Raw genomic sequence first — 113,611 nt, 5'->3', positions numbered from 1 at the left:
GATTTATGCACGAACCGAAGCGCCGCTTGCGATCTCCAAGCTGCCAAGGCCGATGACAAGTCTCTGAGCCCGAGAAGGATCGAAGACAACCTCTCATCGCCCTTCATTTCCAAACCCACCCTACATCCCCACCCCCCTCTCATGCCGCGCCGGCTTTGCCTTCTTCTGCAACGCCACCTGCTTCTCCCGCACCTTCGCGGTCTCGCTATGCGCCTGGTTGCGGCCCGGCCAATAAGGCTCCGGCCAGGGCTGGTTGCGGGCGCCGTACCAGGCTTCGGCCTGGTGGGTGAAATAGGGGTTCCAGAGGTGGGTGCGGCCGAGGGCCACGAGGTCGGCGCGGCGGGTGTGCAAGATGGTGTTGATCTGTGCGGGTTCGGTGATGGCCCCGACCGTCATGGTGGCCATTTTGGGGACGTTGCGGATGGCTTCGGCGAATTGCACCTGGAACATGCGGCCATAGACCGGGCTCTGGTGCGGCACGGTCTGGCCGGCCGAGACATCGATCAGGTCGCAGCCGGCCTCGCCGAAAGCCTGCGAGATGGCGAAGACATCCTGTTCGCTGATGCCGCCCTCCGCCCAGTCGGACGCCGAGATGCGGACCGACATGGGTTTGGCCGCCGGCCACACCGCCCGCATGGCCGCGAAGACCCGCAGGGGAAACCGCAGCCGGTTCTCGATCGCGCCGCCGTAGTCGTCCGTGCGCCGGTTGGTCAGCGGCGACAGGAAGGAGGCGAGCAGGTAGCCGTGCGCGCAATGGAGTTCGAGGAGGTCGAAGCCGGCCCGGTCGGCGCGGCGGGTGGCCTGGACAAAATCGGCCACCACGGCCTCCATGCCAGCATCATCGAGTTCACGCGGGACCTGGCTCACGGCCTCGTGCCAGGCGACCGCCGAGGCGGAGACGAGCGGCCAGTTGGCCTCCTCAAGTGGAGTATCCGGCTTGGCCCAGCCGACCTGGGTCGAGCCCTTGCGGCCGGCATGGCCGAGCTGCATGGCGACCTTGGCGCGGGAATTGGCGTGGATGAAATCGACGATCCGGGCCCATTGGGCCTCCTGGGCGTCGGTCCAGAGGCCCGGGCAGCCGGGCGTGATGCGCGCGTTTGTCGTCGGGCAGGTCATCTCGGCGAAGATCAGCCCGACCCCGCCGAGCGCGTGCGAGGCATAATGCACGAGATGCCAGTCGGTGAGGTTGCCGCCCTGGTCGGCGCGGTATTGCGCCATCGGGGCCATGACGACGCGGTTGGCCAGTTCCAGGCCGCGCAGCCGGAATCGGGTGAACATCGGGGTTGGGCGGCTCTTGCGGTAATCGTCGCCGGTCTCGCGGTAGAGGCGGTCGTAGAATTCCGTGTCGGCCCGCGCGACGAAATCCGGGTCGCGTAACGCAAGATTGTCGTAGGTGACGGATTTCGCCCGGCACATCACCGTCATGGCGAATTGCATCGGCTCCATGTCGAAGGAGCGGCTCATATGCTCGAACCAGGCGAGCGACACGTCGGCATTGTGCTGCACCACCTGGCAGGGCACGCGCCGCGCCGCATCATAGGCCGCGAAAGCGGCCTCCACGCTTTGTTCGGCATGGGCCAGCACCGCATCGGAGAGCGCGATGCCGCATTCCATGGCGAGCTTGGTGCCGGAGCCGATCGAATAATGCGCCGAGGCCTTGGCGTCGCCGAGCATCACGATGTTGTCGTGCGACCAGTTCTCGCAGAAAATACGCGGGAAGCGGCGCCAGAACGAGCGGTTGAGCAGCAGGGGATGGCCGTCGAGCTCCCGCGTGAAAAGGGCCGCGAGTTTGTGCCGCGACCCTTCCTCGTCCTGTTCCGAGAACCCGTGGCCCTGCCAGCAGGCCTCGTCCATTTCGAACACCCAGGTCGAGCGATTCGCCTCGTACTGGTAAGTATGGGCGCAGATCACCCCATGCGGGGTCTCGCGGAAGAAATAGTTGAATTCGCCCATCGGCCGCGTCGAACCCATCCAGCAGAAGCGGTTGGACTTGATGGAGAGCGTCGGCTTGAACGCCTCTCGATAGTATTCGCGGATCGGCGAATTGATGCCGTCGGCCGCCACGATGATGTCTGAGCCGGCGAACCGGGTCTGCAGCGTGGCCGGATCGATACGCGCGCCGAAATGGAGCTCCACGCCCACGTCCCGGCAGCGCCCCTGCAGGGCCTGCAGGAGATACATGCGCGAGGTGCCGCAGAAGCCGTTGCCGCCGCAGCGGATCTCCTCGCCCTTGTAGTGGATGGCCACATCGTCCCAATAGGCGAAGCGGTCGCGGATGCGCTCGTAGGAGTCGGGATCGCGCGACAGGAACTCGTCGAGCGTCTCGTCGGAGAACACGACACCGAACCCAAAAGTATCGTCGGCCGCGTTCTGCTCGTAGATCTCGACCGCCCAATCAGGCCGCGCCTTTTTGGTGAGCAACGCGAAATAGAGCCCACCCGGACCGCCGCCCACGACAGTGATCTTCATCCGTTCCGCCTCATGGGTCTGGTTCGTCGACGGGCGCAGGGCCATCGGGACGGCCGTGCTATTGGCATGCAGATTACTTTAGATCTAAAATGATTTCCGGCAAGAGCCCCGGTGGGCTGCGCGCGCCGGCATCGCCCGAGTTGGTCGAGGCGCGAGGGGACCCGTTGGTATGGCTGAGAAGGGGATGGAGCAGAGATCGCACTCCGAGACGTCGGCCACGCCGCACCGCGTGCTGCAGCCGGCCGGATGGCCGCGCCCCAAGGGCTATGCCAATGGCGTCCTGGCCGAGGGGCGCATCGTGGTCACGGGCGGGGTCGTGGGCTGGGACGCCGCAGGCGTGTTCCCGGACGATTTCGTCGCGCAGGCCCGGCAGACCTTTGCCAATATCGCGGCCATCCTGGCCGAGGCGGGTGCGGGCCCGGAACACCTCGTCCGGCTCACCTGGTATGTGACCGACATGGACGATTATCTGGCCTCCCCGCGCGAATTGGGCGCAGCCTATCGGGCCGTCTTCGGGCGCAATTTCCCGGCCATGGCGGCCGTGCAGGTGATGCGTCTCGTGGAGAAGGCCGCCAAGCTGGAAATCGAGGCGACGGCCGTGCTGCCGCGCGAAGGCCTTTAGCGCGAGGGGCCGCGAACGTAGCCGACTTCTTCGAAGGCCAGGGAGACAGCCATGGACCGAGCCAAATTCTACCGCCTGCTTGAGGCTCCCGCGACGCTGGACTACGAGACCTATCTGAACACCGAGGCGCTGCTGCGGTGCCAAAAACCCTTCGCCGAGCTCGCCAACCCCGACGAACTGCAATTCCAGATCGTGCATCAGGTCGAGGAATTGTGGATGAAGCTCGTCGTCGCGACCTTCCTGGATATCGACGATTACATGACGGCCCGCGAGACGCACCGGGTCGTGACCCTGTTCGGCCGCGTCAACCGCCTCCTCACGCTGATGACCGAGCAGCTCGGGCTGCTCGAGACCATGTCGCCCAAGGACTATCAGCAGATCCGCCTGAAGCTCGGCAACGGCAGCGGGCAGGAATCACCGGGCTTCCGCATCCTCCTGCACATGCCGCAGCAGCTCTGGCCGACCTTCGAGACGCATTACCTGCGCGGCCGCAGCGTCCGGGAGGTCTACGACACGGGCTATACGCACGACGATGCCTATGCGGTGGCGGAAGCCATGATGGAATTCGACGAGCTGTTCCAGAAATTCCGCTGGCACCACATTTTCTTGATCCACCGCTCGATCGGCATGGGCTCGGCCTCGCTCAAGGGCCGTTCCGTGGATTTGTTGCAGCAGGGCGCGAAGCATCGGTTCTATCCGGCGCTTTGGGATGTCAGGGCCGAAATGACGGATGCGTGGGGGGCGTCGTACGGGAAGGTGCGGGAGGGGTTGGGAGAGGGGGGCGAGTAGCCGTCCGCAAAGGCTCAATGCATGGGTGAGGCCTTAGTGAAATCACGAAAGTCTTGGGTCCCAGCGCATGAGACTCGTTAGCAGGGATGGGTATCTCACCGCGATACATGATAGAGTGCTATCGAGAAGGCAATCATGGGTGTCGGCTAGCAACGATATAGATCGAGGCAGCTATATCGGGATGCCGCTCCCCGATGACAAAGAAGCTGTGCAAAAGATCCTCCGGCCACTGGGCTTCAATTTGAGCATTCGAGAGCGGTTTCAGCCAGAACCCGCCAGATGTCTCAATCCTTAAACACGCCTGATTAAAATCGCGCCTGAACGTTGCAGGGTTGTAGATACGGCGGTGGCCGTGGTGGAGATCGAGTTCGTTCAAATCTTCTTCAAAGGCCAATTTACCTAAAAGGACCCCGGCTTGCCGATGCAGCGACTGGGCATTCGGCACGCACGCAAAAATGCGGCCTTTGTCACTCAGCCAAGCGCTGGCTCGTTTCAATAAAGCAACAGGATGCTCGACATGCTCGAGCACATTTCCCAAAAGTATATTGTCGAATGATTTTTCGAGCGGACTGTAGGTTTCGAAGAGAGAGTGCACAACGGTAACATTCGGATAGCGGACCCGAAGATCGTTACAGAAATCAGCAGCGCCCTCAACCAGCGTTAAAGGTTGTCCAAGACTTGCAAGCCGATCGGTCATTACACCCTCAGCCGGGCCCATTTCCAGAATGGAACCTGCGCGTGCAAAGCGCTCAAAAATGGAAAATGAATAGTGAATGGCGGGCGTGTTCACGCCAGAGGCATATTTCGATTGGGCTGCAATGCCATCGAGGCGACGCGACTCTGACTCTTCGCTCATTCTGCATCAGCTCCACACGTTCAATCACGAATGTGGCATGTGAGCGAACACCGCGATCCCACATACGGCCAATGCGACCACCGACGTTGAACCGATGGTAAGCCTGTCCTTGGTGACCTGTCTAGAACAACGGTCTCAGCGCTGCGCGTCAGCACCACTCACGATTGACCTCGATAGATTCACCAACCCGTACGCGTCGACGCCTTAGTCTCGCTCCAAATCGCTGCGGTTTAGGACGGAGCAAACCCCTTAAAACTGCACGCAAACAGTCCAATCGCGAGCGGGGGGCTCGGCGCGTTCCCCGCTCGATGCAAGTCCACGTCATGTTGCGGGGCGACAAGACTCTACTGCCGGCGTTGGATCCGCCCTTCAGGGGCTTCCCGATCAGGCTTCGACATCTTTTCCGTTCGACAACCGTTGCAACGGCGCAGCACGCCAGAGCGTGTCCTCATGGCGCAGAGTCTCCAGCTCGGCCTTCACCTGGGCCAAGCCCCGCGCCTCTGCGGCATGCATCGGCCCGCCGCGCCAGCGGGGAAAACCATAGCCGTTGACCATTACCACATCGATATCGCCGGCCCGCAGCGCCACGCCGTCCTCCAGAATCCACGCGCCCTCGTTGATCATGGCGAGCAGGACGCGGTTCTGGATCTCGGCACTGGTGAAGGCACGCGCCTTGATACCCTTCGCCTGCCGCTCGGCCGCGATGATGGCGTCCACCTCGGGGTTCGGCGTCGCGCCAGCACCTTTGTAGATATAATAACCCCGCCCGGTTTTCCGCCCGAACCAGCCGCGCTCGCAGAGGCGGTCCGAGATCGCGACATAGCGTTCGGCCGGGTCGCGGGTGGGCGCGAGGCGTTGGCGGGTGGCCCAGCCGATGTCGAGCCCGGCCATGTCCTGCATGGCGAAGACCCCCATGGTGAACCCGAAGTCGCGGAAGGCGGCATCGACCGCCCAGGGCGTCGCGCCGTCCTCGACCATCTGATCGGCGGCGCGCCGGTAGGCCGACAGGATGCGGTTGCCGATGAACCCTTCGGCATTGGCGGTCCACACACCGAGCTTGCCGAGCCGCTTGACGAGCGCGAAGCCGGTCGCGACCGCATCAGGGTCGGCGGATGACGGTGCCACGATCTCGACGAGCTTCATGATATGGGCGGGCGAGAAGAAGTGCAGGCCGATCACGTCGCCGGGCCGCGATGTCACGGCCGCGATGGCCGCGACATCGAGATAGGAGGTGTTGGTGGCCAGCACCGCGCCGGGCCTAGCGACTCGGTCGAGCGCGCGAAACACCTCCTGCTTGACCGGCAAGGATTCGAACACCGCCTCGATGATGAGGTCGGCGTCGCCGAGGGCCGCCATCACCACGGCCGTGGTGAGCCGCGTGGCGGCCATCGCCGCGCGATCCTCGGCCGAAAGCTTGCCACGCTTGACGGCCTCGTCGAGCAGGCCGTCGATCCGGTCGCGTCCCGCCGCGAGCGCCGTTGCGTCACGCTCGACGAGGCACACCGAGAGGCCGGCCAGCAGGCAGGCCGTCCCGATGCCGGCCCCCATGAGGCCGCCGCCGACGAGGCCGATCCGCGCCAGCGCGCGCGCCGTGCCGAGGCCGGGCACTTTGGCGATCGCCCGCTCGGCGAAGAAGATGTGGCGCAGCGCCTTGGATTGTGGCGAGGCCCGCAGTGCTTCGAAGGCCTCCTGTTCCAGTGCCTGACCCTCGGCGAAGTCGCGGCCCGCGCTGGCCGCGATCACGTCGATCGCGCGCGCCGGCGCGACTTGGCCGGGAGATTTCTTCGTGACGGCCGCCCGGAGAGCGAGGATCGCCTCCGGGTCGGTTACCGGGAACGGCCGCTTCGAGACGCGCGGCAGAGGATGATCGAACCGCGCGCGCAGGAAGGCGAGCGCAAAGGCCAGTCGGTCGCCCTGTGCGATCGCATCCGCGATGCCGAGCCGCAAAGCCTCCTCGCCGGTCACGCGCCGGCCGGAGGTGATTATGTCGAGCGCGGGCGCGACGCCGATCAGGCGCGGCAGGCGCTGTGTGCCGCCCGCGCCCGGGATGATGCCGAGCGTCACTTCCGGGAGCCCGACCACCCCGGCGGAATCGATGACGCGATAATGGCAGCTCAACGCCAGTTCGAGACCGCCGCCGAGCGCCGTGCCGTGCAGGACGGCCACGACCGGCTTGTCGAGGCTTTCGAGCGCCGCGTTGCTGTCGCGCAAGGAGGGCGGCGCGGGCGGCTTGCCGAATTCGGTGATGTCCGCGCCCGCCACGAAGGTGCGGCCGGCGCAGACGAGAACCGCGCCGCGGATCGCGGCATCCTGGGCGATCCGTTCGGCCGCCCGAACCAGGCCAGCTCGCACGGCCTGGCCCAGCGCATTGACGGGCGGATTGTCGATCGTCACCACGGCGATGTCGCCCCGGAGGTCGAGCCGGACCGGATCGTCGCTCATCGAGCTGCCGCCGCCGTGCGCGCCCCATGATCCGCGAGGGTCTGACGGGCGATGATGAGTTTTTGCACGTCGGTCGCGCCCTCGTAAATACGCAGCGCCCGCACCTCGCGGTATAATTCCTCGACCTTGGAGCCTTTGCGGACGCCGTCGCCGCCATGAAGCTGGACGGCCGTGTCGATCACCCGGCTGGCCGCCTCGGTGCCGAGCAGCTTCGCCATCGAGGCCTCGCGGCTGATCCGGGCGGCGCCTTGGTCTTTCATCCAAGCGGCGCGGTAGATCATCAAGGCGGCGCTGTCGACGTCGAGCGCCATATCGGCGAGATGGCCCTGCACGGCCGGCATCTCGGCCATGGTGGCGCCGAACAGGCGCCGCGTCGTGACGCGCCCGAGCGTTTCGTCGAGTGCACGGCGGGCGAGGCCGAGGGCGGCGGCGCCGACCGTCGAGCGGAAGACGTCGAGGGTCGCCATGGCGATCTTGAACCCTTCGCCGGGTGCGCCGATCCGTTGCGAGACCGGGACGCGGCAGTCGGTAAAGCGCAGCCGCGCGAGCGGGTGCGGCGCGATCGTGTCGAGCCGCTCCGCGACCGCGAAGCCCGGCGCATCGGCCTCGACCACGAAGGCCGACAGGCCCTTGACGCCCGGTGCTTCGCCGGTGCGGCAGAAGACGACATATCGATCCGCGATGCCGCCGTTCGAGATCCAGGTTTTTTCACCGTTGAGCCGGACATGATCCGGCCCGTCGGGCTCGGCCGCGCAGGCCATCGCCGCCACATCCGATCCCGCCTCGGGTTCGGAGAGCGCGAAAGCCGCGATGGCCGTCCCGGCGGCGATGGGGGGCAGGTAACGCTGCTTCTGTTCGGTGGTGCCGAACAGCGTGATCGGGCCGGTGCCGAGCCCCTGCATCGCGAAAGCGAAATCGGCGAGGCCGGATTGGTAGGCGAGCGTCTCGCGGATGAGGCAAAGAGCCCGCACGTCCAGGCGCTCCCGCGCCCCGCCGAAGGGCGCCGTGACGGCATGGCGGATCAGGCCGGCCTTGCCGAAAGCCGTCACGAGGCGGCGGCAACTGCCATCGACATCGTGATGGTCGATGAGCCCGTCCGCCTCAGTCGCGGCGAAGCGCTCCACCTGCTGCCGCAGGTCCGTATGCTCGGAGGCGAAGAACGGCCAGGCGAGGAAACTCAGGTCCGGCATCGGTCAATCGCCCTGGAACGCGGGTTTTTCCTTGGCCGCGAAGGCCCGGTAGGCGCGCCCGAAATCCTCCGTCTTCATGCAGAGGGCCTGCGCCACGGCTTCCGCCTCGATGGCGTCGTCGACACCCATGGCCCATTCCATATGGAGCATGCGCTTGGTGAGGCCGGTCGCAAAACTCGGGCCTTCGGCCATGCGTCGGGCGAGATCTTGGGCAGCGGGCAGCAATTCCGCCGGCTCGACGAGGCGGTTAAAGAAGCCCCAGCGCTCGCCCTCCGCCCCTGAGAGAGAGCGGCCGGTGTAGAGCAACTCGCTCGCCCTGCCCTGCCCGATCAGGCGGGGCAGGATCGCGCAGGCCCCCATGTCGCAGCCCGCGAGTCCGACGCGGTTGAACAGGAACGCGACCTTGGCGTCCAGCGTCCCGAGCCGCAGGTCGGATGCCATGGCCATGATGGCGCCCGCTCCGGCGCAGATGCCCGCGACCGCCGCGATGATGGGCTGTGGGCAGGCCCGCATGGCTTTCACGAGGTCGCCGGTCATCTCGGTGAAGCGCAGGAGGTCCGTGGTCTTCATCGCGACCAGCGGGCCGATGATGTCGAGCACATCGCCACCGGAGGAGAAATTGCCGCCCGCGCCGGACAGCACGAAGGTCTTGACGCTCTCGTCCGATTTCACGGCCCGGAAAATACCGACGAGTTCGGCATAGGACTCGAAGGTCAGCGGATTCTTGCGCTCCGGCCGGTTCAGGGTGATCGAGGCCACGCCCTCGACGACCTCCAGGAGCACATGCTCGGCCCGATAGGCGGCAAGCGGCGGCGCGATGGCGCGCATGGGCGTCACGAAGCGCCTCCGTTCGAGAGGCTGCGGCGCACCGAGCCCTTGAGGTTGGCCAGCAGGCCCATGAGCATTTCGATGTCGCCCGGGCCGAGATCGTCGAACATGTCGCCGATCCAGTCGCCATGCTGTCCCGCCATGGCCCGGAAGGCGCGCCGCCCCTCGGGCGTCATGCGGATGATCTGCACGCGGCGGTCATGCGGCGCCGGGCTCCGGGTGATGTGGCCGTTGCCGATCAGGCGATCCACGATGGCCGTGACATTGCCGGCCGAGACCATCAGGCGCTTCGACACTTCGCCCAACACGAGCCCGTCCTCGGCCCGGTCGAGCTGCGCCAGAAGATCGAACCGCGGCAGCGTGAAATCGAAGTGGCTCTGCAGCTTGCGGCGGATTTCCGTTTCGATGAGGTTCGTGCAGGTCAGCAGCCGCAGCCAGAGCCGCAGGTCGTCGCGGTGATCGGCGGGCGCGTCCGCGATCTTGGTCTCGGCATCGATCCAGACCGAGCCATCCGGCAACTCAGTCATAGTTCGCCCCCGGCGACGACCACGCATTGGCCAGTGACTCCGCCGGAGAGCGGATGCACCAGCCAGACGGCGGCCTGGGCCACCTCATCGGGCTGCATCAGGCGCCCCATCGGGTTCGAGGCTTCGAAATGCGCCCGGGCCTCCCCGGCGCTTCTCTGCGTGCGGCGCATGATCGTGTCGACCCCGGTGGCCACCATATCGGTGTCGGTATAGCCGGGGCAGAGGGCGTTGACCGTGATGCCGGTCCTGGCCAATTCGATCGCCAGGGCCTTGGTCAGGCCCACCACGGCATGCTTGGACGTGACATAGGCCGAGATATAGCCGTAGCCCTTGAGCCCCGCCGTCGAGGCGACGTTGACGATGCGGCCGAAACCGCGTGCGCTCATGTACGGCAGCGCCGCCCGGCTCGCCTCAACGGCGCTCAACACATTGAGATCGAACAGGCGCTGGAAGTCGGCGCGGCCGGTCTTGGCGAAGGGAGCCGTCTCGGCCCCACCCGCATTGTTGACCAGGATGTCGAAACGGCCCGCGGCCACAACCTCGGCCAGGCGATCGGGTTCGGCGACGTCGACCGTCCGCGCGGCATGGGCTGCACCTTCGGCGACCGCCGCATCGAGCGTCGCCTGTGTGCGTCCCAGAATGGTGACGTGGTGACCGGCGGCCGTGAGCGCCGCCGCAATGGCCCGCCCGATCCCTCGGCTGCCGCCGGTCACGCATGCACGAAGTTCAGTCACGAACCATCCATTACTTTAGGTTCAAAATATATCCGCCGCCTCACCGGCTTCGTCAACCGGCTTGCGTCAGTGAGGGGCGATGTGCTCCGTGGCGCCGCATCGATGACAGGAGCCACGCATGACGACCGCCGAGCGCAAGCGGATTGAGCCTCTGACCCGGACCAAACTGCCGACTGCGGTCTGGTCGACTGCGGTGCCGATCCGCTTTCGCCATTGCGACCCCGCCGGAATCGTCTTCACGCCGCGCTATTTCGACATCCTGAACGAAGCGGTCGAGCAGTTCTTCGGCGCGGCGCTCGGTCTCGACTATTATCTTTTGATCTCGGAGCGAAAGATCGGCCTCGGCTACGCTCAAGCCTCCTGCGAGTTCCTGAAGCCGAGCCGCATGGGCGAGGTGCTGGACGTCGCGGTCCTGGTCGAGCGGATTGGCGGCTCGTCCTATACGTTGGTCTTGCCCGTGTTCAAGGACGGGGTCGAGGTGGTGCGGGGCCGGCTGGTCACGGTGACGACGATGCTGGAGGCGTTTACGTCCCGCCCGATTCCGGACGACATCCGGGCTGGGCTGGAAGGTTATCGGGACAGGTGCGGGGAGGCCATCGCTTAGCTCGCCAAAGAAGCAGCCCCACGATCTATCCAAAACCACACGTGCAACCTTATGCAATCAGGACCGCGATGCCCCGCCTATGTCTGTGAATCACCGCTTTCCGCAAAGCGCCTGGTCAAAAGAGAGGGGATCTCCGACGCCTGAACAGGCCGGCTGAAGAGATAGCCTTGCACATGGCTTGCCCCTTGCTGGCGCAACAGTTCAAACTGTGCGGGAGTTTCCACGCCTTCGGCCGTGACCGAGATCCCCAAACTGTGCGCCAAGCTGATGACGGCATAGACTATCGCGTCTCCGCCAGCACCGTCCGGAAGACCGCGAACCAGCGATTGATCGATCTTGATCGTGTCGAACGGGAAGCGCCGGAGGTAGCCCAAGGAGGAGTAGCCGGTCCCAAAATCGTCCATGGCAATGCGCACGCCGAGTCCTCGCAAAGCGCGTAACGCCTTGTTTTTGGCATCGTCATCCTGAAGCAGTATGGTTTCTGTCAGTTCGATGACGAGACGGCCGGGGGCTAAGCCGGAATCCTTCAGAGCGGAGCCGATCTCGGCCTCCATGTTCCGGCCCTCGAATTGCACAGCGGAGAAGTTGACCGCAACACTGATGCCCTCTGGCCATGTGGCCGCCTGCTTGCAAGCCTCGCGCAGCACCCAACCGCCGATCGCGATGATCCATCCGGTCTCTTCGGCGAGAGGGATAAAGTCAGCGGGCGATACCAGGCCGCGCTCGGGATGTTGCCACCGAATCAACGCCTCGAAGCTACTGACGGTCCCCTGCACGGCGTCGATCACGGGTTGATAGACCAGATGGAACTCATCTCGGGCCAAGGCATCGCGCAGACTCAATTTCAGATCCGCAAGGGCCTGAAGCCGAACGTCCGCGGCGGGATCGAAAAACTGATACCCGCCACGGCCGCTTGCCTTGGTGCGGACAAGAGCAGCGTTGGCATTTCTAAGCAGTTCAAGGGAATTGGTCGCATCATCCGGAGCTACGGAAATGCCGATACTGCCGCCCAGCACTAAAATCTGGTCTGCCAGGCTGATCGGTTCCTCAAGCGATTGCAGTAACCGAAGCGCCAGCTTATCGACTTCAACGGACAAGGACACTGACCTGAGAAGCACAGCAAACTCGTCAGAGCTGTACCGAGCCACGAGGTCTTCCGTTCCCACGCTCGCTTTGAGGCGTTCCGCGGCGTGCTGGAGTATATTGTCGCCCGTCTCAGCACCCATGGCATCGGTGATTGTCTTGAAGTCAAGTAAGTCGATACAAAGGAGTGCAACTTTGGACTCGGAACTTGCTGCGCTCAGCGCTTCAGCCAGTGCCCTATGAAAGCGGCGACGATTTGCCAAGCCGGTGAGCGGATCGTGATTGGCGATATAGGCCGTCCTCGCCTCCGCCTGTTGACGCTCATCCTCAGCGGTCCGCTGCGCGGTAATATCGAGTGACAGGCCAATCAGACGGACGGCCTTGCCTTCCCCATCACGCGTGGGATGGCCTATGATCCTGATCCAATGAACCGTGCCATCAGGCCAGATGCTGCGATATTCGATGTCGAGTTCCTGGCCCGAAGTCCAAGCACTCCGCACCTCCCGGCCATAGCGCTTTTCATCGTCCGGGTGCATTCGTGAAAGCGCTGCATCATGGCTCGAAACCTCTGCCCCGAGCTGCAGGCCGAAATTCAGAACACTGACGTCGGATGCCGTCAGTCGACGGGAGGCAAGGTCAAGTTCCCAGGTGCGTAGCCTGCCAATGTCGAGTGCAAGACGGAGCCTAACCTCGGTTTCCCCGTGCGCGATCTCTGCCACCTTTCGGTCATGGATATCCTCGACGGTCCCATACCAACGAAGGATCACGCCCATGGCGTCGCGTTGTGGCGCCGCCCGCACCCGAAACCAGCGATAGCCGCCATCCGCGAGACGCACGCGATAGTCGAGATCGAGGTGGTGACCGTCACGGACCGAGGCAGCCCATGCGGCCGATGCCTTCGGCAGATCCTCCGGGTGCACCATGCGAACCCAGCCACGGCTCGTTGATTCTTCGTCCGGCAGACCCACGAGAGAGAGCCAATGGCCGGCGGCCTCTTCGGATTCGCCTGTTGCCGATGCCGTCCATGGGATTTGCGTATTCAGTTCGACGACATCTTTGAAACGCTGCTGGCTCTCATTGAGAGCCGCCATGGTGCGGTATAATTCCAGCCTTGCGGAGACGCTTTCTGCGATCTCTAGAAGCAAACGTGATTCCGGCTGGTTAAAATCACGCGGCCGTGTATCCAGCACGCATAAAGCGCCAAGCGCCCTACCCTCGCCGTCCGTGATCGGGGCGCCGGCATAAAATCGAAACCCTGGCTTGCCGGTAACCAACGGATTTGTGGCGACGCGCGCGTCAGTGAGAGTATCCGCGATAATGGTCGGTTGAGACGGTGTCAGGATCGCATAGGCGCAAAAGCTGAGATCTCGCGGCAGTTCGTAGCCCCTCGGCAAGCCGAAGGCCGCCTTGGCCCATTGCCTGTCCTCGCCGACCACATTGATCAAAACAATCGGTGCTTTGAGCCGGCGGGCGGCGATCCGCGTCAAGCTGTCGAGGTAGGTATCCGGCCCGGTATCCAGGATGGCGTGAGCCAGCAGCGATGTGATCCGTGCCGCTTCATTCACAGGTGCAGGAACGATGCTCATATTCTTCCCCCCCTTCTGCCCAGAGAAGGGCCACGACTACTCGCCTACCTGACGCAAACTAGAGCATTGTGGAACGTGAGATCGCCGCTCAAGCTGTTCAGCGAGCATGTCTGAGGAGGTCTCGAACCTCAACAACTTTGGCAATGCCGCTGTCCGTTCCGTGTCCTTGCTCGCCGGGGTGCGGCAAGCGCGGTTCCGCGGCCGCCAGCGTTGGCTCTCTTTGGATCGGCCCGCTGATCCGGGTTGCTTTTGCTCGCAAATCGCGGGTGAGCGGCGCATAGGCGGGCCTCTGTTCGACGTTCAAAGCCCGCAGGCGTGATTTAAGACGCTAAAGCCGTGGTCGTGGGCACTTGTGTCGGATCCCCCACCAAGGCCGCAATCAAATGCGCCGGCATGGCTTTCCCATAAAGATAGCCCTGACCGATCTTGCATCCGAGAGCGCGAAGCGCTGTCTCCTGCTCTCGGGTCTCGATCCCCTCGGCGACCGTGTCCAAGTTCAATTCCCTGCCGAGCGTGATCATGGCGCGGGTGATCGCCGCGTCTGAGCTATCGGTCAGCAGATCCTTCACGAAGCTACGGTCGATCTTCAACGTCGTGACCGGAAAGCGCTTGAGCGTGCTGAGCGACGCATAGCCTGTGCCGAAGTCGTCGAAGGCAATCCGGACGCCACGCTCCCACAAGCCTCGAATATCGGCCAACAGATGGTCGTCGTTCTGGAGGACGATCGTTTCGGTGACTTCGAGTTCAAGCATCTCCGGATCGATGTCGTGGCGGTCGATGGCATCCAGAACCTGGCGGCCGAGGGATCCTGAGCGGAACTGCCCGGAGAACAGGTTGATGCCGACACGGATGTTCGAAAGGCCCGCAGCGCGCCACGCAGCCATTTGCCTGCAGGCCTCGTCCAGAACCCAAGCCCCGACCCGCAGGGCCAATGAACTGGTTTCGATCGCGGCCAGGAATGCGCCGGGAAGAAGGAGACCACGCTCGGGATGCTGCCACCGGATGAGAGCCTCGACCCCGATCAACCGGCCGTCGTCCAAGGAGATCTGGGGCTGATAATGGAGAACCAGCTCTTTCTTCTGCAACGCGCGAAGAAGATCATCCTGCGTGGCGCGGCGGGCTGCCGCAGCATGACGCATTTCCGGTTCGAACATCCGGAGCGTGCGACCACCCGCCTGCTTGGCGCGGTAGAGTGCGAAATCCGCACTTGCAATGAGTTCTTCCGGATCTTCACCATGCGCCGGACCCACCGCAAAACCCACGCTGCCGCCCACCTGGAACCTATGACCGGCGAGTTCGAAGGGTGTCTCCAGGGCCGTCAGGATCGCGGTGCCGCAGGCCTGCGCCTGCAAAGGGTCTCCGACACCCGACAGCAGCACCGCGAATTCGTCGCCGCCAAAGCGGGCCAGCGTGGCACGCGGCGGCAGGACCGTCGGTAAACGAACCGACACGGCCTGGAGCAGTGAATCCCCGACAGCATGACCGACACTGTCATTGACGTCCTTGAATCCGTCGAGATCCAGAAGCAGGACAGCGGCGGCATCGCCTGCAAGAAAAGTCGCGGCAATCAGTTGTTCGAGGCGCCCACGGTTGCTCAGGCCGGTGAGACTATCGTGATTGGCGATCCGGAGCAGGCGGCCGTCGCGTTCGCGGCGCTCCGAGATGTCGCGGATCACGGCCCCCATGCCGACGCCGCGCTCGTTGTGCCAAACCGACAAGGACATCTCGATCGGAAATTCGGACCCATCTCTCTTTCGAGCCGAGAGTTCGATGGTCTTTCCGGTAAGTTTCGACGGCTCACCAGCCAGGACTCGTGCCATGCCGACGCGGTGCGCGCCCTGCATCCGGTCAGGGATGATGATGTCGACGGACCGCCCGATCATCTCATGTCGCGCGTAGCCGAACAGTTCCGTCGCCGCTTGATTGGCAAACTCGATTTTTCCCGTCGCGTCGACGGAAAGCAGCGCCAGCTCGGTCGCGTCGGCGAAGCCCGTCACGGCCACGCGGACGAGTTCGCCCCGACGAAGATACATCTGTTCCACGACAAGCGCGGCCAGATCGGTGAGGATTTGTCTCTTGTGGGCCGAGAAGTGCAGGCGCGGGGCGGTGTCCGCAACGCAGAGCGCGCCGAGTCGATGTCCGTCCGAGGTGACGAGCGGCGCTCCGGCATAGAATCGAATGAAGGGTGGCCCGGTCACGAGAGGGTTTTGCGCGAACCTGGTGTCCGATCGTGTGTCGAGAACGGTCAAGACATCGTCGGATCTGATCGTGTGGGTGCAGAACGAAACCGCGCGCGGGGTTTCCGTGATGGCGAAACCCGCCTGCGCCTTCAGCCATTGCCGGTCCTGATCGATGAGCGCCACGGCCGCCATCGAAGTCCCGAACAGCCTGACGGCCAGTTGAACGATCTTGTCGAACCGGGGCTCAGACGCGGTTCCGCTCATCTGAAAGCTTGCCAAGGCTTCCAATCGTGCAGACTCGTTCTCGCCGATATCGCATTCCAGGCCTATCGGTTCGATCAAGGTCTCTACCTGCTGCGCGGTCCATCGGGCGATATGCGAGAACTATGCGGCACAGATATTGACGAGAGGTGGATATTTCGTCGCGCCTCGACATTAGGACTTGCTCACTGACAAAATGCTTAGGCAAGGCACGCCTATTGCGGGCTTCAACTCGAAGTTCGTGCAAGGAACTTCTGTCCCTATATCTTGTAAATACACAAGCCTGATCAATGCGGTGCTTGTAATGGCAGCCGCAAGCCATGCAGACCCGGCAAGGGCTAAGCGGCCGGCTTATTTTCCCGGCTCGGTCGGCTTCCACAAAACCGTGCTCGCGCCTTTCTCGTAGCCGAGCCCCTTGGGATAGCTGATCGCCTCGAACTGCAGGCCCCAGGGGGCTACGAAATAGAGAATGGTTTCACCGGCGGCAGGGCCTTGGCCGACCGGGATCGGGCCCTTGAAGGTCTTGACGCCCTTGCGGTCGAGATAGTCTTTCGCCTTTTGCACGTCGTCGACGTAAAGCGCGATGTGCATCCCGCCGATGTCGCTGTTCTTCGGCGTCATGTCCTTCTGGTCAGGTGAGGAATATTTGAAGAGCTCGATATTCGAGCCCGCGCCGCAACGCACCATGGTGATCTTCTCGACCACGGCTTGCGAATTGATGTTCAACACCTCGCCCATGCCTGAAAACGGCCCGAACGTCATCGCGGCCTTGCAGCCGAGCACATCCGTGAAGAAGCTGACGGCCTGATCCATGTCCGGCACCGTGATGCCGGTATGGTCATGGCCGCGCAGGCCGGGAAGTTCGTCGGCGCGGGCCGCGGACAAGCCGGCCATCGTCATCGCCACCACCGCGATGCCTATAGTCATCCGCATGATCGTTTCTCCGGGCGGGGCTGTACTGGCAACGCCGGGCGCCCGCGCGCCGCCCGGCTTCGGGGGCTAGGGAACCGCCTCGGGCAGGCGCGCGAGCCAGTGCGGATCGGGCACCGGCAGCGGGATCGCGTCGATGAGGCTGCGGGTATAGGGCGAGCGCGGGGCGGCGAAGACGGTTTCGCACGCGCCTTCCTCAGTGATCTCGCCCTGGCGCATGACGAGCACGCGGTCGCAGACGGCGCGGATGACGGACAGGTCGTGGCTGATGAACGCCATGGCGAGACCCATGTCGCGGCTCAGGTCGCCGATCAGGCGCAGCACCTGGGCCTGGGTCGAGACGTCGAGGCCGGAGACGATCTCGTCGGCCAGCACGAAATCGGGCTTCAGCATCACGGCGCGGGCAATGCCGACGCGTTGCCGCTGGCCACCCGACAGTTCATGAGGATAGCGTTGCAGCGCCGCCAGCGGCAACCCGACTTGGTCGAGGGTCTGGCTTGCCAGCGCCAGGGCCTCGCGCTGGGTTCGGGCGAGGCCGTGCAATCGCAGCGGAGCCGTCAGAATGCGCGCGATCATGTGGCGCGGGTTCAGCGACGCCATGGGGTCCTGGAAGACCATCTGCATGCGTCGGCGCAGAGGGCGCATCGCCGCCTCGTCGAGACGCGTGATGTCGGTGCCGGCGAACCGGATGGTGCCGGCCAAAGGCCGAACGAGCCCGAGCAAGGCGCGGCCGAGCGTCGTCTTGCCCGAGCCCGATTCACCGACGATGCCGACCACCTCGCCGCGCCCGATCGACAGTGACACATTTTTCACCACCACGGTCGCGGGTTTGGCCCAACCCGTGGCATAGCCGACATCGAGATTCGCGGCTTCGAGCAGGATCTCAGCCATGGAGCCCCCGGTCGAAGGCGGCAATCTCCTGCCGGCAGCGGGCCATGACGGCCTCCGGCACGGGCGCGAGCCCGTCCTCCGGTCGGTCGTAGCGCGGCGAGGCGGCAACCAGCGCGCGCGTGTAGGGATGCTGGGGGCGAAGCAGCAGGTCGGCGGTCGGCCCCTGCTCCATGATGCGGCCGCCGAAGAGCAGCGTGACGCGGTCGCAGATCTGGGCCACGACGCCGAGATCGTGTGTCACGAAGAGCGCGCCGGTGTCGTGCCGGAGCTGCATGTCGCGGATCAGGCGCAGGATCTGTTTTTGCACTGTCACGTCGAGGGCGGTCGTGGGTTCGTCGGCGATGACGAGCCGGGGTTCGAGCGCGAAGGCGGCGGCGATGAGCACGCGCTGCCGCATGCCGCCCGAGAGTTCGTGCGGGTAGAGCCGCATCACGCGCTCGGGCTCGCGCATCTGCACCTCGTCGAGCAGGGCGAGGGCGCGCCGGCGGGCCTCGGCGGCCGAGCAGCCTTTCCACATCCGCAGGCCATCGGTGAGCTGCGCCTCGATGCGGCGGCTTGGGTTCAGCGCGCTCAGCGGGTCCTGCGGGATGAGCGCCACATGGGCGCCGAGCAGCGAACGGCGTCGCTTCGGCTCCAGCGTCAGCAGTTCAGTGCCGGACAGGATGATGGCGCCCGAGGTCACGCGAACGGCGCGGGGCAGCATGCCCAGGATCGCGCGGGCGACGGTCGATTTGCCGGCGCCGCTTTCGCCGACGAGGCCGTGCACCTCGCCGGGCGCGACACTGAGTGAGACATCGCGCAGGATCGATGCGCCGCCCTCGCGCTCCGAGATGGCGGAGAGATGTTCGATGCTGAGCAGCGCGGCACTCATCGCCGCAACACCGGATCGAGCAGGCGGCGCAGGCCGTCGCCCACTTGGTTGAAGGCCAGCACCGTGAGGAAGACGGCGGCGAGCGGCGCCGCGAAGACCCACCAGGCCTGATAGATGATCTGCCGCCCCGAGGCGATCATGCCGCCCCAGGTCGGCGTGTCGGAGGAGACCGACAGGCCCACGAAGGACAGGATCGCCTCGACCACCACGGCGATGCCCATTTCGAGCGCCAGCAGAGCGATCAGTCCGGGCATGACGTTTGGAAGGATCTCACGAAACAAAATCGTCCAGCGGCCGAAGCCGAGGGTGCGGGCGGCGGTGACATAATCGGCCTGCGCTTGCGCCATCGTGTCGGCCCGGATGACGCGGGCGAACCGGGTCCAGTCGATGACCGCGATGGCGACGATGACGGAGGTCAGGCCCGAGCCAAGCACCGCCACGATGAGGATCGAGAGGAGTACGGCCGGAAAGGCCATCCAGATCTCGACGAGGCGCGACACGGCCGCATCGACCCACCCGCCGAAATAGCCGGCCAGAAGGCCGAGCAGCGTCCCCGCCGTCGCGGCCACCAAGGCCGCGACAGCCGCGACCGTGAGTGCGACGCGGGTGCCGAAGATCAGGCGCGACAGCACGTCCCGGCCAAGGTCGTCGGTGCCGAGCAGGTGGGCCGGGTCGGCCTCCGCAAAGCCCCAGGGCGGCAGGGTCGCGGCCATCAAGTCCTGTTCGAGCGGGTCATGCGGGGCGACGACGGGCGCGAAGATCGCGAGCAGTACGAGAAACAGGATGAAGCCACCGCCGAACATCAGCTTCGGGTCGCGCAGGAGCGCGGGCCAGCGCCGGGGGCCCGGATGAGCGGCGGGGCGGCCCACGGGCCTGGGCACGGCGAGGTTCGCGTCAGCCATGGCGCAGGCGCGGGTTCAACGCCGCGATGGCGAGATCGACCAGGAGGTTCGTGACGATGAAGAGCGCGCCGAAAACCAGCACGATGCCCTGCACCAGCGGCAGATCGCGGTTGATCACCGCCTCGATCGCCATATTGCCGAGGCCCGGATAGGCGAAGATGCGCTCGACGATCACGGTGCCGCCGAGCAGGAAGGTGAATTGCACGCCGGTCAGCGCCAGTGTGGGGCCGACGGCGTTGCGCAGGGCCTCGCGGGTGACGAGCCGCCATTCCGACATGCCTTTGACGCGGGCGAGCAGCACGTAATCCTGCACCATGGCCTCGGCCAGGGCGCCCTTCAGCACGCGAGCCACGATCGCCGAGAGTGGAAGGGCCAGCGCCAGCACCGGCATGACGAGATGGGCCGCGACATCGCGGGCTGCCGCGGCCTGCCCGGTGACGAGGCTTTCGAGGAGATAGAACGGCGTGCGGAACGTGCCGCCGAGGCTCGGATCGATGCGGCCCGAGAGCGGAAACAAGGGCAGCGCCACGCCGAACAGCAGCACCAGCGCCAAAGCCCAGACGAAATCCGGCACCGCCAGCATCAGCCCCGTGAGGCTATCGACGGCCACCTCGCCAATGCGCCGCTGGGCCAGCGTGCCGGCGACAGCCAGCGTGAAGCCGAGCAGAAGGGCCACGCCCAACGCCACGACGGCCAGTTCCAGCGTCGCCGGCAGCCGCTCGGCGATGAGCGCGAGGGCGTTGCGGTGGAACGAGATCGAGGTGCCGAAATCGCCGCCGAGCAGCGCCTTGAGCCAGATGATGAATTGCGTGAGCAACGATCCGTCGAGCCCGTAGCGCACCCGCAGGGCCAGGATGTCGGCCGCGCTCGCGCCGGGCCCGATCATCATGGCGACGGGATCGCCCGGCGCCACGCGCAGCAGCACGAACACCACCACGGTCACGCCGAACAGCGTCACGACCATCATGGCGACGCGGTTCAGGGCTGTGGTCATGGGGTTCTCGCGCCTCGTCGCCCTCGCCTCAGGCCTTGGCGACGAGCGTCGGCTGCAACGCGCCCGACACATTGGGCGTCAGCTTGAGCGACGACTTGTAGATCACGGGCTGGGCATATTGCAGCAGCGGGATCACCAACCCCTCCTCGGCGATATACTGGTCCACCGCCTTCCAGCCCGCGATGCGCTTCGCCTCGTCCTTCTCGCCCCAGAGCGGGCCGATCTTGGCATCGAGATCGTCCGACTTCCAGGCCGAATGCGGCGAAGGGCCGAACATGGCGAAGCCGGTCGAGGTCGTCGGGTCCCCGATGGCATTGCCCCAATTGTAGAAGGCCATGGGGGCCAGCTTGTGGGCGGCGCGCAGCTCGTAATGCTTGGCGATCTCGTAGACTTCGATCTCGGCCGCGATGCCGACCTTGCGCCACATGCCGACGATCGCCTGGATCATCTCATAGTCTTTCGGCTTGAAGCCGCGTGTCGTCTGGATCGTGAAACTCACGGGCTTTTCCGGCGAATAGCCGCTCTTCTTCAACAGTTCGGCGGCGAGCTTCGGGTCGTAGGGCACCTTGATGGCCGCGTCATAGGCCGCGTATTCCGGTGCTTCCAGGGTCGCGAGCGGCACGCCATAGCCGCGCAGCAGGCGCTTGATGATCGCCTCCTTGTCGATGGCGTGGATGGCAGCCAGCCGGACGTTCTTGTCGAGCATCGCGGGCGTGGTGTTCGAGATGAAGATCATGCCGATATCGGAGACCGGCGTCGCCACGCCCTTGAGGCCGGACTTGGCCTTCAGGCGATCGAATTCCTCGTAAGGAATCTCCAGCGTCACGTCGGAGGAGCCGCTCTCGATCTCGGCCGCCCGGCTCGTCGCATCGGTGACGAATTTGAACACGACCGTCTCGAAGGGCGGCTTGCCGCCCCAATAGGTCGGGTTCGCCTTCAGGCGCAGATAGGCGTTGCCCTCATAGGCATCGAACATATAGGGCCCGGTGCCGACCGGCTTCTTCTCGAACCCCTCCGGGCCGACCTTCTCGTAGTAGGTTTTGGGCAGCACGTAGCCGGTCAGGAAGGCCATCCATTTGAACAGCGTCGGCTCGAAGGACACGACATCGGCCGTGATGCGATGGCCCTCGATCTTGAAATTGGCGATCTTGGACCAGACGAACTGGATCGGGTTGCCGGCCTTCGGGTCGGCCGCGCGGGTCAGCGACCACACGACATCCTCGGGCGTGAAGGCCGAGCCGTCGTGCCACGTGACGTTCTCGCGCACGTCCATCCACACCTTGGACTTGTCGTCGCTCCAGCCCCAGGCGGTCAGCAGCCCCGGCTCGAAGGCGAGGTCGGGCTTCTGGCCGACATATTGGTCGAAGATCGAGCGGTAGATCGCCTGGATGGTCGGGTTGACGGCCGAGGCGCCGGTGGTGGGGTCGAAGGACGGCACGTTGACGTTGAACGCCACCGTCAGCGTGCCGGTCTCGGCGGCCTGGACCGGGATGCGCCCGGCCAGCAGACTGGCGATGAATCCGCCGGCGCCGAGCGCCAGGGTGTGACGGCGTGAAACGTCGATCATGGCACTTTTCTCCAAGCGTCGGCTCGGTCGCGGCCAGGCCGCATCGCCCGATACTTCAAGCTTAAAACAATGGGGCGGAGATTGCCAAGAGAGGTGGACGATGAACCTTTCGGCAGGGGGCGCTTAGGTTTTGGGCGGCGGCGCGAAACGATGACATGCGGTCTCTGCGCCCCTTGGCCGGGGGACGCCGGAGGCTGAGAATGGCTGACAATGTGGAGATCAGCGTGAAAAGCGGAGGAGTGGCCACGCTGAGGGCTGCCGCTTCGATTTACGAAATGGCAGGAAACGCACCATGGGCGGATTCGCTACTTGTCGGCGAGGCCATCGAAATAGCCAAAGAACACGCGATCCGGATCGTGCTTCTCCCGCAGGTCACTGAGCTTCTGCCACTTTTCGGCCGTGAAGGACTCGACCACGCTGGCGGGTCGTTCCACCGAATTCGACTCGCTGATGTAATAGCCGACGTTATAGGGCCGCAGGGTGGTGATCATCGCCTGATGCCAGTCTGTATTGGCTTGATCGTCCTTGGCCTCCTGCCACATGGTCCAAGGGCCGCCGTAAACCTTGGCCGACATGGATCGCGCCATATCCTTTCGCGGAGCCGGGATATTTGGACCGCAGAAGATCGTGAACAGGAACACTGAGCTGGCCGACGGCGCCTTCGGCAGCAAGGGCAAGACGGCCTGCATCATCTCGCCGGGGCTGTGATTGGAATAGGTCGCCTCGACCCTGCAGCGAGCACCCTCGATAAACAGCGACCCGGAGGCGTCGAAGAGCTGCTCGAAATCGAGTGGCGTCGCGAAAGACTTTGACAGCGGCCGGACGGGCGGCTTCTCGAGCGGCCGCAGTGCGGCTTCGGCCGCGTCACGTGTGTCCTCGAAGGCCGATGCCGTAACCATGCAGAGCCAACCGTTCTGACCGGAGGCTGTGTCCTTCAGCTCCGTTGGAGCCTTGACGATGAACTGGCTCAACTCGACACTCGGGGCCATCGTCGGCGCCAGTTCGCCCAGCCAGGCGCCGATGGCAGGTGCATCCTCGAGCCGGTGATAATAGGTGCTGCCATGAATGGCTTTGGGTAGGGGATGGAGCTTGAGGTAATATTTCGTGATGATGCCGAAGAACCCGTAACCCGCGCCACGGGCGGCCCAGAAGAAGTCCGGGTTCTCGGTCGCGCTCGATTTGATCAGTTCGCCCTGTGCGGTGACGAGTTCGATGGCCTCCAGGCTCTCCACGCCTAAGCCCCAGACCGTGGGGTTCCAGGCCATGCCGCCGCCGAGAAAATAGCCGCTGGCTTTGACCTGCGGGCAATGGCCGGTGGGGAAAGCCAGTCCGAAGGGTTTGAGGGCTTTCTGGATATCGCGATTGCTGATGATCGGTTGGATCACCGCTCTGCGGTTCTCTGCATCGATCGAAAGCACCTTCGTGAGCTTCTGGAGGTCGATCAGAATGCCGCCGTGACGCAGGCTAGGCTGACACCAATTGTGTCCGCCGCCGCGCACGACGACTTTGACGCCGTTCGCGCGGGCAAAGCGCACCGCCGCGATGATGTCGTCTTCATCCGCGGCCTTGACGACCGCGTCCGGCGCGCGGTCGGGGATCAGCCTGTTCCAGAGGTTTCCATGGATGGCCTCCGCGAAATCGGCATCGCCTGCCGCGATGACCGGACCCCTGCAGACCTGCTTCAGGCTGTCGATGTTCATGTCCGGCCACGGCAGGAGAATGGATCCCGTCCAGACCCGATCGTCTGAACGGGCAAGAGATGCGTCTGAAGGCGTGTCTAGATTTCAGTAGGGAACGCGATCTGCCTTCTGGGCATATTTCTTCCAGACTTCGACAGCCTCCGCGCGCATGATCTGCTTGATCGGAATCGATCGGTCTTCGACGTCCTTCTTGAGTTCGGCATAGATCATGCTGTCGTCGAAGCCGCCGTATTCCAGCGCATCCTCGACCTGTGCGGCGTAGTACACGCGCTTGATGCCGGCCCAATAGGCGGCCGCCATGCACATGGGGCAGGGCTCGGCGCTGGTATAGAGTGTGGCATCGCGAAGCTTGAAGCTGCCTTCCGCCTTGCAGGCCTTGCGGATGGCTTCGATCTCGCCATGCCAGGTCGGATCGTTTTCCGCGACGACGCGGTTGGCGCCTTCCGCGATGATCTTGCCGTCCTGAACGATCACGCAGCCGAAGACGCCGCCCGCGCTGTCGACCAGGGAGGTCTTTTCCGACAGGGCGATCGCCCGAGCCATGAATTCGTTGTGTTCGTCAGCCATGATTGTTGTCCCTGCGAGGTTATGGTCAGCTTGTGTTGCTATCCGTGCGCCGTCGTCACATCAGATACGTGAAAATCAAAAGTTCCAGAGCGTACAAGGCAGCAAGCGTCGAGAGGCCAAGCAACTCCGTTCGCCGGCGGTGGTGAGCCGGGGGCCGCAGCCACCAGCCCAGGCCGAAAATGGCGACTGCCATCAAGGGCCACGACACGACAGAAACGCTGATCGCATTGCCTATGAAGGTGGATAGGGCCAGCGGCAATCCGCTCAGCAACGGGCTGAGGAAGCGGATTTCCAGCATGACGATGGGAAACAGGACGAGCAGGACGAGACACGTCTGCTTCCAGGCCGGCGGCGGCGCGAGATGCTGCTCATTGGCGAACCAGCCGGCGAACGCGTTGGTCATCCGGTGGTTCTCCCAGGACGACACCTCGGGCGTCGCCTCGGTTAGAATGGCCTTTCGCTCCGATGACTGGAGCCAGGCATCAAGAAAGGCCGGGGCTTCGAAGCGGACCAACGTGGTCCAATAAGGGACGTCCAACGACAAAGGCGCCTGGACCAAGGTGCCCATATAGCCTGGGAAGCGGGCCTGTTCTTGTTGGATGCGTTCGCTCCAGAGCCGGAACGCGTGCTCCTGCCCGGGCTTCACGACGGTCGCGAACACCTCGGTGACCGTGGTGGTCGAATGGAAATCCGGCGCCGCTTCATCGGGGTGGGACCCTTGACCGGAACCCTCGATTGCCGCGAGCTCCGCGAGGAGCGCGGCACGTCCCGCATCGCTCACCCAGCGCGACAGCCCCTCGGGTGAACTGAATCGCTGGATGACCTGCCAATCGACCGCGCCTGGAAAGGCAGGGATGATCTCCAGACTGACAAAGTCCGGAGCCGCGGAGGCGGCTCGCGTGAAAGCGGCCTGCCAGGTCGCGAAGGGTGTCTCCATGCCGGGCCGCAGGCTGAGCTTTGTCGCAACAGCTTTCGTGACGCCCGGTTTCACCACATTCGGTGCGCTCTGTTCGGCACCGGGTGTGCGTCGGTCCGCAGCTTGTATGGCGCCGGGGCTGTACATCGTCGATACATTCCCGCGCAGCAGAATGCTGCTTGAAAGTCTAACAATACGATAGAAGAGGCTCAATCTATCAACGTATTTGATAGTCTATCGCTTGATATCCAATGCGGCCTGGGCTGTCAATTCAGCCTTTTGCAGTGTTTATTTGCGGTTAAAAAGCTCTGAACGGTTAATATTTGCTTAGTCCACGACGATCAAGTTCTGTATAGTCTGACTGTCCACGCGCCAGTCTAGGCGATAGCGGTCACGAAATCGACTGCGGGATGGAGCAGGATGACTTCGAAGAACGTGTGTTTCAATTCGCTGACGCTGGTGACGTCCCTCCATTGAGGCAACCGGGTCCGGGCGTCAGCGGAAGCTCGATGAGGAAGCCGAAGGTTATACCGTCCGCGAAGATGACCGGCACGATGCCGAACAGGAACTTGTCCGCAGCACCCATGATTCCGTGACGGCGGAGAGGGTCAACGGTCCTGATCTGGGGACTGGTCGCCCTCGGGGGCTTCATGGCGTCAAGGTCCTGCTTTGTGGATTGCCAACGGATTCGTCAGCCTGACGACATTGTGCCTCTGAAAGTCTTGAAATTCCAGCGCATGAGAGCGAGGAGTCTTGCCGGCACAATGGACTAGCAGGCGAGGACGGCCCCAATGAGCAAGCCAATTTCGACCATTCTCCCGCCGGCCGCGATCCGTTCTGCCGGCGCTCTCCTGGCCGCCTCGGACGTCGCCATTGACACCCGCCACCCCGATCTATGAACATGCATAGAATTCTTCCAAGCTGCCCGCCGCTCCGCGCCCGCCCTCCGGCCGCATCGAGCGCCGGAAGGAGCCCCGCATGGCCGAACGATCCTTCGCCCGCGAAGTCGAGGACCTCAAGCTCGGGGCGGGGGAGATCTTTCGGGGCGAGGGCATTCTCGCCATCACCAAGGCGTTGCTGCAATCGGGCGTGTCCTATGTGGGCGGCTATCAGGGGTCGCCGATCTCGCATCTGATGGATGTACTGGCCGACGCCAGGGACGTGCTCGACGAGCTCGGCGTGCATTTCGAATCCTCGGCCTCGGAGGCCGCGGCCGCCGCCATGCTGTCGGCCTCGGTGATGTATCCGGTGCGGGGCGCCGTGACGTGGAAATCGACGGCCGGCACCAATGTGGCGTCCGACGCGCTCTCCAACCTGTCGTCGGGCGGCGTGATGGGCGGGGCGCTGATCGTCATCGGCGAGGATTATGGCGAGGGCTCCTCCATCATGCAGGAGCGCAGCCACGCCTATGCGATGAAATCGCAGATGTGGCTGCTCGACCCGCGCCCCAATCTGGAAAGCGTCGTGAAGGCGGTCGAGGACGGATTCGAACTGTCGGAGGCCTCGAACACCCCGGTGATGCTGGAGGTGCGCATCCGCACCTGCCACGTGCACGGCCAGTTCGTCGCCAAGGACAACAAGCGCCCGGCCTTCTCGCTGCGCGAGGCGGTCGAGAACCCGCGGCGCGACGTCAACCGCATCGTGCTGCCGCCCGCCGCCTATGCGCACGAGAAGGAGAAGCTCGAAGCCCGCTGGCCGGCGGCCGTCGACTTCATCAAGGCCCGGAAGCTCAACGAGCATTTCGGGCCGGCCGAGGGCGAGATCGGCATCATCGTCCAAGGCGGCATGTACAACAATCTGATGCGCGCGCTGCAATATCTCGGCCTCGCCGATATCTACGGCGACACGGTCGTGCCGATCTATGTGCTCAACGTCACCTATCCGGTGATCGAGGACGAGGTGGTCAGTTTCTGCCTCGGCAAGAAGGCCGTCATCATGGTCGAGGAGGGCCAGCCCGAATATATCGAGCAGACGCTGCACACGATCCTGCGCCGGCGCGACATCCAGACGAAGGTGAGCGGCAAGGATGTGCTGCCGCTCGGTGGCGAATATACGGCGCCCGTGCTGGTCAGGGGCCTCGAAAAGTTCATCGAGACCCATGCGGCGGCGCTGCTCGGCAACCGCCCGCCCGTGCCGAGCGCCGCCACTGTGCTGGCCGACCCGAAGGTGAAGCGCCTGACCGAGGTGGTGCCGCCGCGTCCCGCCGGCTTCTGCATCGGCTGCCCGGAGCGGCCGATCTTCGCGGCCATGAAGCTGGTGGAGCAGGAGCTCGGGGTGCACCACGTCTCGGCCGACATCGGCTGCCACCTCTTCTCGATCCTGCCGCCCTTCAACATCGGCGCGACCACGATGGGCTACGGGCTCGGGCCCGCCTCGGCCTCGGCCTTCAACGTGCCGGCGGCGAAGCGGCCCATTTCGGTGATGGGCGACGGCGGCTTCTGGCACAACGGCCTGACGTCGAGCGTCGGCAATGCCGTTTTCAACAAGCAGGACGGCGTGATCCTGGTGGTCGATAATTTCTACTCGGCCGCGACGGGAGGACAGGACATCCTGTCGTCGCGCGCCGACAACCCTCGCCGGCTGACCAAGAATTCGATCGTGGCTGCAGTGCGGGGCATCGGCGCCACCTGGGTCCGGCAGATCGACCACACCTATAGCGTCGCGAAGATGCGCGACACCCTGAAGGCAGCGCTGACCTCGACCGAGAAAGGCCCGAAGATCATCGTGGCCTCCTCCGAATGCATGCTGAACAAGCAGCGCCGCATCCGGCCTTTGGTCGCCAAGGCGATCTCGGACGGCAAGCGGATGGTGCGCGAGCGCTTCGGGGTCGACGAGGATGTCTGCACCGGCGACCACGCCTGCATGCGTCTGTCGGGCTGCCCGTCGCTGTCCATGAAGGAAACCGCCGATGTTCTGCGGGACGATCCGGTGGCGGCCATCGACCAGAGCTGCGTCGGCTGCGGCAATTGCGGCGAGGTGGCCGAAGCCGCCGTGCTGTGCCCCTCGTTCTACCGGGCGGATATCATCTCGAACCCGACCGGGTGGGACCGGTTTTTGGCGCGGGTGCGGGGAGCCGTCATCGGGGCCTTGCAAAGGCGGCGTGAGGCGCAACGGGTGGAATTCGTGCCAGCGGTGGAGGCGTGAAGTCCCCCATGCGGCTTCCCTTCTCCCGCGAGAGCGGGAGAAGGTGTCGCGGCGAAGCCGTGACGGATGAGGGCCACCTCAGCGCCGAGCCGACCCTCATCCGATCTTGCTTCGCAAGGCCACCTTCTCCCGCTCTCGCGGGCGAAGGGGAGCGCCGATGACGGCCCCCTTGCGTCTTTCCACCGACCGCCCGATCTGCGTCGCCATCCTGGCCATGGGTGGGCAGGGCGGCGGTGTCCTGTCCGATTGGATCGTCGCCCTTGCGGAGGCCGAAGGCTGGGCGGCCCAGTCCACCTCCGTGCCGGGGGTGGCGCAGCGCACGGGCGCCACGATCTACTATATCGAGATGTTGCCCGAGCGGGACGGCAAGCGGCCGATCTTCGCCTTGATGCCGACGCCGGGCGATGTCGACGTGGTGCTCGCGGCCGAGTGGATGGAGGCGGGCCGCTCCATCCTGCGCGGGCTGGTGACACCCGACCGCACCACCGTCATCGCTTCGACCCACCGGGCCTTCGCGGTGCAGGAAAAGGAGCGTCCCGGCAACGGCATCGCCGATTCGGGCGCCGTGATCGAGGCGGGCGATGTCGCGGCCAAGCAGATCGTTAGCTTCGACATGCAGACCATGGCCGAGCGCAACGGCACCGTGATCTCGGCGACCCTGTTTGGCGCCCTGGCCGGCACGGGCGTGCTGCCGTTCCGGCGCGACGCCTACGAGGCGGCGATCCGGGCCGGCGGCAAGGGGGCCGCGCCGAGCCTGCGTGGCTTCGCGGCCGCCTTCGAGCGGGCGCAGGCCAAGCCCAGCGACACCAGCCACGTCGAGCCCGTGCCGAAGGCCAGCCTAACACCCGAGCGCACCGGTCACCCCGATCTCGACGCCCTGCTCGAGCGCATTGGACGGGAGTTGCCGGAGCAAGCACAAGGGTTTGCGCGCGCCGGCATCGAGCGTCTCGTCGGCTACCAGGATGCCGCCTATGCGGCCGACTACCTCGATCGGCTCCAGCCGCTGCTGGCGCTCGACCGGCAGCATGACGGTGAGGCCAAGCATTTCGCCCTGACCACCCAGGCCGCGAAATATCTGGCCGTGGCTCTGGCCTATGACGACGTCATTCGCGTCGCCGATCTCAAGACCCGTGCGAGCCGGTTCGATCGCGTGCGCCGCGAGGTCGCGGCCAAAGCCGACCAGATCGTCTACACGACCGAATACATGCATCCGCGCATGGAGGAAGTGCTCGGCACGCTGCCGCGCCGATGGGCCGAGGCCATCGAGGCCCGGCCGGCCCTCGTCCGGGCGCTCGATCGTGTGGTCAATCGCGGCCGCCGCGTCCGGACCGGGACGATCCTCTGGTTTTTAAGCCTCTATATTCTGTCTGGCCTCAAACGCTTCCGCTCCAGCTCGCTCCGCCACGCGCGTGAGACCGGCCATATCGCTCACTGGCTTGATGTCACCACCACCACCGCGCCCCGCGACTATGACCTCGCCGTGGAAGCCCTCGCGTGCCGCCGCCTGGTGAAGGGTTACTCCGACACTCACGCGCGTGGGCTGTCGAAATTCGATCTGGTGCTCGCCGAAGTCCCCTTCCTGACCGGCCGCCCCGAAAGTGCGGCGTGGCTGCGGCGGTTGAAGGAGGCGGCGTTGGCGGATGAGAAGGGGGTCGCGCTGGAAGGTGCGGTGCGGACCATGCACAGCGCCTACCCCTGATCGGATTTTCGAGCTGCGCGCGATCGCTCAGCCGTCGACCATGCCACCGTCGACGAACAATTCCGTCCCGGTCGTGTAGGATGATTCGTCAGATGCGAGAAAAAGCGCGGCGGCCGCAACCTCTTCGGCATGCCCGATCCGTTTCAGTGGAATTTGGGGCATCATCATCTCCATGAAGCCGGCAAGCTGCTCTTTGCTCATGCCTGTCTTCCCGAAGATCGGGGTCTCAATCGGGCCGGGGCTGATCGTGTTGACACGAATGCGGCGAGGCGCAAGTTCGGCCGCGAAGGTGCGCCCGAACGACCGAATGGCGGCCTTGCTGGCCGCGTAAACACTCCTCGCGACACCACCCTGCACGCCGGACACCGAACCGGTGAGGATGATCGACCCACCGTCCGACATGACCGGGGCGGCATGTTTCATGACGAAATAGGCGCCGCGCACGTTGATGTCGAAAATGGCGTCAAAGAATGTTTCGTCGACGGCCTCGATCGGGGCAAAGCGGCCAATTCCAGCGTTGACGAAGAGCACATCGATCCGGCCATGCTTTGCCACGACGCTCTCGATCAGGGCTTTTGCGGCCATGGTATCGCCAGCCTCCGACGCCACGACCTCGATGCCAGACAGGTCGCGACGTGCGGCCTCAAGCGTCGTGGGGTTCGAGCCCGTCACGATCACGGTCGCGCCCTCGGCTTTGAACCGTTTGGCCGTCGCGGCCCCAATGCCGCTGGTTCCGCCGGTGATCAGGGCCACTTTGCCACGAAGATTGGACATTTTTTCCCCTTTATGTACTAATCGGTAGGTATGTGACCGCGTGATGGGTGTCAAGTCCTACTGTACCGATCGGTATGGAATTAGCCTCCACGGCTAGACGTCGCCATGCGGCCCACTTACTTTAAGACCATGGAGACCAAAGACGTTGTCGTGCCGCTGGGGCGTCCCCGCGAGTTCTGTTCTGACACCGCTCTCGCGGCGGCTCTGCGCGTGTTCTGGATTAAGGGCTATGAGGGCGCATCGCTCAGCGACCTTACGGCTGCGATGGGCATCAACCGGCCGAGCCTCTACGCGGCGTTCGGCAATAAGGAATCTTTGTTTCTCAAAGCACTCGACCTGTACGACCGTGAGAATTCAGCATTCATGAGCATGGCTCTACAAATGCCAACGGCGCGGGGCGCCGTTGAAGCCATTCTTCGCGGTGCGCTTGATCTTCATGCCGGGCATGAGGGCCCTCGCGGTTGTCTCTATGTCACCCATGCGGTTGCCTGTGGGAAAGACGCAGAATTGGCCCGGGCTGCCGTGGCGTCACGGGGTGCCACAGTGGAAGCGGCCATGCTCAAACGGTTCGAAACCGCGAAAGCCGAAGGCGACCTGCCCGCCGCGATGGAGCCGCTTGGTCTGTCGCGCTACCTGATGGCGATTATGCAGGGCATGGCGGTTCAGGCCGCGTCGGGCGTGCCACGCGCGGAACTGGAATTCCTGGTCGAAACCACGTTGCGGATGTGGCCAGGTCATTGATTGTGTCCGGCGCGGCTGGTTCAAGACGGTGTTCTGGGTTTTTCGCGTCAACCCAGTGCGCACCGGAACCCTGCGGACGATACGAAGCGCCTACGCCTAAGCCAAGCGCTAGACCTCGGATACGTGCTTCTGCGCGACCGCGCGCAGGCTGTTATTCGACAGCTTAAGCGGGCCTGTTCACGCTCTGCTGGCGTGCTAGGTTGCGGCGCGAGATCGTTTATCCCATCGAGAGGTCGCATGCCCGAGCCATCCCGCACGCCTTCGCGATCCGCCCTGGGGTCGCTGGTTATGATTGCCGCAATCGTTGCTGGTGGAGCCACCGCCTTTGCGTATACGGCAGGGTGGTTGTCGCCCCAACGGCTGACGCCGGACAAGATGGTGGATGCCCTGGCGCCGCCCGGCGGCCCCGCTCTCGGCCATCGCCGTAACCATGCCAAGGGCGTGTGCTTCACCGGTGTGTTCGACGCCAATGGGGCCGGAACGGCGCTCTCCAAGGCGCAGGTCTTCGCGGCCGGGCAATACCCCGCGCTCGGTCGCTTCAATCTCGGAACGCCCGATCCGCATGCGGCAGATGCGACGGTCCGGGTGCGGGGCCTGGGGCTGCAGATCGCGACGCCGGATGGACAGCTATGGCGAAGCGCCATGATCGACGTCCCGTTCTTTCCGGTCGCGACCCCGCAGGCGTTCTATGACCTGCTGCTGGCGCAAGGCAGCAAGGACCCTAATGCGATGAAGACCTTCGCGGGCGCCCATCCCGAGATCGCGGCCTTCGGCGGATGGGCCAAGAGTGCGCCCTGGACAGGGAGCTACGCCGAGGAGCGGTTCAACGGCATCAACAGTTTCATCTTCGTCGACGGATCCGGCAAGGAGAGTGCGGTGCGATGGTCGCTCGTGCCGGCCGCGCAGCCCGTCCCGGTGTCGCCGGACGACCTCGCCAAGCGCGGCCCGGATTTCCTCGAACAGGAGATCACCGACCGGGTCCATGGCGGCCCGCAGCGCTGGACCCTGCGGGTCACCGTCGCCAATCCGGGTGATCCGACCGCGGACCCGAGCAAGGCCTGGCCGGATGATCGGCATACGGTAGAGGTCGGCACGCTGACCGTGCAGAAGATCGAGGCGGAGCAGGACGGTCCCTGCCGCGATATCAACTACGATCCCACGGTCCTGCCGTCCGGCATCAAGACGTCGGACGACCCGTTCCCGGCCGCACGTTCGGCCGCCTATGCCAAATCCTTCGATCGTCGCACGGCCGAGGCGCAGGACTATCCTCGCACCGCAACGGGAGCCAAGCCATGACCATGGCGCGCCAGCATTTCACCCCGCTGCAGCGCCTGCTGCACTGGCTGATGGCCATCTGCATCCTGGCCATGCTGTTCATCGGGGTCGGCATGGTCTCGACCGTGATGCCGAAATACCTGACGCTCGTGTCGATCCACAAGCCGCTCGGCATCGCGATCCTGGTGCTGGCCCTGGTGCGATTGGGGGTGCGGCTGCGTGACGGCGCGCCGGCACTGCCGGCCGATCTGCCGGAGCCCATGAAGCTCGCTGCCCATCTGTCGCATTACGCCTTCTATGCGCTGATGATCGCCATGCCGCTGATCGGCTGGGGCATGTTGTCGGCGGCCGGCTACCCGATCGTGTTGTTCGGTGGCGTGCATCTCCCGCCGATCCTGCCGCAGAGCGACGGCCTGCATGCGACGCTCTGGACCGCGCATTATTACCTGGCCTTCGCGTTTTTCGCCCTGATCCTCCTGCACCTCGGCGCGGCGCTGTTCCACGCCTTCGTCCGGCGGGACGGCGTGTTCGAGGCGATGGCGTCGGGGTCGAGCGCCGGGGGCGTTGCGCCGGCCGAGTGAGAAGGTGTGCTGCTAGGCCTATGGATAGATGCCAGATCTCTACTGCACATTCTCGTCTCCTAGATTACCAAGGCTATACGATCGACAACATTCACTGTAAATTTGTATAGCCAAGAGCCTAGCCCGCGATGTCGTGCAACGCATGCTTTTTAGAAGGGGATCTTAAGTACTGACTGGCAAGTAGGGCGCAGCAATCCGGGGAACTTGAGAGCGTCAAAAATCTCAAATAGCCGATATAAATATTCTCAAAGTATTGAGACGATTTTTGCTCAGTAGTTCTTTTACTAAATTACGTCTTAGAATTTGATATCAACCTAAGGATAAAAAATTGTCGATTATCTTCTCGGCCGTTTTCCTGAAAAGGTCTCCTGTAGAAAGACGAGCTTCCATTTGCGGATCGAACTTCCAAGGCGTTTCTGGAAAACTCCAGTCGATCTGAGTGTACCCACCATCCTTAGAGACTAGAATGCCAATGCCCTTTGATGTCTTGGCATCGTGTATAGTGGCGTAGGTCAGATTCGTAAGGCCTTTGACCCGCGTCTTCTCGCCTTCGGCGCCTTTCGAGGGGATCTCAGGATCGACCGGCGCAACCATGAACGTGCAACCGGTAGCCAGGGAGGTCAATCGGAAGGGTTGGGCGAACTCCATCTTCTGGACGGCCTCAAGTGATTTGACGAGGTGGGTCTTGGCCTCTGACTGGCTCCCACCTGCGTGACACTGCCGCGGCCTAGCGCCAGGCGAGGTGCGCTTTCGCTGTTGCGCGTGGCACCCAACGAGCAATGGACTTTGAGGCGGGCCGGCAAGGGTCCGCCCTTGTTTCGTCGTCTGATTTGCATGGAGACAGCATAGATTGGACGCGGCGACGCGTTAGCGTCCACATACGCGGTCCATTGAACCCGGTTTCAAGTGGAGGAATACCGACATGATGAAGATCAGTCTGAGCACAGGCTTTGCCCTCATTCTCCTCGGACATGTGGCGCAGGCCCAACCGGCCCCAAACGCCATGCTGGCGCCGCCTCCGCCAGCCACAAACGACCAAGCCGGTGATGGCAAGATGCCGCCCCCGCCCCCCGGCGATCACGAGGCATCCAGCGATTGGGATCACGGCGATGGCGAGATGATGCATCCGCACGGCCGGCCTCACCGGATGCCGCCGCCCACCAAAGCGGCTCGATTCCGCCTCGAAGCAGGGGATATCAGCCTTGGGATGACCTGCCCGGAGGACGAGCCCTTGAAGGCTTGTGCCGAATTCACGCTGCAATTGCTCGACAAGCTTGGCTCACTGCCGAAGAAATAAGATCGGCCGAGATCACGTCGTCCCGCAGAGACACAGATTGGCGAGCCCGGAGCCGGTCCGAAACGGTCGGCTTCGACGACTTCAACCACGATCCGGTTGTCTGTCGGGTGTTCGTCGATCGACTCGCCGGCCCCAGGACCTACGACTTTGGAAAGCTCGATTTAGATTCGCTCAACCTTCCGATCGAAACCATGGATCAGAAAGAGCGGAGATGGTGGAGCCAGACGGAATCGAACCGACGACCTCTTCAATGCCATTGAAGCGCTCTCCCAACTGAGCTATGGCCCCATCTTCGTACATCTGCTGTTTGGGAAACAGCCTGTCGTCGTCCGGGCGCACTCGGCGGCGGGCGGTGACGGGTGTATAGCGGGGCGGCTTGGCGGCGACAAGCCCCATTTCCCGTCGGCGACTCATTCCCGGAGGATTTTTTCGATCCTGTCGAGCGTGTCGGCTTTGCCGATCCCGGTCAGGAATGGCAGGCCCTTGATGACCGGCTTGCCAAGATTGTCCGGAACCGGTGTCGTCGCGACGATGAGGTCGCAATCGGCGACGAGACTTGGCACTTCGGTCGCCTTGCACTGACGGATGGTGACGCGGAGACCGCGCTCCTTCATGGTCTCCTCGATCGCATAGGCTACGAGGGTCGAGGTGGCGACGGCCGTGCCGCAGGCCACGAGAATGGTCTTTTGCTTGATTGCCATGATCAGTCCTGTGCCATCTGGCTGAGAGCGGCCTGCGCCTGGAGCAGCGTCTCGGCCGCCACCAGGGCCGCGAGAGCGGCCGGGTTCTGGATGAAGCTCGCAATCCGCTGCAGCATGTCGATCTGTGCGTTCTTGTCGGTCAGGGCCATGGCCATGACGACCTGCACGGGGATCATTTCGTCCGGGTCGTCCATGGAGCCGAACAGAACCGGGCTTCGCAACGTCGCGAGCGCGAGGGACGGGTTGATCACGTGCACGGGGTCGGTGTGGGGAACCGCGACGTTGACGGCCCCGAGCGGCAGCCCGGTCGGCATGGTCCGCTCGCGTTCGGTCACCGCGTCGCGGTAGCTCCCTTTCACCCGTCCGAGGGCGTGGAGCCGTTCCGCCAGCAGACCGATCGCGGCGGCGGCATCGGCGACCTCGACCTGCAGGCAAATGGCCTGCGGGTCCAACATATCCTGCAAGCCGGTCATGCAGCCCTCATTCCGCCGGAGCCGAGCGCAGGGCGTCGGCCCCCGTCACGTCATCGGGATCGGCGCCCGCCAGCAGCTCCCAGGGGGCCGGACGCGCGCGGAACCCGAAGATCAGGGCCAGAACCACGATCCCGACCAGGATCAAACCGATGATCCCGAACCGGGTCACAGCTTCGATCACCAGATGAGGAATGTACAGGAACCCATCCACCACGCTGGTGATGCCGGTCGCGTTCGCGGGGATCGCGAAATTCGCAGCCTTGGCGGCGCTGGTCATCAGCGGCGACAGGCTCGTTCCCACATAGAACCCGATCACCAGCGTCACGGTGCCGATGATCACCATGCGGAGCACGTTGCCGTTGACGATCGGGGCCGCCATGGCGACCAGGAATGGGATCACCGCGAGATCGGCGAACAGGATCACCCGGTTGCCCGGGAGAATCAACGACAGCACGATCGCAATGGGCACCAGGATCAGCGAGGAGGCGATCGCCGCGGGATGTCCGATCAAAATGGCCGAGTCGAGACCCACGTAGAGTTCGCGATCACCCGCCCGGGTCTGCACGAAGGCCTGTGCGGCTTCCGAGATCGGGATCAGGCCTTCCATCAGAATCTTGACCATTCGGGGCAGCAGCAGCATGGAGGCCGCCAAGGTCACGCCGGTCTTCAGCGTCTTGGAAATGGCCACGCCCGCGTCGCCGAGATTGTAGAAGGCCACCGCGCCGAGCACGAGCCCGATGATCAGGCCGAGCACGATCGGTTCACCGAAGACACCGAGCCGCTTCTGGATCGTATCGGTGTCGAGCTGGATGCGGTTGAAGCCAGGGATGCGGTCCATGATCCAATTGAGCACGATCGCCAGGGGCACGATCTGGGCCGAGGCGAGATGCGGGACCGAGACGCCGGGCACGCCGTAGAAGCGCTGCACGCCCTTGGCGGTCCAATCGGCGAACATCAGCGACAAGGCCGCCATAAGGGCGGCGGCGATCAGGCCATAGCCAAGGCTGCCGCTCGCGGCCGTGACGAGCGAGCCCACGAAGGCGAAATGCCAGAAGTTCCAGACGTCCACGTTGAGCGTGCGGGTCAGCCGGGCGGCCAGGAGGACGACGTTGACGATGATGCCGACGGGAATGACCCAAAGTCCGACCGACGACCCGAACGCGATGGCGGCCGCCGAGGGCCAGCCGACATCGACAATATCGCGCTGCATGCCGGTGTTCTTGACGATCGCCTGGGCGACTTCCCCGAGGCTCGTCAACATCAGGCCGAGCACGAGATTGATGCCGATGAAGGCGATGCCGATCGTCAATCCGGCCCGGAAGGCGCGTCCGGGCTTCGCGCCGAGGACGACACCGATCACGAAGATGATGATGGGCAACAGAACGGTCGCCCCGAGCGTGTCCACCACGCTCTTTAACGCTGTGAGGATTTGATCCATATTTCCCCCTGTGACGGGACTTGCGCCCGTTTTCGCCACGCGTGGCGGAGAACCCTCCGTCGCGTGCGCGGCTGTGAATGAACATTCGTCTTCGCATGAGCGCAAGTGTAATTTGCCCGGCTTCCAGACCACGGGGGCATTGCCATGACGTGCTCCGGCGCGGCGGCCGCGTATGGGCCTGAGAGATGGGTTGATCGAGGTCCTTCCCGGGCAGATCGCGACGGTGGTCACGACCCTGGAGATGGCAAGGCCCTTGCCTCGTCCCGATGTCGACCGCGGCGCTCACCGGATCGAGCGGGCGGAAATGATGCCGCTCGACCAGTACCGGGACCTGTTTCGCCGCGTCGGGCAGGAGTGGCTCTGGTTTTCCCGGCTCGCGCTTTCGGACGCCGCCCTCGCGGCCATCGTCCATCATCCGGACGTCGAGGTTTTCGTCCCGCGTCACGCGGGACGTGCGGAAGGCCTGCTGGAGCTCGACTTTCGCGTCCAGGGTCACTGCGAACTCGCGTTCTTCGGCCTCACGCGGCCCTTGATCGGGACGGGGGCCGGACGCTGGCTCATGGATTGGGCCATCGCCCGCGCCTGGTCGGCGCCGATCGAGCGGTTCTGGGTTCACACCTGCACGCTGGATCACCCGGCGGCGCTGTCCTTCTACAGACGCTCGGGCTTTGTGCCGATCGGCCAGCAGATCGAGATTGCTGACGATCCTCGCCTCGTCGGGCTGCTGCCGCGCGAGGCGGCGCCGCAGGTGCCTATTATTTCGAAGGCGGCAAACGGATGGTAAATCAATTTTGACTTAGATCCGTGTCTCGTGCTCTCTGCCGGCGCACGCCTCCGAACTTCCAGGACCATGAGCACCGAACGCTACAACGCCCGCGAAACCGAACCGCACTGGCAGAAGATCTGGGCCGAACGCGAAACCTTCGCGGCCAGGAACGACGATCCGCGGCCGAAATACTACGTGCTCGAGATGTTCCCCTATCCGTCGGGGCGCATCCACATGGGCCACGTGCGCAATTATGCCATGGGCGATGTCGTGGCGCGCTATCGGCGGGCCAAGGGATTCAACGTCATCCATCCGATGGGATGGGACGCCTTCGGCATGCCGGCCGAGAATGCCGCGATGCAGAACAAGTCGCATCCGGCGACCTGGACCTATGCCAATATCGCCACCATGCGCGGCCAGTTGAAGAGCATGGGCCTGTCGCTCGACTGGGCACGCGAATTCGCGACCTGCGACCCCGCCTATTACAAACACCAGCAGCGGCTGTTTCTCGACATGCTGGACGCCGGGCTCGTCGACCGCAAGAAATCCAAGGTGAATTGGGATCCGGTCGACCAGACCGTGCTGGCGAACGAGCAGGTGATCGACGGCCGCGGCTGGCGCTCGGGGGCGCCGGTCGAGCAACGCGAGCTCGTGCAATGGTTCTTCCGCATCACCGACTATGCCGAGGACCTGCTGGTCGCGCTCGACCACCTCGACCACTGGCCCGAGAAGGTGCGCGTGATGCAGCGCAACTGGATCGGCAAGTCCGAAGGCCTGCAGTTCCGCTTCGGTCTCGTGGGGGCGCCGGAGGGCTTCGATCATCTCGAAGTCTATACGACGCGGCCCGACACGATGTTTGGTCCGACCTTCGCGGCGATCGCGCCCGATCATCCGCTGGCGAAGCGGCTCGCCGAAGGCAACCCGGCCGTTTCGGCCTTCATCGAGCTGTGCGGGCAGACCGGCACCACCGAGAGCGCGCTCGAGAAGGCCGAGAAACTCGGCTTCGACACGGGGATTGAGGTTACTCATCCGGCCGATCCGAACTGGCGGCTGCCGCTCTTCATCGCCAATTTCGTGCTGATGAGCTACGGCTCCGGCGCCGTGATCGGCTGCCCGGCCCATGACCAGCGCGACCTCGATTTCGCCCGCAAATACGGCCTGCCGGTGATCGACGTATTCAAGCCGCTCGACAGCGACGAAGGCGTGACCGACACGGCCTTCACGCCGCCCAAGGAGCAGGTGGTGCGCTACATGCGCTGGCTCGGCGCGCCGGGCGCGGTGATGAGCTGCAAGGACGCCATGGCCGAAACCCTGGCGGCCTTCGTCGCGAACGGTTGGGGCAGGAGTTCCGTGCAGTTCCGTCTGCGTGACTGGGGCATCTCGCGCCAGCGCTATTGGGGCTGCCCGATCCCGGTGATCCATTGCGACGCCTGCGGCACGGTGCCGGTGCCGCGTGCCGACCTGCCCGTGACCCTGCCCGAGGACGTCAGCTTCGACCAGCCCGGCAATCCGCTCGACCGGCATCCGACCTGGCGTGACGTCGCTTGTCCGCAGTGCGGCGGACCCGGGCGGCGCGAAACCGACACGATGGACACGTTCGTCGATTCCTCCTGGTACTTCACCCGCTTCTCGGACCCATGGAACGAGACCGAGCCGACGACGCCCGCGATCGCCAACCACTTCCTGCCGGTCGACCAGTATATCGGCGGCATTGAGCATGCGATCCTGCATCTGTTGTATTCGCGCTTCTTCACCCGCGCGATGAGGAAGACCGGCCATGTCGGCTTCGATGAGCCCTTCGCGGGGCTCTTCACGCAGGGCATGGTGGTCCACGAAACCTACAAGACCACGGATGGCGCCTGGGTGTCGCCGGACGAAGTCCGGATCACCGGCATGGGCCCGGACCGCCAGGCCGTGCGGATCGGGTCGGATGCCCCGATCTCGATCGGCCCGATCGAGAAGATGTCGAAGTCCAAGAAAAACATCGTGGACCCGGACGACATCATCGCGACCTATGGCGCCGACACGGCCCGCTGGTTCGTGCTCTCGGACAGCCCGCCGGATCGCGACGTGATCTGGACCGAGGAAGGCGTGCAGGGCGCGGCGAAGCTCGTCCAGCGGCTGTACCGTCTCGTGGGTGAACTGGCCGGGGTCGCGGCGGCGGCCGATGCAGCTATGCCGGCCTCCATGGGAGCGGCGGCGCTCGACATCCGCAAAGCGGCGCATCGGGCCATCATCGGCGTCGAATCCGATATCGAGCGCCTGCGGTTCAACCGCTGCGTCGCCCATATCTATGAGCTGGTGAATGCGCTCGGCACCGCGGTTGGCGACATCGAGACGCCGAACCTGGGGGATGATCTCCGGTTTGCCTTTCGGGAGGCCGCCGAGATCCTTGTCCTGATCGCGGCGCCCTTCCTGCCGCATCTCGCCGAGACCGCCTGGGCCACGCTCGGCCATGACACGCTCGTCTCCGCCAGCCCCTGGCCGGTGGCCGACCATTCGCTCGTGGTCGAGGCGACCGTGTCGCTGCCCGTGCAGGTGAACGGCCGGAAGCGCGGCGACGTCTCGGTGCCCCGCGATGCCGATGTGGAGGCCGTGACGGCCGCTGTCCTCGGCCTCGACGTCATCCAGCAATTGCTGGCCGGCAAGCCGCCCAAGAAAGTCATCGTGGTGCCGATGAGGATCGTCAATGTGGTGGTGTGATCGACAAGGCCCACGCGGGATTGCGGGCCTGGGCCTGCTGGCGTTCGCGCCGCTGGCTCTCGGCGGCTGCGAGGCGACGATCCACCCGCTCTACATGAGCCACGGCGGCAATCTGCAAGCCGAGCTTCAGTCGATCGCGGTCGATCCGATTCCCGACCGCTTTGGTCACTATCTCGGCGACAAGCTCCAAACCGCCCTCAATGGAACCGGCTCCCATGTGGCACCGCGCTATCACCTCGTGGTGGTGCCGTCGCTCAGCACCTCGTCGCCGCTGGTCAGCACCGTGACCTCGACGGCCGAGGCCGGCACCGTGCTGGCGACGGCCAATTTTCGTCTCATTCCGGTCGGGGGCGGCGAACCGGTGCTGACCGGGTCCGTCAAGAGCACGGCCACCTACGACCGAACGGAACAGCGCTACGCCAACCTGCGGGCCGCGCGTGATGCCGAGATCCGCGATGCGGACACGCTCGCGGATCTGATTACCCAGCAGGTCGCCGCCAAACTCGCGGTGAAGTAGGATCGGCCCGGTGCCGTACGGCCGCCCTTTCAACGGCGCCTGACCCATGGTGGCGGTCAAGAGCCATGAAGCCGAGCGGTTCCTCAGCCGGGATCTGCCGGGTTTTTCGCTGTTTCTCGTGTTCGGCGCCGATACGGGTCTGATCAGCGAGCGGGTGCGCGCCATCGTCAAGGCGCTGGTCGACGATCCGGCGGATCCGTTCCAGCTTGTGCGGCTTGCCGGTGACGAGATCGCGCGCGATCCCGGTCGGCTCGCCGACGAAGCCGGCACGATCCCGCTGTTCGGCGGACGACGTGCCGTGCTGGTCGATGCCGGCACCAAGACGATCGCGCCGGCCGTCGAATCGCTTCTCGACGGCCCGGCCGCCTCGCCTGTCGTGATCGAAGCGGGCGCGCTCAAGAAGGACGCACCCTTGCGCAAGGTGGTGGAGCGGTCGCGGGTCGCGGCTGCGATCGAGTGCTATCCCGACGAGGAGCGCGACGTCCTGCGGCTGATCGACGGCGAGATGGCCGCAGCCGGCCTTCGCATCGACCCCGAGGCGCGCCAGATGCTCGTGACGCTGCTCGGGGCCGACCGGTTGGCGAGCCGCTCCGAGCTCGCCAAACTCGCGCTCTACGCGCGGGGCGAGGGACACGTGACGGTCGAGACGATCGAGGCGGTGGTCACCGACGCGTCGGCCGTCGCCTCCGACGCCTTGGTGGACGCAGCCTTCACGGGGGATCTCGCCGGCCTCGATGCCGGCCTGCGACGGTCGGTGACGAATAGCGGTGAGGCCGGCACCACTTTGTCGGCCGCCTTGCGGCACGCGGTCTGGCTGCACCGGGCGAAACTCGACCTCGCCAACGGCGGCTCTTTGGAGGGCGTGCTGAGCCAGCTCGCGCGCCACGGCATCTCGTTCAAGCGCAAAGGCGCCATCGAGCGGCAATTGCGCAATGCCGGCAGCGAGGCCCTGTTCCGCGCCGTGACGCGATTGGGCGAAGCCGTCGGACAGGCGCGGCGCAATCCCGACCTCGCCCAGAGCCTCGCCGGGCGTGCCTTATGGTCGGTCGCCCTGGCCCTGCGCGCGCCGCGACCCGGCGGGGCGTGACAGTGGGGCGCGAGGCAAGGGAATTCGCTGGCGCCTCCATGTTCGGTCTCCCTTGTTCCTAAACAACGCAGCTTCGCGTGAGACGAGGCGGAAGGCGTGTCCTATGGTGGCCGGTGAAGGCCGGCGCGTGGCCGGCCTTCACCGTGTTGATCTCGCATGAGTGATGTTGCACGACGCGCAGGCGGTCTCGGCCGGCTCGATTGGAGCCGGGTCTTGCCGCCGCTTCTGTTCGGGCTGCGGTTGACCGCGGCCGTCGCATCCGCCTTGTTCGTGGCCTTCTGGCTTCAACTCGACAATCCGAGTTGGGCCGGGACCTCGGCCGCCATCGTGTGCCAGCCCGTCCTCGGCGCGTCGCTGCGCAAGGGCGTGTTCCGGCTCGTCGGCACGGTGATCGGCGCGGTCGCGACCGTGCTCCTCACCGCCGCCTTCCCCCAGGAGCGCGCCGGCTTTCTGATCTCCATGGCGCTCTGGTGCGCGGCCTGCAGCTTCGTCTCGACGCTTCTGCGCAATTTTGCCGCCTATGCGGCGATGCTGTCCGGCTACACGATGGTGATCATCGCCTCCTCGTCGATCGCCGAGCCCGACCAGGTTTTCATCCTCGCCTTGTCGCGCGCGACGGAGATCTGTCTCGGCATCGTGTGCGGCATGGTGATCATGTCGCTGACCGACGCCGGGCGATCCTCCCGCCGGCTGGCCGCGACCTTCGCCGGCCTCGCGGCCGAGATCGGCGAAGGGGCCGCCTCGCAACTCCACCGCCAGGGCGCCCCCGATGCGGAATTCCGCACCCGCCGGCGCGATCTCATCAAACGCGTGGCCGCTCTCGATCCGCTTCTCGATCAGGCCATCGGCGAATCACCTGTGTTGGGCGAGCGCCGGAGCACGGTCCGGGCGGGCATCAATGGCCTGTTCCTCGCCCTGTCGGCGTGGCGCTCGCTGGGCCTCCATCTCGAACGGCTCCCGGCCGAAGAGGCGGAACGTCAGGCCCAGGCCTTGTGGGCGCTGTTGCCGCCGGAGCCGGGCTTCCGGCTCGACCTGCCGACCGCCGAGAGAAGCGGACTGGACGAGAGCGCCGGTCCCGCGGTCCACGCACGCGATGTCTGGTTCGATGCGGCCCGGGACGCCCGGCACTGGTCGGCGGACGCACCATCTCTCCGGCTCGGGGCCGATCGCATCGCCTCTCTTCTCGAAGGGCTCGGCCGCGCCTCCAACACCATGGTGCTGCTGACACAACCCAAGCGGGCCTTGTTGGTGACCGCCGTCCCGCGCGACTTCCTGCCCGATGTCCTGCCGCCGCTCGTCAATGCACTGCGGGTCTTCGTCGCCATCGGCCTTGGCTGCTGGTTCTATGTCGCGACATCCTGGCCGTCCGGCCTCACCTTCATCACGTTTCTGGCCGTGACCGTGCTTCTGCTCTCCCCGCAGGACGAACAAGCCTACGCGGCAGCGGTCAAGTTCGGCTTGGGCATGGTGATCACGGCCGTGGTCGCGGGCGTTTTCAAATTCGCGATCCTGCCGAACCACGAAACCTATCTGAGCTTCACCATCATTCTCGGACTGGCGCTCGTGCCTATGGGAGCTTTGTCGACCCAACCGGCCCTGGCGCCCGTCTTCGTGGCCGCAGCCGCGAACTTCATCCCACTCCTGGGCCCGACCAATACCATTAGCTACGACACGATCAGCTTCTACAATACGGCGCTCGCGATCGTCGGCGGCAGCGTCGCCGGCGCCGTGGTGATGCGGGCGATGCCACCCGTTCCGCGCCGGATGCGGACGGCCCGGCTGCTGGCCCTGACATTGCGCGACCTGCGCGGCCTTTTGCGCCGGCCCCGGCGCTGGGTGCCCGACCGCTGGCGCAGCCGCATCTTCGGCCGCCTCATGGCCATGCCGCCCGACGCGGACCTCGTCGAGGGATCGCGCCTGCTCGCGGCCCTGACGCTTGGGCTTCAATTCCTCGATCTGGGGACTTCCGAGGCGGAGACCGGACGCGGTCGCGCGCATCTCCTGGAGGCCGCCACCGCCCTGTCCGAAGGCGATGTCCATCGCGCGCGTATAGCGCTGAAGGCCTTGAAGGACGCGCTCGGTGAAGCGGGGGCCGATCAGCTCGACCCCGCCCGCCGCCTGCGGATGCAGGGAGCGGCGCGCGAAATGTCGGAAACCTTGCAACACTATGCCGACTATTTCGGAGCCGAAATCCGATGAGCTTCGTCGAAGTGGACCTGTTCGGCGTCTATGTCGCGCCCATGTCGCTGATGATGATCGGGGCCTATGGCGTGCTGTATCTGTTCCGCAAAGTCGCGACCCGGCAAGGCTGGTTCGACGCGATCTGGTATCCGGGCCTCTTCGAGGTGGCGCTCTACTTGATCATCCTGTCCGCGATCGTTCTTCTGACTGCGAGCCTCCACCTCTATGTCTAACCAGACCACGGGTCCCGCTCCAGCCGCGCCCTTGCGCTATCGCCTCCGAATCGTGCCGATCGCCCTGACGCTGCTCGTCGTGGCCGCCGCCTGCGGCCTCACGGCCCTGATGTGGCAGGCCTATTTCGGGGCGCCTTGGACGCGCGACGGGAGTGTCCGGGTCTATGTCGTGGCGCTTGCGCCCGAAGTGTCGGGCAGGGTGATCGCGCTGCCCGTGTCCGACAACCAGTTTGTTCACAAGGACGATCTGTTGATGACGATCGACAAGCGCGACTACGAGATCGCGGTCGCGCTTTCGAATGCGAATGTGGCGCAGACCAAGGCCGACTTCGAGAACAAGCAGGTGGAGGCCAAACGGCGCGCGGCCCTGACCGACCTCGCGACCACACGCGAAGAACAGCAAAGCTATGCCGCGACCGCCGAAGTCGCCTATGCGGTCTATCAGCAGGCCCTCGCCAATCTCGACAAGGCCAAGCTCAATCTGGAGCGCACAGAGATCCATTCCCCGGTGAACGGCTGGATCACCAATCTCAGCACGCAGCTCGGAGACTATGCGACCACCGGCTCGCGGGCCTTCTCGATCGTCAACGCCGACTCGTTCTGGGTGGACGGCTATTTCGAGGAAACCAAGATCGCGCCGATCAAGGAGGGGGACCCGGCGAAGATCTGGCTACTCGGCTACAAACAGGTGCTCGACGGCCATGTCGACAGCCTGGCGCGCGGGATCGTGGTCGGCAATGCGCAGGCGGGCGCGAGCGGCCTCGCCAATGTCAACCCGATCTTCACCTGGGTCCGGCTCGCCCAGCGCGTGCCCGTGCGGGTCCATATCGACCATGTGCCATCCGACGTGCGGCTGGTCGCGGGCATGACCGCGACCGTGGAGGTGACGCCGCACGCCGCCACCGCGCCCTGACCCGGCGGACCCTCTCCTGCCTGAGCATCGGCCCATTCGCCGATCGAGATCGACCCCGTGGTGCGCCGGGACACCCGATCACCCCGGTTCGCGGCGCAGCGGCATCGTCATGCAATGCACGCTGCCGCCGCCTGCCGCGAAGAGGTCGAGGTCGGGCTCGTAGACCGTGAGCCCTTCGGCCCGCAGCGCCGCATTGATACGGGTGCTGTGACGGGGTGAAATCACCCGGTCCCGTCCGAGGGCCAGGAGGTTGCAGCTCATGGCCATCACTTCACGGTAGCTGGCCTCGACCACCTGGATGTCATGCGCCGCGAGCCAGTCCCGGAACCCGTCGCCCAACACCTCGATGCAGGCCACCGCCAACCCCGCGGCCGCCATGCAGAACAGCACGTCGAGGTGCAGGAAATGCTCGGCGAAAGGTTCGAGCCGCACCTCCCAGCCCTGCTCGCGAAACCAGCCGGCGAATTGCTCGGCGCCCTCCTGCGTGGTGCGCACGCCTGACCAGCCGAGGACGAGCAGCCCCGGTCGGATGATGTGGATGTCCCCACCCTCGATCGTGCCGCGGCTTGCATAGCGCCAGAACCCGTCGCTCGCGCCGTGGAAGCGCAGGATCGCGGCGGCCTCGCCGCGCCGGGCCGGCAGCGCGAGCTGCGTCAGCACCGGACCCCAGGGCGTGGTCTGGCTCGAATCGCGGGTGTAGACCTGGTAGGGCAGGTGGGACTCGACCTCGACATAGTGGCGTTTGACCCCGGCCGCGTCGAAGGCGTCTTCGAGCTGGCGGAACTGGTTTTGCAGCCGCTGCACGTCGATCTGCCGGCCCGTGCCCAGCGTCTGGGTCGCAATCGCGTTGCTGTGGATCCAGTGATAGTGATCAGGGGTCCCGAGCAGAACGTCGGTCAGCACGCCGGTTTCGGAATCGATCGTCCACACCACCCGGACCTCATCGGAACGCCCGAGCAAAGCGCGCGAGCTGCGCTGCTAGGATGCAGCCTCGACGGGGCGGACACAATGAGGGCGATTAACACCGCCCGCTTCGTTCGGTTCATATCGTCAAGACGCCAATTTGGCGGCGATGATGTACTTCGCAAAAGCAGGACGGCTCGACATTTGGCGAGAGCGAGCCGTCGATCACCATGAAATTTAAACGAGGAGCGTACGCACGGATTTTTTGGCGGCCACTCCTAGCGGTTCTGGGGATGGAAGAGATACGACTGGAGGATCTTAGAATAAGCAGAGACTTCCGCGTGAAAGACATTTCCGATTATCAGCGCGGCTCCGTCTTTGGGATGGTGATTGTCGCTCTAGCCTTCGCATTCGCGCTTTGGGTGCCGCCCGACAGCAAATCAACTGATCAAATAGGGCGCCAGCATACCAGTGCCGACGCCGAACAGGAGGGCAAAGGCCCGATATACCGGTGGTGGCATTGGACGATCACCGGCGATTCAGCAGGCTTCTACACGCTTGGACTTATTGGCGTCGGCTCTCTGCAAGCCTTGTTCTTTATTCGGCAACTCGTTCTAATGCGCAATGGCCTGTATGATACCAAGCAAGCTGCCGATGCTGCCAAAGAGCAAGCCAAGCTCGCGCGTGAAAGCCTCATTGCCAACAATCGAGCATGGCTGACTGTTGGACGCCCTGTGCTAGACAACGTGTTCCAAATCACCGAACAACAAATCTGGGCGACTGCTCGACTGCCTATTAAAAACATTGGCATCACTCCAGCTTTGCAAATAACCGTAGATATCTGGATCGACTTCTTTCATCCGGGCGGCTTTGAAGAAGCCAGAGTCAAGGCACGGTTTGAAGAGCTTAGGATCAAACGAAGCAATTTCCTCGAACTAACTCTTTTTCCGGCGGAAGAACTGACCGGACACGTAACCGAATATGGTTTTTCTATTACGGCAACCAGGGCAGAGATGGAAAGAAACCTCTTCAAAGATTTTCCAAGAGTCGATCCATTGCTGCTTGGATGCGTGACCTACCATTTCCCCTCTGATCAGTTGGGTAGGCATCAGACGCGGTTTGCTTACAGAATCTTGACCCCGACCGCAGTGGGGCTCGCCCCAACTGAGTTCCCAGCCGGATTGGTTGGACTGATGCGGCTGGATTTCTTTGGCAGCTTCTTGGCCGACTGAGCAGATCCGTCTGAACGCTCAAAGCTAATCACTTCAACATGATGCGTTTTCTGCGCAAGTTCTTTTCCATGACGATAGGAGTTTCAAACGGATCTGCGCGGTTGTACTGTAGGACAGGACTGGCGCCTTTGTACGGTTGCATATTCAAAGCACCGCTGCAAATCGACTACGCCGAGTGATACTACGGGTCTCTATTTATGATGGTTCAGATTTTTCGCTCTGCTAATTCGAAGTGATAATCCGTTTCCGGCCTGATTTGACGCCGACAGCCAACATTCGTAGCAAGGTGAAGGCACGCGACCGGTTCGGTCTTGCCCTCCCGCACGAACGAAGGTGCGGGCCAATGAACATGGAACCTGCCGCCATGGCCCTCATCACCTATCTGACCCGCATCGAATTCGACGATGGCGCGATCGCCAAGCTGCCGTCCCTCCTCGACGGCCTGAAGGTGGCGCGCCCGCTGCTGGTGACCGATCGCGGGCTGATGCAGACCGGGCTCGTCGACCGGGTCGCGGCGCTGCTGCCCCAGCGACCCACGATCTATGCCGACACGCCCGCCAATCCCACCGAAGAGGCGGTCGATGCGGCCTACGCGCTCTACCGTGACGCGGGTTGCGACGGGATCGTGGCGCTCGGCGGCGGCTCGTCGATCGATTTGGCCAAGGCGGTGCGGCTGCTCAGCGGCCATCCGGGGCCGTTGGCGCAATATACGGCGGTGGCCGGAGGCGTGGGCCGGATCCATGGCGACATTTGTCCGCTGATCGCGGTGCCGACCACGTCGGGCACGGGGTCGGAGGTCGGGCGCGCCGCCGTGATCATCACCCGCGAGGGCCGCAAGCTCGGGATCATCAGCCCCCATATGCTGCCGAGTGTCGCGCTCTGCGATCCGGAGCTGACCCATGGCCTGCCACCCTTCCTGACGGCCGCGACCGGCATGGACGCGCTGTCGCATTGTCTCGAAACCTTCATGGCATCGGCCGTCAACCCGCCCGCCGACGCCATCGCGATCGACGGCCTCAAACGCGGCTGGGGCGCGATCCGGGACGCCGTCGCCGAGGGGGCGGACCGGCAGGCGCGCTGGGACATGATGATGTGCGCGCTCGAAGGCGCGATGGCGTTCCAGAAGGGTCTCGGCGCCGTACACGCGCTGACGCATCCGCTCGGTGCGGTGCGCGAGTTGAACCTCCATCATGGCACGCTGAACGCCGTCCTGATGCCGGCCGTCCTGCGCTTCAACCGCGCCGCCATCGGGGTCAAATGGGACGTGTTGGCTGACATCCTCGGCGGCGTGCCCGACCAGCAGGTCGCCGCCCTGTCGGCCGCCATCGGCCTGCCGCCCGGCCTCGACGCCATGGGGGTCACGGCCGCCATGATGGATCAGGTGGCCGGCGAGGCCCTCAAGGACCATTGCCACGCCACCAATCCACGCCTCGCGACCCGCGACGATTATCTGGACCTGCTGCACCAGTCGCGCTGACGCCTGGGCCGCCGCCACGGAGCGGCAGTCTCTTCAAACGTGGCGATGCTCCTGTCGACGCGACTTGGTCTCAGCGCTCCCCGGCCGGCAGGGCGCCGAGCAGCAGATCGTCGAGCGAGGGCGCATCCGGCCGATCCGGCTCCTGGGGTACGGCGTCCAATCCGAGATCAAGCGCTGCCAGCGTTTTCGCAAGGGTGGCGGCCGGGTCCTGGATCACATCGCCGGACGAGTCGGCCTCCGGGGGGCGTTGCGGACGCGACCGCCCCTGGGACCCACGTCCCGGTGCGCCGTTCCGTCGTTCGGAAACGCGCTGCACCTCCGAGCCATAAGCCGCCGTCGCGGCGGCCGGCTTTGGGGGCTCACGCGGCGGCGCGGTCGGTTGCTGCGGCAGAACCGGCTTCATATGGACGTGCATGAGCGGCGCCCTTCATGTGCGATCCCGACACGTGTTGCACGTGAAACTGGCCCGAGGCTGGACGAGCCTGCCGAGGCTCAACGGCCCGCCAGCATCTTGGCCAGGATGAAGCCCGACCCGGCGCCGACACCCGCTCCAGGCCATGTGGAGGCGCCGACCAGAAAGAGCTTTTCGACCGGCGTCTTGTAGCGTGACCAGCCGAAGACCGGGCGAAACATGAAATTCTGGTCGAGGTGGTGGCTCCCCGACAGGCTGTCGCCACCCACGAGATTCGGGTTGTCGCGCTCGAGATCGGCCGGGCTCAGGACCGCCCGGCCCCGCACGGTGGTCCGAAATCCCGGCGCATAGCGCTCGATCAAGGCCTCGACCCGATCCGCATAGCGGTCTTTCACGAGTCCCCAATCCGTGTCCTCGATCTCGCCGGCGGCATCTCCCAAGATCGTCGCGGGCAGGACGCGGACCTGGACCCAGAGCACATGCTGCCCCTCGGGCGCGCGGCTCGGATCGAGCGCGGTCGGCTGTCCAACGACGAGCCCCGGTGCCTCCGGCAGGAGACCGGCCTTGGCCTGATCGTAGACGCGGGTCATCGCGGCGAAATCCGGCGCGAGATGCACGTAGGCGAAACGCTTCAGAGCCCCGCCCGCAGCCCATTCCGGCAAGCGGCTCAGCGCATAGTGGATCATCATCGTGGCCGGCCCCGGCTTGAAGCCGTCGAGCTTGGTCCGGTAGGCCGCGTGATCGGTCCCGGGCAACAGCTGCCCGAACACGCGTCCCGGATGCACGTTGGCGATCACGGCCCGGCGCGCCGTCACGGTGCGGCCATCCGCCAGACGCACGCCGGTCGCGGCTTTGCCAGTACGGAGGATCTCGACGATGGGCGCCTCGAGATGCACCTCGCCGCCCCGCTCCCGAAGATAGCCCGTCAGAGCCTTGACGATCGTGTCGGCGCCGCCGTGGCCGATGACCATCCCGAAACTCTGACAGGCCATGGATTCGAGATAAGGGAAGAGGGCGCCGCCGGCCGCGTCGGGCGGAAAGTCGAGATGCAGCCCCCACATGGCCATCATGGCTTTCAGCTTGGGGCTCTCGAAATGACGGTCCAGGAAATCGCGCGGCGAGGCGACCAGCAGGCGCGCCAATTCGCCCAAGCCTGCCATGCCCTTCGCCCGGAATGCGCCCCACACGGCCTGCATCGCCCGGCGCGACGGCATCGGCGAACCGAGCACGGCGAAAATGTGCGGAGCGTCGGCCGCGAAACCCGCCGCCATGGCCCGCCACGCGGTGGCATCCTTCTGTGACAGCGCCGCGATGCGCGACGCCGTGGTCTCCAGATCCTGGCTGACCCCGAGCCAGGTGCCATCCGGAAAGGCGGTCGCGAAACTGTCGGGCGCGGGCACGAAGGCAAGCCCATGGCGCAGCAGGCCCTCCTTGTGGGACGCGAAGAAAGGCGAGCCAGCGAACAGGCTCAGGTTCATGGCGTAGAGATCGTGGCGGAAGCCGGGCCGCGTCACTTCGGCGGTCTTGATCGCGCCGCCGGGTTGCTTCGCGGCTTCGAACACGGCCACCTTCCAACCCCTGGTGGCGAGATGCACGGCGGCCGCGAGCCCATTATGGCCGGCCCCGATGACGATCGCGTCATAGGTCATCGTGCGCCTCCTTCTTCGCGCTGGGCCAAGATAGTCTCATATGCATGGAGTTTGTCCATGCGGCCCTGCCGGGTATGCGGTCCAATCTTTCATTCGCGGCACTATGCCCGGCCAGGAGCCAGCACCCAAAGGGACAGCTGGGCCAAATTGGTCTTGAATGCCACCACCGTAGCCGAGATGACCGCATCAAACGCGGCGATGACACGCGTAGGTCGCGAGACTTCCCCGCAGCCGCGCGAAAACTTGCATTGTCATAGGCCTCTTCTACGATGCCTGCCATCGTGAGGGGCGCCATGGCCGAGGTCGATTACATCGTCGTGGGAAGCGGCATCAACGGCCTCGTCTGCGCCGCGCTGCTGGCCCTCAAGGGCCGCAAGGTGATGGTGCTCGAACGCAACGACCGCATCGGCGGCTGCATTCGCACCGAGGCCATCACGGCGCCCGGCTTCATCCATGACGTGATGGCCACGACCTTCGTGCTCTTCATCACCTCGCCGGCCTATGCGGCCCTGGCGCCGGAACTTGAACGGCGGGGTCTGGCCTTCGCGCATGCCGAGGTCCCGACCGGCGTGTTGCGGCCGGACGGCCGCCACCTCGTGCTGAGCCGGTCGCGCGACGCCAACCGGGCCGCCTTCGAACAGTCGGCGACTGGCGACGGCGCGGCGTTCGAGCGCGAAATGGCCGCCTTCGGGACCAATGCGGGCCTCGTCTTCTCGGTGCTGGGCGGCCAGCTCTGGTCGCGCGCCATGCTGCAGACAGTCGCAAAGGAACTCTGGCGGCGCGGGCCGCGCGGCTTCGCGGCCTTTCTGGGGGAAGCACTCGTGTCGGCCCGTGCCCATCTCGAAGGCCGCTACAAGTCGCCGCTCGTGCGCGACCTCTTCGCCCCATGGGTGCTGCACACGGGCCTCGGGCCGGAGAGCGCCTATTCGGGCGAGATGATCAAGGTGATCGGCTTCGCGCTCGAAGCCGCGGGGGCACCCATCGTCAAGGGCGGCGCGCAAAACCTGCTCGACGCTTTCGGGCGGCTGATCCGCGACAAGGGCGGGGTGATCACGACCGGCGCAGATGTCGTGCGGGTCGACCGGGACACGAAGGGCCAGGCGAGCGGCGTTACGCTCGGCGACGGGCGAAGTTTCGCTGCCCGCCAGGGCGTCATCTGCTCGATGTCGCCCGAGCGGCTCTATCGCGGATTGCTTGCAGGCGCCGACCTGCCCGTCGAGATCACCGAGGGCCTCGGCCGCTACCGCTACGGCAAGGGCAACATGCAGATCCACTATGCCCTCGCGCACCCGCCACGATGGCGGGGCGAAGGGCTCGACAAGGTGGCGCTTCTGCATCTGACACCGGGGCTCGACGGCGTCTCGAAAGCCGCCAACGAGGCCGAGCGCGGCATTCTGCCGGCCGTGCCCACGATCTGCGTCGGCCAGCCCACCGCGCTCGATCCGTCACGCGCCCCCGAGGGCAAAGCCGTACTCTGGCTGCAATTGCCGGAAGCCCCGCGCGAGATCAAGGGCGATGCGGCCGGCGAGATCGCGCCGCCGGCGGACGGCCGCTGGACCGGGGCCATCCGCGAGGCCTATGCGGATCGGGTCGAGGCCGTTCTCGCGCGCCACATCGACGGCTTCAAGGAGAGCATCCTGGGCCGCCGCGCCTATTCGCCGGCCGATCTCGAAACCCTCAACGTCAATCTCGTCGGGGGCGATCCCTATGGCGGCTACTGCGGCCTCGACCAGTTCTTCCTGTGGCGTCCCTTCAAGGGGACGGTGAACCACCGCACACCGGTGCCAAGACTCTACCACATCGGCGCCGCCACCCATCCGGGCCCCGGCCTCGGCGGCGGTTCGGGCTACCTGCTTGCGAAGTCGTTGCCGTGAGCCGGACGCCGCCCGAGCCCAAACTCTCGACGACTCCGCCCTCGCGGGAGATCCGGCCTCCACGGACGCCCGAGCGGCCACCGCGCTCCGCGATCGGACTGAGCGAAGGTGGACAAGCCATCCCGGCCATCGGCGAGATCGGCCTCAACCACTTCGCGCCCTACCTGCTCAACCGCCTGTCGGCGCAATGGAACGCGGAGTTGCAGGACCTGTTGCGCGACCTCGGCCTCAGCACGACGAAGTTCCGGGCGCTGGCGGTGCTGACCGTCGCGTCCGGCATCACGGTCAACGAACTCGCCGTCTTCGCCGTGACCGAGCAATCCACCATGAGCCGCACGCTCGACGCGCTTGAAGACCAGGACCTCATCCGCCGCCGCCCCAAGGCCGATGACATGCGGGTGCGCGAGGTCTTCATCACGGAAAAGGGCCTGACGCTCTTCTCAACGATCTGGCCCGACATCTACGGGCTCTATGCGCGGTTCTTCGCCGGCGTGGACGAGGCGGAGTTCCGGGGGTTCGTGGCGACGCTGCACAAGGTGATGCGGAATACGCGGGGGACGGACGGGTGAGACATGCGCTTACAGCGGAATGGTCCTTCCCAACATGCGCTGAAGTGGAACCTTACCCAACACACCCCAGGGATTGCCGAGATCGACCCGATAAAATCGAAGGCGCCGGTCGCGACAGGCTCACCCGCCGGCCGGCCGGTCTCCGGACGCCGGGGCGCCGCTCAGGGCCAGGGTCGGGGGAACGAGGCGATCGTAGACGCCGAGATATTTCGAGACTTCACGCCCCCAGTTGAAGCTCGAATCTGAGATCTTCTTCGCGGCCCGGCCGACCCGGTCCCGTTTGTCCGCGTCGACCATCAGGCCCAGGCATGCGCGCGCGAGCCCATCGGGCTCCGGGCTGTCGGCGAACACCGCCCCGTCCTTGAGGAGACGTTGGGTTTCCGTCAATGGGTAACCGACGCTCGGAATGCCGAGCGCACTATACTCGAAGACTTTGTTCATCGAGATCTTGTCATTGTAAGGATTGACAGGATCCGGGATGATGCCGATCTCGATGGCACTGAGATGCCGCAGCAGGCTCTCTCCAGAGAGATAGCCCGTGAAGGTGATCGACTCGGCAATGCCCAGTTCGTCGGCCAGCGTCTTGACGCGCGGCAGCGCCGGCCCGTCGCCGATGATCAATCCCTGGAAATCCGTCTGGCCGTAGGTCGTCTTGAGGAGGTGCAGAGCCTTGACCATGTGGTCGACCCCATCCTGCTCGCCGATGATGCCGATATAGCCGATGACGATGGAGCGGCCGTTTCGCACCGCGGGATCGGGCTCGACCCGTCTTATATGGCTCCGATCCGGCACACCGTAGACCGCCACCACATCGTCGGGCTTCTTGCCGCCACGCGTGATCGCGATATCGCGAAACGTGCCATTCGCCGAAATGACGAGATCGGCCGATTTGAAGGTCAGCCATTCCATCAGGCGAAGAACCGCATGGAGCGGCCCCTTGCGGTTGAATTTGGCCACGAACAGCTCGGGCGCGACATCGTGATGATCGAATACGAAGCGTTTGCCGAGCAGCTTGAACGGCAGCGCCACAAGGAAGATCAGATCGGGCGGGTTGCAGGCCTGGATGACGTCGAAGCCTTCATGCCGCCAGACTTTGATGAGCAGCCGGAATTCATGGAAGAGTGCCGAGCTATATTCGGCCAGAAAGCCTTTCCATCCGTCGGCTTCCATATAGAGCGGATGCCGGTAGATGCTGATGTCGTCGATCCGCTCGAACCGGGCGGGGTACTTCTCCGTCGCCGGGCAGATCACCGAGACCTTCCAGCCCGCGGTTCGGAGAGCTTTGGCCTCCTGCCACACACGCCGGTCAAGTGGAACCGGCAGGTTTTCGACGATGATGACGCAAGATCGCAATGCTACCTCTCGATCGGACACCCGCTTCACGTGTTATGTAACGTAGCGGAAGCTATTGTCAAAAACGAAAGATGCGGCGTTGTTCACGATGTCGTCGGCATTTGTGCTGCCGGTCGACATCCTCGGAAGCACAACTATACAGCAAAATGCATAAAATCAGCCCCACTTTTTGGACTTGCAGTCGCCGTGGAACAAAGCCGAACCCGGTGCCGATCAGAAGGCGACGCGATGCGCCTCGATGAAGCGCCACCAGCGTAAGCGAATAAGGACCGCCAGCGCTTTCCAGCGATCCTGCGGCTGAGCGACCCTCGGGCTTCGGGCGGCCTGAAGGGCCGCGAGGGGCAGCGACAACAGCATGAGCCAGCTGCGGATAATCCAGCGCCGACGGCCGCCTTTGGCTTCCGCCGCCAGCGCGAAGCCTTCGGACGTCAGCCGCTTCCATTTGCGGGTCAACTCCTGCCAGTCGCGGCGCGCCGGATGTTCGACCACGGCATCGGCCGCGTAATGCCAAACATACCCTTTCGCGGCAGCGCGGCGGCCCCAGTCGTAATCCTCGGCGACGCCGGTGCGAAAGCCGCCGACATCCTCGAACACGGCCCGTGTGGTGAAAAGATTGGCCGTAACCGAGAACTTCTCCTCACGGATGTAGCGCTCGTTGTTGAACGCGAAGACCTGTTCGAAGGCCTCGGCTGGCGTCACGGCCTCGCGGTTCGCTACGGAGACGTCGACCCGTCCACCCACTAGCGCATGGTGGTCGAGCGCCGCCAAGCCGGCCGCTAGCCACGCGGGATCAGGACGGCAGTCCGAATCGAGGAAGGCGAGACGCGGCGCCTTGGCAGCCCGCACGCCCGCGTTGCGCGCCTCCGCAGCACCCTGAATGGGCGCATTGATGAGGTGAACGTCACGGCACACGGCCTCAAGCTGCGAGCGGTCGCAGCGTGAATTGTTGTCGGCGACAATCACCTCGAACCGGTCCGGTGCCATCGTCTGGCTGCGCAATGCCGCGAGGCAGACACCGAGGTTCAGGAGATCGTCATAGTGCGGGATGATGACCGATATTGCGGGTGCATCTTGCGACGCCGCATCACCTACTCTGTCGATTGCTCCGAGGGTGTTTCCATCCGCCACGTCAGGTAGCCGAAAGTGAACGCGCCTCTTCGGACCCTGGAAACGTCAGCCCTTTCAGAGAGTCAAGAAGAGCCAATCCAGTTGACCGGTCTCCCAACGCGAGAAGGACCGCTGCGAGATGAAAGCGAATTTGAGGCGTTTTGCTTTCACGAGCGTTGATCCGCGTCAACAACAGCCGAGCCTCCTCGAAACGACCCAGGCGATAATCAAGCCATGCGATGGTATCGACGATCGATGGATTGTTTATAGCTTCAGATCCACTCAGTCGTGCACGTGCATCAGCCAATACCTCGATGTTGGTGGATTGACGATCCGCCACCAGACTCCCGTAATTGTTTGCTGCATCTATTGATAATGGATTGGCGTCCAGCGCTTCTTTATAGCTTGCCTGCGCCGCCTTGGCGTCTCCTGCAGATTCGTCAATCCAGCCCCTGAGCACCAGAAGTGCAGATCGCGAAGCACCTGCGGCGAGTCCCGACGTGATCACCCGTCTCGCCTGATCGTATTGGTTCTTGCCCAGAAGAACCCCGACGTAAGCAGAATAGAAGTCGGCTGTCTGAGGAGACAGGCGCACAGCATTTGCAAAGGCTTCGTCTGCCTTGTCGACATGTCCTGCACTCGCCTGCAGTGACATGGCGGTGATCCAAGCTTGTGGCTGGATCTCTCTCTTAAGAGCCGGTGTGCGCTGAGCAAGAAATTGCGCCGCGTCGCCGCTCTCACCGGCTGCTGTGCTTGCGCGCGCGAAGGCCCCCAAAAGTGAAGGATCAAAGTCTATCTGCGCCCCGATTGCATTACGGTAGACTAGAGCAGCACCAGAGTTGTCGCCTCGCGCTGCACGCATCTGACCGTCGATCAGCGTAGCCGCAAAAGACGACCCAGGGATTTCACGTAACCGGTTTAAAGATCTGGCAGCTTCACCCCAATCCTTACGGTCGATTGCGATCTGGGCATTCACAATCCAGACGAAGGGGCTGTCTGGTCTCCGAAGAGTAACCCGTGCCATCAGGTCGCGCGCGCCTTCCTGGTCGGCAGCATTCTCCAGAAAAGCCGCCAAGGTTGCCTGCGCATTCTCATCGCCGGGTACGACGGCAACAGCCCGGCGGATTGCATCCACAGCAAGCTTTGCATCGCCTTGTCGGAGGTACGCCGTGGCAAGTGCCTGGAATGCACGCCCATTCACGGGATCGTTGCGCACGACTGCCGTCAGATCGGCGATGGCATTTGTGGTTCGTCCAAACCTCGCACTTAAGTCGGCGCGAAACAGGAGCGCCTCAGTGTTTTGCGGGTCGAGGCTCAGGACGGAGTTCAGCTTTGCTTCCGCCAAATCGTAATGGCCGCTGTCCGCCTCGACTTTCGCCAAAGCCACTTCGACCTCTCGCTTCGACTTTCCATCTGGCAACCTCGCTTCAGCCTGAACAAGCGTGGCCTTGCTCTGCTCAAGCGCTCCCTTGCTGCGATAATAACCGGCTAGCGCAAGATCGTAGGTGGAGGTATCCGGGTACAGCGTGATGAGCTTATCGATGTAAGACGCGGCATCATTGCTTTTGCTTGTGCTCGCCAGAAATTTGATGAAAGCAAGCTGCAAGTCTACGTTTGCGGGGCTCGCATCCACGGCGGCCTTAAAGTGAGCAATTGCATCATCGAGCTTGCCGTTGCTGGCTTCGAGATTGGCGATTGCGGTCTGGACAGCAATATTACCTGGAGCGGCACGCACGATAGATCTGAGAGCATCGACCGCTTTCTCGGGCTGGTTCGATGTGAGCAGTGCGGCCGCTTGAACTTGCAGCAAACGGAGGTCATTGGGAGCTTTCGCCAAGCCGCGATTGACTAGGTTCAGGGCTTGCTCAGCATCATGGTTGCGCAGGTCCAGCATAGCCAGGACCGCGAGCGCACGCGAGTTGATAGGGTCTTTCTGAAGTGCCGCATCAGCATCGGTCTTTGCAGGTCCAAGTTGTCCTTGACGTTCCGCGAGGTCGGCGCGCATCGCCAAGGCACTTGCGTTCCCGGGAAAAGAACCAACTGTCGCATTGATGCGTCCGGCTGCGTCTTGCAGTCGATCAGAGTCGAGAAGGATCTCAGCGACTCGCAGCTGAGGTTCAATGAGATGAGCGTCGGGAGCAGCGGCCCTCAAATAGAAAGGTACGGCCGCCTGAAGATTGCCTGCTTCATCCTCGAGACGTGCCAGAGTCAGGTTGACCTGCGGATCTGTCGGGTTTGCCTTGAGGGCGTTTTGTAGCTCCACCCGAGCCTTGGCGATATTCCCTTCGACCACATACTGGTGGGCACGAGCAAGAGTTTCGGCAACATCTTGGCCAGCATTGTTACAGCCGGCTACGAACAGGCTAATCAAAAGAATAGAGCTAATCGATAAAACCCGTCTCATTCCTTACGTCACCAAAATTTTACGTCGGAAGAATGGCTTATAACCTTCACTGAATAAAGATTCTATCGGACTTGGAGATTGATGGGATTTAATGAACGTTACGCTTAACGCAAAAAGGCGGAAGCAAAGCTCCCGCCTTTTCTACCCCTGAAGCCTCTTGCCGTTAGGCTGGCTTCACGCCGTGGCGGAAGCCTTCTGAGCCTTCCGGCGCGCAGCGCCGACGAGACCGAGGCCAGCGATCGCTGTCCCAAAAAGAGCCACCGAGGTCGGAAGCGGCACAGACGAAACCGACAACGTTCCAGAATAGCCAGTCGCAGAGCTATTGTTTCCACCGGTCGCCTTGACGCCGACGTAGTATGTTCCAGCTGCCAGCGTGATCGGATCAAGAGTGTAGATCTTGGTGCTCAGCTTGGTGCCGGTCTCGATCACCGACGTGGCCAAAGGCGCGGAAAAAAAGTCAAACGCCGTGATGCTCACCTTCGACGACGCTGTGCTGACAATCCCGTTGACCGTGTAGCTGCCGAGAAGCGGGATTGCGAACGAAAAGAAATCAAACCCGCTCGTCGGCGCCGTTCCAGAGAACGACCCATCGATTGGGCTAACGACCGGATTCGTTGGCGTAGCAAAAGATGCTGCCGTCGATCCTACAACCATTGTCGCAGCAAGAGCCGCCGCGGCCAAAACCGTCTTCATGAACACCTCCGTATGACCCAAATGTAACTTGCGCTGTTGTTTATAGTTCCGTTTGGGAAGTTGTCAACTCCTTGGGCAGTTCCGGAGCGTGCTTTGAGTCGTTCGGTTCAAGAGTGCGTGGTCCAAGGCAGCGGGCTTAAGGTTAAACGGTTAGGGTGAGATGTCACGCCTCCTACAAACACAAGGGCGGTCAACAAATCGTGCCATTGCGGAAGTATCGGACGCGCATGGTGCAATGCACGTTGCATATGGCACGTTACGCAAATTCGCTCGATTATCTGATTTCCCTTATGGCAGTCGAGTGCCGGCGTCCGTCATCATGAAGGGCAGAAGCGAGCCCCAGCCATAGAATCCATCCGTGTCCGGCTGATCGAGCGCCTCACCGCTGTCGGCATTGTAGTTCTCCGGACAGAGCCTCTGGGTCCACGCGCGCTGGAACAGGGCGAAGCTTCGGGCCGCCAAGTCGTCGGCTTCCGCCTGATGCCCAGCCCGCAGCAAGCCGCGCCAGACCCAAAAATTCAGCGGCGGCCAGATGCGGCCGCGCCAGTAGGTGTTGTCCGCAAAGGCCGGATTGTCCCTCGTGACGCCTGGGATGACATAGGGACCGCCAAACGTCGTGGGATCTGTGAGATGCTTCAGAAGGGCGTCGACCTGAGCCGGCGTTGCCGCGCCCGCCGCCATGGGAAAGAAACTGGTTGGCCCCAGGCTGCGCACGAAAGCGCCGGACCAGAGGCGATTGGCGAAGATCTGCCGCGTCTCGTCCCACAACACCGATCGAATTCTTTCGCAATGCTGCGTTGCGCGCTCAGCATAGCGGCGAGAAGCGTCCGGATTGCCAAGCTCTTCGGTGATCTTGCCTAGCATCTCCGCGTCGAGCGCCAGCAGGCTGTTCAGGCCGACATCCATGCAGTCGAGCGTGCGGGTCTCCGGATCGTAGCGCGCCTCGTCGTGGATCGGCGCATTGTCCATCGACGATTCATTGCGGGCGCCGAAAGACGTCCCCTTATATAGGCCTTCCCCGACGTCCGACGTGCCGTAGGACACGAGGCCGCGGCCCTTAGGGTCGCGGTTCGCCCACCACCAGGCGTGGTTGCGCTCCAGGCTGTCGCGCATGAGCTGCAGAATGGGCTTCGATCCGGTCTGCCGGTAGATCGCCCAGGTGATGAAGGAGGCGATCGGCAATTGGGTGCGGTCGACCCAGGCGTCGTTGGCGGTCACCAGACAGGCGAAATTGCCCTGCGGGGTCGCGCTCGCCAGCACGGCCATGAGGTTTTCGCGGGCGACCTCGGCATCGAAGAGGCTGGTCATCAGGGCCGCGAAGAGTTGGTCGTTCAGCCAGACCCCGAAGCCGCCGAATTTGGCCTGGTTCCAGTTGCGGCTGATCGACGTGTAGGGACGGGCATTGATCTCGTCCCAGACCGTGTTCCAGGCCATCACGTCCCGCACGGCGTCGAGCGCGCCCGCGAAGGGACCCTCCTGGGCGGGCGGGGTCGGCGGCGGCTCGGGCGCCGCGAGCAGCGCTTTGGCCCGGGCGACGGCAATGTCGGCCCGGTCGGCCACGGCGGCCGCGAAACGGTTGCCGCGGCTCATCTCCAGGTTGAAGCGGAGCGCCAGCGCGGGTGCCTGTGTGGCCCGCGCGCCGAGGTGGAAGTAGCCGTGCTGTTCATAATGGGCCGCGACGGCCTCGATGGTCGGGTGCCCGGTCACTTGCACGGGTGGCTCGGCGGAGACGAGTGCCACGAAACGGTGGCCCACTTTGACGAGCGCCGCGCCCTCCGTCTGGTCCCAGCACACGGGGCTGCCGTCTTCGGCAGACAGGCAGAGGTTGACCCAGAAGCGCAGGCCCCATTCGCCGAGCTTGTCGGCCCGCCAGCGGCCCGCGATGGCGAAGGGGTCGGCCTTGGTGAAGCGCCAATCGAGGGTGGTGCCGGCGTGGGTCAGCGTCAACCCGACATCGCGCGCCTCGAGATCGTGCCGACCGAACACGACGCCGTCGCCAGGCGGGTAGAGCGTGGCCTTGCCGGTGCTGCCCGCATAGGCGAGCGGCGTGAGCCGGACACCGAGGGGCAGGAACACCATTTCGGCGGGCCGGCTCGACCACGTGTACCAGGCACGGTTCGGGGGAATGGTGGCGTGGCGAAGCATCGGACATCCGTGACAACAGCGCGACCGATCAATCGGCGAGCAGAACCGTGTGGGCCGGAGCCCAGGCGAGCCGGACACGGGCGCCGGGCGCCGGGCCGGCGAGATCCCGGTTCTGGCTCAAGACCTTGATCTCGGCACCATCCGAACCGGTGAGCAGAAAGGTCGACACGGCTCCGGCATAGATGATTTCGCGCAAGGTGGCGTCGATGACATTCCCGGCCGGGTCGGGCCCTGCCGACAGCAACGTCATCTTCTCGGGCCGCACCGCGACGGTCACGGCCGTGCCGGGGGCCGGAAGAGCGCCTGCGATGCGGATCGGCCCGGCGGGCGTGTCGATCGCCTCGCCCCGCACCGTGCCGCGGAAGAAGTTGGCATCGCCCAGGAAGGCCGCCGCGAAACTCGTGCGGGGATGCTCGTAGATGTCGGCCGGTGCGCCCTCCTGCACGATGCGGCCCCGGTCGAGGATCGCGACCGTGTCCGAGAGCGTGAGGGCTTCCTCCTGATCATGCGTCACGAAGATCGTGGTCAGCCCGCTTTCGCGCTGGATGCGCTTCAGTTCGATCTGCATATTCTGGCGCAGCCGGCGGTCGAGGGCTGAGAGCGGCTCATCGAGTAGCAGCACGCGGGGCTTCGTCACGATGGCCCGGGCGAGCGCCACGCGCTGCTGCTGGCCGCCGGAGAGCTGCTTCGGCCGCCGCGCATCGAAGCCGGTCAGATGCACCAGTTCGAGCGCGCGACCCACCTCGGCCCGCGCGGCGGCGCCCCGGATGCCACGTCGATTGAGCCCATAGGCGACATTCTGGGCGACCGTCATATGGGGAAACAGCGCGTAGGACTGGAATACCATGCCGATGCGCCGCTTCCACAGGGGGACCGCCGTGACATCGGCGCCGCCGATCACCACGCGTCCGCCATCGGGGGCCACGAAGCCGCCGATGATCCGCAGCAGCGTGGTCTTGCCCGATCCCGAGGGGCCGAGCAGGCTGGTGAAACGGCCTTCGGGGAAGCGCGCGTCGACGGCGTCGAGCACGGAGGCCGCCCCGTAGCGCTTGCTGACGGCCCGGACTTCAACGCCGCTCATCGGCTTCTCCCATGCGGGTCAGCACCGCGAAGACCAGGAACAGCATCACGGAGGCGCCCAGCAGCAGTGTCGAGACGGCATTGATCTCCGGCGTGAAGCCCTTGCGGATCGAGGTGTAGATCTCGACCGGCAGCGTCGACACGCCCGGCGTCGCCAGAAAGTAGGAGACGACGAACTGGTCGAGCGAGACCGCGAAGGCGAAAAGCGCGGCGGCGATGAGGCTCGGGGCGAGCAGCGGCAGCGTGATGGCGAAGAAGGCATGGACCGGCGTCGAGCCGAGGCTCATGGCGGCTTCTTCGAGATCGGACCGCAGGCCCTGCAGCCCCGTGCCGACCACCAGCACCACATAGGGAATGGCGAGTGCCACATGGCCGAGGATCATGGCATGCAGCCCCCGGCCGATGCCGGTCCAATAGAAGAAGACCAGCATGGCCGTGCCGGTGATCAACCACGGGATGGCGATCGGCGGCAGCAACAGGAGCTGAAGCACTGAGCGACCCCGGAACGCGTGGCGCGCCAGCGCCAAGGCCGCCAGTGTGCCGATCGCCGTCCCGAGCACGGCCGTTATCACCGCGATCAGCACGCTGTTGCGGCTCGCGTCGATCAGCTTCTCGTTGCCGGCCAGCGCCGTGAACCATTTGAGCGAAGGCTGCAGCGGCAGCGCATAGAGATCGGACTCGTTGAACGCCATGACGATCATGACGACGACCGGCGCATAGAGAAACACCAGGATCAGCGCGAGCGTCAGGCGGCCGAGAGGGATCATGCGACGGCAAGCCGTTTGCGCAGCACGCCCGAGAAGGCGGCGAAGATCACCAGCACGGCTGCCAGCATCGTGAAGGACAGGGCGGCCCCGAGCGGCCAATTGTAGGCGCTGGTGAACTGGTCCTCGATCACGGTCCCCATCGTGACGCCGATGCGGCCGCCCAGGATGCGCGGTTCCATGAAGGCGCCGATCACCGGCACGAAGATGAGGATCGCGCCTGAGACCAGGCCCGGCAGGCAGAGGGGCAGGATCACGGTCGTGAAGACCGCCGGCGTGCGGGCCCCGAGGCTGCGCGCGGCATCGATCAGCCCGTCCTCGATGCCGACCACCGACAGGTAGCAGGTGAGAATCATGTAGGGCAGATAGGCGTGCACGAGGCCGATCACGACGGCCGGAAAACTATACAGCAGCGACAAGGATCCGGCGCCCGGCCACACCAGGTGAACGGCCTGGTCGAGCAGGCCGCCTTCGCGCAGCAGCATGGTCCAGGAAAAGACGCGGACGAGACCATTGGTCCAAAATGGCAGGATGGTCAGCAGGAACAGGACCTGTCGGGTCCGGCCGCGTGTGGCGCGGGCCAGGGCGATCGCGGCCGGCAGGCCGAGCGCGGCACACAGGCCCGTCGTCCAGAGCCCGAGCTGGAGCGACGTCCAGGCGACGTTGACGAGATACGGCCGATCCACGAAGGCGAGGTAGTTCTTGAACGTGAAGACGAGCGGCTGGCGGCTGCCGAAGGGTGTCGTCTTCAAGAAGCTGAAGACCAGCATCGCGCAGAGCGGCAGGAATACCGTCAGGAGCAGCCAGCCATAGGCCGGCGCCAGCAGGGCCAGGATGCGCCAGCCGCCCCGCGAGGGTTGCGGCAGGGTCGCGCCGGTCGCGGTGTCGGCCATGCCCACGTCCTGCCGCCGTGCGCCTCGCTCAGCTATGCGCGTAGTAGGCCTTCACCTCTTCCCAAAGGTCGTTATAGGCCTGTCGCCGATCGTCGGGCAGGGTGCCCATGAACTGGATCTTCGACAGATACTCGGGCTTGTGGATCTGGCGGTTGAGATCCGTCGCCGGCAATTCGTTCATGGCGGCGCTGTTGGCCGAGGCCGGCGCCCCGGAGCCCGTGACCCAGTCCACATAGAATTTCGGATCGATCATATAGTTGATGAAGGCGAGGCCCTGCTCCTTCTTGGTGCTGGTGGCGGGTAGGCAGAGATTGTCGAGCCAGCCGATGGCGCCTTCCTTCGGGATCAGGAAATCCACGGCAAGGTTGTGCAGTTTCTGCGAGCGGGCCACGGCCCCGGACCAGTAGACCGATATATCGAAGGCGCCGCCCCCAAAAGCCTTGTTCCACTCGTCCTCGCTCGACCAGAGCAGCTTGACGTTCTTCTTGAAGGTCTTCAGCGTGTCGCCGATCTTCTTCATGTCGGCGGGGTTATTGATGTTCTGCCCGGTCAGCAGGGCCGCCATCGCGATCCCCGTGACCGCGTCGTCGAAGAGCGCACACCGGCCCACATAGGCGGGATCGGTGAAGACGTTGTAGCTGTCGACGCCGGTCACCTTGTCCCGTCGCACCGCGAGCGCGTTCATGCCCCAGACCCACGGTACGCCGTAGGTCTTTCCGTCGATCGTGATATTGGGATGGGTCTTGAACGTGTCGGCGAGGCCAGCGGCGTTCGGAACCTTGGTGAGATCGATGGCGTCGATCAGGTTCTCGGCCTGGGCCTGCGAGTCACGTGCCGTGTTGAGGATCGCCACGTCATAGGCGCCGGGATTGGTCCGGAGCTTCGTCAGCATCTCGGGCTCGGCGTTGTAATAATCGTGCTTGACCTCGTAGCCGGTCATCTCCTGGAATTTCTTGACTGCGAATTTCTCGTCGGTGCCGTAGCCCTGCCAGTTCAGCACGGTGATGGTTTTGTCGGCCGCCCGGACCGGGCCGAGGCCCCAGGCGGTCGCCGCGAGGCCCGCTCCCATGGTTTGCGTGAACTGGCGACGATCCAGACGGACAACCATGGTTCCGCTCCTCAAAAAGCAGAGATCATTTGTGTACAAACAACTTCGCAAGACAAACGGCTTGCTGCGCAGCTGTCAAGCTGCAGTTTGACCATAGGGGCTTCCCGCGGTCGGCTCAACCGTGACCGAACGAGGGTGATGTCGCGGTTTGAGGTGTGCATGGGTCGTGAATGGGTGGTTTTAGGACGGTTGGCTTCGGGCGGAGACTGCCTCGAAGCCGACATCGCAGAAGCGGGTTCACCTGCTCCCGATCATTCGCCGAACCATTGCGTCACAGCTTGGCTGAGGGTCGCATTGTCTGGAGCGGCGTCGCTTGCCCAAGCGACGATCCCGTCGGGCCGCACCAACACGGCGCGTAAGCCTAGCCGGTCCTGGGAGTCCCCCGCGACATAGGTGATCCTCGCAGACCGTGGGTTCGCGAGAGCCCCAAGCGACGGGAGAGAGGGATTGAAGTCCAGGAGCAAGCCTTTGCCGTCGCGCATGAGGCTGCCAACCCTCCGCCCGTCGCTCAACGTGAAATCCGGAGCACTGCACCCCACCAAGGGATGAACGCCACCGAGATCGTACCGGAGCGAGACGCCCCAGACGCGCTCGGCGAAGTAGGTTGCGCCGTCGCGCGTCTCGATAAGGTCACGGATGATGGCTCCGAGTGCGCGCGAGCTTCGGCTCGGCCGCATGAGCGCGACCTGGGCACGCGACCAGTCGAGAACGCGCGCACCGACCGGATGCCGTTCGCACTCATAGCTGTCGAGCAGACCGACCGGCGCGTCACCACGGATCGTGGCTGCAAGCTTCCAGCCTAGATTCATTGCATCGCCGAGCCCCAGATTGAGCCCCTGCCCACCCAGCGGCGAATGGATGTGCGCCGCGTCACCGGCCAGCAGCACCCGGCCTTTGCGGTACTCAGTGGCCTGGAAGGCGCGATCGGTCCAAGTGGTCGCGACTTCGAGCTCGGTCACAATGACGTCGATCCCAGAGATCTTGCGCAGCACTGTCGCGATATGCTCGCGTGTGAGCGGAGCAGATCGATGGAAGGCGCCGCCATCGAAGTCGGCTATCCCAATCGTGCCAGGCGGCGAAAAAATGTACATGCCCTCCGCCGTGTAGTGCCGCCCGGGCTTGAGCATGTCCGGGGCGGCCAACTCGACCTGGGCCGAATAGCCGGTGAACTCGGGGTCGGTACCGGTGAAGCCGATACCTGCCGCCTTGCGGATGACGCTGCGCGCGCCATCGCAGCCGACGAGCCAGCGGCCTCGGAACGTCTCTTGGCCTGCTCGAACGATGATAACCTTGTCCGACTGCTCGAAACCTTCGACTGCGCTGCCACGCAGGATTTTTACACCAGAAGCGTTCGCACGGGCCGTCAAGACGGCTTCGATGCTCGCCATGTCCACGGCGACGTTGCTGATGGGACTGGCGAGCCGATATGGCCAGCGCGCGCTGTCGATCCGGTCGTGAAAGAACTGGATCCCGGCGAAATGGCCGCCGGGCTGGCGCTGCTGCTTCATCCAGTGCGCTGTTCCGGGTGTGTCGCGGCCGACAACACGGTCCCTGATCTCGTCCAGCAGCCCGCGCCGGTCGAAGGTGTCAATGGTTGGTACGGACAGGCCGCGCACGCCGAACGGCGCCCGCTTCAACGGCGAGTCCGGGTCGCTCGCCTGTTCGAGGACCAGCACCGAGCAACCGGCCGCCTTCAACTCGCAAGCGAGAAACAGGCCGACTGGACCCGCGCCGGCGATGAGGACATCGTAAAGATCGGTGGGGATAGGCATCGTCAGGCTCCTATGTCGATGTTCGACCGGAGCGTTTCCCGAAACTGAAACCCGCACGGACGAACAGTCGGACGCGCATGGACGTCCTTTGTTCGTCGTGGGGATCTCCAGCGCGAGGCCAAAAACCAGAGCTTTCGTTACCGAAAGGACTTGGGCTTACCAAACCAAGTCTGCCTTTTCCGACGTCACATGATAGCGCGCTGGCGAATGGGCCGCAACAGTCACGCGGCGGCAGGTAAGAGCATTTCGATCTCAGCGGGATCTGATTACAGATACAGCACAGCGTTTACAGACCGTCTGGCGTGGACCGACAGCGACCGGTTGACCCTCGTTACCTTGAAACTGAGGACATGACTTGAGTGGGATGCAAGGCTCCGAACCTGGATCAATTCCGCTTCAACGGATCAATCAGGAGAATCATACCTTGGAGCCTCTGTCGTCCAACACCCTGCACGTCGTGATCGATATGCAACGGCTGTTCGCCGAGCCGACGGCCTGGCACACGCCGACGCTGTCGGGCATCGTCCCGGCTGTGACGCGGCTGGCGCGGGCGCATCCGGCGCGGACGCTGTTCGCCTGCTTCACGGTGCCGCGCGAGGCCGAGGCCGCGCAGGGCCGCTGGGTGGACTATTACCGGCGCTGGTCGAGCGTCACCGGCGAGAGGCTGGCGCCGGGCCTGCTCGATCTTGTCGCGCCCCTGGCCGAAATCGCGTCGGCCGAGATGATGTTCGAGAAGCCGACCTATTCGATCTTCGGATCGCCCGCGTTCGAATCGCATCTCGCCCGGCATCGCATCGACACGCTGGTGCTGACGGGCGTCGAAACGGATGTCTGCGTCCTGGCGAGCCTCTTCGACGCCGTCGACCGAGGCCTGCGGGTGATCGTGCCAGTCGATGGGGTCACGAGTTCGTCGGAGGCGGGCCACCGCGCCGTCCTCGACACGCTGCTGCCCCGTCTACCCGAGCAGGTCAGCGTGTCGAGCATCGACGCCGTGCTCCGCGCCTGGCCTGAAGAGGCCTGACACTTACCAAGTGGGGTCGAACCCGAGGGCACGCCGCAGATCGGAGGCGCTCTCCCCAGTGGCGCGGCGCGCCCGCAGGGTCGGCGCGGCCCGGCTTTTCGCGAGCTTTTCGCCCGATGCGTCGCAGATCAGGCGATGGTGATGATAGACCGGTGCCGGGAGCCCAAGGAGGACCTGCAAGACGCGATGCAGACCCGTTGCCGCCAACAGATCCTCGCCGCGCACCACGTCGGTGACGCCTTGCGCCGCGTCATCCACCACGACCGAGACATGATAGCTCGTCGGGATGTCCTTGCGGGCCAGCAGCGCGTCGCCCCAGCGGGCTGGCTCGGCGGGGATCCCCATGGGTGCCCCGCCCTCGCGATATTCGACCCAGTCGAGGCCGGGCGGCAGGCGGTCGAGCGCGCGCGCGAGATCGAGTCGGAGCCCGGCCGGAGCCCCCTGGGCCGCCAGATTGTCGCGTTCGGCGGGCGTTCTGCGACGGCAGGTTCCGGGATAGAGCGGCGAGCCGTCGGGGTCCCGCGGCCAACCGGGTTTGCCGTCAATCGCCTTGGCGATGTCGCCTCGCGTGCAGAAGCAGGGATAGACCAGGCCCTCGGCTTCAAGCCGTTGGAGCGCCGCACGATACAGTGGGAAGCGGTCGGATTGGCGCGTCGGCGGCGGGGTCCAGGCGACGCCGAGCCAGGCGAGATCGGCCAGCGCGGCCTCCTCGTAATCCGGCCGGCACCGTGCCCTGTCGATGTCCTCGAAGCGCAGCAGCAGCATGCCGCCCCGTTCCCGGGCAAGCCGGTCGTTCATGAGGGCCGAATAGGCATGGCCGAGATGCAGGAAGCCGTTCGGCGACGGCGCGAAACGGAACAAAGGCGCTTGAGCGCCACCGATGGGCATGGGATCGGGGGAGGCCATGCAGGTGCTTAACATGTCGCGACACCAGAACCATCCGGGCCACGGCACTGGCCATGCCGCCCCTCTCCGCCTGACCACCGAGGCGGCGCTCGACACCGGGCTCAATGGCCTCGCCCGCGTGGATCCGGCGGGATCCGCGGCCATGACGGCGCTGGCGGGGCGGCCGGCGCTCCGGGCCAACCGCAGCGGCTTCGAGGGGCTTGCGGCCACCATCGTGGCCCAGCAGGTGTCGACCGCGAGCGCCGCCGCCATTTTCGCGCGGTTTGCCGTCGCCCTCATCCCGCTGACCCCCGAAACCGTGCTGCGGGCCGAGGTCGACCTGCTGCGCGGCTGCGGCTTGTCGGCGGCCAAGATCCGCACCCTGCGGACCGTCGCGCAGGCGATCGCGGACGGCGCGCTGCCGCTCGACCGGCTGGCAGACCTGCCGGTCGACGACGCCCATGCGCGACTCGTCGCGCTGAAAGGCATCGGCCCGTGGACCGCCGATGTCTTTCTCCTCTTCTGCCTGGGTCACCCGGATGCGTTCCCGGCCGGCGATCTGGCGCTCCAGGAGGCGGCCCGGCTGGTGTTCGGCGGGGACGCGCGCCCCAGCGCCCGCGACCTCACGGCGATGGCGGAACGCTGGCGGCCCTTCCGCGGTGTCGCGGCCTATCTGCTCTGGGGCTGCTACCGGGCGCTGCGCGGAGCACGGGCCACCCCGGTCCCGACGGCATCTTGACCATCACGCCATGATCGGAGGACAAGCGCGCCATATCTCTGCGCGTCACTTGGGAGTATCGCCATGGCCGCCCGCATCGACGGACCGCGACTTGCCGCCAAATCGCGCACGCCGCGTCAACTCGTGGTCTTTCTGCATGGCTATGGGGCCGACGGCAACGACCTGATCGAAATCGCACGACAGTGGCAGCCCTGGCTGCCCGATGCCGAGTTCGTGGCGCCGCACGCGCCCGACCGCTGCAGCCAATCGCCGACAGGCCGGCAATGGTTTCCGTTGACATTTCGTGATCCAGGCGAGCGCTGGCGGGGCGTCACCGCCGCCCACCCCGGACTCGACGCCTTTCTCGACGCCGAACTGGCACGGCTGTCGTTGGATGACAGCCGCCTCGCGTTGGTCGGCTTCAGCCAGGGGACCATGATGGCGCTTCACGTCGGCTTGCGTCGGCGGGGGCGTGTCGCCGCCATTCTGGGGTATTCCGGCCTCCTGGTGGCGCCGGAGCCACCCGACGTCGATACCGGCGGGGGCGCGCTGCAGAAGCCGCCGATCCTGCTGGTTCATGGCGACGCCGACCAAGTGATCCCGCTCGACGCGCTGTTCCAGTCGGTCAACGACCTTGGCGAGACGGAGGTGCCCTGCGAATGGCACCTGTCGCTCGGCGTCGGCCATGGCATCGATGAGGCCGGATTGCGGCACGGCGGCCTGTTCCTGACGCGCCGGTTCGGCCTGCCGTTTCCCAAGGGCCGCTGAGGAGTCCGGTTGCTACCCTGGGTTGAGCGAAGCCATAACCTGTTCCGTCTGCGATTCGGCTCACGAAGCGGAGTGAACGGCCTCGGTTCCCGACCAGACAATGGCAAGCGTTTCCCGGAAGGCGAAGCGGCTGAGATGCGCGTCGACGACGCCTCCCAGCCGGATCAGGTCGGTGTCGTCCGGACTTGAGAGGGTCATGACCAGCGCATCCGGCTGCGCCAGAAGGCCGAGATCGGCGCCCGGCAGGTGAACCGTGCCGTGATCGGCGTCGAACGTGACGTCGAACCTGTGGTTCCAGTGCTTGCAGAGCTGTTGCAGATACCGGCTGGCATGTTCGGTCGCGACGCGGGCGTAAAGGCTGTTCATGGCGTTTCCAGACATTGTGACGCAACCCTTTTCGAGAGTTGTCGCCCTTCACATCTCACCCGATCGGGACAGGATCATGGCCTTGGAAAGATTAGCGCCCTACCGCTTGCTTCAACGCGTCGATGCGCTTTGAGGCTTCGGCCTTGGTCAACGTGTCGTCGAAGGCCTCCGGGTCCTTGGCCTCTTCGCTCAACGTCTTCAGATACGACGCCTGCGCCCCGGTCATGGGCTCGCCGCCGGTGGTCCAATCGTCCGGGTTCTTTTCGGCGTTCGATCCCGGATGGTCGTCGAGTTTTGGATTATGGGCTGCGGTGTCGCTCATCATCAAGCTCCGTTCACGGTCTGTTTCGGTTCAACGCCGCGCGTGGCATGCTGTTCCACGCCTCACCGACAATATGACTGCCTCCAATCTCGTGTTGAGATCGGCCGCGAACTCGCTCATAGGTTGGTTTCGCACGAGTCGTTTCGGCGTGTCTGGCATCGATCTCGCATCCGCCGTCGCCTTGGCTCCCCCATACATTCAGCTTGCCTTCGTCCATGTTCGGCCCCCGTGTGATCAGACATCCGAACGGTCCTTTGCGGCCGTCTTTGGCCATGCGTTTGCGACGACGCGTGCGCCGTTCCAAACGGACGGCCGTGGCGGCCGTCTCGGTCTACGCGATCTTCAGCCTCGGTCTGCTCGGGCTCTTGGCCCGTCTCAGTTTGGGCTGACGCGTGGCGCGTCCAGGCCTCCAAGCCAGGCCAGGACGCCTTCCGCCGCCGCGACGCCGGTCGCAAAACAGGCCTGCAGCAGATAGCCACCGGTCGGTGCCTCCCAATCCAGCATCTCGCCGGCCACGAAGGTGCCAGGCTGCCGACGCAACATCCATGCATCGTCCACGTCGTCGAACGCGAGGCCGCCGGCGGTCGAGATGGCGCGATCGAGCGGCGCGATCCCGTTGAGGCGCACCGGAACCGCATTGATCCGGGTCACCAGCTCCGGCGCATCGAGGCCGGCCAGTGATCGACCCTCCTGATGGGCGGCCTCCTGAAGAAGCCCGATCGCGGCCGGAGCGAGGTGAAGCGTTCGCTTGAGCGCGGTCGCAAGAGACTCCTTCGGCTTCCGCTTGGCCCATCGCTCGCTGAGCTGCCCGGTCGACAGATCCGGCCGCAGCGCAATGGAGAGAATAGCGCGACCCTGCGCCAGGATCGCGCTCCGCAGCGGTGCGGAGAGCGGATAAAGCGCGCCGCCTTCCAGGCCCTCACGGGTGATCACCACGTCGCCGCGCACCACCGTTCCGTCAAAGGCAAGCGCCACGGATTTGAGCGGTTCGCCCTCGTGCCGCGCGGCGAAGATCGCGGACCAGGGGGCATGGAAGCCGCAATTGGCCGGCAAGAAGGGGTGTACCCCCACCCCGATGGCCTGGAGCGTCTCAGCCCAGGTTCCATCCGAGCCGAGCCGGGGCCAGCTGGCCCCGCCCAGGGCCAGCACCGTCGCGGCGGGGAGTACGCTCACCCTGCCCTCGGGTGTGGCGAACAGGAGATTGCCGTCGGGGCCCCAGCCTGTCCAGCGGTGGCGCAGCGCGAAGCCGACCTGCCGCTCCGTGAGCCGAACCCTCCAGGCGCGCAGCAGCGGCGAAGCCTTCATGGCGACCGGAAACACCCGCCCGCTCGATCCCACGAACGTGTCCTGTCCGAGCCCGCGACACCACTCTCGCAACGCCTCGGGCGGCCAGCGCCTCAGCGCCGCGCTCAGGCGCGGCGCCGCCTCGTCATAGCGGAGGAGGAGGCGCTCCAGCGGTTCGGAATGCGTGAGATTGAGGCCGCCGCGGCCCGCCATCAGGAACTTGCGGCCGATCGAGGGCATCCGGTCGTAGACCGTCACGGCGTGGCCCGCACCGGACAGGACCTCGGCGGCCATGAGCCCCGCCGGCCCGGCGCCGATGATCGCGACAGGGGAAGTCATGCGAAGCTTCCCGGAGACATGGCCGGCGGCGAAACGGGTTCGCAGACGTTCGAGTCCCGTTCACGCGCATGGCAGCGTTGCAAGACCCGGAAGATGGCAGGCCCCGGGAACAGGTTTGTTGACGCCATGCGCGTGGGCCGTGACACTGACATCACATCGGTTCCTTGGCTGCGTCGTTCGCTCCGAGGGCCTGCCAAGAACAAGACGTTATCGATCGGGGAAGAAGTGGCATGGGCACCTGGGTTTATACGTTTGGCGACGGCAAGGCCGAAGGCACGGGGGCGATGCGCAACCTGCTCGGCGGAAAGGGCGCCAACCTCGCCGAAATGTCGAATCTCGGCCTTCCGGTCCCGCCCGGCTTTACGCTGACGACCGAACTCTGCAACTGGTTCTATGCCAATGGGCGGCGCTATCCCGACGATCTGGCAGCCGAAATCGACGCCGCCCTCGCCCAGGTGGCGGCGTTGACCGGGCGCACCTTCGCGGATGCCAAGGCCCCTCTGCTCGTGTCGGTGCGCTCGGGAGCCCGGGCGTCGATGCCCGGCATGATGGATACGGTGCTCAACCTCGGTCTCAACGACGAGACTGTCGTGGCCCTGGCCCAGTCCTCCGGCGACGAACGCTTCGCCTGGGACAGCTACCGTCGCTTCATCCAGATGTATTCGGATGTGGTGCTGGGTGTCGAACATCACCATTTCGAGGACATCCTGGAGGATTTCAAGGAGCGCAAGGGCTACGTCCTCGACACCGATCTCGAAGCCGCCGACTGGCGCGGCCTCGTCTCCGCCTATAAGGCCAAGGTCGGCGAGATCCTGTCGAAACCCTTCCCGCAGGACCCGCGCGAGCAGCTCTGGGGTGCGATCGGCGCCGTGTTCTCCTCCTGGATGAACGCCCGTGCCATCACGTACCGCCGGCTGAACAGCATTCCGGAAGCCTGGGGCACGGCTGTCACGGTGCAGGCCATGGTGTTCGGCAATATGGGCGAGACCTCGGCGACGGGCGTCGCCTTCACGCGCAACCCTTCGACGGGCGAGAATGCGCTCTACGGCGAGTTCCTGGTCAATGCCCAGGGAGAGGACGTGGTGGCGGGCATCCGCACGCCGCAGAACATCACCGAGGCCGCGCGCCTTGCGGCCGGGTCCGACAAGCCGTCGATGGAAAAGGTCATGCCGGCGGTCTTCGCCGACTTCGTGCGCACCACGCAACGGCTGGAGACCCACTACCGCGACATGCAGGACATCGAGTTCACGGTCGAGCGCGGCAAGCTCTGGATGCTGCAGACCCGCTCGGGCAAGCGCACCGCCAAGGCGGCGCTCAAGATCGCGGTCGAGATGGCGGCCGTAGGCGTGATCAGCCGCGACGAGGCCGTGGCGCGCATCGAGCCCTCCTCGCTCGACCAGCTGCTGCACCCCACCATCGACCCGAAAGCCAAGCGCGACATTTTCGCGACCGGGCTGCCGGCCTCGCCCGGCGCCGCGCGCGGCGAGATCGTGTTCACCTCGGAGGAGGCCGAAAAGCTCAGGAGTGCCGGCCGCAAGGTGGTGCTGGTGCGGGTCGAGACCTCGCCGGAGGACATTACCGGCATGCACGCCGCCGAGGGCGTGCTGACGACGCGCGGCGGCATGACCTCGCATGCCGCGGTCGTGGCGCGCGGCATGGGCAAGCCCTGTGTGTCGGGCGCGGGCTCGATCCGGGTCGACTATCACGCCAAGACCGTCACATCGAACGGCGTCGTCCTGAAGCAAGGCGATGTGATCACGCTCGACGGCTCGACGGGCGAAGTGCTGCGCGGCAGCGTGCCCATGCTGGAGCCCGAGCTGTCCGGCGATTTCGCGACCCTGATGGAATGGGCCGATGGCGCGCGCCGGATGAAGGTGCGCACCAACGCCGAAACCCCGCTCGACGCCCGCACGGCCCGGAAATACGGCGCCGAAGGCATCGGTCTCTGCCGCACCGAACACATGTTCTTCGATGCAGAGCGTATCATCTCGGTGCGGGAGATGATCCTCAGCGATGACGAGGCGGGGCGGCGCGCGGCCCTGGCCAAGCTCCTGCCCATGCAACGGCGGGACTTCGCCGAGCTCTTCACCATCATGTCGGGCCTGCCGGTGACGATCCGGCTGCTCGATCCGCCGCTGCACGAATTTCTGCCCTCGACCGAAGCCGAGATGGCCGATGTCGCTAAGGCCATGGGCACGAGCGTCGACAAATTGAAGCGCCGCGCCGCGGAACTGCATGAATTCAATCCGATGCTGGGCTTCCGGGGCGTGCGGATCGCCATCGCCTATCCCGAGATCGCCGAGATGCAGGCGCGGGCGGTCTTCGAGGGGGCGGTCGAGGCCGGCCGCGTCACCGGCAAGCCCGTGACCGCCGAAATCATGGTGCCGCTGGTGATGACTCTGGCCGAGCTCGACCTCACCAAGGCCCGCATCGTCGCCATGGCCGAGGCGGTCGCCAAGGAGACCGGGGTCACCGTGCCGTATCAGGTCGGAACCATGATCGAACTCCCCCGGGCCGCACTGCTGGCGGGCGAGATCGCCAAAACGGCCGAGTTCTTTTCCTTCGGCACCAACGACCTGACCCAGACGACGCTCGGCATCTCGCGCGACGATGCCGCCTCGTTCTTAGGGCCCTATACGGTGAAGAACATCTTGGCCGCCGATCCCTTCGTGACGTTGGACCAGGAAGGCGTGGGGCAGTTGGTCGAGATGGCGGCCGAGCGGGGACGGGCCACCCGGCCGACACTCAAGCTCGGCATCTGCGGCGAACATGGCGGCGACCCGGCCTCGATCGCGTTTTGCGAAAAAGTCGGCCTCGATTACGTCTCGTGCTCGCCCTATCGCGTGCCGATCGCCCGTCTGGCGGCCGCCCAGGCGGCGTTGGGCGCGGCAAAACCCATGGACGGCGGCTGACGGTCTCGATCTGAAGCCATGCGGGTTTTCCCGGAAGCGCTGGTAAGGCAGGTGACGGACGATGAGCTTGAAGATCGAAGGCGGATGCTTGTGCGGTGCGTGCCGCTACGAGACCCACGCGGCTCCGATGAATGTGCGCGCCTGCCACTGTCACCGCTGCCAGAAAGCAACCGGCGCTTCCTTCTATGCCCGGGTCATGGTGCCGCTCGACAGTGTTATCATGCGCGGCCCTCTCGGATGGTTCGGTGCTGAGAATGGCGTCAGGCGCGGCTTCTGCACGCTTTGCGGCACGAGCCTGGCCTCAGAACGGCAGAGCGCGAACACGATAGGCCTGGCGATGGGCAGTCTCGACCAGCCCGACCGTTTCGAGCCGACGGAGCACATTTGGACGTCGAGCAAGCAGGCCTGGCTCAAGCTCGACGACGGCCGATCGCAGTATCCCGAGGGGCCACCCGCCTGAGGATTCAATCGACGAGGAGGGATCAATGACAGATTTCGCCCCGCGGCGTGCCGCGTTCCGTGCCCTGCACCGATCTGGGTGCTTCGTGCTTCCCAATCCCTGGGACGGCGGCACGGCGATCCGACTGGCGAAACGGGGCTTCCAGGCTCTCGCCTCGACCAGCGCGGGCGCGGCCTGGGCGCTCGGGAAGGAAGATGGCGCCTTGAGCGTCGATGAGGTGTTGGCCCATCTGTCGTTTCTGGTCGGCATAACGGACTTACCCGTCAATGCCGATTTCGAAGCCGGTTTTGCCGTCACGCCGGACGGTGTCGGCCGTAACGTCACGCGATGCATCGAAACGGGTGTCGCGGGCCTTTCGATCGAAGATCGAGACGGCGACAGGTTCTATCCCGTTGCAATCGCGGCGGAACGCATTCGCGCCGCCCGAGCCGCTATCGATCGCTCGGGCCAGGATGTGATCCTGGTCGGCAGGTGCGAGGCCTATCTGATGGCCAAACTCGACCTTGATGAGGTCATTGTCCGGCTCAAGGCTTACGCGCAAGCCGGCGCCGATTGCCTTTATGCGCCGGGTCTCACGACCCTGGCTGATCTCACGAAAGTGGTCGAGGCCGTCGACAAACCCGTCAACGCCAATCTTACGGCGACCGGGCTTTCCGTAGCCGATATGGCCGCCATCGGCATCCGCCGGGTCAGTGTCGGCGCGGCTCTCGCGAAAGCCACCTATGCGGCTTTCGACAGCTATGCCGACCTCTTGGCTCAGGAAGGAAGGCTTCCCTGACGCAGGTCGCCGACCGGCGCTTTTGAATGAGACTGAGCTTTCGGAGACCTGCGACCGCTGCGGCTGCACGCAGGCTCAGTAACCCGGCGCTTCATACCCATAAGGCGGCGGAACGTCGCCGCGGCGATCGTAGAAATACGGCGAGGATGGCGGAAGTGCGCCGAAGGTTTCCGCTGTATCCTGCAAGCCGCCTGGCGGATGGTCTTTGCTGGACACGTAAACCCCCCTACCCTGGGCAAAATCCTGAAAGGCGGTCCTGGCCTGCGACGGGCCAGCAAACACCAGAGGCGCGACAAGCGCCGCGGCAGCGACAAATCCGAGCGTCTTCATGATCCGCAACCTTTCCATCGAAAAGGATCTGGCACCTCGTGTGCCAGCGCTATTAGGGAACGCGCCGGATCGGAATCGGTTCGCTTATACCGACCTGCATGAGGCTCGACGCGTAGCGTGTCCCTTCGCCGGCAAGCGGCTATCGGATACCACACATTGTCTAGAGGCCCGGTGCGGTTCTCCCCTCTCCACAAGGGAGAGGGGAATTCCAGGATGCTCTGCTGAGATGTGTAAATGCCGTGGCCGCAAGCGGGGCGAAGGGGTCAAAACCTGATATTCAGCCAAGGGCGGCCACTCAAACCTCATGTAGCTTGGTATTACTCATCGCGCCCTCCGCCGAGCCGCACGACCCCGCTACGACTCAGATCGCCTGCTGCAAACTGCGGCCGAACAGGGCCAGCACCCAACCGGTCGCCTGAACGAAAAGCGCCGGATCGTAGCGCGGACCTTCGTCGCGCATGAAGGCGTGGGCGGCGTTGACTTCGTGCCACTCATACCGCGCCCCGACCTCCTCCAGCCGCGCCCGGATCGTCTGCCGTCCCGCGAAGGGGACATGCGGGTCCTGCCGTCCCCAGATGAACAGGGTCTCGGCCTTGAGGTCCGCCATGCGGGCCAGACTGTCGTCCGCCTTGCCGGCGCCGAGCGTCCCGGTGTGGATGTCGGTTGCATAGAAGCACGCGGCGGCCGACACGCTCGGGTCGAGTGCCGCGCGATAGGCCAGATGCCCGCCCAGACACACGCCCATCGTGGCGAGCCTCCCGGTGCAGGCCGGGTGCTGACGCAGAAACGCAAGCGCGGCCGTGGCGTCGGCGTCGAAAGCCGCGACAGGCTTCGTGAACTTGAGAATGTTGCCGCGATCCGTTCCCGGCTGGTCATAGGCCAGGACCGTGCCGGGTGGCTCGTACTCGTGGTAGACCTCCGGCACCGCCACCACATAGCCCTGCCCTGCCATAAAGGCCGCGAGCCGCCGGATCGGGCCGGTGACCTGATAGATTTCGGAAAAGAACAGCACGCCGGGAAAGCGCCCTGCGACGGCCGGCCTGAAGATATGCAACCGCATCGTCCCGCCTTCAGTGACAGGGACATCCTCGGTTTCATCGCTGCGGATGATCATGGGGCAGACCTTGTGGGTGGCGGGTCGATCGGTCGAGTGCGCCGGCTGGAGAGCAATGCCCCGCCCTTATCACCCTATCCACCAGACGGATCCAGAGGCGGGGCGTCGGCGAAAATGCCCGCAACGGACGCGTCAGGCATCGTGATCCAGGTCCAGCCTGTAAAACCGAGTGTCGACCGTCACGAGCGGGAAGGTATTTGGGAGCTCTTCCCGCTCAATCCGCCGAAACCCGTTCTTTTCGTAGAAGCGGTGGGCGCCGACGAACTTCTCCGTCGTGCCGAGGTAGACTTCCGCGACCCCATGCGCCCTCGCGTTCGAGAGGAGGCGGTCCAGAAGCTTGGCCGCGACGCCGAACGCCGAGCCCCTGTGCGACGCGGAGACAAACATCTTGCGGAGTGCGCCGCGCCTGTCGCCTATGTCCTTGAGCGCGATGGTGCCGACCACCCGGCCATCGGATTTGGCAACCCAGAAGTCGCCACATCCGGTCTGGTAGAAGTCACCGATCGCCCGGAGGTCGGGTTGGTCGGCCGCCGTGATCGGAATCCCGAACTCCTCCTGCTGGATGGGCAGGATCACGTCGAAGACGGCCTGCTGGTCCGCCGGCTCGAAGCGATGGATCGCCACCGTTCCATGCCGACTGGAGTCACCGTTCATCACGCGATCTCCTCTCGCCCGGTCGAACGCCGAGGCGCCCCTTGGGCTTTCTGTCGGAGGCTCGCCACCATACCGAACCGATAGCCTGTGGCGACGACGGGGACACGGTCATGTCCGATCATCGACCGGCCGATTGGCTTGGAGGAGCGCCGGGAAAAGCATCGTTCCCGGGCCGTCCGCCATAAAATTCGGTCGCCTTCGATCCGGCTTCGACCCCCCGTGACAGACAGATGGGGATCGAGGCACCCTTGACGTAGCTCGCGAGAAACGCGGCCAGAAAGGCGTCGCCCGCGCCCGTCGTGTCGAGCACATTGGCGGGTTTCGCCGGTGCGGCCCAATGGTCGCCGTGCCGGTTCGCGGCCTCGGCGCCCGCGGCGCCACGCTTAACGACGAGCAGGCCATAGATGTCGCTGAGGCAGCGCATCTGCTCGTCGTGGTCGTCCGTCACCGCGAGGGTCGCGGCCTCGTCGGCATTGGGGAAACACATGGCGGCCCCGCTGGTCCAGCGCAGGAAGGGTTCGGGGCCGATCTGGCGCAGGAAGCCGGCCGAGCCGGGATCGACCGACACCGGAATGCCGCGCCGCTTGGCGGTCGCGACGAGTTCAAGAACGGCGGCGCGGGGGCCTGGCGACACCAGGGCGTAGCCGCTGAGATGCAGAAGCGTCGCATCGTCGAGCAGGCTGTCGGGCAGGTCGTCGCGACACAGGCCATCGTTGGCGCCGCGGTCGGTGAAGAACGAACGTTCGCCGTCGAGCGCCAGCATCGTCACCAGCATGCCGGTCGCCCTGTCACGATCAGCGGTGAGGTGAGGCGTGACGCCGGCCTGCCGCATGGTCTCGCTCTGCCACTCGTGGTCGGCAGCACCGACGCGGCCCGCGAACAGGACCGGGACCCCGAAAGCCGCCAGCCACACGGCCTGGTTCGCCGCCGAGCCACCCGGCAGGGGCGTGATGCTTGCCCATTGATCGGACCCCGGCACCGGCACCCCATGCGGCTTCACGATGATGTCCGTCATCACGTCGCCGACCACGACGATCGTTCCGGGCACGGGGCGCAAACGCGTCAGAGCGCCGCCAACGCGACCGCCACTTTGGCGGCCAGGGCGGCGTTGTTCTTCACGAGAGCAATATTGGCTTCCAAACTGCGCCCTCCGGTGAGTTCCAGGATGCGTTGCAGCAGGAAGGGTGTCAGTTCCTTGCGGCTGACCCCCCTCTGCTCGGCCTCCTGCACCGCCGCGGCGATGTGGGGATCGATTGTGGCTGAGTCGAGCGCATCGGCCAAGGGGATCGGATTGGTGATCAGGATGCCGGTCGTGAGGCCGAGAGCCCGTTGCACGCCGATCACCTTGGCGAGTGCTTCGGGAGTGTCGAAGCGGTGATCGACCGAATGACCACTGGTGCGGGAGAAGAAGGCCGGGAATTCGTCGCTGCCGTAGCCGAGCACCGGCACGCCGTGCGTCTCCAGCACCTCCAGGGTCTTGGGCAGATCGAGGATCGATTTGGCGCCGGCGCAGACCACTGTCACCGGCGTCGCGGCCAACTCCAGCAGATCGGCCGACACATCGAATGTCTCCTCCGCGCCGCGGTGCACGCCGCCGATCCCGCCGGTCGCGAAGATCGGGATGCCGGCCATACGGGCCACGATCATGGTGGCCGCGACGGTCGTGCCGGCGCTGCCGCGATTCGACAACACGGCCGCGAGATCGCGCCGCGACGCCTTGACGACATTCGTGGTGGTGGCGAGACGTTCCAGGGTCGCCGCGTCCATGCCGGCCACGAGCTTGCCGTCCAGCACCGCGATGGTCGCTGGCGTCGCACCATTGTCGCGCACGACCGCTTCGACGGCCCGGGCGGTCTCCAGATTGACCGGATAGGGCATGCCATGCGTGATGATGGTTGATTCGAGCGCCACCACCGGTTTGCCGGCCCCGAGCGCGTCACGCACTTCGGAGCCAATGGTGAGAAAGGCGTTCAATTGCATCGCGGGGATCCTCGTGGCACGCCGGTTTCGGCGTGAGTCACGATGTCTAAGCCGCCTTGCGGATCGAATCTACGCCCGTTGTCTACCCTCCGGCGCGCAGCGGGGCCCGGTCGGATTGTCCTGCCAGGATGGTGTCGGCTTGCGCGGCGGACACGGCCTTGCTGAACAGGTAGCCCTGCCCGTATTCGCAACCGCGGCTGGCCAGCAGGCCCATCGTCTCGGCCGTTTCGATCCCTTCCGCAACGGTCGGCATTCCCAGGTTGCGGGCCAGGTCCAGGATCGCGTCGACGATCGTCTGACTTTCCAGATTGTCGCTCATCGACCGGATGAACGAGCGATCGATCTTGATCTTGTCGAACTTCAATTCGCGAAGGTGCGAGAGGCTGGAATAGCCGGTTCCGAAATCGTCCAACACGACCCGGACCCCAAGCCTCTGAAGGGCCTCAAGCGTGTATTTGGCGGCTTGCAGATCGCCGACCAGGGCCGTTTCGGTGACCTCGATCTCGAGGCGGTGAGGCGGGAACCCTTCCTCGAGCAGAAGGGCGGCCAGCGTGGCCGGGAATGCCTTGTTCTGGAACTGCCCCGGCGAGATGTTCACCGCGACGCGGATCTCGGGGCTCCATCTCCGTGCATCCTTGACGACCTGTCGGACGATCGACGCCGTCAATTGGTCCAGGAGTCCGAGATGTTCGATCAGGGGGATGAACGTGTCGGGCGGAATCAACCCGCGCCGCGGGTGGTTCCAGCGGGCCAGGGCTTCGAAACCGGCAATGCGATCCGACGCGAGATCAATCAGAGGCTGATAATAGGGCGTGATGTCGTTGCCCTTCAGGGCGAGCCGCAGTTCAGCTTCGAGTTCGGCCTTGGCACGAAGTTCTTCATCCATGCTGTCTTCGAAGAACCGGAAGGTTCCTCGGCCATCGTGTTTGGCCCGGTACATCGCCAGGTCCGCGGTGCGGAGAATGTCGTCGGCCGTGTTGCCGTCCGACGGACAAAGGGAGATGCCGATACTTGCGCCGAGGAGGATCTGTGCCGAGCCGAGTTCGACCGGCTCGCCGATCGTCTTCACGATCCGGCTCGCGAACTCGATGGCCGTCTTGGTGGCTGTCTTCAGGTCTGCGGAAAGCGGCGTGATGACGGCGAATTCGTCCCCGCCCAGCCGTGCGATCGTGCCCTCCTTCATCAATCCTTGCAGCCGTGACGCGATTTCGCACAGGACGAGATCGCCCGCAGCGTGGCCATGAAGATCGTTGACGGGTTTGAATCGGTCCAGGTCAATGAGCATGACCGCACAGGCCGCCCCATCGCGTCCCGTTTTCAGCAAGGCTTTCTCCAGTTCGCTGGAGAAAAGCCGTCGATTCGGTAAGCCCGTCAGCGCGTCATGGCGCGCGAGCGCTTCCGCCTGCTCCTGGGCTTCCGCCAAGGCCACGGCATTGGCGCGGAACACTTCGAAGGCCGTGGCCATCGCACCGATCTCGTCGTTGCGATGCACTTCCGGCACGCGGATATCGCGTTGGCCGGCCGCGAGACCTGTCAGCGCAGTCGTGATCGCATGCAAAGGTCGGGTGATGTGGAGGTCGACCCTGGCAATCATGCCGATGGTCAGCAGCGCCGTTAAGGCTGAGAGCACCGTTAAGATGGTCACCGATCGTTGCGCGGCTTGCCCGGCGACAGCGGCTTCGGCATTCGCGGCGTCCTTCGCATCGTCGATCAGATTGCTTGCGGCGAGTTGCACCCGCTCGTACCGGGTCTGCAAAAGGCTGCCGTAGCCGAGTGACTTATACATGTCGCCGCTCGCCGGCGACGCAAGCCAGGTTTGACGCTGCTGCAGGAAGGCCTTCCAGGAGTCATCGAGCGTCTGCAGGTCCTCGGACATTCCAGGGGTGCGGATCAACGTCCTGCATTTGGCGAGGAGTTCCACGACCGAAGACCCATACCGATCGGCGAGAAACTCCATTTGGGTTTCGCTTGGCTGGTCAGGCGCGAGGGTTCTGTAACCCTCGACGACACGAAACTCCGAGATCGTATTCTTGAGGTCGCCAAGCAACTGACTTCCGATCAGCCACTTCCGATTGATCGTTTGCAAATGATGGTTCGCCGTCACAAGGCTTGTGATGGCGGATGCCGAAACGACGACCATCAGGACGAGCACGATGACGAGAGACGATGTCAGACTGGCTCTGATCGAGAGGTTTCGCATAGCCTCGGGAACTCGCATACTTCGTTAGCAGCATGAGAGGACCACGGTAACAATTCGTGTCCGTGCGCTCTTTTCGGTCGTCAAAAACGATCGGTCGCGGTTGTGGTGAACCAATGGTAGCGCGCTCGATGCCCATCTCGCGGGCGCCGAGCCGCGCTGCCGAGGGTCTCAGACCTGCAGCCGGAGAGCCTCCAAGCCGTGGAAATGATAGCGATCGGCGAAACGCGGCGTCTCCGCGAGGCGGAGATGGGGGAGGCGCTCGAACAGGATGGGGAGGGCCACCTGAAGCTCCAGCCGCGCGAGCGGCGCGCCGATGCAGAAGTGGATGCCGGCTCCGAACGCCACATGCGGCACCGAAGGTCGATCGGGATCGAACCGCTCCGGAGCCTCGTAGACCGCGGGGTCATGGTTGGCCGCGCCGATCAGCAGCCCGATTTTGTCGCCGGTCCGGAACGCCACCCCGTCGACCTCCAGCGGTTGCAGTGCGTAGCGGGTGAACATGTGGAGCGGCGGCGCGATCCGCAGCAGTTCCTCCACGGTCGCGGCCGTGCGCTCGGGCGTGGCGAACCAAGGCTGTCGAGGTCGGGCTCCGCCCAGCAAGAAAGCCACGCTATTGCCGATGGCATGCACCGTCGCCTCGTGTCCGGCGTTGAGCAGCAGGATGGCATTGGTGATCAACTCGTCCTCGCTCAAGCGATCGCCATCCTGTTCGGCAGCGAGCAGCAGACTCAGGATGTCGTCGCCGGGCTGGCCGCGACGCCGCGCCACGACCGAGCGCATGTAGCCGACGAAAGCCTCGGTGGCGGCCACCGCGTCGTCCTCGACGGCTCGCGTTCTCCCGAACTGGTACATGGCCACCATCTTGTGCGACCAGTCGAGCAATCGCGGTGCATCGGCGACCGGTACGCCGAGCATCTCGGCGATGACCGTCACCGGGATCGGTTCCGCGAAGGTCGGCAGGAGATCGAAGGCGCCGGAAGTGGGGATCGCGTCGATGAGCCTGTGGGACAGGGCCCCGATGCGCGGCGCCAACCGCTCCACCGAACGCGACACGAAGGCCCGATTCACCAGGCCGCGCAGCCGGGTGTGGGTCGGCGGCTCGCGCTCCAGCATCGAGTGGTCCTCGAACGCATAGAAGCGCGCGACATGCGCCGGCAGCTCTGGCCATCCCAGCTCGGTCCGGGTCGCCACGTGGCGCAGGTCACGGCCGAAGCGGCGGTCCCGAAACAGCGTCCCGACCTCCGCGTGGCTCGTGACGCACCAGTGATCGTAGTCTTCCCAGAAGAAGAACGGGCAGACCGCGCGGATCGCCGCATAGGCCCGGTAAGGGTCCTGCACGAAGGCCGGGTCGGTCGGGTCGAGGCGTACGCGCCGGGCTCCGGCGTCGATGCGGAGCGACACGGGCAACTCTTCGGCGGCAAGGGTCATCGGCGGGTTTTCAGAACGCGAGGGCTTGGCGATCGTTTTGACCTTTCTCACCCGAATCGGCAATTGTGTGCCGGACTTGGGAGGGTGCATGTCAGAGGCCATCGGGATTTTGGAAACCGGCGTGCCGCCGGGCGATCTCGCGGCGCGGCACGGCCGCTACGATGCCATGGTGCAGGCCCTCCTCGGCCGGGCTTTCACAACGCGGACCTACGACGTGCAGGCCGGCGAGCTTCCCGCGCGGCCCGAAGATCATCCCGCCTATGTGATCACGGGCTCGTCCGCCGGCGTCTACGATCCCCTGCCCTGGATCGCGCCGCTCCAGGATTTCATCCGTCAGGCCCACGGCCGCGCCAAGCTCGTCGGCATCTGCTTCGGCCACCAGGTCATGGCGGAGGCGTTGGGCGGACGGGTCGAGAAGAGTTCCAAAGGGTGGGGCCTCGGGCTGCACAGCTACCAGATCGTGACATGCGCGGCCTGGATGGGCGGCGCCGTGCCTCACGCGATCGCGGTCTTGGCCTCACACCAGGATCAGGTGATCGCGGCGCCCGAGGGGGCCATCGTGATGGCCGAGAGCGCCTTCACGCCCTTTGCGGCGCTGCTCTACGCGGGTGGCACGGCGCTGTCGATGCAGTTCCACCCGGAATTCTCGCACCGCTTCGCGGCTGAACTCGTCGAAACCCGCCGGGCCGCCCTGCCCGACGGCATGCCTGACCTTGCCCTCGCGAGCCTGGAGGCTACCGGCGACGCTGCCCTGGTGGGGAGCTGGATTCGCCGGTTCCTGGGGGTTGCGGCTCCGACCGACCCAAACCTTAAGCCCGGGCCGGTCACAACCGAAGAGCAAGCAGCAGGGGAACGGTGCCTCAAGCCAGCTGAGTGAGTCTCGCCTAGCGGGCCGTCGTGGTACAGCTGCTCGTCCGTCATGACCAGTTGCGCCAGCTTGCCGAACAGGAAGAAGCGATAGATCCGGATCGGACTGGTTCCAGTCCTGGGCCGGGTCGAAGGCGACGTTGCTGAAGGAAGCCCCGAAGGGCGCTTGCGCTGGACCGCCAGGCCGCGCGGTTTTACGATGGCGGACCTCTGGAGCCTTTCGATGCCCCTTGCCCTCCGCCCGAATTGTGAGTGTTGCGACTGCGACCTGCCGAACGGCGACCCACGCGCACGGATCTGTACCTTCGAATGTACGTTCTGCGTCGATTGCGTCAGGGATCGGCTGGGTGGGTGCTGCCCGAATTGCGGCGGCGACCTCGTCCTACGACCGACGCGTCCTGCCCGAAAGTTGGCGGGCTTCCCGGCACAGGTGGAACGTTTCGTTCAACGTCACGCGGGCTGTGGTGGCTGAGCCTGCCCGAAGGAAGGGTTCGGTCAAGCACATAGCGAAAAGGCCCGGCTTGGGGCCGGGCCTGAGGGCAGCGAGGGACGGCTGCGCGTGACGCCGCCTATGCGGCTGCCTTTTCGGCCGCCGCAGCCGCCGCATCGGCGCGCTCCTGGGCCTTCTTCTTCGGCTTGGCCTTGGTCGGATTGTTGCCCTTCGGCACTTCACCGATGCCGAGGCCCGCGAGCAGGCGCACGACGCGGTCGGTCGGCTGGGCGCCCTTGGCGATCCAGGCCTGGGCCTTTTCGGTGTCGAGCGTCAGGCGGGTCGCATCGTCCTTGGCCTTCAGGGGATCGAAGGTGCCGAGGTTCTCGATGAAGCGGCCGTCGCGCGGCGCGCGAGCGTCGGCCACCACGACGCGATAGACCGGGCGCTTCTTGGCACCCCAGCGGGCAAGACGAATTTTCAGGGACATTGAACGTTACCTTTCTTCAAAACTGCATCGATCGCGGCACATGACAGAATCCGTCATTGCGAGGAGCGTCAGCGACGAAGCAATCCAGAACCGCGGCCTCTGGATTGCCTCGCGGCGCTCGAAATGACGGGATTACCTCTTCTTCCCGAACGGGTTGAAGCCGCTGCCGCCCAAACCGGGAAGGCGCGGACCGCCAATGCCGGGCAGGCCGGGCGGAAGCTTGGGGCTCTTGCCGAAATCCGGCATCGAGGGCAGGCCGGGGTTTTCACCCATGCCGAGCTTGCGGCCCATCTCTTCGAGCTGCTCGGGGGTCGGCTCCGGCATGCCGGCCATCGGGTTGCCGCCCATGCCGAACATCGAGGCCATCTTGCCGAGCGCGCCGCGCTTGGCCCCGGCGCCGCCCATCATCTTCATCATGTCGGCCATCTGCCGGTGCTGTTTCAGCAGCCGGTTGAGTTCCTCGACCTTGGTGCCGGACCCGGCCGCGATGCGTTTCTTGCGCGAATTCTTCAGGATATCGGGGTTGCGGCGCTCCAGCTTCGTCATCGACGAGATGATAGCGCGCTGGCGCTTGATCATTCCGTCGTTCATGCCGGCGGCGGCCAGTTGGTCCTTCATTTTGCCCATGCCGGGCAGCATGCCCATGATGCCACCGAGGCCGCCGAGCTTCTCCATCTGGGCCAGTTGATTCGACAGATCGTCGAGATCGAACTTTCCCTTCTTCATCTTCTCGGCGATCTTCATCGCCTCTTTGGCATCGATCGTCTCCGCCGCGCGCTCGACCAGCGACACGATATCGCCCATGCCGAGAATGCGATTGGCGATGCGCTGGGGATGAAAATCCTCGAGCGCGTCCATCTTCTCGCCGGTGCCGATCAGCTTGATGGGCTTGCCGGTCACCGAGCGCATGGACAGAGCCGCGCCGCCGCGTCCATCGCCGTCGATGCGGGTCAGCACGATGCCGGTGATGCCCACCCGCTCGTTGAAGCTCTTGGCGAGATTGACGGCGTCCTGACCGGTCAGCGCGTCGGCGACGAGCAGGATCTCGTGCGGGCGGGCGGCCGTCTTGATCTCCGCCATCTCGGCCATCAGGGGCTCGTCGATGTGGGTGCGGCCGGCCGTGTCGAACATCACGACGTCGTAGCCCTGCAGGCGCGCGGCCTCCTCGGCCCGGCGGGCGATCTGCACCGGGCTCTGACCCGCGACGATCGGCAGCGTGTCGACGCCGACCTGGCGACCGAGGATGGCGAGCTGCTCCTGGGCGGCCGGACGCTTCACGTCGAGCGAGGCCATCAGGACCTTGCTCTTGTGCCGATCCTTCAGGCGCTTCGCGATCTTGGCCGTGGTCGTCGTCTTGCCGGCGCCCTGCAGGCCGACCATCATGATGGCGACCGGCGGGGCCGCGTCGAGCGAGATCGGATCGGCGGTGTCGCCGAGCGTGTCGATCAGCACGTCGTTGACGATCTTGATGACCATCTGGCCCGGCGTGACCGACTTGACCACATCGGCCCCGACGGCCCGCTCGCGCACCTTCTCGACGAAGGTCCGCACCACTTCGAGCGACACGTCGGCTTCGAGCAACGCGCGGCGCACCTCGCGCATCGAGGCATTGACGTCGTCGGCGCTCAGCGCGCCGCGGCGCGTCAGGCCTTCGAAAATGCCGGAGAGCTTTTCGGAGAGGCTCTCGAACATGGGTGGTCCTTAGTCACGGGCCGAGACCCTCGGGTGAGAGATAGAGCCAAAGCAAAACGCGCCCGAGGGCGCCTCAGCGCTGTCGGACGTTCGCCTCCAGCCTCGGGGGCTGGTCAGCGTGTTTGACTTTGGTGGATAAAGTCCGGGACTTCGTAGAATGGAAACGCGACGGCGTCAAATGCGTGCATGTCCGGGTGATGGTTCAGTGTGAAATCCGCGAAGGCGTTTACGTCAGTGACGGTCGCAGTGGACCAAGCTGAGAGATCAACCTTATCCCCGGCGGAGCAGCTATGACGTCTGGAATGCGGTTCACCATGCAGGCTGCCGAGGCGTGTACGCCATCGGCGCGGTCGATCCGGATTTTGGAGGGTGGCCTTCCATCAACGGCCCACGTCATGTTTTCGGACTCGCCTTCCGCCAGGAGACGCAGTTCGATGTGCGCGCTTGCCGTAGGCCCTTCGACGGTTTCGACCGACGCGACGATCCGAAGACCGAGCGAGGTGCCGGGCTCCAAAAACCGATTGAGGGTACGACACCACATCGGTTGATCGGACAGGACCGGCTCGCGCAACTCGGTCACGTTTTTAATGGTAAATCCAAGCGCATGCATCACGTGCGCCGGTATGCCTTTGTACAGTTCTCCTAATTTGCCCGGCACCTTGGTGACCTTTTCCAAGAACTCGGCTTGCGTCATGTCAACGCCATAGGCGCGCATCATGCGCTCGTTCGCCAGCTCTGCGTTGGTCAAGCTGCGATGCGTGAGCGAGCGAAGCTCGGTGCACGGCCCCGCGATCAGCAGTCCCGCCCAGATGCGAGAGAAATCCCAAATGCCGGTCCCGGTGAATGTCACAGCGTTCCGCTTGGCCAAGGCATCGATCTTTTCGGCCAAGTCGGGATCGGCGCCCTGCGGAAAATAGGACTCGGAGCCGTGGCAGATGACATTGATGCCGGCTCCCAAGAGGCGTTGATAGGCGGCGAAGTTGTGGCTCAGCCTCTCGGTTTGCACAACCAGCGCGATATCCGCATCCAAGGTCGCGTAGTCGGCGGTTTCACAGTCCTGCACGACGACGCCCAAGTCTTCGTTCAGCCCGGCGAGCCGCCCCAAATCCTCACCGATCTTGGGACCCGCCCGGTTCACCGCCGCAACGATCGGCCAGCCCTTTTTTACGAGAATACGCACAGCCTCCATACCGTAGTACCCGACGCCATAGATCATGACCCGGGGCCTGAGACGTGCCGGGTCTTTTGCGGCGATGCCGTGGACGACGCTCATATAAGGACCTGTGGCAGATGAATTCGGATGGGAAGGCTAGCACTCCTGAGGCCAGTCGATCATACGCCACCGATCCCACTCTGCATCATGCCGTGGTTCGGCAATTAGATTGAGCCATGTTCTGCAGGCGGCCGCAACGCCGCCGCGGCGCGCCGCCGTTCGAACAGCACGAGCGTTAGACTGCTGCCGACGATCAAGGCCGCGCCGGCGAAGACCGTGACGCGCGGGATGTCGCCCCAGATGACATAGCCGTAGAGACACGCCCATACGAGGCCGGTGTATTCGATCGGCGCCAATGCGGAAGCCGGTGCGAACCGGAATCCCTCGTAGAGGAAGAACTGTCCCAGTCCACCCGCGACGCCGAGGATCAGCATCAAAGCGAGGCTGAACGGATCGGGTGTTTTCCAGTACCAGAGCAGCATCGGCGCACAGGCCGCCGCAAACAGCGTGTTGATGACGATCATCTGGTTGGTCGTCGTGTCGGAGCGGTTGATCAAGCGGACGAGAATGATGCTCAACCCCCAGCAGCAGGCCGCGAACAAGGCGAGGCAGGCCGGCACCAGATCGATCGCGCCGTGCGGATCGGCCGCAAGCGCCACACCGCCGAAGCCCGCCGCGACCGCGAGCCACCGCGCCGGGCTGACGACCTCCTTGAGGAGAACCACCGACAGAATGACGACGATGATCGGCGCGGCATAATAGAGGGTGGTGAGCTGCGCCAATCCGAGCGAGCGGGCGGCGTTGTAATAGGACAGCCAGGCCACCAGGATCAAAAAGGATCGCAACGCCAGGGCGCCCTTGTTGCGGCTTTGCGCCAGGGCCGCGATATTGCGGCGGCCGCCGATCAGCAGGGCGATCACCACGATCACCAGGCTGCGGGTGAACAGGATCTGCGGCACCGCATAGCCCGCGACGAGCCATTTCACCGTGGCGTCCTGGACCGAGAAGAGGCCGTAGCCGAGCGCGCTCAGGCCGATCCCCTTGAGCGGTCGCAACGTCGAAACAGGCTCGCTCATCTCTTTGTGCCGTTCTTCGAGCCCGCCCTTCGACGCCGATCGGCAAAGGCGCGTCAGACGCGATCGCTCCGCCTAGCGGGGATGCGGATCGGTCCCTGCATAATGCCTGCGCTTCTCCTCGTACATTTTTGCATCGGCCCTCCGGGCGACACTTTCGAGCCGTTCCCCTTTCTCGCTCGTGGCATGGCCGATCGACAGGCTCACGGGCGCATCCGAATGGAACTGGTTGTTGAGCTCGATGATCTGGTGAAGGTTGTCCATCATGGCGGCCAACTCGCGTTCCCCGGCATGTGGCATCAGGACGGCGAATTCATCGCCCCCGATGCGCGCCGCCGTCACGGGGGCGTCGACAGCCTTGGTGAGGATCTCGCCGACACGGCGCAACAGAGCGTCGCCCGCCGCATGTCCCTCGCCGTCATTCGCGGCTTTGAGCCCGTTAAGGTCAAGCATGACGATCGTGACAGGAGCGACGCTCCGCCGCTCCAGCCGGTTCATCTCGTCGACGAAAAACGAGCGGTTGTGGAGCTTGGTCAGTGAGTCGTGCTTGCCCAGGAATTCGAGATAGGCTTCGGCCTTCTTGCGGGCCGTGATGTCGGTCAAGGCCACCTGCACTTGGCCCCAGGTCGTCTCATGGCCGGGCAGAACAGAGAACTGCAGATGCAGATGCAGCATCGTCCCGTCGAGCGCGTAATTCACGACTTCGCGCTGTTGAAACAGCTTGCCGTGCCAAAGGTCGATCAGCTGTTCCCGGAACGGAAAGACCATCTCGTCGCGGAACACGTCCGCGAGGCGACGGTAGAGCGTCGTTTTATCAGGCGCCCCGAAGAGGGTGAGCGTGTGCCGGTTGACGTCGATGACGCGGATCTCCCCCATGCAGCGCGTGACGAACTCCGGGTGGACGTCCGTGAAGGTACGAAAATCCTCGATCCCGCAGGCTCGGAGTTCGTCGATCAGCATTTTGACGGCGGAGAAATCCTCGACCCAGAGCGAGACGGGCGAATGTTCGAAAAGGCCCCGCGCATAGGTGTCGCTCGCGGCGAGCAGCCGTACGGCGTTTTCGCGCTCGGTCACGTCCTTGATGGCGACCAGAACCCGGCTCCAGTCATCCTCGAAACCGGGCAGGACCTTTCCCTTGATTTGAATGTCGATCCTGCGACCGTCGAGACTGTAGTTGACGCCTTGATTCTGGAACCCGCCCTCGCCATTCCACAGCTGCACCAGCTCTTCGATATGAGTCGTCAGCATGTCGCCGCGAAAGATGTTGTGGAGATTGGCGACCAACTCCGCACAATCAGCGGCACGAAACAGCTCCAGCGTCGCCGCATTGACGTCGAGAACCCGGATGGCTGACGAACAGGCTTCCACCTGGGACGGATAAGCGCGCAGGTAGCCGCCGAGGTCGTAGATCCCGGCGGCGCGCCAGCGATCGAAGACGGCTTTGACGCCGCTGAAATCCTCGAGCCAGAGGGAGACCGGTGCGAGCTGAAATGTCTGGGCGAGATCGTCGAAGGAGAGAGCGACCGCGGCTTCGGGCCGGACGCCGTCAAGAGAACTCGGCCCTGCCGAAGTGGCGTGACGAGAAGATGCTTGCTGCAAGGCCCCTCCATGTCGCCGGGCTTACCCGCGTTCCATGCTGCGCCGTTGCAGCAATGGCGCCAACTGCGGCGGTGCGGCTATAACGCATAATCTCTTGAGATAGCTTTGACGTTCGCAATTTTTGCAACGCTGCCCAAAGGCGTTGCGGCTCCGCGCGGTACCGGGAGTTGACGGCCGCGCCGCCTCATGCGCTTTGCCGGTAACAACATCGCCAAAGGATCACCCATGGCCCTGAACGTCGCGGTTCAGATGGACCCCATCCACGCCATCAACATCGCGGGGGATTCGACCTTCGCGCTGCTGCTCGAAGCCCAGGCGCGCGGGCACCGCTTGCACTACTACACGCCGGATCGCCTCTATCAGCGCAGCGGACGGCTGTTCGCCAACGTGCAGGCTCTCAGCGTCAAGGACGAGAAAGGCGCCCATTTCACCCTGGGCGAGCCGGTCGTTCAGGACATCGGTGAGCTCGACGTGGTTCTGCTTCGCCAGGACCCGCCCTTCGATCTCGCCTACATCACGAGCACCCATCTTCTGGAGATGATCCACCCCAAGACGCTGGTGGTCAACGATCCGGCCGGTGTGCGCAATGCGCCGGAGAAGATCTTCGTGCTCGACTTCCCCGAATTGATGCCCGCGACCCTGATCACGCGGGATCGTGCCGCCATCGAGGCCTTCAGGACGGAGTTCGGCGACGTCGTCATGAAACCGCTCTACGGCAATGGGGGCGCCGCCGTGTTCAAGGTCTCGCAGCGCGACCCCAATTTCGGCTCCCTGTTCGACCTCTTCTCGGTCACGTTCCGGGAGCCCTGGGTGGTGCAGCAGTTCCTGCCTGCGGTGGCGCATGGCGACAAGCGCATCATCCTGGTCGATGGCGTGGCGGCTGGTGCCGTCAACCGCGTGCCGGCGGGGGACGACATCCGCTCCAACATGGTGCGGGGCGGCGCCGCGAATGCCACCGAGCTGACGCCGCGGGAACAGGAGATCTGCGCGACGATCGGGCCGGAACTGAAGCGGCGGGGGCTGCTCTTCACCGGCATCGACGTGATCGACGGCTACTTGACCGAAATCAATGTGACGTCGCCGACGGGCCTGCGGGTCATCAAGCGACTTGGCGGTCCCGATCTCGCGGCTGCGATCTGGGACACGATCGAGGCGAAGCGCACCGGTCGCTAAACCATGCCGGAGGTCCGCCCCGGCGTCATTCTCCACCCCGAGGCGCTCGACCGCGACGCGCAAGTTGCGCTGCTCGGTGCCCTCCAGGCCGCCCTGCGCGACGCGCCCGTCTTCACCCCGACCATGCCACGCACCGGGACGCCTTTCTCGGTGCGAATGAGCAATCTCGGACCCCTCGGCTGGGTGTCGGACCTGCAGGGCTATCGGTATCAGGCCACTCATCCTGACACCGGCCGGCCCTGGCCGGCGATGCCGGATGTGCTGCTCGACCTCTGGCGGGATCTCACCGGCTATCCCCAAGCGCCCGAAGCCTGTCTCATCAACATCTACGAGGGCACCGCGCGCATGGGCCTGCACCAGGACAGGGACGAACAAGACCTCGATGCGCCCGTGCTCTCCGTCTCGCTCGGTGACACTGGGGTCTTCCGGATCGGCGGCACGTCGCGGCGGGACCCGACCCGCTCGTTTCGGCTGAAGTCTGGCGACGTGCTGGTGCTCGGCGGCGAATCCAGGCTGGCCTTTCATGGGATCGATCGCGTGATCCCGGGGTCGTCCAGCCTCCTTCCCGAGGGCGGACGCATCAATCTGACTCTCCGCCGGGTCACCCGACAACAGGCGGCGGCTGAGCCCTCTTCTTAGGAGGCCGCGTGCCGGCGCGACAATAGGATTGCGGTTCCGCCTACTGTCGTGGTTTGGCGCAAAAAAGAATGTCGTGATCGGTCACGACGACGTCGAGCGGCTCATCGTGCGATTCGGTCGGAACCAGCATGTGTTCCTGGACTGCGTAGGCCACTCCGATCGCCCGGATCGTCTTGCGGGCCCGAAGCGCGCGGAGCGTGCGATCGACATTGCCGGCGCCGTAGCCGAGGCGAAAGCCCCGCCTGTCGAAAACAGAGGCCGGAATAAACAGAACATCCGGCTCGAGTTCCGGTGCATGTTCGACCGGTTCCCGGATCCCCAACGGTCCGACCGAGAGACGGTCTTCGGGGTCCCAACTGCGATAGACGAGCGGCGAGCCGTGCGACCAGTCGACGGGCAGGACAAGCCGCACCCCGGCGGCGTTCAGCGCCCTCGCGAGAGGCAACATGCCAGGCTCACTGCCGATCGGTGAAAAAAGCGACACCACGGGCGGTTCGCCTGCCCGCCGGAAATCGAAGACCAAGCGAGGGCCGACCTCGGCTAAGCGGTTCGCGAATTGCTCTCGCGCGGCGGGATCGATCCCATCGCGGGCTTTCAAACCGGCCTTACGCAACTCATCCTTGAGATCATGCATCGGCTGAGGTTCCAACTCCTTCCGCACGGCTGTCAGCCGATCCTATCAGGGCGCTTCGAGCCTGCCGGAGCAGTCGACATGGAAACATCGGGGGTCCGATCAAGTCAGGATCGTCCGGACCTTCTCGGCAAGCGCCTGGCCCAGAATAGCATGCTGGCTCGGATCGAGGTGAATTCCGTCCAAGGGATCGGATGTGATCAGCGAGGCGGCGTCGAGCAACGGCACGCCAAGGCGCGTCGCCATGGCGCCGAAGGCCCGAGCGAAGCCGCGGGATTTTTCGGCTCCGCCCTGAAAATACTCCCTGAAGAAGCTCGTTTCGAGAATAATTGCGGGCGCCACGACCAGCACCTTCGGGGCGCTGCTGTTCGGGCCGGCCTGACTGGCTTGGGTGAAGCGCACCAGAACCCCGACCGAAGCCGCGATATCGTCGGCCGTCACGGAAAACCGCGCCTTCAGATCGTTGGTGCCGAGATTGATGATCAGGAGGTCGATGGGACGGTGGCTGCCGAGCACCATCGGCAGGGCCTTGAGGCCGTTTCTGTCGGCCCCTTCGATCGGATCGTCATGGACTGTGGTACGGCCCGGCAACGCCTCCTCGATGGCCGTGATGTCGGCGCCCACGGCCCGACGCATGACGCCGGGCCACCGTTCATCCGGTCCAAAGCGCCCCCAGAAATCCGGGTGCGGCATCGGCGGCGTGCCATAGCTGTTGGAATCTCCAAAACAGACGATCGTTTTCATTGGTCTTCCCAGACTATGCGGCCGCATCCAACGGCGCACCCACCAGCTTGCGGGCTTCGCCGGCACTGATCGGCTGCCCGAACACGAAGCCTTGCGCGAATTCGCAGCCCAACTGGCTGAGTTCGATCAGGTCGCTTTCCGTTTCCGCCCCTTCGGCCACGACTTCCATGCCGAGATCATGCGCAAGATTGACGATCGAGCGCAGGATGACCGGGCGCGTGCCCTTGCCGCTCTGGCGCACGAAGGACTGGTCGATCTTGATCGTGTTGAAGGGGAAACGCTGGAGATACGAGAGCGACGAATAGCCCGTGCCGAAATCGTCGAGCGACAGGCCGGCCCCGAGGTCGCGGATCCGGCTGAGCATCTGGGCCGCGAATTCCGGATTCTCCATCACCAGGCTTTCGGTCAGCTCCAGCTTCAGCGAGCCGCGCAGAACGCCCGAGCGGTTGAGCACGGTCTTGACGTCGCCAAGCAGGTCATGCCGCAGCAGTTGCCGGGACGAGACGTTGACGCTGACGAAGATCGGCGGCGACACGTCGAGCGCCTGCTGCCAGGCCGCGAGTTCGCGCGCCGCCCTGTCCATCACGAACAGACCGAGTTCGACGATGAAGCCACTTTGCTCGGCAACCGGAATGAAGGTCGCGGGGCTCAAGACACCGAGACGCGGGTGGTTCCAGCGCAGCAAAGCCTCGAAGCCCGCGATGGTGCGATCCTCCAGCCGCACGATAGGCTGATACACGAGGCGCATTTCCCCTCGTTCGATGGCGCGGCGTAGATCCGTTTCGAGCGAAGCGGTCTCGGCGGGCTGGCCTCGCATGGCAGCCCTGAAGACCTCGACCCGGTTGCCGCCCCCGCGCTTGGCTTGCGCCAGCGCGATCTCGGCATCCTTGATCAGCACGTCGCTCTTCAGGTGCAATTTGGCGTCGTGAAACGCCACGCCCACGGAGGCCGTCAGGGCGACTTCCTGATCGCCCGTGGCGATCGGCGTGTTCAGGGTCCGGCGCATCGAATCGGCCAGGGCCACGGTCTGTTCGAAACGCTGCTCGGAGAGCAGAATGAGCGCGAATTGATCGCTGCCGATCCGCGCCATGGAATCGAGGGGGCGCAGCAGGCGACCCAGCCGGCGCGCCACAGTGAGAAGGATGGAATCGCCGACCGAGGGCCCGACCTGGTCGTTGATCTGGCGGAAGCGGTCGAGGTCGATCGTCACGATCGTCGGGCGCGGCGCGTTGTGGCTCGTGCACATGGCGATCGCCGCGTCGAGACGGTCGAAGAACAATTCGCGGTTGGGTAGGCCGGTCAGGTTGTCATGGACGGCATCATGCAGCAGCCGCTCCTCGGCGGTCTTGGCTTCCGTCACATCCGCAAGCGTGCCCACGACCCGCACGACTTCGCCTTCGGCATCGACAACCGGACGCGCCTTCAGGGCGAACGAGTAATAGTGCCCGTCGGAGGCGCGCAGGCGGAAGTCCTGGACGATTCGGCCGCAGCGCTGGTCGAGCACGGTGTCGAGGCAAGCTCGGTAACGTTCGCGGTCATAGGTATGCAGGAGGTCGAGCCAACTCGATGCAGGCCCTTCGAGTTCGCCCCGCTTCAGACCGAGCTGCTGCTCGACCTCGGGGCTGACATAGACCCGATCGGCCCCGACATCCCAGTCGAAGATGATGTCGCCCGAGCCCGTCAGGGCCAAGGCCTTGCGTTCCGAGTCGGACACGTGCCCGTGCGCCAGGCCGGCGCCCGCGAAAGCCGTCTGCATGATCGTGAAGCCGATCAGCATGACGATCAGCACAAGGCCGCCCATCAGGGCCGGCGAAACGAGATCGCTGTTCAGTGTGCCCGTGATGGTGAAGCCCGCCGCTGTCACCCAGGCCAGCAGCAGCAGCCAGGTTGGGATCAGCATGACGGCCCTGTCGTAGCGGTGTGTCGACAGGTAGATGACGAGAATGAAACCCACCGCCGCCACCGTGGCGAGCATGATGCGCGCGACCCCGGCCGCAACCGCCGAATCGTAGAGAGCGAAGCCGACGAGCGCGGCCAGGAACACCAGCCAGAAGGCCGCGATATGCGAATAGCGGACGTGCCAGCGGCTGAGATTGAGATAGGCGAACAGGAAGACCAGCAAGGTTGCGGCCAGTACGGCCTCGGCCACCGAGCGCGACAGGCGCTCCGCATCCGCCCCGAAGGTGAAAAGCCGGTTCAGAAAACCGAAATCGATCGACACATAGGCCAGCACCGCCCAGGCGAGCGCGGCCGCCGCCGGGAAGATGATCGCGCCCCGGACCACGAAGACGATGGAGAGGAACAGGGCCAGCAGGCCCGCGATGCCGAGCACGATGCCCTTGTAGAGAGAAAGGCTCGTGATCTTGTCCTTGTAGGCATCCGCCTGCCACAGCGTGATCTGCGGCAGGTTGGCGGTCCGGAGCTCGGCCACATAGGTGACGGTCGCACCGGGATCGAGCGTCAGGCGAAACACATCGGCGTCGGTCGCATCTTCGAGCTCGGGCTGGAACCCCTGACTTGCCGTGATGGCTGAGATCCGGACAGACCCGAGATCGGGCCAGATCAAGCCTGACCCGGCGAGCCGGAAATGCGGCGCCACGATCAAGCGTTCGAGCTGCTCGTCGGTGTCGTTGGTGAGCGCGAAGACGATCCAGCTCGGCTGCGTGCCGGAATGTTTCGCATCGACTTCGATCCGCCGGACGATCCCGTCCGGTCCTGGGGCCGTCGACACCTGGATGCGGTCCCCCTGCCCATTGTAGTGCTGCACCGCATGGGACAGATCGATGACCGGCGCATCGAGCGGAACCCGGACCGACTCGACCGCCCAGGCCTGGTGTCCGGCCGCCGACACCATCAACAGAACGTAGGCGAGACAGAGGGTGAAAGCTCTGATCAAGGACTCATCATCACAAAAGCGCCGATACGAAACATGGCTGAGTCAAAGACGAAGGACATCCTCACGAACAGCGCCGAGGCGCTTTTCACACACAAACGGCCGGAGAGGCCGGGTCTCCGCAAGGGCACGGCTCCAATCACGTGAATGCGACCGGATCCGGGCAGCCCTGCGGTTCTTTGGGAACAATGCGGTACCAGAAGCACGCCGAGCGTCAATCGCAAGCTCCACAAGACAGGCTTGAGAGGTCTCCCGCGCACCCAGGTCGGGAGATCTCGCCGAGACGGCCCGATCGTGCCCGGTGCCGGCATGACGGGCCTCTATCCTTGCCACCGATAGGGCCGGAGCCATGGCGCCAGCGGGCTGGTTAACGGACGCCTGGAGCGTGGCCGGACTCTCAGCTTTGTGATGACCATGCCGAGAAAATGACCTTGCTCGGCGTCACCTCCGTGTCATCATCCCGTCGTGTCGCGTCAAAGTCACCTATAACCAGGAGCTGAGAATGTCGCTACAAGGTCACGTCAACGAGCTGGCTCGCCGTCATAAGTCGCTGGAAAAGCAGATCGAAGCGGAGAAGTCACATGCCGCTCAGGACACGTTGAAAGTCGTGGAACTGAAGCGGAAGAAGCTGCAGCTCAAGGACGAATTGGAGCGACTTCAACATTAGCAATCCCGTCTTGGCGGCGTAAGCCAACATCGGCTGACGCAAATATCGGGGCTTCGACATCGAAGATGATTCGTCTTTCGAAACTGTAATGTGGAGCCCCATTCAAAAGGCCTGTGGAAACCCCATCTCCAGGTGTTGACGAGCGGTTTTGCCGCTCGTCCCGGTCCGCCGCCACTCGGGGACCGCCGAAGGAGTGAATAATGGCTCACGCAGTTCCGATGATCTCTAGCGATGGCGGCCTTTCCCGCTATCTCACGGAGATCCGGCGTTTCCCAATGCTGGAGCCCCAGCAGGAATTCATGCTCGCCAAGCGTTGGCGGGAACATGGGGACCGAGGTGCGGCCCAGGAATTGGTGCAGTCGCATTTGCGCCTCGTGGCAAAGATCGCCATGGGCTATCGCGGCTATGGTCTCCCCATTGGTGAGGTCGTGTCAGAGGGAAATGTCGGCTTGATGCAGGCCGTCAAACGCTTTGAGCCGGATAAAGGTTTCCGGCTGGCGACCTATGCGATCTGGTGGATCCGCGCATCGATCCAGGAATATATTCTGCGCTCATGGTCACTCGTGAAGATGGGGACCACTGCGAGCCAGAAGAAGCTGTTCTTCAACCTGCGGAAGGCCAAAAGCCAGATATCGGCTCTCGACGAGGGCGACCTGCGTCCTGATCAGGTCGCGACCATCGCGACCCGCCTCGGTGTTCCCGAGCAGGACGTGATCGAGATGAATCGCCGCCTGGGCGGTGACTCGTCCCTCAACTCCCCGATGCGCGAAGATGGCGAGGGAGAGTGGCAGGATTGGCTGATGGATGAATCCAGCAGCCAGGAAGCCGTGCTGGCCGACCAGGAAGAGAGCAGCAATCGTCTCAATGCGCTCAAAGGCGCGCTGTCGGTGTTGAACCCGCGCGAGCGGCGCATCTTCGAGGCGCGCCGTCTGGTGGACGACCCGATCACGCTGGAGCAATTGTCGGAGGAGTTCGACATTTCGCGAGAGCGGGTGCGGCAGATCGAAGTCAGGGCGTTCGAGAAGGTGCAAGCCGCGGTGAAATCCGGCCTTGCCCGGATCGAGTCGCTGCCACCCCCGCCGAAGGCTCTGCCGGCGGCCGCTCAGGGCGCCTGACCGCGCCCTTTTGATCGCAATCTGACCGTTTGGCGGCCGTTAGCTTGGTGTGCTCAACGCGGCCGCGACACGGCCGCAGAAGGCGCCCGACACACCGGCGTCCAAATCTCCGAGGGCCGGCACTTCATCCCAGGCCGTCACGCGGCCCACCGGGCCCGCGCTTGGATCGAGTCGCAACGCCTCCCGCCGCCGAAAACGCATCCCCAGGGGCGACGTTACTGTCGCGGTGATCGTGAAGGCCGTGTGTGATGACGGGGTCTTCAACGATTCGAAGTCCGGAGCCGTCATCTCCTTGGTCGGGATGATCGATCGGATGGCTCGGCCCGCGACCTCGGGATCGAGACCGGCTGCCCCGTTTGCCACCGAAAACATAGGGTGCAACTGATCGAAGAGCGCCGCAGTCATGCCCGGAAGTGCATCGATCTCGTCCGCGCTTTCGAACCCTTGTGTCTGGCGCGATGCGACCGGCGGCGCGCGGCGGGTCACGGCGCCTGGCTTCTCCACTGGACCGCCCTCCGGCTGACGGCGCGCCTTGATGGCCGCCACCATCGCGTTTGCGTCCCAGGCCGAAACGCCGGCGCTTTTAAAGATGCGCGCCAGGAGATCAGGCGTTCCCTTGTTGAGGTCCACGAGACCGCCCTCGTCCTGGATCTCGATGACCAGCCGACGCCCGTCTGCGAGAGCGCAGGATTGCGGCGTGCCGTCGATCGCGAACGGGGCGGCCGCCTGGGTCGCGGCAGCCTGCGCGAGGGCGAGTGCGGCCGAGCGCGCGGCCGCGTCGGCCAGGAGACCGAGCACCAGCCGATCACGCCGTGTTCCAGCCTCGCGGAGGCTGACCTTGGTCTGCATGGTCATGGCGGTCGCGGCACTGGCGATCAACAGCAGCACCACGATGACGGGCAGCAGGATGGACCCACGCGTCCGAGGGTCCGGATCGTCGCCCGCGTCTCGGCACTCACTGCGCAAGGCGATCCACGTCTTCGTCGAACTTCTGGCGCCATCGGCTGGTGTGGTCGACCTTGAACAGGCGTCCCAGTTGCGACCGGAATTCGTCGGTGACCTGCCTGGCTTCCACCGTGTTGCGGATGACCTGCGGTCGCACGAAGACCATCAACTCGGTCCGGGTCTTCGAATTTGTGGTGCTCCCCATGAAGGGACCAATGACGGGCATGTCGCCCAGGACTGGAAAGCGTGTCCGGTCGTTCGACTTCTTGTCCTGTACGAGACCGCCGAGCGCCAGGGTCTGGCCATCCTTGACGATCACGGTCGTCGACACTTTCCGCTGCTGGATGGTGGGCGAATTGATGCCCGACGACGTGGTGTTCGTGACATCGCTGACCTCCTGTTCCACGTCGAGGAGGACGAGGCCGTTCTGGTTCACCCGCGGCGTCACGGACAGGATGACGCCGGTGTTCTTGTATTCGACATCCGTCACGGTCGCGGCGGTGTTCGAGGCCGTGTTGGTGGAGGAGGATTTGACGATCGGCACCTCGTCGCCGATCTGCAGATGGGCCGCATGGTTGTCGAGGACGGTCAGGGAGGGGGTCGACACGACCTTTACCTCGGTCACCGACGACAACATGTTCAACAGCGCGTCGATCTGGCCAACCGTGGTGGAGAAATTGAGGCCCGAGAGGAGCGTCGCAGCATTGCTCGATGTCGCGTCATCGGCCTCGGAGAATTTGTAATGTTTCTGGTTGAGGAACCAGCGCACGCCGAACTTCAACTCGTCATTGAGCGTGACCTCGGCGATCACGGCTTCGAGAAGGACCTGGATCGGCGGCGAATCGAGCTTCGTGAGGATTTGCAGCACCCGCTCGTACTGGATGCGCGTGCCCGTGATGATGATCGAATTGTTCTGCTCGTCGGCCACGATGGTCGGCGCATTGCCGCCCTGCCCGCTTCCGCCGCCACTCGACGGGGAAGATCCGAGGTCCGCTGCAGCCCCCGCCTTGCTGCTCGCAAGAGCCCCGAAGGCGCCCGCTCCGCTCTTGTCGGAGCCTTGCGCGAGCCCATCGCCGCCAGGCCCGCCCGTGCTGCCATCGGGCGACGGGAAGCCGCTCGACTTGGCGTCTCCCGCCTCTCCGGCCGCCCCGTCGGCTGGCTTGCCGAAGCCCGAGGAGGACGTCGTCGCCGCCGTCAGTTTCGGCGAGAGCCCACCGGAGCCCGAGCTCGATCCGCCACCCTGCGACAGCATCCCTTTGACGACCTCGGCCAGTTCCTTGGCGGACCTGTTTTCCACCTTGTAGACGAAGAACTGGCTCTCGCTGCGCAGGGCCATGTCCTCAAGCCGGGCGATGAGCTCACGGGCGCGCCGCAGGTACTCGGCGCGCGAGGTGATCACCAGCACGGCGTTGAGATGCGTGTTGGGCAGGATTTTGATGGTTCCGCGCAGAGGCCCCCCTGCGCTGCCGAACAATTGCTCCAGCTCTTCCGCCGTGGCGGTCGGATTGTTCGACTTCAGCGGGAAAATGGCGGCCGACATGCCGCGCATCCAGTCGACGTCGAAGAGGCCGACGGTTTCGAGGATGGCCGTGATCTGCGCCCGTGTGCCGGACACGATGAGGAAGTTCCGCGCGCTATCGGCCGCGACAACCGCTTCCTTGGGGGCCACCGAGGTCAGGAGATTGCGCATATCCTCGGCCGAGATATAGCGCAGCGGAATGACTTGAGCGCTGAGCCCCGGACCGAGCCCGCTGCCGCCGACGCCGATCGGCAATCCACTCCCGTTGCCGCCCGCCCTGCCCCCGCTGCCGACGTCGGCGACCCGGTACGTGTCCCTGGTCCGCACCAGCGTGTAGCCCTTGGCGGCCAGCACCGTCTCGAACAGGTCGATCAGGGCGGCGCGGCTGATCGGCCGGATGGTCTGCAATGTCACGGTCCCGGCCACCTTGTCGTCGACGACGAGGTTCTGGCCCAGGATATCGGTCACGATGGTCTTCGCCGCCGCAACAATATCGACGTCGACCAGATTGAGCGTCACGTCGTTTTTGCCGTCGCTCTGGTAAAGGCGCCCGTCCGGCAGCGGGTCGGAAACGAACAGATCGTCACCTACGGATGCGATGCCGCGCGACCTCGAAGGCGACGGCGCGCTGGTGCTAGTGCTGGTGGTCGCGACGAATTCTCTCGGCCGCAGGTCACGCGTGGGCGCAAGCGGGTCACCGAGGTTGCCGAAGGGCGAGGCCGACGACAGAGGGGCATTGTTGCTCAGGCAGCCTGAGACAGCGAATGCGAGACCAAGAGCCAATACCTTTTTCAGAATGCCCGTGACCCCGGTCCAGACGGCACGCCCTTGCGATGCCGCCGGCACGTGTCCCCGAATTGCCATGTTCGCCCTCGGTGGAAGCGGCCTCGGTTCGTCGATGCGCTCATGATTGGGTTTTCGTCAATCTTGGTTAACAACTGCTAAACCCATTCCGGGAGCCGCACCCGGCCGCTTGTCGCCAGCTTTGCTTGGACGACAACGTTTCCAATGCTTTGGCGGCCCGAGGCCCTAGCCGGGCAGCACTTTTTTCGAGGATGGGCGGTCAATAAAGTTCGACTAGGATTTTAACGCCTCGGATTCCGATACTTCCATTCCTGTCGTCTATTCCTTCGGCATCCAAGGGAGACAGACATGTCGGATGTTATTTGGGTCGGCCTGGGCGATCGCAAATCCATTGGAATTCCAGCCTCGACCCGCCGCCGCGATTCAGAAGGAATGGCCGTCTGGGAAGACTTCGGGCAACACCGCTTCGCCTGGGTGCCAAAGAAGTGCCGTAACGGAAAGGTGCGTTGGTTGAAGACGCTCGAACAGCATCGCGACGGGAGCTACACGCTCGGCCGCCTGAACTGACGCGCTATTCGTGCAGAACCTGCGCCAGTACGGGCGCGCGCCGGGAGTGGCGGCTCAGCCGATATTCCAGCAGGCCGACGAGGCGGGCCACCACGAAATTGATCGCCAGATAGATCAATGCCGCACAGAGAAAGATCTCCATCGTGCGGTAGGTCTGGGCGATCAATTTCTGCGCGACGCCGGTCATCTCCGAGACGGTGAGGATCGAGGCCAGCGAGGTCGACTTCACCATCAGGATCATTTCGGTCGAATAGGCCGGGAGAGCCGCTCGCAGTGCGATCGGGAAAATGATGCGTCGGAACAGCAGAAAGCCCGACATCCCGCAGGCCCGTGCGGCCTCGACCTCGCGGTCCCCGACCGCCAGCAACGCTCCGCGGAAGATCTCCGCCGAATAGGCCGCGGTGCAGAGGCCGAGTGAAATCACCGCGCAGGCGAAGGGCTCCCGCAAGACCGGCCAGGCGACACTGTGCCGAACGGCGGGAAATTGCCCCAGGCCGTAGTAGATCAGAAACATCTGCACGAGCAGCGGCGAGCCGCGGAAGACGAACACATAGGCGCGCGCCACCCGATCGAGGATGCCGATCCCGCTGACCCGCATCCAGGTCAGGGTCAGGGCCAGGACGGCCCCGAGCGAGATGGACAGGATGAAAAGCGCCAGCGTCATCGGCAGGACCGCGAGCAGGCGGCCCATCACGTCGAGGAGGAACGGGAGATCGAGCATGCCGGTCACGCCAGCCTGCGACGGAAACTGCGGCCGACCCGCGCCTCGGCGAGATCCACGACGCGGTTCGAGAGGGCGGTCAGCACGAGATAGAGGGCCGCGGCCGCGATGTAGAAGCCGAAATACTCACGGGTGGATCCGGCGCCCATCTGGGCGGTGCGCATGAGCTCAGCGAGCCCCGTGACCGAGACGAGGGCCGAGTCCTTGAGAGACAATTGCCAGACGTTGCCGAGACCCGGGATCGCAAAGCGCAGCACCTGGGGGACGATGATACGGCGGAACCGTAGCAGAAGCGGCATGCCGACCGCTCGGGCGGCTTCGATCTCGCCTCGGTTCACCGCCCGGAAGGCGGCGCGGAAGACCTCTGCTTGGTAAGCACCGGAGATGACGCCCACCGCCAGGGCCCCGGCCAGAAAGGTGGGAACGCCGATGAAGCCTTCCCGGCCGAACAGATGCCCGAGAGAGGAGAGCGCGGACGAGCCTCCGAAATAGAACAGGAAAATGATCAGAAGCTCGGGCACGCCGCGGAAGACGGTCGTGTAGAGGTCGCCAGCGACCCGCGCCCATATTTTGGGGGACAGCTTGGCCCATGCGGCCAGCGCCCCGAAGACGGCGCCGATCAGCAGCGCGCACCCAGTCACCGCGACCGTGACCAGAAGTCCAATCACCAGCAACCCGCCCCAGCCTTTTTCGCCGAAGCCGAACAGGGTAAGCCAAGTCATGCAGAGGCTCGGAGCTGGAGGCGGGTCGGAGAGTTAACGGCTCAAGGCACGACGTTGAGTTTGAACCACTTCATGCTGAGCTTCTGGATGGTCCCATCTTGCTTCGCTTCGGCAATGGCCTTGTTGAACATGGCCACGAGATCCGCATCTCCCTGCCGGATGCCGAAGGCCTCGCCTGGCCCCCATACGAGGCCGCCGATCTGCGGTCCCGTGTAGCCAAGGTCCTTGTTCTCGGCCTTGGCGAAGGCGGCCGTGAAATAGGTCGCGTCGTCGAAGGCGAGATCGATGCGGCCGGCCGCGAGGTCGAGGTCGTGCTCGGGCGAGGTCTTGTATTCGCGGATCGTCGCCACATCCTTGAAATTGTTCGTCACGAAGGTCGAGTAGACGGTTGCGGACTGGATGCCGATCGTCTTGCCTTTAAAGGCTTTGCGCAGGTCGTCCATGGTGGGGGTGCGGGCATCGGTATCGAGCTTGATCGTCGTGTCCGTGCCGGGTGCCTTGGCGAGCGGCCCCGTCTTGTCGGCGACGAAAACGGCCGGGGTCGCGGCATAGGGGTCCGTGAAGGCGATCACCTTCTTTCGGTCGTCGGTGATCGAGAGGGCGTCCATGATGACGTCGTACTTGCCGGCCACGAGCGACGGGATCGCGCTGTCGAAATCCGACGTCACGACCTTGCACTCGATCTTCATGCGCCCGCAGAGATCCTTGAGCAGCTCCGGCTCGAAACCCCCGACGGTGCCGTCGGAATTGGTCAGGTTCCAGGGCTCGTAGGCGCCTTCGGTCACGACCGTAACGGATTTCCAATCCTTGGCTTCAGCCGAAACGGCGGCTCCGGCAATCAGCGTCGCCGACAGCAAGGCTGACGCAAGTGCGCGTGCTATCATCATTCTGGTTTCATCCCTGACGTGAGGTCGTGCCGGACGGACCTGCAGCCCGGCTTGGAGAACGGATCCGCCTCGGGGTGCATGATTTGCGCCAAGCCCGCGTGATGCAAGCGCAAAACCGGTTCGGCCGGCAGTTTCCCTCAGCCTCGGCGTCGCTTGCGCGGTTCGTCGCTCACGCGATCCGCCGCTTGCGTTCCCCGAACTGGGTCGAGAAGAACGTGTGATACGAGCCGCGAGCGCGCAGCAATTCCTCGTGGGTCCCGCTCTCGGCGGCGCGGCCGTTCTCGATGACGCAGATCCGGTCGGCATCCATGATGGTCTGCAGGCGGTGGGCCACGACGATCGTGGTGCGCCCGACCCGCAAGGCTTCCAGCGCTTTCTGGACCTCGCGCTCCGATTCCGCGTCGAGGGCCGCGGTCGGTTCGTCGAGAAGGATGATCGAAGCCTCCTTCAGGAAGGCGCGGGCGATCGCCAGCCGCTGCCGCTGCCCGCCCGACAGCTTGGACCCATGTTCGCCGACGGCGGTATCGTAGCCGGACGGCAGCGCCATGATGAAATCATGGGCATGGGCCTGTCGGGCTGCCGCCACAATGGCCTCGTCGCTCGCCCCGACGCGCCCGAGCGCGATGTTCTCGCGGATGGTGCCCTGGAACAGGAACACGTCCTGCGACACGAAGGCGATCACGTTGCGCAGCGACGCGACATCGACGCCGGCGATGTCGGTGCCGTCGATGCTGATCGACCCGCCCTGCGGGTCGTAGAAACGCTGGATCAGGCTGATGATCGTCGATTTTCCGCCCCCGGACGGCCCCACCAGGGCTGTCGTCTGGTCGGGCTCGGCCACAAGATCAAGGCCGTCGAGCACCGGTGTCTCCGGCCGATAGCCGAAGGAGACGCCTTGCAGGGTGATCCGGCCGACCGTCGGGACCAGCTTCGGGCCGCCCGCGTTTTCCGTCACGGGCAGCGGCTCATCGAGCAAATCGTAGATCATGCGGGCGCTGACGAGGCCGTTCTGCAGGTCGAGGTTCAGCTTGCCCAGGCGCTTGACGGGTTCATAGGCCGAGATCAGTGCCACGATGAAAGCGAAGAACGAGCCCGGATCGGCATGGGCGACGGAGACGCGCCAGCCGCCATAGAGGATGATCAAGGCCACGACGAGCCCACCGAGCGTCTCGGAAACGGGGCTCGACATGGCGACGCCGACCGCCATGCGGTTGGCGGACTTCTCGACCTCGCGGACCGATCCCGCCATGCGGGCCCGCATGGTGTCCTGCAGGTTGAACGATTTGATGATGCGGATGCCATGCACGGTTTCCTGCATGATCTGCATGATCTTGGTCGACCCGTCGAAGGACCGGCGGGCGGCCTTGCGGATGCGGCGGATGACGCGTCCGAGCAGCAGGGCGCCGATGGGCATGCAGGTGATGACCATCAGGGCCATGAGGGCATCGGTGTGGATCATCACGGCCAGGAGGCCGAGCGCCGTGACGACGTCCCGCCCCGCCGAGGTGATGAGCAGTTGCAGCACGTCGCGGACGCCGTTCGCGGCCAGCGCCAGGCGCGCCATCAGCTCGCTCGAATGTCGGTCCGAAAAGAAACCGACGGGCTGCCCCAGAACATGGTTAAAGAGACGGGCCTGCATGGTCGCGATGATGCGGTTGCCGGTCCGCGACATGATGATGAGCTGCCCGCAGGTCGCGAGGCCCCGCAGCATGTAAAGCGCCGCCACCGCGAAGGCCAGGAACCGCAGCTGCTTGAAGGCGCCGGTGCCGCCGAAGTCCATCATGCGGTTGACGATCGGCTGCAGCAGGGCCACCGAAAGGGCGGTGGCGCCGCCGCTGAGCGCCATCAGCACAAGGGCTCCCAGATAGGCCCACACGTGCGTCCGTGCGTGCTCCGAGAGCATGCGTCCCACCATCGGCCACGCGCGATCGTCGCGGCCCTTGGCCGGGGAGAGAGAAACAACCATCGATGCGGCGCTGGACCCCTGAGAACAAGGCGTCAGCGTTAACACTTGTCAGAGCGACGTGAAAGGTCGGGCGATTTGGGGCATGGTGTCCCCGGCGGAGGGGATGAGGCATGGCTCTGATCGACAGCACAGACGAGGCGCTCGCGGAGGTGCAGTCCTGGCGACGGGATTTGCACGCCAACCCGGAGCTCATGTTCGATGTCGGGCGCACCGCGGGGATCGTGGCTGAGCGGTTGCGCGGCTTCGGATGCGACGACGTGACGACCGGGGTGGGCCGGAGCGGTGTCGTGGGCGTGATCCACGGCCGCATCACCGGACCCCGGACGATCGGGCTCAGGGCCGACATGGATGCGCTGCCGATCACCGAGGCGACGCCCCTGCCCTATGCGTCGCGGACGCCGGGCCGGATGCATGCCTGCGGGCACGACGGGCATACGGCGATGCTGCTTGGGGCCGCCCGTCACCTCTGCGTGACGCGCAATTTCGCCGGGACCGCCGTGGTCGTGTTTCAGCCCGCCGAAGAGGGAGGCGCCGGAGGCCGCGTGATGATCGAAGACGGTCTTATGGAGCGCTTCGGGATCGACGAGATTTTCGGCATGCACAATGTGCCGGGTCTGCCGGTCGGATCTTTCGCGATCCGTCCGGGACCCATCATGGCGGCGGCCGACAGGTTCGAAATCATGGTGACCGGCCGGGGCGGCCATGCCGCCATGCCGCACCTCTGCGCCGACCCCGTCTTTGCGGGAGCCCAGATGATTTGTGCGCTGCAGGGGATCGTCGCGCGCAACATCGATCCGCTCGACGCCTGCGTGTTGTCCGTGACCCAGTTCAATGCCGGTTCGGCCCAGAACGCGATCCCGGAGACGGCGCGCCTCGCCGGCACCATGCGGACCCTGCGGCCGGAAACCCGGACATTCCTCGAGACGCGAATGCGGGAGATCGTGGCCGGGGTCGCGACCGCGACAGGCGTCTCGGCCAAGCTGACGCTGAACCGAGGCTACCCGGTCACCCGGAACGATCCGGACCGCGCCGCCTTCTGCGCCACTGTCGCGGCGGATGTCGTGGGCGCGGCGCAGGTCAATGCCAACATCGAGCCCATGATGGGGGCCGAGGACTTCTCCTACATGCTCGAGAAGCGACCCGGCGCCTTTCTGTTCGTCGGCAATGGCGATACGGCAGGGTTGCACCACCCCGCCTACGACTTCAATGATTCGGTGCTTCCCTTCGGGATCTCCTATTGGGTGAGGCTCGTGGAAACGGCCCTCGCGCCTGCCGCGTGAGGGCGTGGCGACGATGAGGTTGCCGATTTACCACTGATTAACTATTCCTGCGCAGAGTCGTGGAGGTGGTCGCAATCCTGCGGCGTCGTTACCCGGATGCTAACGGCACGTCGGGCACAAGGAGACATCATGAACGAAGCCAAGGCTCTTCGCGCTCTGGCCGACAAGCTCGACGAGCTTGAAGGACTCAAGGCTTTCCCGGCGGACATCACCGAACCGGGCGAAGTCGTGGTGACATGGACCGAAGGACGCGACCACGAGGGTTATGAAACCTTGAGCGCGGCCATCAGCACGCTCGTCAGCCAGCACTGGAACGCCCTGCGATCCCAGGTCGTGAAATCCAAGGAAGGCGAGGTGCAAGCCGCCCGCGCCGTGTGGACCGGCTTGAACACCCCCGTCGCGGCCGATGCCGGTCAGGACACCGGGTTCCGCAAGGTCGGCTAACGATCGCGGTTCGATATCGAACCACTTGATATTGCGCTGCAGACAAGCGGGCTGATCGATGGTGAAAGGACGCAGGCATCGAATGCCTGTCTCCTGAGCAACAGGGTTGTCTTCATCCGGCGCGCGAGAGTTCCTGCACGCGGGCCGCCATGTCGGCCGCTCGCCAGGGCTTGGCGATAAAGCGGACCCGGGGCGGAAGTTTGCCCGGATCGACGAGCGGCCCACCAGAGGTCACGAGCATCCTCAGCTCAGGCCACATCCGGCTGATGAGCGTCACAAGATCGAGCCCGTTCATGGCGCCGGGCATCTGAACATCGGTGACCAGAACCGAGATGTTGCCCCCATGTTGCCTGAGATACGGCAGGGCATCGTCGGCGCACCGAAAATCGACAACGTCGAACCCGCAGTCTTCGAGCTCCATCGCCGCGACATCGCGGACGATCGCCTCGTCCTCGACGATTGCGACCAGTTTGTGGCGAGCTGTTAAGTCAACCAAGTGTCCCATGGACGGCCAACGGCTTCAAACGACCGGAGTTCCCGCGCCGGCTTAACATTTGACAGTTTACGCTTTCAAAAGACAGCCACCTTTGCGGTGGGCGATGCCGCGACTATCTCCTTGGTGCAGTTCGGCGACGAGGCCGTCGTGGAACCTAGCAGGAGACGAGATGATCGCCGACGCACTGGCTGCCCTGTCAGAGATCTTTTCGCCTCCATTTCGTGCCGTGTTCTGGAAGGTCCTGGGGTTCACCGTCGCGTTGCTGGCTCTGGCAATCCTCGGCCTGCACCATGCGCTTCTGAGCCTGGTCACACTCCCCTACTCCTGGTTGCAGACGACGGCCTCCCTGCTGGCGGGACTGGGGCTCGTGGTGGGATCGGTGTTCCTGGTCGCGCCCATGTCGGCCCTGGTCGCGGGTTTCTTCGTCGATGATCTGGCCGCTCACATCGAGCGCGACGTCGATCCGTTCGGCACGCCGGGACGGCCGATTTCGATTGCCCTGTCCGTGTGGCTCGGGCTTCGGTTCGGGCTCCTTTCCCTGGCCATCACTCTCGTGGCTCTCGGGCTGCTTCTCGTGCCGGGCGTCAATGCGATCGCCTTCCTGGGCGCCAATACCTATTTGTTCGGACGACAATATTTCGAATTCGCGGCCCTCCGGTTCCATAGTGCCGCCGAGGCGGCCGCCCTGCGCCGGCGACACAGCGGTTCCGTCCTGTTCGCCGGCTTCCTGATCGCGGTCTTCGTGTCCGTCCCGCTTCTCAACCTTTTGACGCCGCTCTTCGGTACCGCCTTGATGGTGAGGGTTTACAAGCGTGTGGCCCCGAGAACGAGGTTGCCGAACTTCTGAAGGCGCGGCGACAGGCCGCGATTTGGCCATCGTGTGTTCATTTTACAATTGTTAGACCGTGTCGATCACGCTCTAAACTGTCTGCAAATCAGGATCGTTGTCATGCGCCTTTCCCAAACCGTTCTGGCCGTAGCGGTACTCGCGTGCGTCTCAAGCGCCGCCTCCGCCGAAAGCATTCGCGATCGCCAAGAACGGGCCTGCCAAGCCGATGCGATGAAGTTCTGCAAGGATTTCGTTCCGGATGAAGAAAAGATCGCGGCCTGCATGGGACAGCATCGCGCGGATCTGAGCGTCAACTGCGGCATCGTCTACGACGCCGGCATGCGGAAGAAGTGACGGGCGCACGCCAACCTGCGATGTGACCGCCGACTTGCGGATTCAGACACCGGAGGATCTGGGACTGTGGTCGACGACCTTTCCCTGATCCTCAAGACCTATACGCGCACCTTCTTGACGCAGAGCGTGGGCATTATTGGGCTGATCTGGTGCCTCGCTCAGAACCAGGCCGCTTTTGCCTGTGTTTTGGCCGTCCTGGTGCTGACCGATCAGGGGTTGTTTCTCCGGGCGCGCTTCGCGTCCGAGACCCGCGGATTCCCGCTCCGCACCTTCCTGAACATATGGTGCCTCGCAGTCTCCGCCATGGACGTTCTGATCCTGTTTGCGGCGATATTTCGCAGCGCGGGCCTGCATCAGGTCGCGGATGGTAAACCGGTTGCGGATGCGCTGAGCTGCCTCGCCTATGCGATAGCGGCCTTCGCCCATGCGGATGTTGGAGTTGCCGCGAGCAGCGGCGCGGGCCGCTTGGCCGCCGCCGTCGAAGCCCTGCTCGGCGACGCCGTCCTGATGGGCGGGATCACGGGCATCGCTCTTCACGTTTGGCGCATTGCCGACGCGGTCTCGCCACACTGACTCCGGCCTGCAACGAACCGCCTGCGTTGACTTGCGGCAGGGCCGGCTTTACCAGTGCCGATCACGTCTAAGCGCCACAGCGCCCCGCCGAAAGCCCACAATTCGATGAAGATCCTTGTCCCTGTCAAACGGGTCGTCGATTACAACGTCAAGATACGGGTCAAGCCTGACGGATCCGGCGTTGATCTCACCAACGTTAAAATGTCGATGAACCCCTTCGACGAAATCGCCGTCGAGGAGGCGTTGCGTCAGAAGGAAGCCGGCAAGGCGACGGAGGTGATCGTCGTCTCGATCGGTCCGGCCCAGGCTGTCGAGACGATCCGCACGGGTCTCGCCATGGGGGCCGACCGCGGCATTCACGTGAAGACGGATGGACCCGTCGAGCCCCTGGCTGTCGCCAAGATCCTGAAGGGCGTGGCGAACGCGGAAGGACCGGGTGTCATCATCCTGGGCAAGCAAGCCATCGACGATGATTGCAACCAGACCGGACAGATGCTGGCGGCGTTGCTGGGTTGGGGCCAGGGGACCTTCGCGTCGAAACTCGTGATCGACGGTGAAAAGGCCGAAGTGACACGCGAAGTCGACGGCGGCTCGCAGACGGTCGAGTTGAAACTCCCGGCGATCGTGACGACGGATCTGCGTCTGAACGAGCCGCGCTACGCGAGCCTTCCCAACATCATGAAGGCCAAGAAGAAGCCGATCGCCGAACAATCGCCGGCGGATTACGGCGTCGACACGACACCTCGGCTCAAGGTCTTGAAGACGGTCGAACCGGTGGGTCGCAAGGGCGGCATCAAGGTCGCTTCCGTGCGCGAACTGGTCAGCAAGCTGAAAACCGAAGCGGGGGTTCTCCCATGACCACACTTCTCCTCGCCGAGCAGAAGGACGGCCATCTCAACGACGTCACGGCACGGGCGCTGACCGCGGCTCGCGCCATCGGGGCGCCGGTGCATGGCCTCGTCATCGGCAAGGGCGCCGCCGCGGCCGGTGCGGCCCTGGCTAAATTCGAGGGTATCGAGAAGGTTCACGTTGCCGAGGCCGGGTTCGAGCATGAACTCGCCGAACCCGTCGCGGCTCTCCTCGTGTCGCTCGCCGATCACCACCCCACCATCATGGCGCCCGCCACGGTCAGCGCCAAGAACATCATGCCGCGCGTCGCGGCCCTGCTCGATGTGATGCAGGTGTCGGAAATCACCAAGGTGGTTTCGTCCGACACGTTCGAGCGGCCGATCTATGCCGGCAATGCGATCCA

The 113,611-nt window shown here is 64.6% G+C and carries 102 protein-coding genes and 1 tRNA gene (1 of these 103 only partly in view); 40 read left to right on the top strand and 63 right to left on the bottom strand.

What is annotated here, in order from left to right:
* Nucleotides 1–120: 120 nt before the first annotated feature.
* Nucleotides 121–2,469, bottom strand: coding sequence for an oxidoreductase (locus M8523_RS18515; protein WP_428350852.1), 2,349 nt, complete (start codon nucleotides 2,467–2,469; stop codon nucleotides 121–123).
* A gap of 184 nt (nucleotides 2,470–2,653) precedes the next feature.
* On the opposite strand from M8523_RS18515, the gene M8523_RS18510 reads away from it, so the two are divergent.
* Together M8523_RS18510 and M8523_RS18505 are read left to right on the top strand one after the other, a co-directional pair.
* Nucleotides 2,654–3,091: a RidA family protein gene (locus M8523_RS18510; RefSeq protein WP_282586374.1), complete on the top strand. Its 438-nt coding sequence runs from the start codon at nucleotides 2,654–2,656 to the stop codon at nucleotides 3,089–3,091.
* A 51-nt stretch (nucleotides 3,092–3,142) separates the two neighbouring features.
* Nucleotides 3,143–3,880: a tryptophan 2,3-dioxygenase family protein gene (locus M8523_RS18505; protein ID WP_282586373.1), complete on the top strand. Its 738-nt coding sequence runs from the start codon at nucleotides 3,143–3,145 to the stop codon at nucleotides 3,878–3,880.
* 133 nt (nucleotides 3,881–4,013) lie between these two features.
* Here M8523_RS18505 and M8523_RS18500 read toward each other — a convergent pair whose 3' ends face one another.
* The 6 genes from M8523_RS18500 to M8523_RS18475 all read right to left on the bottom strand — a co-directional run bounded on the left by M8523_RS18500 (nucleotide 4,014) and on the right by M8523_RS18475 (nucleotide 10,457).
* Nucleotides 4,014–4,736, bottom strand: a complete 723-nt coding sequence (locus tag M8523_RS18500; RefSeq protein WP_282586372.1) for a class I SAM-dependent methyltransferase — start codon at nucleotides 4,734–4,736, stop codon at nucleotides 4,014–4,016.
* A 384-nt stretch (nucleotides 4,737–5,120) separates the two neighbouring features.
* The gene (locus M8523_RS18495) at nucleotides 5,121–7,178 is read right to left on the bottom strand and encodes a 3-hydroxyacyl-CoA dehydrogenase NAD-binding domain-containing protein (RefSeq protein WP_282586371.1); all 2,058 of its coding nucleotides are present in this window, start codon (nucleotides 7,176–7,178) and stop codon (nucleotides 5,121–5,123) included.
* A complete protein-coding gene (locus tag M8523_RS18490) occupies nucleotides 7,175–8,368 on the bottom strand; it encodes an acyl-CoA dehydrogenase family protein (protein ID WP_282586370.1) in 1,194 nt (397 codons plus the stop codon). The genes M8523_RS18495 and M8523_RS18490 overlap by 4 nt, the downstream gene beginning before the upstream one ends.
* A 3-nt stretch (nucleotides 8,369–8,371) precedes the next feature.
* Nucleotides 8,372–9,196, bottom strand: coding sequence for an enoyl-CoA hydratase family protein (locus M8523_RS18485; protein WP_282586397.1), 825 nt, complete (start codon nucleotides 9,194–9,196; stop codon nucleotides 8,372–8,374).
* A 5-nt stretch (nucleotides 9,197–9,201) separates the two neighbouring features.
* A complete protein-coding gene (locus M8523_RS18480) occupies nucleotides 9,202–9,723 on the bottom strand; it encodes a MarR family winged helix-turn-helix transcriptional regulator (RefSeq protein ID WP_282586369.1) in 522 nt (173 codons plus the stop codon).
* Nucleotides 9,720–10,457: an SDR family NAD(P)-dependent oxidoreductase gene (locus M8523_RS18475; protein WP_282586368.1), complete on the bottom strand. Its 738-nt coding sequence runs from the start codon at nucleotides 10,455–10,457 to the stop codon at nucleotides 9,720–9,722. Before M8523_RS18475 ends, M8523_RS18480 begins: the two co-directional genes overlap by 4 nt.
* A 118-nt stretch (nucleotides 10,458–10,575) precedes the next feature.
* Between M8523_RS18475 and M8523_RS18470 the strand changes: the two genes are divergently transcribed.
* Complete coding sequence (locus M8523_RS18470) at nucleotides 10,576–11,061, top strand: acyl-CoA thioesterase (protein ID WP_282586367.1); 486 nt, start codon at nucleotides 10,576–10,578, stop codon at nucleotides 11,059–11,061.
* A gap of 77 nt (nucleotides 11,062–11,138) precedes the next feature.
* Here M8523_RS18470 and M8523_RS18465 read toward each other — a convergent pair whose 3' ends face one another.
* The 11 genes from M8523_RS18465 to M8523_RS18415 all read right to left on the bottom strand — a co-directional run bounded on the left by M8523_RS18465 (nucleotide 11,139) and on the right by M8523_RS18415 (nucleotide 25,656).
* Nucleotides 11,139–13,730, bottom strand: a complete 2,592-nt coding sequence (locus M8523_RS18465) for a sensor domain-containing phosphodiesterase (protein WP_282586366.1) — start codon at nucleotides 13,728–13,730, stop codon at nucleotides 11,139–11,141.
* 320 nt (nucleotides 13,731–14,050) lie between these two features.
* On the bottom strand, nucleotides 14,051–16,252 hold the full coding sequence (locus tag M8523_RS18460) for a putative bifunctional diguanylate cyclase/phosphodiesterase (RefSeq protein WP_345894266.1): 2,202 nt from the start codon (nucleotides 16,250–16,252) through the stop codon (nucleotides 14,051–14,053).
* A gap of 270 nt (nucleotides 16,253–16,522) precedes the next feature.
* Nucleotides 16,523–17,104: a VOC family protein gene (locus M8523_RS18455; RefSeq protein WP_282586365.1), complete on the bottom strand. Its 582-nt coding sequence runs from the start codon at nucleotides 17,102–17,104 to the stop codon at nucleotides 16,523–16,525.
* A 66-nt stretch (nucleotides 17,105–17,170) separates the two neighbouring features.
* Complete coding sequence (locus M8523_RS18450) at nucleotides 17,171–17,992, bottom strand: ATP-binding cassette domain-containing protein (protein ID WP_282586364.1); 822 nt, start codon at nucleotides 17,990–17,992, stop codon at nucleotides 17,171–17,173.
* Nucleotides 17,985–18,863 carry an ABC transporter ATP-binding protein gene (locus M8523_RS18445; protein WP_282586363.1) on the bottom strand — a complete coding sequence of 293 codons (879 nt, stop codon included), beginning with the start codon at nucleotides 18,861–18,863 and terminating at the stop codon, nucleotides 17,985–17,987. Before M8523_RS18445 ends, M8523_RS18450 begins: the two co-directional genes overlap by 8 nt.
* Nucleotides 18,860–19,765, bottom strand: coding sequence for an ABC transporter permease (locus M8523_RS18440; RefSeq protein ID WP_282586362.1), 906 nt, complete (start codon nucleotides 19,763–19,765; stop codon nucleotides 18,860–18,862). The genes M8523_RS18445 and M8523_RS18440 overlap by 4 nt, the downstream gene beginning before the upstream one ends.
* Nucleotides 19,758–20,759 (bottom strand): ABC transporter permease, encoded by a 1,002-nt coding sequence (locus M8523_RS18435; protein WP_282586361.1) that lies wholly within the window; start codon nucleotides 20,757–20,759, stop codon nucleotides 19,758–19,760. Before M8523_RS18435 ends, M8523_RS18440 begins: the two co-directional genes overlap by 8 nt.
* A gap of 28 nt (nucleotides 20,760–20,787) precedes the next feature.
* Nucleotides 20,788–22,326 (bottom strand): ABC transporter substrate-binding protein, encoded by a 1,539-nt coding sequence (locus M8523_RS18430; RefSeq protein ID WP_282586360.1) that lies wholly within the window; start codon nucleotides 22,324–22,326, stop codon nucleotides 20,788–20,790.
* A gap of 305 nt (nucleotides 22,327–22,631) precedes the next feature.
* Entirely contained in the window at nucleotides 22,632–24,026 is a 1,395-nt protein-coding gene (locus M8523_RS18425; protein WP_282586359.1) for an FAD-binding oxidoreductase, read from the bottom strand.
* Nucleotides 24,027–24,110: 84 nt separating this feature from the next.
* Complete coding sequence (locus M8523_RS18420; RefSeq protein ID WP_282586358.1) at nucleotides 24,111–24,593, bottom strand: nucleoside deaminase; 483 nt, start codon at nucleotides 24,591–24,593, stop codon at nucleotides 24,111–24,113.
* Nucleotides 24,594–24,648: 55 nt separating this feature from the next.
* Nucleotides 24,649–25,656, bottom strand: a complete 1,008-nt coding sequence (locus M8523_RS18415) for a putative antibiotic biosynthesis monooxygenase (protein ID WP_282586357.1) — start codon at nucleotides 25,654–25,656, stop codon at nucleotides 24,649–24,651.
* An 831-nt stretch (nucleotides 25,657–26,487) separates the two neighbouring features.
* Between M8523_RS18415 and M8523_RS18410 the strand changes: the two genes are divergently transcribed.
* Nucleotides 26,488–28,653: a thiamine pyrophosphate-dependent enzyme gene (locus M8523_RS18410; protein WP_282586356.1), complete on the top strand. Its 2,166-nt coding sequence runs from the start codon at nucleotides 26,488–26,490 to the stop codon at nucleotides 28,651–28,653.
* Between the two features lie 157 nt (nucleotides 28,654–28,810).
* Complete coding sequence (locus tag M8523_RS18405) at nucleotides 28,811–30,352, top strand: indolepyruvate oxidoreductase subunit beta family protein (RefSeq protein ID WP_282586355.1); 1,542 nt, start codon at nucleotides 28,811–28,813, stop codon at nucleotides 30,350–30,352.
* A 27-nt stretch (nucleotides 30,353–30,379) separates the two neighbouring features.
* Here the strand turns inward: M8523_RS18405 and M8523_RS18400 are convergent, their stop codons facing one another.
* Entirely contained in the window at nucleotides 30,380–31,180 is an 801-nt protein-coding gene (locus M8523_RS18400) for an SDR family oxidoreductase (protein WP_282586354.1), read from the bottom strand.
* A gap of 51 nt (nucleotides 31,181–31,231) precedes the next feature.
* Here M8523_RS18400 and M8523_RS18395 point away from each other — a divergent pair, with 51 nt between their 5' ends.
* The 3 genes from M8523_RS18395 (at nucleotide 31,232) to M8523_RS18385 (ending at nucleotide 33,723) form a co-directional block, all read left to right on the top strand.
* On the top strand, nucleotides 31,232–31,867 hold the full coding sequence (locus M8523_RS18395; protein ID WP_282586353.1) for a TetR/AcrR family transcriptional regulator: 636 nt from the start codon (nucleotides 31,232–31,234) through the stop codon (nucleotides 31,865–31,867).
* 237 nt (nucleotides 31,868–32,104) lie between these two features.
* Nucleotides 32,105–33,163 (top strand): catalase family peroxidase, encoded by a 1,059-nt coding sequence (locus M8523_RS18390; protein WP_282586352.1) that lies wholly within the window; start codon nucleotides 32,105–32,107, stop codon nucleotides 33,161–33,163.
* Entirely contained in the window at nucleotides 33,160–33,723 is a 564-nt protein-coding gene (locus M8523_RS18385; RefSeq protein ID WP_282586351.1) for a cytochrome b, read from the top strand. Before M8523_RS18390 ends, M8523_RS18385 begins: the two co-directional genes overlap by 4 nt.
* Before the next feature lie 309 nt (nucleotides 33,724–34,032).
* Here M8523_RS18385 and M8523_RS18380 read toward each other — a convergent pair whose 3' ends face one another.
* The gene (locus tag M8523_RS18380; protein WP_282586350.1) at nucleotides 34,033–34,317 is read right to left on the bottom strand and encodes a hypothetical protein; all 285 of its coding nucleotides are present in this window, start codon (nucleotides 34,315–34,317) and stop codon (nucleotides 34,033–34,035) included.
* A 328-nt stretch (nucleotides 34,318–34,645) separates the two neighbouring features.
* Here M8523_RS18380 and M8523_RS18375 point away from each other — a divergent pair, with 328 nt between their 5' ends.
* Nucleotides 34,646–35,020, top strand: a complete 375-nt coding sequence (locus M8523_RS18375) for a hypothetical protein (protein WP_282586349.1) — start codon at nucleotides 34,646–34,648, stop codon at nucleotides 35,018–35,020.
* Nucleotides 35,021–35,232: 212 nt separating this feature from the next.
* On the opposite strand, the gene M8523_RS18370 is transcribed toward M8523_RS18375, so the two are convergent.
* The 4 genes from M8523_RS18370 to M8523_RS18355 form a co-directional block, all read right to left on the bottom strand.
* Nucleotides 35,233–35,308 (bottom strand) — tRNA-Ala (locus M8523_RS18370).
* A gap of 122 nt (nucleotides 35,309–35,430) precedes the next feature.
* Nucleotides 35,431–35,721: a PTS sugar transporter subunit IIB gene (locus M8523_RS18365; protein ID WP_282586348.1), complete on the bottom strand. Its 291-nt coding sequence runs from the start codon at nucleotides 35,719–35,721 to the stop codon at nucleotides 35,431–35,433.
* Between the two features lie 2 nt (nucleotides 35,722–35,723).
* On the bottom strand, nucleotides 35,724–36,194 hold the full coding sequence (locus M8523_RS18360) for a PTS sugar transporter subunit IIA (protein WP_282586347.1): 471 nt from the start codon (nucleotides 36,192–36,194) through the stop codon (nucleotides 35,724–35,726).
* Between the two features lie 7 nt (nucleotides 36,195–36,201).
* Entirely contained in the window at nucleotides 36,202–37,632 is a 1,431-nt protein-coding gene (locus M8523_RS18355) for a PTS galactitol transporter subunit IIC (protein WP_282586346.1), read from the bottom strand.
* 172 nt (nucleotides 37,633–37,804) lie between these two features.
* Between M8523_RS18355 and M8523_RS18350 the strand changes: the two genes are divergently transcribed.
* From M8523_RS18350 to M8523_RS18320, 7 genes are all read left to right on the top strand, one after another.
* Nucleotides 37,805–38,416 (top strand): GNAT family N-acetyltransferase, encoded by a 612-nt coding sequence (locus tag M8523_RS18350; protein WP_282586345.1) that lies wholly within the window; start codon nucleotides 37,805–37,807, stop codon nucleotides 38,414–38,416.
* A gap of 66 nt (nucleotides 38,417–38,482) precedes the next feature.
* Entirely contained in the window at nucleotides 38,483–41,101 is a 2,619-nt protein-coding gene (gene leuS / locus M8523_RS18345) for a leucine--tRNA ligase (RefSeq protein WP_282586344.1), read from the top strand.
* Nucleotides 41,088–41,618, top strand: a complete 531-nt coding sequence (locus M8523_RS18340) for a hypothetical protein (protein WP_282586343.1) — start codon at nucleotides 41,088–41,090, stop codon at nucleotides 41,616–41,618. The genes leuS and M8523_RS18340 overlap by 14 nt, the downstream gene beginning before the upstream one ends.
* A gap of 46 nt (nucleotides 41,619–41,664) precedes the next feature.
* Nucleotides 41,665–42,705 carry a DNA polymerase III subunit delta gene (gene holA / locus M8523_RS18335; protein ID WP_282586342.1) on the top strand — a complete coding sequence of 347 codons (1,041 nt, stop codon included), beginning with the start codon at nucleotides 41,665–41,667 and terminating at the stop codon, nucleotides 42,703–42,705.
* Nucleotides 42,706–42,861: 156 nt separating this feature from the next.
* Nucleotides 42,862–44,904 (top strand): FUSC family protein, encoded by a 2,043-nt coding sequence (locus tag M8523_RS18330; protein ID WP_282586341.1) that lies wholly within the window; start codon nucleotides 42,862–42,864, stop codon nucleotides 44,902–44,904.
* Complete coding sequence (locus M8523_RS18325) at nucleotides 44,901–45,119, top strand: DUF1656 domain-containing protein (RefSeq protein ID WP_282586340.1); 219 nt, start codon at nucleotides 44,901–44,903, stop codon at nucleotides 45,117–45,119. The genes M8523_RS18330 and M8523_RS18325 overlap by 4 nt, the downstream gene beginning before the upstream one ends.
* Complete coding sequence (locus tag M8523_RS18320) at nucleotides 45,112–46,032, top strand: efflux RND transporter periplasmic adaptor subunit (RefSeq protein ID WP_282586339.1); 921 nt, start codon at nucleotides 45,112–45,114, stop codon at nucleotides 46,030–46,032. The genes M8523_RS18325 and M8523_RS18320 overlap by 8 nt, the downstream gene beginning before the upstream one ends.
* A gap of 78 nt (nucleotides 46,033–46,110) precedes the next feature.
* On the opposite strand, the gene M8523_RS18315 is transcribed toward M8523_RS18320, so the two are convergent.
* Nucleotides 46,111–46,965, bottom strand: coding sequence for a dimethylarginine dimethylaminohydrolase family protein (locus M8523_RS18315; protein ID WP_282586338.1), 855 nt, complete (start codon nucleotides 46,963–46,965; stop codon nucleotides 46,111–46,113).
* A gap of 311 nt (nucleotides 46,966–47,276) precedes the next feature.
* Between M8523_RS18315 and M8523_RS18310 the strand changes: the two genes are divergently transcribed.
* Both M8523_RS18310 and gbd read left to right on the top strand, forming a co-directional pair.
* Nucleotides 47,277–48,167 carry a hypothetical protein gene (locus tag M8523_RS18310; RefSeq protein WP_282586337.1) on the top strand — a complete coding sequence of 297 codons (891 nt, stop codon included), beginning with the start codon at nucleotides 47,277–47,279 and terminating at the stop codon, nucleotides 48,165–48,167.
* Between the two features lie 343 nt (nucleotides 48,168–48,510).
* The gene (gbd, locus tag M8523_RS18305; protein WP_345894265.1) at nucleotides 48,511–49,644 is read left to right on the top strand and encodes a 4-hydroxybutyrate dehydrogenase; all 1,134 of its coding nucleotides are present in this window, start codon (nucleotides 48,511–48,513) and stop codon (nucleotides 49,642–49,644) included.
* A gap of 70 nt (nucleotides 49,645–49,714) precedes the next feature.
* On the opposite strand, the gene M8523_RS18300 is transcribed toward gbd, so the two are convergent.
* Nucleotides 49,715–50,059: a hypothetical protein gene (locus tag M8523_RS18300; protein WP_282586336.1), complete on the bottom strand. Its 345-nt coding sequence runs from the start codon at nucleotides 50,057–50,059 to the stop codon at nucleotides 49,715–49,717.
* A 77-nt stretch (nucleotides 50,060–50,136) separates the two neighbouring features.
* A complete protein-coding gene (locus M8523_RS18295) occupies nucleotides 50,137–51,705 on the bottom strand; it encodes a phytoene desaturase family protein (RefSeq protein WP_282586335.1) in 1,569 nt (522 codons plus the stop codon).
* Between the two features lie 293 nt (nucleotides 51,706–51,998).
* On the opposite strand from M8523_RS18295, the gene M8523_RS18290 reads away from it, so the two are divergent.
* Nucleotides 51,999–53,579 carry a phytoene desaturase family protein gene (locus tag M8523_RS18290; RefSeq protein ID WP_282586334.1) on the top strand — a complete coding sequence of 527 codons (1,581 nt, stop codon included), beginning with the start codon at nucleotides 51,999–52,001 and terminating at the stop codon, nucleotides 53,577–53,579.
* A complete protein-coding gene (locus tag M8523_RS18285) occupies nucleotides 53,576–54,148 on the top strand; it encodes a MarR family winged helix-turn-helix transcriptional regulator (protein WP_428350838.1) in 573 nt (190 codons plus the stop codon). Before M8523_RS18290 ends, M8523_RS18285 begins: the two co-directional genes overlap by 4 nt.
* A gap of 120 nt (nucleotides 54,149–54,268) precedes the next feature.
* On the opposite strand, the gene M8523_RS18280 is transcribed toward M8523_RS18285, so the two are convergent.
* The 10 genes from M8523_RS18280 to M8523_RS18235 form a co-directional block, all read right to left on the bottom strand.
* The gene (locus M8523_RS18280) at nucleotides 54,269–55,501 is read right to left on the bottom strand and encodes a glycosyltransferase (protein WP_282586333.1); all 1,233 of its coding nucleotides are present in this window, start codon (nucleotides 55,499–55,501) and stop codon (nucleotides 54,269–54,271) included.
* Nucleotides 55,502–55,714: 213 nt separating this feature from the next.
* Entirely contained in the window at nucleotides 55,715–56,629 is a 915-nt protein-coding gene (locus M8523_RS18275; protein WP_282586332.1) for a glycosyltransferase family 2 protein, read from the bottom strand.
* 1 nt (nucleotide 56,630) lies between these two features.
* Nucleotides 56,631–59,012: a tetratricopeptide repeat protein gene (locus M8523_RS18270; protein WP_282586331.1), complete on the bottom strand. Its 2,382-nt coding sequence runs from the start codon at nucleotides 59,010–59,012 to the stop codon at nucleotides 56,631–56,633.
* A gap of 174 nt (nucleotides 59,013–59,186) precedes the next feature.
* Entirely contained in the window at nucleotides 59,187–59,711 is a 525-nt protein-coding gene (locus M8523_RS18265) for a hypothetical protein (RefSeq protein ID WP_282586330.1), read from the bottom strand.
* Between the two features lie 282 nt (nucleotides 59,712–59,993).
* Nucleotides 59,994–61,850 (bottom strand): MGH1-like glycoside hydrolase domain-containing protein, encoded by a 1,857-nt coding sequence (locus M8523_RS18260; protein WP_282586329.1) that lies wholly within the window; start codon nucleotides 61,848–61,850, stop codon nucleotides 59,994–59,996.
* A gap of 28 nt (nucleotides 61,851–61,878) precedes the next feature.
* Nucleotides 61,879–62,931 (bottom strand): ABC transporter ATP-binding protein, encoded by a 1,053-nt coding sequence (locus M8523_RS18255; protein WP_282586328.1) that lies wholly within the window; start codon nucleotides 62,929–62,931, stop codon nucleotides 61,879–61,881.
* Complete coding sequence (locus M8523_RS18250) at nucleotides 62,918–63,697, bottom strand: ABC transporter permease (protein WP_282586327.1); 780 nt, start codon at nucleotides 63,695–63,697, stop codon at nucleotides 62,918–62,920. The genes M8523_RS18255 and M8523_RS18250 overlap by 14 nt, the downstream gene beginning before the upstream one ends.
* Entirely contained in the window at nucleotides 63,694–64,587 is an 894-nt protein-coding gene (locus tag M8523_RS18245; protein ID WP_282586326.1) for an ABC transporter permease, read from the bottom strand. The genes M8523_RS18250 and M8523_RS18245 overlap by 4 nt, the downstream gene beginning before the upstream one ends.
* A 28-nt stretch (nucleotides 64,588–64,615) precedes the next feature.
* Nucleotides 64,616–65,695, bottom strand: a complete 1,080-nt coding sequence (locus M8523_RS18240) for an ABC transporter substrate-binding protein (protein WP_282586325.1) — start codon at nucleotides 65,693–65,695, stop codon at nucleotides 64,616–64,618.
* A 251-nt stretch (nucleotides 65,696–65,946) separates the two neighbouring features.
* The gene (locus M8523_RS18235; RefSeq protein ID WP_282586324.1) at nucleotides 65,947–67,467 is read right to left on the bottom strand and encodes an FAD-dependent monooxygenase; all 1,521 of its coding nucleotides are present in this window, start codon (nucleotides 67,465–67,467) and stop codon (nucleotides 65,947–65,949) included.
* Between the two features lie 424 nt (nucleotides 67,468–67,891).
* Between M8523_RS18235 and M8523_RS18230 the strand changes: the two genes are divergently transcribed.
* Complete coding sequence (locus tag M8523_RS18230; protein ID WP_282586323.1) at nucleotides 67,892–68,488, top strand: cysteine hydrolase family protein; 597 nt, start codon at nucleotides 67,892–67,894, stop codon at nucleotides 68,486–68,488.
* A gap of 3 nt (nucleotides 68,489–68,491) precedes the next feature.
* Here M8523_RS18230 and gluQRS read toward each other — a convergent pair whose 3' ends face one another.
* A complete protein-coding gene (gene gluQRS, locus M8523_RS18225; protein ID WP_282586322.1) occupies nucleotides 68,492–69,409 on the bottom strand; it encodes a tRNA glutamyl-Q(34) synthetase GluQRS in 918 nt (305 codons plus the stop codon).
* Between gluQRS and M8523_RS18220 the strand changes: the two genes are divergently transcribed.
* Nucleotides 69,393–70,112: a DNA-3-methyladenine glycosylase family protein gene (locus tag M8523_RS18220; RefSeq protein WP_282586321.1), complete on the top strand. Its 720-nt coding sequence runs from the start codon at nucleotides 69,393–69,395 to the stop codon at nucleotides 70,110–70,112. The genes gluQRS and M8523_RS18220 overlap by 17 nt on opposite strands.
* 63 nt (nucleotides 70,113–70,175) lie before the next feature.
* Nucleotides 70,176–70,859 carry an alpha/beta hydrolase gene (locus tag M8523_RS18215; protein ID WP_282586320.1) on the top strand — a complete coding sequence of 228 codons (684 nt, stop codon included), beginning with the start codon at nucleotides 70,176–70,178 and terminating at the stop codon, nucleotides 70,857–70,859.
* Nucleotides 70,860–70,919: 60 nt separating this feature from the next.
* Here M8523_RS18215 and M8523_RS18210 read toward each other — a convergent pair whose 3' ends face one another.
* From M8523_RS18210 to M8523_RS18200, 3 genes are all read right to left on the bottom strand, one after another.
* The gene (locus M8523_RS18210; RefSeq protein ID WP_282586319.1) at nucleotides 70,920–71,225 is read right to left on the bottom strand and encodes a DUF2218 domain-containing protein; all 306 of its coding nucleotides are present in this window, start codon (nucleotides 71,223–71,225) and stop codon (nucleotides 70,920–70,922) included.
* Between the two features lie 91 nt (nucleotides 71,226–71,316).
* Entirely contained in the window at nucleotides 71,317–71,547 is a 231-nt protein-coding gene (locus M8523_RS18205) for a DUF3072 domain-containing protein (protein ID WP_282586318.1), read from the bottom strand.
* A 375-nt stretch (nucleotides 71,548–71,922) separates the two neighbouring features.
* On the bottom strand, nucleotides 71,923–73,170 hold the full coding sequence (locus M8523_RS18200; protein WP_282586317.1) for a TIGR03862 family flavoprotein: 1,248 nt from the start codon (nucleotides 73,168–73,170) through the stop codon (nucleotides 71,923–71,925).
* A 230-nt stretch (nucleotides 73,171–73,400) separates the two neighbouring features.
* Between M8523_RS18200 and ppdK the strand changes: the two genes are divergently transcribed.
* The 3 genes from ppdK (at nucleotide 73,401) to M8523_RS18185 (ending at nucleotide 77,320) form a co-directional block, all read left to right on the top strand.
* Nucleotides 73,401–76,082, top strand: a complete 2,682-nt coding sequence (gene ppdK / locus M8523_RS18195) for a pyruvate, phosphate dikinase (RefSeq protein WP_282586316.1) — start codon at nucleotides 73,401–73,403, stop codon at nucleotides 76,080–76,082.
* Nucleotides 76,083–76,143: 61 nt separating this feature from the next.
* Nucleotides 76,144–76,542 carry a GFA family protein gene (locus tag M8523_RS18190; RefSeq protein WP_282586315.1) on the top strand — a complete coding sequence of 133 codons (399 nt, stop codon included), beginning with the start codon at nucleotides 76,144–76,146 and terminating at the stop codon, nucleotides 76,540–76,542.
* Between the two features lie 25 nt (nucleotides 76,543–76,567).
* Nucleotides 76,568–77,320, top strand: a complete 753-nt coding sequence (locus tag M8523_RS18185; RefSeq protein WP_282586314.1) for an isocitrate lyase/PEP mutase family protein — start codon at nucleotides 76,568–76,570, stop codon at nucleotides 77,318–77,320.
* Between the two features lie 75 nt (nucleotides 77,321–77,395).
* On the opposite strand, the gene M8523_RS18180 is transcribed toward M8523_RS18185, so the two are convergent.
* The 7 genes from M8523_RS18180 to M8523_RS18150 form a co-directional block, all read right to left on the bottom strand.
* The gene (locus M8523_RS18180) at nucleotides 77,396–77,650 is read right to left on the bottom strand and encodes a hypothetical protein (protein ID WP_282586313.1); all 255 of its coding nucleotides are present in this window, start codon (nucleotides 77,648–77,650) and stop codon (nucleotides 77,396–77,398) included.
* Nucleotides 77,651–78,011: 361 nt separating this feature from the next.
* Nucleotides 78,012–78,764: a dienelactone hydrolase family protein gene (locus M8523_RS18175; protein WP_282586312.1), complete on the bottom strand. Its 753-nt coding sequence runs from the start codon at nucleotides 78,762–78,764 to the stop codon at nucleotides 78,012–78,014.
* Nucleotides 78,765–78,896: 132 nt separating this feature from the next.
* Complete coding sequence (locus M8523_RS18170; protein ID WP_282586311.1) at nucleotides 78,897–79,418, bottom strand: GNAT family N-acetyltransferase; 522 nt, start codon at nucleotides 79,416–79,418, stop codon at nucleotides 78,897–78,899.
* Nucleotides 79,419–79,536: 118 nt separating this feature from the next.
* On the bottom strand, nucleotides 79,537–80,466 hold the full coding sequence (locus tag M8523_RS18165) for a carbohydrate kinase family protein (protein WP_282586310.1): 930 nt from the start codon (nucleotides 80,464–80,466) through the stop codon (nucleotides 79,537–79,539).
* A 14-nt stretch (nucleotides 80,467–80,480) separates the two neighbouring features.
* Nucleotides 80,481–81,398: a pseudouridine-5'-phosphate glycosidase gene (locus M8523_RS18160; protein ID WP_282586309.1), complete on the bottom strand. Its 918-nt coding sequence runs from the start codon at nucleotides 81,396–81,398 to the stop codon at nucleotides 80,481–80,483.
* A gap of 82 nt (nucleotides 81,399–81,480) precedes the next feature.
* Complete coding sequence (locus tag M8523_RS18155; protein ID WP_282586308.1) at nucleotides 81,481–83,598, bottom strand: EAL domain-containing protein; 2,118 nt, start codon at nucleotides 83,596–83,598, stop codon at nucleotides 81,481–81,483.
* A gap of 168 nt (nucleotides 83,599–83,766) precedes the next feature.
* Nucleotides 83,767–85,026, bottom strand: coding sequence for a cytochrome P450 (locus tag M8523_RS18150; protein WP_282586393.1), 1,260 nt, complete (start codon nucleotides 85,024–85,026; stop codon nucleotides 83,767–83,769).
* An 88-nt stretch (nucleotides 85,027–85,114) separates the two neighbouring features.
* Between M8523_RS18150 and M8523_RS18145 the strand changes: the two genes are divergently transcribed.
* Together M8523_RS18145 and M8523_RS18140 are read left to right on the top strand one after the other, a co-directional pair.
* Nucleotides 85,115–85,903: a glutamine amidotransferase-related protein gene (locus tag M8523_RS18145; protein ID WP_282586307.1), complete on the top strand. Its 789-nt coding sequence runs from the start codon at nucleotides 85,115–85,117 to the stop codon at nucleotides 85,901–85,903.
* A gap of 213 nt (nucleotides 85,904–86,116) precedes the next feature.
* On the top strand, nucleotides 86,117–86,365 hold the full coding sequence (locus tag M8523_RS18140; protein ID WP_282586306.1) for a DUF1272 domain-containing protein: 249 nt from the start codon (nucleotides 86,117–86,119) through the stop codon (nucleotides 86,363–86,365).
* Between the two features lie 97 nt (nucleotides 86,366–86,462).
* On the opposite strand, the gene rpsP is transcribed toward M8523_RS18140, so the two are convergent.
* The 5 genes from rpsP to M8523_RS18115 form a co-directional block, all read right to left on the bottom strand.
* Nucleotides 86,463–86,813, bottom strand: a complete 351-nt coding sequence (gene rpsP, locus M8523_RS18135; RefSeq protein WP_282586305.1) for a 30S ribosomal protein S16 — start codon at nucleotides 86,811–86,813, stop codon at nucleotides 86,463–86,465.
* 132 nt (nucleotides 86,814–86,945) lie between these two features.
* Nucleotides 86,946–88,505, bottom strand: coding sequence for a signal recognition particle protein (ffh, locus tag M8523_RS18130; protein WP_282586304.1), 1,560 nt, complete (start codon nucleotides 88,503–88,505; stop codon nucleotides 86,946–86,948).
* A 226-nt stretch (nucleotides 88,506–88,731) separates the two neighbouring features.
* Nucleotides 88,732–89,778, bottom strand: coding sequence for an NAD(P)H-dependent amine dehydrogenase family protein (locus M8523_RS18125; protein WP_282586303.1), 1,047 nt, complete (start codon nucleotides 89,776–89,778; stop codon nucleotides 88,732–88,734).
* Nucleotides 89,779–89,882: 104 nt separating this feature from the next.
* Nucleotides 89,883–90,794 carry a DMT family transporter gene (locus M8523_RS18120; protein WP_282586302.1) on the bottom strand — a complete coding sequence of 304 codons (912 nt, stop codon included), beginning with the start codon at nucleotides 90,792–90,794 and terminating at the stop codon, nucleotides 89,883–89,885.
* Nucleotides 90,795–90,866: 72 nt separating this feature from the next.
* The gene (locus tag M8523_RS18115; protein ID WP_282586301.1) at nucleotides 90,867–92,390 is read right to left on the bottom strand and encodes a sensor domain-containing diguanylate cyclase; all 1,524 of its coding nucleotides are present in this window, start codon (nucleotides 92,388–92,390) and stop codon (nucleotides 90,867–90,869) included.
* Nucleotides 92,391–92,615: 225 nt separating this feature from the next.
* Between M8523_RS18115 and gshB the strand changes: the two genes are divergently transcribed.
* Both gshB and M8523_RS18105 read left to right on the top strand, forming a co-directional pair.
* Entirely contained in the window at nucleotides 92,616–93,563 is a 948-nt protein-coding gene (gene gshB / locus M8523_RS18110) for a glutathione synthase (protein WP_282586300.1), read from the top strand.
* A 3-nt stretch (nucleotides 93,564–93,566) separates the two neighbouring features.
* A complete protein-coding gene (locus M8523_RS18105) occupies nucleotides 93,567–94,202 on the top strand; it encodes an alpha-ketoglutarate-dependent dioxygenase AlkB (RefSeq protein WP_282586299.1) in 636 nt (211 codons plus the stop codon).
* A gap of 40 nt (nucleotides 94,203–94,242) precedes the next feature.
* Here M8523_RS18105 and M8523_RS18100 read toward each other — a convergent pair whose 3' ends face one another.
* From M8523_RS18100 to M8523_RS18090, 3 genes are all read right to left on the bottom strand, one after another.
* The gene (locus M8523_RS18100; RefSeq protein ID WP_282586298.1) at nucleotides 94,243–94,836 is read right to left on the bottom strand and encodes a 5-formyltetrahydrofolate cyclo-ligase; all 594 of its coding nucleotides are present in this window, start codon (nucleotides 94,834–94,836) and stop codon (nucleotides 94,243–94,245) included.
* A gap of 99 nt (nucleotides 94,837–94,935) precedes the next feature.
* A complete protein-coding gene (locus M8523_RS18095; RefSeq protein WP_282586297.1) occupies nucleotides 94,936–95,577 on the bottom strand; it encodes an SGNH/GDSL hydrolase family protein in 642 nt (213 codons plus the stop codon).
* 13 nt (nucleotides 95,578–95,590) lie between these two features.
* Nucleotides 95,591–98,431 carry an EAL domain-containing protein gene (locus M8523_RS18090; protein WP_282586392.1) on the bottom strand — a complete coding sequence of 947 codons (2,841 nt, stop codon included), beginning with the start codon at nucleotides 98,429–98,431 and terminating at the stop codon, nucleotides 95,591–95,593.
* Between the two features lie 541 nt (nucleotides 98,432–98,972).
* Here M8523_RS18090 and M8523_RS18085 point away from each other — a divergent pair.
* Nucleotides 98,973–99,137, top strand: a complete 165-nt coding sequence (locus M8523_RS18085; protein WP_282586296.1) for a YdcH family protein — start codon at nucleotides 98,973–98,975, stop codon at nucleotides 99,135–99,137.
* A gap of 200 nt (nucleotides 99,138–99,337) precedes the next feature.
* On the top strand, nucleotides 99,338–100,252 hold the full coding sequence (gene rpoH, locus M8523_RS18080) for an RNA polymerase sigma factor RpoH (RefSeq protein WP_282586295.1): 915 nt from the start codon (nucleotides 99,338–99,340) through the stop codon (nucleotides 100,250–100,252).
* 39 nt (nucleotides 100,253–100,291) lie between these two features.
* On the opposite strand, the gene M8523_RS18075 is transcribed toward rpoH, so the two are convergent.
* Nucleotides 100,292–101,218, bottom strand: a complete 927-nt coding sequence (locus M8523_RS18075) for a type II secretion system protein GspK (protein ID WP_282586294.1) — start codon at nucleotides 101,216–101,218, stop codon at nucleotides 100,292–100,294.
* Nucleotides 101,208–103,580, bottom strand: coding sequence for a type II secretion system secretin GspD (gene gspD, locus M8523_RS18070; RefSeq protein WP_282586293.1), 2,373 nt, complete (start codon nucleotides 103,578–103,580; stop codon nucleotides 101,208–101,210). Before gspD ends, M8523_RS18075 begins: the two co-directional genes overlap by 11 nt.
* Nucleotides 103,581–103,868: 288 nt before the next feature.
* Between gspD and M8523_RS18065 the strand changes: the two genes are divergently transcribed.
* Complete coding sequence (locus M8523_RS18065) at nucleotides 103,869–104,087, top strand: hypothetical protein (protein WP_282586292.1); 219 nt, start codon at nucleotides 103,869–103,871, stop codon at nucleotides 104,085–104,087.
* A 4-nt stretch (nucleotides 104,088–104,091) separates the two neighbouring features.
* On the opposite strand, the gene M8523_RS18060 is transcribed toward M8523_RS18065, so the two are convergent.
* From M8523_RS18060 to M8523_RS18045, 4 genes are all read right to left on the bottom strand, one after another.
* Nucleotides 104,092–104,808, bottom strand: a complete 717-nt coding sequence (locus tag M8523_RS18060) for an ABC transporter permease (protein WP_282586291.1) — start codon at nucleotides 104,806–104,808, stop codon at nucleotides 104,092–104,094.
* Nucleotides 104,809–104,813: 5 nt separating this feature from the next.
* The gene (locus M8523_RS18055) at nucleotides 104,814–105,530 is read right to left on the bottom strand and encodes an ABC transporter permease (protein ID WP_282586290.1); all 717 of its coding nucleotides are present in this window, start codon (nucleotides 105,528–105,530) and stop codon (nucleotides 104,814–104,816) included.
* Nucleotides 105,531–105,571: 41 nt separating this feature from the next.
* The gene (locus tag M8523_RS18050) at nucleotides 105,572–106,417 is read right to left on the bottom strand and encodes a transporter substrate-binding domain-containing protein (protein WP_282586289.1); all 846 of its coding nucleotides are present in this window, start codon (nucleotides 106,415–106,417) and stop codon (nucleotides 105,572–105,574) included.
* Nucleotides 106,418–106,586: 169 nt separating this feature from the next.
* Entirely contained in the window at nucleotides 106,587–108,383 is a 1,797-nt protein-coding gene (locus tag M8523_RS18045; protein WP_282586288.1) for an ABC transporter ATP-binding protein, read from the bottom strand.
* Between the two features lie 110 nt (nucleotides 108,384–108,493).
* On the opposite strand from M8523_RS18045, the gene M8523_RS18040 reads away from it, so the two are divergent.
* Nucleotides 108,494–109,663 carry a M20 aminoacylase family protein gene (locus M8523_RS18040; RefSeq protein WP_282586287.1) on the top strand — a complete coding sequence of 390 codons (1,170 nt, stop codon included), beginning with the start codon at nucleotides 108,494–108,496 and terminating at the stop codon, nucleotides 109,661–109,663.
* Between the two features lie 129 nt (nucleotides 109,664–109,792).
* Nucleotides 109,793–110,107: a hypothetical protein gene (locus M8523_RS18035; protein WP_282586286.1), complete on the top strand. Its 315-nt coding sequence runs from the start codon at nucleotides 109,793–109,795 to the stop codon at nucleotides 110,105–110,107.
* A 112-nt stretch (nucleotides 110,108–110,219) separates the two neighbouring features.
* Here the strand turns inward: M8523_RS18035 and M8523_RS18030 are convergent, their stop codons facing one another.
* Entirely contained in the window at nucleotides 110,220–110,603 is a 384-nt protein-coding gene (locus M8523_RS18030; RefSeq protein ID WP_282586285.1) for a response regulator, read from the bottom strand.
* A gap of 169 nt (nucleotides 110,604–110,772) precedes the next feature.
* On the opposite strand from M8523_RS18030, the gene M8523_RS18025 reads away from it, so the two are divergent.
* The 5 genes from M8523_RS18025 to M8523_RS18005 form a co-directional block, all read left to right on the top strand.
* Nucleotides 110,773–111,450: a sulfate transporter family protein gene (locus tag M8523_RS18025; RefSeq protein ID WP_282586284.1), complete on the top strand. Its 678-nt coding sequence runs from the start codon at nucleotides 110,773–110,775 to the stop codon at nucleotides 111,448–111,450.
* Nucleotides 111,451–111,552: 102 nt separating this feature from the next.
* A complete protein-coding gene (locus M8523_RS18020; RefSeq protein WP_282586283.1) occupies nucleotides 111,553–111,786 on the top strand; it encodes a hypothetical protein in 234 nt (77 codons plus the stop codon).
* Nucleotides 111,787–111,852: 66 nt separating this feature from the next.
* On the top strand, nucleotides 111,853–112,359 hold the full coding sequence (locus tag M8523_RS18015) for a hypothetical protein (protein ID WP_282586282.1): 507 nt from the start codon (nucleotides 111,853–111,855) through the stop codon (nucleotides 112,357–112,359).
* Nucleotides 112,360–112,464: 105 nt separating this feature from the next.
* On the top strand, nucleotides 112,465–113,217 hold the full coding sequence (locus M8523_RS18010) for an electron transfer flavoprotein subunit beta/FixA family protein (protein WP_282586281.1): 753 nt from the start codon (nucleotides 112,465–112,467) through the stop codon (nucleotides 113,215–113,217).
* Nucleotides 113,214–113,611 carry the 5' portion of an electron transfer flavoprotein subunit alpha/FixB family protein gene (locus tag M8523_RS18005; protein ID WP_282586280.1) on the top strand. 532 nt of this gene lie beyond the right edge of the window, so only the first 398 of its 930 coding nucleotides appear in the window; its start codon is at nucleotides 113,214–113,216; its stop codon lies off the right edge, out of view. The genes M8523_RS18010 and M8523_RS18005 overlap by 4 nt, the downstream gene beginning before the upstream one ends.

It is taken from the genome of Lichenifustis flavocetrariae, from assembly GCF_026130545.1.
Taxonomy (GTDB): Bacteria; Pseudomonadota; Alphaproteobacteria; order Rhizobiales; family Beijerinckiaceae; genus Lichenihabitans; species Lichenihabitans flavocetrariae.
This window is presented reverse-complemented; position numbering and strand designations above follow the sequence as displayed.

What these genes read in the sequence shown, in the direction of transcription:
- M8523_RS18515 (WP_428350852.1), bottom strand. Translation starts at nt 2,469, where the DNA reads ATGAAGATCACTGTCGTGGGCGGCGGTCCGGGTGGGCTCTATTTCGCG.
- M8523_RS18510 (WP_282586374.1), top strand. Translation starts at nt 2,654, where the DNA reads ATGGAGCAGAGATCGCACTCCGAGACGTCGGCCACGCCGCACCGCGTG.
- M8523_RS18505 (WP_282586373.1), top strand. Translation starts at nt 3,143, where the DNA reads ATGGACCGAGCCAAATTCTACCGCCTGCTTGAGGCTCCCGCGACGCTG.
- M8523_RS18500 (WP_282586372.1), bottom strand. Translation starts at nt 4,736, where the DNA reads ATGAGCGAAGAGTCAGAGTCGCGTCGCCTCGATGGCATTGCAGCCCAA.
- M8523_RS18495 (WP_282586371.1), bottom strand. Translation starts at nt 7,178, where the DNA reads ATGAGCGACGATCCGGTCCGGCTCGACCTCCGGGGCGACATCGCCGTG.
- M8523_RS18490 (WP_282586370.1), bottom strand. Translation starts at nt 8,368, where the DNA reads ATGCCGGACCTGAGTTTCCTCGCCTGGCCGTTCTTCGCCTCCGAGCAT.
- M8523_RS18485 (WP_282586397.1), bottom strand. Translation starts at nt 9,196, where the DNA reads ATGCGCGCCATCGCGCCGCCGCTTGCCGCCTATCGGGCCGAGCATGTG.
- M8523_RS18480 (WP_282586369.1), bottom strand. Translation starts at nt 9,723, where the DNA reads ATGACTGAGTTGCCGGATGGCTCGGTCTGGATCGATGCCGAGACCAAG.
- M8523_RS18470 (WP_282586367.1), top strand. Translation starts at nt 10,576, where the DNA reads ATGACGACCGCCGAGCGCAAGCGGATTGAGCCTCTGACCCGGACCAAA.
- M8523_RS18465 (WP_282586366.1), bottom strand. Translation starts at nt 13,730, where the DNA reads ATGAGCATCGTTCCTGCACCTGTGAATGAAGCGGCACGGATCACATCG.
- M8523_RS18455 (WP_282586365.1), bottom strand. Translation starts at nt 17,104, where the DNA reads ATGCGGATGACTATAGGCATCGCGGTGGTGGCGATGACGATGGCCGGC.
- M8523_RS18450 (WP_282586364.1), bottom strand. Translation starts at nt 17,992, where the DNA reads ATGGCTGAGATCCTGCTCGAAGCCGCGAATCTCGATGTCGGCTATGCC.
- M8523_RS18445 (WP_282586363.1), bottom strand. Translation starts at nt 18,863, where the DNA reads ATGAGTGCCGCGCTGCTCAGCATCGAACATCTCTCCGCCATCTCGGAG.
- M8523_RS18440 (WP_282586362.1), bottom strand. Translation starts at nt 19,765, where the DNA reads ATGGCTGACGCGAACCTCGCCGTGCCCAGGCCCGTGGGCCGCCCCGCC.
- M8523_RS18435 (WP_282586361.1), bottom strand. Translation starts at nt 20,759, where the DNA reads ATGACCACAGCCCTGAACCGCGTCGCCATGATGGTCGTGACGCTGTTC.
- M8523_RS18430 (WP_282586360.1), bottom strand. Translation starts at nt 22,326, where the DNA reads ATGATCGACGTTTCACGCCGTCACACCCTGGCGCTCGGCGCCGGCGGA.
- M8523_RS18425 (WP_282586359.1), bottom strand. Translation starts at nt 24,026, where the DNA reads ATGAACATCGACAGCCTGAAGCAGGTCTGCAGGGGTCCGGTCATCGCG.
- M8523_RS18420 (WP_282586358.1), bottom strand. Translation starts at nt 24,593, where the DNA reads ATGGCTGACGAACACAACGAATTCATGGCTCGGGCGATCGCCCTGTCG.
- M8523_RS18415 (WP_282586357.1), bottom strand. Translation starts at nt 25,656, where the DNA reads ATGTACAGCCCCGGCGCCATACAAGCTGCGGACCGACGCACACCCGGT.
- M8523_RS18410 (WP_282586356.1), top strand. Translation starts at nt 26,488, where the DNA reads ATGGCCGAACGATCCTTCGCCCGCGAAGTCGAGGACCTCAAGCTCGGG.
- M8523_RS18405 (WP_282586355.1), top strand. Translation starts at nt 28,811, where the DNA reads ATGACGGCCCCCTTGCGTCTTTCCACCGACCGCCCGATCTGCGTCGCC.
- M8523_RS18395 (WP_282586353.1), top strand. Translation starts at nt 31,232, where the DNA reads ATGCGGCCCACTTACTTTAAGACCATGGAGACCAAAGACGTTGTCGTG.
- M8523_RS18390 (WP_282586352.1), top strand. Translation starts at nt 32,105, where the DNA reads ATGCCCGAGCCATCCCGCACGCCTTCGCGATCCGCCCTGGGGTCGCTG.
- M8523_RS18385 (WP_282586351.1), top strand. Translation starts at nt 33,160, where the DNA reads ATGACCATGGCGCGCCAGCATTTCACCCCGCTGCAGCGCCTGCTGCAC.
- M8523_RS18380 (WP_282586350.1), bottom strand. Translation starts at nt 34,317, where the DNA reads ATGGTTGCGCCGGTCGATCCTGAGATCCCCTCGAAAGGCGCCGAAGGC.
- M8523_RS18375 (WP_282586349.1), top strand. Translation starts at nt 34,646, where the DNA reads ATGATGAAGATCAGTCTGAGCACAGGCTTTGCCCTCATTCTCCTCGGA.
- M8523_RS18365 (WP_282586348.1), bottom strand. Translation starts at nt 35,721, where the DNA reads ATGGCAATCAAGCAAAAGACCATTCTCGTGGCCTGCGGCACGGCCGTC.
- M8523_RS18360 (WP_282586347.1), bottom strand. Translation starts at nt 36,194, where the DNA reads ATGACCGGCTTGCAGGATATGTTGGACCCGCAGGCCATTTGCCTGCAG.
- M8523_RS18355 (WP_282586346.1), bottom strand. Translation starts at nt 37,632, where the DNA reads ATGGATCAAATCCTCACAGCGTTAAAGAGCGTGGTGGACACGCTCGGG.
- M8523_RS18350 (WP_282586345.1), top strand. Translation starts at nt 37,805, where the DNA reads ATGGGCCTGAGAGATGGGTTGATCGAGGTCCTTCCCGGGCAGATCGCG.
- leuS (WP_282586344.1), top strand. Translation starts at nt 38,483, where the DNA reads ATGAGCACCGAACGCTACAACGCCCGCGAAACCGAACCGCACTGGCAG.
- M8523_RS18340 (WP_282586343.1), top strand. Translation starts at nt 41,088, where the DNA reads ATGTGGTGGTGTGATCGACAAGGCCCACGCGGGATTGCGGGCCTGGGC.
- holA (WP_282586342.1), top strand. Translation starts at nt 41,665, where the DNA reads ATGGTGGCGGTCAAGAGCCATGAAGCCGAGCGGTTCCTCAGCCGGGAT.
- M8523_RS18330 (WP_282586341.1), top strand. Translation starts at nt 42,862, where the DNA reads ATGAGTGATGTTGCACGACGCGCAGGCGGTCTCGGCCGGCTCGATTGG.
- M8523_RS18325 (WP_282586340.1), top strand. Translation starts at nt 44,901, where the DNA reads ATGAGCTTCGTCGAAGTGGACCTGTTCGGCGTCTATGTCGCGCCCATG.
- M8523_RS18320 (WP_282586339.1), top strand. Translation starts at nt 45,112, where the DNA reads ATGTCTAACCAGACCACGGGTCCCGCTCCAGCCGCGCCCTTGCGCTAT.
- gbd (WP_345894265.1), top strand. Translation starts at nt 48,511, where the DNA reads ATGAACATGGAACCTGCCGCCATGGCCCTCATCACCTATCTGACCCGC.
- M8523_RS18300 (WP_282586336.1), bottom strand. Translation starts at nt 50,059, where the DNA reads ATGCACGTCCATATGAAGCCGGTTCTGCCGCAGCAACCGACCGCGCCG.
- M8523_RS18295 (WP_282586335.1), bottom strand. Translation starts at nt 51,705, where the DNA reads ATGACCTATGACGCGATCGTCATCGGGGCCGGCCATAATGGGCTCGCG.
- M8523_RS18290 (WP_282586334.1), top strand. Translation starts at nt 51,999, where the DNA reads ATGGCCGAGGTCGATTACATCGTCGTGGGAAGCGGCATCAACGGCCTC.
- M8523_RS18270 (WP_282586331.1), bottom strand. Translation starts at nt 59,012, where the DNA reads ATGAGACGGGTTTTATCGATTAGCTCTATTCTTTTGATTAGCCTGTTC.
- M8523_RS18260 (WP_282586329.1), bottom strand. Translation starts at nt 61,850, where the DNA reads ATGCTTCGCCACGCCACCATTCCCCCGAACCGTGCCTGGTACACGTGG.
- M8523_RS18255 (WP_282586328.1), bottom strand. Translation starts at nt 62,931, where the DNA reads ATGAGCGGCGTTGAAGTCCGGGCCGTCAGCAAGCGCTACGGGGCGGCC.
- M8523_RS18250 (WP_282586327.1), bottom strand. Translation starts at nt 63,697, where the DNA reads ATGATCCCTCTCGGCCGCCTGACGCTCGCGCTGATCCTGGTGTTTCTC.
- M8523_RS18245 (WP_282586326.1), bottom strand. Translation starts at nt 64,587, where the DNA reads ATGGCCGACACCGCGACCGGCGCGACCCTGCCGCAACCCTCGCGGGGC.
- M8523_RS18240 (WP_282586325.1), bottom strand. Translation starts at nt 65,695, where the DNA reads ATGGTTGTCCGTCTGGATCGTCGCCAGTTCACGCAAACCATGGGAGCG.
- M8523_RS18235 (WP_282586324.1), bottom strand. Translation starts at nt 67,467, where the DNA reads ATGCCTATCCCCACCGATCTTTACGATGTCCTCATCGCCGGCGCGGGT.
- M8523_RS18220 (WP_282586321.1), top strand. Translation starts at nt 69,393, where the DNA reads ATGCAGGTGCTTAACATGTCGCGACACCAGAACCATCCGGGCCACGGC.
- gluQRS (WP_282586322.1), bottom strand. Translation starts at nt 69,409, where the DNA reads ATGTTAAGCACCTGCATGGCCTCCCCCGATCCCATGCCCATCGGTGGC.
- M8523_RS18215 (WP_282586320.1), top strand. Translation starts at nt 70,176, where the DNA reads ATGGCCGCCCGCATCGACGGACCGCGACTTGCCGCCAAATCGCGCACG.
- M8523_RS18210 (WP_282586319.1), bottom strand. Translation starts at nt 71,225, where the DNA reads ATGAACAGCCTTTACGCCCGCGTCGCGACCGAACATGCCAGCCGGTAT.
- M8523_RS18205 (WP_282586318.1), bottom strand. Translation starts at nt 71,547, where the DNA reads ATGAGCGACACCGCAGCCCATAATCCAAAACTCGACGACCATCCGGGA.
- M8523_RS18200 (WP_282586317.1), bottom strand. Translation starts at nt 73,170, where the DNA reads ATGACTTCCCCTGTCGCGATCATCGGCGCCGGGCCGGCGGGGCTCATG.
- ppdK (WP_282586316.1), top strand. Translation starts at nt 73,401, where the DNA reads ATGGGCACCTGGGTTTATACGTTTGGCGACGGCAAGGCCGAAGGCACG.
- M8523_RS18190 (WP_282586315.1), top strand. Translation starts at nt 76,144, where the DNA reads ATGAGCTTGAAGATCGAAGGCGGATGCTTGTGCGGTGCGTGCCGCTAC.
- M8523_RS18185 (WP_282586314.1), top strand. Translation starts at nt 76,568, where the DNA reads ATGACAGATTTCGCCCCGCGGCGTGCCGCGTTCCGTGCCCTGCACCGA.
- M8523_RS18180 (WP_282586313.1), bottom strand. Translation starts at nt 77,650, where the DNA reads ATGAAGACGCTCGGATTTGTCGCTGCCGCGGCGCTTGTCGCGCCTCTG.
- M8523_RS18175 (WP_282586312.1), bottom strand. Translation starts at nt 78,764, where the DNA reads ATGATCATCCGCAGCGATGAAACCGAGGATGTCCCTGTCACTGAAGGC.
- M8523_RS18170 (WP_282586311.1), bottom strand. Translation starts at nt 79,418, where the DNA reads ATGAACGGTGACTCCAGTCGGCATGGAACGGTGGCGATCCATCGCTTC.
- M8523_RS18160 (WP_282586309.1), bottom strand. Translation starts at nt 81,398, where the DNA reads ATGCAATTGAACGCCTTTCTCACCATTGGCTCCGAAGTGCGTGACGCG.
- M8523_RS18155 (WP_282586308.1), bottom strand. Translation starts at nt 83,598, where the DNA reads ATGCGAAACCTCTCGATCAGAGCCAGTCTGACATCGTCTCTCGTCATC.
- M8523_RS18150 (WP_282586393.1), bottom strand. Translation starts at nt 85,026, where the DNA reads ATGACCCTTGCCGCCGAAGAGTTGCCCGTGTCGCTCCGCATCGACGCC.
- M8523_RS18145 (WP_282586307.1), top strand. Translation starts at nt 85,115, where the DNA reads ATGTCAGAGGCCATCGGGATTTTGGAAACCGGCGTGCCGCCGGGCGAT.
- M8523_RS18140 (WP_282586306.1), top strand. Translation starts at nt 86,117, where the DNA reads ATGCCCCTTGCCCTCCGCCCGAATTGTGAGTGTTGCGACTGCGACCTG.
- rpsP (WP_282586305.1), bottom strand. Translation starts at nt 86,813, where the DNA reads ATGTCCCTGAAAATTCGTCTTGCCCGCTGGGGTGCCAAGAAGCGCCCG.
- ffh (WP_282586304.1), bottom strand. Translation starts at nt 88,505, where the DNA reads ATGTTCGAGAGCCTCTCCGAAAAGCTCTCCGGCATTTTCGAAGGCCTG.
- M8523_RS18125 (WP_282586303.1), bottom strand. Translation starts at nt 89,778, where the DNA reads ATGAGCGTCGTCCACGGCATCGCCGCAAAAGACCCGGCACGTCTCAGG.
- M8523_RS18120 (WP_282586302.1), bottom strand. Translation starts at nt 90,794, where the DNA reads ATGAGCGAGCCTGTTTCGACGTTGCGACCGCTCAAGGGGATCGGCCTG.
- gshB (WP_282586300.1), top strand. Translation starts at nt 92,616, where the DNA reads ATGGCCCTGAACGTCGCGGTTCAGATGGACCCCATCCACGCCATCAAC.
- M8523_RS18105 (WP_282586299.1), top strand. Translation starts at nt 93,567, where the DNA reads ATGCCGGAGGTCCGCCCCGGCGTCATTCTCCACCCCGAGGCGCTCGAC.
- M8523_RS18100 (WP_282586298.1), bottom strand. Translation starts at nt 94,836, where the DNA reads ATGCATGATCTCAAGGATGAGTTGCGTAAGGCCGGTTTGAAAGCCCGC.
- M8523_RS18095 (WP_282586297.1), bottom strand. Translation starts at nt 95,577, where the DNA reads ATGAAAACGATCGTCTGTTTTGGAGATTCCAACAGCTATGGCACGCCG.
- M8523_RS18090 (WP_282586392.1), bottom strand. Translation starts at nt 98,431, where the DNA reads ATGGTGTCGGCGGCCGGACACCAGGCCTGGGCGGTCGAGTCGGTCCGG.
- M8523_RS18085 (WP_282586296.1), top strand. Translation starts at nt 98,973, where the DNA reads ATGTCGCTACAAGGTCACGTCAACGAGCTGGCTCGCCGTCATAAGTCG.
- rpoH (WP_282586295.1), top strand. Translation starts at nt 99,338, where the DNA reads ATGGCTCACGCAGTTCCGATGATCTCTAGCGATGGCGGCCTTTCCCGC.
- gspD (WP_282586293.1), bottom strand. Translation starts at nt 103,580, where the DNA reads ATGGCAATTCGGGGACACGTGCCGGCGGCATCGCAAGGGCGTGCCGTC.
- M8523_RS18065 (WP_282586292.1), top strand. Translation starts at nt 103,869, where the DNA reads ATGTCGGATGTTATTTGGGTCGGCCTGGGCGATCGCAAATCCATTGGA.
- M8523_RS18060 (WP_282586291.1), bottom strand. Translation starts at nt 104,808, where the DNA reads ATGCTCGATCTCCCGTTCCTCCTCGACGTGATGGGCCGCCTGCTCGCG.
- M8523_RS18055 (WP_282586290.1), bottom strand. Translation starts at nt 105,530, where the DNA reads ATGACTTGGCTTACCCTGTTCGGCTTCGGCGAAAAAGGCTGGGGCGGG.
- M8523_RS18050 (WP_282586289.1), bottom strand. Translation starts at nt 106,417, where the DNA reads ATGATGATAGCACGCGCACTTGCGTCAGCCTTGCTGTCGGCGACGCTG.
- M8523_RS18045 (WP_282586288.1), bottom strand. Translation starts at nt 108,383, where the DNA reads ATGGTTGTTTCTCTCTCCCCGGCCAAGGGCCGCGACGATCGCGCGTGG.
- M8523_RS18040 (WP_282586287.1), top strand. Translation starts at nt 108,494, where the DNA reads ATGGCTCTGATCGACAGCACAGACGAGGCGCTCGCGGAGGTGCAGTCC.
- M8523_RS18035 (WP_282586286.1), top strand. Translation starts at nt 109,793, where the DNA reads ATGAACGAAGCCAAGGCTCTTCGCGCTCTGGCCGACAAGCTCGACGAG.
- M8523_RS18025 (WP_282586284.1), top strand. Translation starts at nt 110,773, where the DNA reads ATGATCGCCGACGCACTGGCTGCCCTGTCAGAGATCTTTTCGCCTCCA.
- M8523_RS18020 (WP_282586283.1), top strand. Translation starts at nt 111,553, where the DNA reads ATGCGCCTTTCCCAAACCGTTCTGGCCGTAGCGGTACTCGCGTGCGTC.
- M8523_RS18010 (WP_282586281.1), top strand. Translation starts at nt 112,465, where the DNA reads ATGAAGATCCTTGTCCCTGTCAAACGGGTCGTCGATTACAACGTCAAG.